This is a genomic window from Streptomyces sp. NPDC126499, assembly GCF_040302485.1.
Taxonomy (GTDB): Bacteria; Actinomycetota; Actinomycetes; order Streptomycetales; family Streptomycetaceae; genus Streptomyces.
On the sequence record NZ_JBEOUO010000011.1, the window covers coordinates 169,623 to 262,159 of the forward strand.

A 92,537-nucleotide genomic window follows, 5' to 3' on the forward strand; every position below is an offset into this window, starting at 1 on the left:
GCGGAGGCGTTCCTGCTGCGGTAGGGGCCCGTCGGCCGGGCCCTCGGGGGCGCACCACGGGGCGGGGAGACGGACGCCTGGCCGGAGCCGTACGGGCGGGGTGACGCGCGCGGATCACCGGGGCGGGCGGCATTCCGGCGTACGGCACTGGTGGACGCCACAGGTGGTCGGCACCGGCGGTCGGCACCGGTCGTGGGCGCCGGCGGTCGGCACCGGCGTACGGCGAAGGACGCGGGCCGGCGGCCGGACTTCGCCGCCCCTGAGCACCGCTGAGCCGTCCCCGCCCGGCCCCCGGCCCGGGTGCACCGGCTCGCCCCGTCGGTCCTCCCCTCAGGCGCCGAAGAGCAGCCGCAGCGCCACCTCGCGGTAGTACCGCACGTGGTGCAGGGCGAGTTTCGCGGCGGCGTCGGCGGCGCCCGCGCCGATCGCCTCGTACAGCAGACGGTGTTCGTCCCAGAGCGGCTCCGGGTCGTCCACCTGCTGGAACAGCCAGCGGAGCCGGCCCTCCAGGGATTCGAGGGAGGTGACGAGGAGTTCGTTGCGGGACATCCGGACGATCTGGGCGTGGAAGGCGGCGTTGGCGCGCGAGAGCCGCTCGGGGCCGCCGGCGTCGGTGGCGGCGCGGGCCTCCTCCAGCAGCCGGGCGAGGGTGGACAGCTCGGCCGGGGTCCGCCGTTCGGAGGCGCGGCGGACGGCGAGGACCTCCAGGGCCTCGCGCATGTCGAAGAGGTTCTCCACGTCCTGCCGGGACATCTCGCGGACGACGATCCGGCGCTGGGAGACGGCGTGCAGGAAGCCCTCGCCGATGAGGATGCGGATCGCCTCGCGCACGGGGACCCGGGAGACGCCGAAGTCCTCGGCGACGTCCCGCTCGACCAGCCGGTCGCCCGGCTTGAGGCGCCCGGTGATGATGCGGTCGCGCAGCCCCTCGCAGACCCGGTCGCGGAGCCAGCCTCCCGTGTGGGCGGGCGCGGCGGAGTCGGCCTCCCGTGTCCCGGCCATCTGTCCTCCCGGTGATCGCTCACCTCACGGTATGCCACCGCGGCGGCGGCTCCCCGTCCCGGGAGGTGCGACCCCCGTCACGTCCGCCCCGGTCTCCGGCCCTTTCCCCTGACCCGCGATCAGGAGACGGGGGCCCGCCCGGTTTTGGATTGCCGGACGATCATCCCTACGATCCTCCGATGATCACGAGAAAACGGCTGGCGACCGGGGCCTGCGCGCTGCTCGCCGCCCTGACCGTCGGGCTGCTCCCGACCAGCGCCGCCGCCGACGACGGACCGGCGGCCACGGACTCAGCGAAGGAGTCCCCCAAGGTCGAGCTGGTGCTCGACGTCAGCGGCTCGATGCGGGCCCGCGACATCGACGGACAGTCCCGCATGGCCGCGGCCAAGCAGGCGTTCAACGAGGTCCTGGACGCGGTGCCGCAGGAGGTACGGCTCGGCATCCGCACCCTCGGCGCGGACTATCCCGGCCAGGACCGCAAGCGGGGCTGCAAGGACACCCGGCAGCTGTACCCGGTCGGCCCGCTCGACCGCACCGAGGCCAAGGCCGCCGTGGCCACCCTCGCCCCCACCGGCTGGACCCCGATCGGCCCCGCCCTGCTGGGCGCCGCGGAGGACCTCAAGGGCGGCGAGGCCACCAAGCGGATCGTGCTCATCACGGACGGCGAGGACACCTGCGCCCCGCTCGACCCGTGCCAGGTGGCCCGTGACATCGCCGCCCAGGGCATCCACCTCGTCATCGACACCCTCGGGCTCGTCCCGGACGTCAAGACCCGCCGTCAGCTGATGTGCATCGCCGAGGCCACCGGCGGCACCTACACCTCCGTGCACCGCACCAAGGAACTGTCCGGCCGGGTGCGGCAACTGGTCGACCGCGCCGCCGACCCGGTGGTCACGCCCGTGGCCACCGACGGCGCCGAGCGCTGCGCCGACGCCCCGACCCTCCGGCCGGGTCTGTACACCGACCGTCAGGTCATCGGCCGGCACCGCTGGTACCGGGTCGACGTGCTGCCCGGCCAGGAGCTGCGCGCCTCGGTGAGCATCGCCGCCGACCGCGCCGTGAACGACGACTACGGCGTGCTGCTGCGGGCCGTCACCACGCACGGGCGGGAGATCGTCCGCGGCTCCGAGGCGGGCGACGGGCGCACCGACGTCATCTCGACCGGTCTGCGCTACCCGAAACGGGCGGACGAGGACGCCCTGGACGACGACACCAAGCCGGCCGCCGAGACGGTCTGCCTCCAGGTCAGCAACTCCTTCTCCGCTCCCCCGTCCGTCAAGACCACCCCGGGCATGCCGGTCGAGCTCGCCATCGACGTCGTCGACGGTCCGGGATCCGCCTCCGACGTCGCCTCCTTCGGCCTCGGCCGCGGCTGGTGGCTGCTCGGCACCCTGGTCCTGGCCGGCTTCCTCGGCGGCCTGGTCTGGGGCTGGCTGTCCCGCTGGCGCGTCGCCGTCTGGAGGACCCACTGATGCGCACCCTTCCGAAGCGGATCCGGCTCGCCGCGACCGCGACCGCGATCACGAGGACGAGCACGACCGCGATCACGGGCACGGGCACGACCGCGTCGCCCACGCCGCTGTCGGCCCCGCGCACACCGGGCACACCGGTCGCGCGCACACCTGGCACGGTCACACCGGGCACCGCCATACCGGACACGCTCGTACCGGGCACGGTGGTACCCGGCCCGCGCACACCGGGCGCCCTCGTACCCGGCGTGCGGCGCGCCGTGCGCCGGCTGACCGTGGGCCTGGTGCTCGCGGGCGCCGCCCTGCTCGGGCCCGCCGCCCCGGCGGGCCTCGCGGACTCCGCGACCCCGACGCCGAGCGGCAGCGCCGGCGGCGCCGCGGCGGAGGCGGGGCCGACCGAGGCCGGCACGTCCTTCCGTACCGCCGCGTTCTTCCGGCAGGGGCAGCAGGCCACCGCGCAGGCGTCCACGGGCGACTACCTGTACTGGGTGTTCCCCGCCGACGCCGGCCAGCGGCCGACGGTCTCCGCGACCGTCACGCTGCCCGAGGCCGCGCTGCGGCACGGCTCCTCCGCCTGGCGGATCGACGTGTACGACGGGCTGCGCAGGCGGCAGCCGTGCACGTACGGCGCCCAGTCCCGGGTCGCGGCCAAGGACGCCGCGACGGTGGAGCTGGCCTGCGCCCTGCGCCCGGTCCGGGCGGCCGCGGACACCTGGTCGAACGACCCGCTGCCGGGCAGCTACTTCGTCCGCCTCACCGTGACCGGGCTGCCCGAGGAGGACTCGGGCCAGCCCTTCTCGGCGCGGGTGACGGCGACTTCGCACGACACGGGCGGGGCCTACGCCACGGACGGCGCGCTCGCCGTGCCGCTGGTGCCCGGCGCGACGACGCCGGAGACGGTGGAGGCCCGGGCACCCGAGGACGGCTGGGCGTCCGGCTGGTGGTCCGACCGCTGGGTCTGGACCGCCGCGGGCGGAGTGCTCGCCGCCCTCGCGGGTGTCGGCGGCTACGTCCTGACGCGCGGCTCGGGCCGCCCGTCGCGGGTGCCGCCCGCCGTCTGACGCGCGCTGCCCTGGTGCTCCGGCCCCCGCCGTCCCCGACGGCGGGGGCCGGAGCCCTGCCGGGCGGGCCGGCCGGTCGCCGACCGGGGTCAGCGGCCGCCGGGGCGGACCAGTCCCGTCTCGTAGGCGTGGACGGCGGCCTGGGTGCGGTCGCGCAGGGAGAGTTTGGCGAGGATGCGGCCCACATAGGTCTTGACGGTCTGCTCGGCGACCACGAGCCGGCTCGCGATCTCCGCGTTGGACAGGCCGTGCGCGATCAGCGTGAGGACCTCCGTCTCGCGTTCCGTGAGGCCGCCGACGCGGTCCCTCAGCGGGGGGCGGGGGGTCACGGGGCTGAGCCGGGAGAACTCGGCGATCAGCCGCTTGGTGACGTTGGGCGCGAGAAGCGCGTCGCCGCGCGCCACGATCCGTACCGCCTGGGCGAGTTCCTCGGCGGAGGCGTCCTTGAGGAGGAAGCCCGCGGCGCCCGCGCGCAGCGCCTCGTACACGTACTCGTCGAGGTCGAAGGTGGTGAGGACGAGGACCCGGACGGTGGAGTCGGCCGGGGAGGTCAGGACCCGGGTGGCCTCGATGCCGCCCGTTCCGGGCATCCGGATGTCCATCAGGACGACGTCGGGGCGGAGTTCGGCGGCCTGGGCGATCGCCTCGGCGCCGTCGACCGCCTGGCCGACGACGCGGATGCCGGGTTCCGCGTTCAGCAGGACCGTGAACCCCTGCCGGACCATGCTCTGGTCGTCGGCGATGAGAACCCGTATGTCGTCGCTCATGAACCGTCCTTGGGGTCGAGGGGTGCGGGCAGGGTGGCGGTGATCTCCCAGCCGCCGTCGGGGGTGGGGCCGGCGGCGAGTTCGCCGCCCAGCATGGCGGTGCGTTCGCGCATGCCGAGCAGTCCGTGGCCTGGCTCGCGACCGGCCTGTCCCGCGCCGGTACCGGTACGGGCGGGCGTGGGCCGGCCGGGCCGTGCGGGGGCCGTGTTGGTGATCCGTACGGTCAGTCCGCCGCGGTGGTAGTGGGTCTCCACCGTGGCGCGGGCGCCCGGAGCGTGCCGCATGACGTTGCTCAGGGCCTCCTGGACGATGCGGTACGCGGAGAGCTCGGTGCCCGGCGAGAGCGGCCGGGTCGCGCCACGGGTGGCGGCGGTCACGTCGAGACCGGCGGCGCGGACGTTGTCGAGGAGTTCGCCGAGGCGGTCGAGGGCGGGCTGCGGGGCGTGCCGTACGGCGGCGGCCGCGTCGCCCTCCGTGCCGTCGCCGCGCAGGACCCCGAGGACGCGGCGGAGTTCGGTGAGGGCGTCGACGGCGTTCTGCCGGATCCCGGCCAGGTTCTCGCGGAGCTCCGGTGACGGGTCTACGACCAGGTGCGGGGCGACCTGGGCCTGGATGGAGATGACGGACATGTGGTGGGCGACGACGTCGTGGAGTTCGCGGGCGATCCGGCCGCGCTCCTCCAGCAGGGCGCGGCGGGCGCGTTCCTCGGCGGTGAGCTCTTCCTGTTCGACGAGCCGGGTGCGGGAGACGCGGGCGGCCCGCAGCGCGCAGCCGAGGGCGGTCGCGGTGGCGAAGAAGACGGCACCCTGCGGAAGGGTGATCAGGGCCGGGACGCCGTGCGGGACGACGGCGCCGATCCCGGTCAGCAGGGAGAGTCCGAGGGCGGCGACGGCGGCGGCGGGACGCACCCGCAGCGCGAGCAGGAGCAGCACCAGGGTGTGCAGCGCGATGCCGGGCACGCTCCACGGCCAGGCGACGCCAGACACCGCCGAGGTCAGGGCCGCGGTCAGGGCGAGCCCGGCGGTGGAGAGCCACAGGGCGGCGGCGGGCCGGGTGAGGGCCAGGACGGGCGCGGCGCTCTGGAGGACGACCAGCAGGGACACCGTGCCGGTGGCGGGCCGCATGAGGTTCTCGTAGTGGTTCGCGTCCCAGATGCCGAGGAGGACGGCGACCAGCACGATGTGGCCGTGGGCGAGCCGGCCGAGATGGCGGTGGCGGGGCAGCGGGTCACGGCGGCCCGGGTGCAGGTCGGCCCGCAGGACGGCGGGGGCCGCGCGCAGGAGGGCAGGGGCCGCGCGCAGGGCGGCAGGGGCGGCCCGCCGGATGCCGGGGGCCGCGCGCAGGGCGCTCTCCCGGCGTGCCGTGTCCCCCACCCTGTACCCCCCGCTGTCCGCGTCCCATGATCGTTCGTTCTGCCCCAGCCTAGGCACCTCGTGCCTCCTTCCCGTCGCCGGGCCTCGCCCAGCGGGTGCGGGCGGTGCGGTCGTGTGCCGTGCGGGTCGGGCGTTCGAGAGTGGCGCGGGGGCGGGCCCGGCGGCCGCTGTGTTCGTACGTGTGGAAGGCGGCGCCGCAGATGAGCAGCGCGCAGGCGAAGACCGGGAGCCAGCCGAGCCGGGCGAGGACCCAGGCGCCGCCGTCGGGGAGGGTGTGGAGTCCGGTGACCGGGCCGTGGCCGAGGAGGTCGGCGGCGAGCAGTCCCCCGGTGGTGACGGCGATCATCGCGGTCTGGTGCCAGAGGAAGACGGTCATGGCGCCGAGGTTCAGCACGACCACCGCCGCCCAGGCGACCGGCCTGCGCAGGGCGCGGCGCAGCGGTCCGAGGAGCAGGATCGCGGCCCCGCACTGGGCGAGGCCGAAGGTGACGGCGGCGAGGGTGGGCGGGTTGAGGTTGGAGACGGGGGCGCCGGGCACGCCGACCATGGAGCCGGGGTAGCCGGCGAAGGCCACCAGGAGGCCGGTCGCGGCCGCGCCGCCGAGCAGCAGGCCCCAGGCGGTGGCCGGGGTGAGCGGGCCGCGGCGGGCGAGCAGGGCGCCGAGGCAGTACGGGACGAGCCAGCCGGCCGGCAGGTTGAGCCAGCCCGTCCACGGGGGCCCGTCGAAGCCGAAGCGGAGCAGGTCGACGTGGAGGACGACGGCGAGCGGCCACAGCGGGTGGACACGGGCGACGAACGGCGTGGCGGCGGTGAGGGCGGCCAGGACGAGCAGGAACCACAGCGGGGACAGCACGAGGGTGCCGAGCGTGCGAAGGGTCTGCCAGGGCACCCCGCAGCCGAGCAGCACGGCCGTCGCGGCGAGCCAGAGGGCGAGCAGCGGGATCACCGGCCGGAACAGCCGGCCCAGGCGGTCGGCGATCCACCGGACGTGGCTCTCGCCCCGGGCGCGGGCGGCGGCGTGGCCGCGCGCGGCGACGTGACCGCCGACGAGGAAGAAGACGGCGAGGGTCTGGAACACCCAGGAGACCGGGGTGAGTTCCGGCAGGTGGCCGAGCGGGCTCTCGGTGCGCAGGGTGCCGCTGTCGGCGACGAGGGCGGTGACGAGCCAGTGGCCGAGGACCACGCCGAGGATGGCGAGGGCGCGCAGGGCGTCGAGGGCCCGGTCGCGTCCCTGCGGGGTGGCGGCGGCGATCCGTTCGGCGGTGCGGGCGATCGGCTCACGCACGGGACGGCTCCTTTCCGGCGGTGATCGCGGCCAGGTTCCGCAGCGGTACGGAACCGGGGACGAGGTAGTCGCTGTGACCGCCGTCGCCCGCGGCGAAGGTGCGGGCGCCGAAGGCCGGGTCCACGGGGTCGGTGCCGAAACCGAGTTCGGTGCCGGGCAACAGGGGGACGCGCACCGGGGGCACGGAGCCGACCCAGTCGTCGGCCGCGCGGCCGGCCCACACGGCGGCCCGGGTGCGCAGCTCGGCGACACGGTCGAAGCCGGTCCCGGGGCTGCCGTAGAGGACGACGGCGGCGACGGGCAGGCCGGCCGCCGCGTGGGCGCAGACGACGGAGCCGTAGGAGTGGCCGAGGAGGGTGATCCGGGCGCCGGGTCTGATCCGGATCAACTCCCGGGCCAGGGCGCGGAGTCGGGGCGCAGCCTGGGCGGCGCGGCCGGGGGTGAGGGAGGCGGCGCTGCCGGTGGCGGGCGTGCGGTAGCCGAGCCAGGCGACGACGGCGACACGGCGGCCGGTCTGCCGTCGGACGGTGTCGTGGAGGGCGGTCGCCCCGCGGTGGAAGCGGTCGTACGCGTCGAGCCCGGTGTCGGCGCCGGGGACCAGGACGGCGATCAGGTCGGCGCGGGCCAGGTCGCCGACGACCTCGGCGCTCCGGCCGCCGTCACGCCCGTCGAAGGAGAGGAACTGGCGCCCGGGAGCCGCCATCCGGTGCAGCGAGGCCGCCCGCCGGTGCGCCCCGTACGCCTCCGCCGTCCGCTCGGCGGCCCGCACCGCCGCCCGCCCGGCCGCGTACCGCGCCGTCAGCTCCGCGGCGAGCGCCGTCGGTTCGGAGGAGGTCAGCGGTGCGGCGGCGGCCGGGGCGGGCGCCGGCACGTCCGCGGGGCGGGCGGCCCCGGCGACCGGAACCGTCACGGCGGCGGTGACGAGCGCGACGAGCAGGGTGCGGCGGATGCGGCCGAGGGCGGGTGCGCGGCGGATGCCGCGCGGCAGGGGCGCCATGGGGGTCCTTCCGTACGGTGTTTCGTTCCGCTACGGAAGGTATGAAGCGGCCTCTGTGGTCGGCGTCCCGCCGGGGAGCCAAGCGCGCGGGTAGCTCTCAGGTATCACCAGTAGCCGGCACTGTTTTCGCTCGCTCGGAGCGGAAGGAAGGGCCGGGCCCGGTCCACTGGGCGCGGACGATTTCCGCCCGCTCGGAGCGGAAGGAAGGGCCGGCCCCGGTCCGCTCGGCACGGACGAATTCCGCCCGCTCGGAGCGGAAGGAAGGGCCGGGCCCCGTCCGCTCGGCGCGGACGGTCCACCGGCCGTCGGTCCGGGAGAGCGTCAGCGGCATCCCGAAGCAGGCGCCCACCAGGTCGCCGGACAGGACCTCGGCGACGGACCCCTGGGCGAGGGCCCGGCCCTCGCGGAGCAGCAGCGCGTGGCTGGTGGCGGTGGGCAGTTCCTCCAGGTGGTGGGTGACCAGGACGGTCGCGAGCCGTGGGTGGGCGGCGGCGAGCGCGTCCAGTGCGGTGAGCAGCTGCTCCCGGCCCGGCAGGTCGAGGCCGGTCGCGGGCTCGTCGAGGAGCAGCAGCCGTGGTGCGGGCATCAGGGCCCGGGCGATCAGGGCCCGGCCCCGCTCCCCCTGGGAGAGGGTCGGCCAGCGGGCCTCGGTCCGGGAGGTGAGCCCGAGGGTGGCGATCAGCTCGTCGGCGCGCTCCCCTTCCTCCCAGGTCGGCTCCCAACGCGGCGGCCGCTCAACGGAGTTGGTGAGTCCGGTGAGGACGACGTCGCGCAGCCGGGGCGCCGAGCGCAGGGGGTGGCGGGGGTTGACGTGGCCGACGTGGGCGCGCAGGCCGCGCAGGTCGGTGCGCCCGAGCCGGTGGCCGAGCACCTCCACCCGCCCGCGGGTCGGGTGGAGCTGGGCACCGAGGAGGCTGAGCAGGGTGCTCTTCCCGGCGCCGTTCGGCCCGAGGAGCGCCCAGTGCTCGCCGGGGCGGACGCTGAGCGAGATGTCGGCGAGGAGGGCGTTTCCGTCGCGGACGACGTGGACGGCGTCCGCGGTGAGGACGGGCTGGTTCACGGGGCCGGGGTTCCTTCGGGGTGGGCGTCGGCGCGGTTGACGGCCGACAGGACGGCCCGGACGGAGGCGGTGAGGACGGAGGTGTCCCGGCCCGCGCCCCATACGGTCCGTCCCCCGACCCGGCATTCGGCGTAGGCGACGGCGTCGCCGTCGGCTCCGGGACCGGTGGCGTGCTCGGTGAAGTCCAGGATGTCGACGGTGATTCCGGCCCGGTCGAGGGCGTCGGCGCACGCGGCGAGCGGCCCGTTGCCGTGCCCCTCGTAGGCGGCGGTGTGCCCGCCGATGGTCAGGACGCAGTCGAAGCGGTGCGTGGTGCCGTCCGCCGCGAGGGCCGTGCTCCATTGCTCCATGCGCACCGGACCCTCGCCCTGGCCCGGGGCGAGGTAGGTGGTGCGGAACAGCGTGTGCAGTTCGTCGGGCGTCGCTTCGCGGCCGTGGGTGTCGGTGGCCCGCTGGACGACGGCGGAGAACTCGGGGCGCAGGCGTTCGGGCAGGTCGAGGCCGTGGTGGGTGCGCAGCAGATAGGCCACTCCGCCCTTGCCGGACTGGGAGTTGACCCGGATGACGGCCTCGTAGCCGCGGCCGATGTCGGCGGGGTCGATGGGCAGGTAGGGGACGTTCCACGGGGCGAGCGCGGGGTCGAGTCCGGCGTCGGCGGCGTCCTCGGCGTGCCGGGCGAGGCCCTTGCTGATGGCGTCCTGGTGGGTGCCGGAGAACGCGGTGTGGACGAGGTCGCCGGCGTAGGGGTGGCGGGGGTGCACGGGCAGGCGGTTGCAGTCCTCGACGACCGCCCGGACGGAGTCGATGTCCCGCAGGTCGAGCATGGAGTCGACGCCTTGGGCGTGGAGGTTGAGGGCCAGGGTCACGAGGTCGACGTTGCCGGTGCGTTCGCCGTTGCCGAAGAGGCAGCCTTCGACGCGCTGGGCGCCGGCGAGGACGGCGAGTTCGGCGCAGGCGACGCCGGTGCCGCGGTCGTTGTGCGGGTGGACGGAGAGGATGACGCTGTCGCGGCGGGCGAGGTGCCGGTGCATGTACTCGATCTGGTCGGCGTACACGTTGGGGGTGGCGATCTCGACCGTGGCGGGCAGGTTGTGGGTGACGGGCCGGTCGGGGCTCGCGTCCCACAGCTCGGTCAGGGCGTCGCACAGTTCCAGGACGAAGTCGGGTTCGGTGAGGTTGAAGGTCTCGGGCGCGAACTGGAAGCGGATGTGGCTGTCGGGCCGGGCGTCGGCGAGCTTCGCCATGAGGGTGGCGGCCTCCTCGACGGCGGCCCGCACCTGGGCGCGGTCTCGGCCGAGGACGGTGTCGCGCCAGACGGGTGAGGTCGGGATGTAGAGGTGGACGACCGCCTTCGGCAGTCCGTCGAGGGAGTGGAAGGTCCGCTCGATGAGTTCGGCGCGGGCGGGGGTGAAGACGACGGGGGTGATGTCGTCGGGGACGGCGCCCGAGGCGGTGAGGTGGGCGAGGTGGCGGACGAAGTCGAAGTCGGTGCGGCTGGCGGAGGGGTAGCCGACCTCGATCTCCTTGAACCCGGTCCGTACGAGCAGGTCGAAGAAGCGGCGCTTGCGGGCGGTGTCCATGGGTTCGGCGAGGGCCTGGTTGCCGTCGCGCAGGTCGACGGGGACCCAGAGCGGTGCGCGCTCGATGCGGGCGGACGGCCAGCGGCGCTCGCGCGGCTCGGGGACGTGCACCCGCTCCTGGTAGGGGCGGTAGCGGTGGTACGGCATGGGGCCGGGCCGCTGCGGGTTCCAGGGGTACGCGGGGGTCATGGCGTCGGGGCTCCTTGTGCTGGTCGGGGGCGACCGGCGGCGTGACGGACTCCCGCGGCGGGGCGCCGGTCGCGCCAGGCCCCGCCGCGGCACCCGAGAAGGAGCAGCCCGCGAACGATCATGTCCAGCAGCCTAACCACTCCTCAGCTCCTCAGACAAGTACTCCTCAGACAAGTTCCCGGGATAGTTTCTCCCCGAGAGATTCTCGCGATCCGGACCCTCACGGTCCGGAACCGCCCGCGATCCGGACCGCCCGCGATCCGGAGAACGACCGGAGGATCAGGTGACTCCCATGCCCCTCGGCGCCCTGCGTCCCAGCCCCCTCGTCGAGCAGGCGGCCGAGCGGCTGCGTGAGCAGATCACCGCCGGCCACTGGCCGGTCGGCACCCGACTGCCGGGCGAGACCACGCTTGCGAAGGAGCTGGGCGTCGGACGCTCCACCGTCCGGGAGGCGCTGCGCGCCCTGGCCGGGGCGGGGCTCGTGCAGCCACGTCAGGGCGCCGGGGTGTTCGTGACGGCGACCCGGCCCGTGGAGGACTGGCCGACCCGCTTGCGGAGGGCCTCGGTCACCGATGTCTACGAGGTGCGGATGCTGGTGGAGGTGCAGGCGGCGCGGCTCGCCGCGCTGCGCCGCACGGACACGGACATCGACGCGATGCGCGAAGCCCTTGCCGGGCGGCGCGCGGCGGCGGACGGCGACGACGCGGGCTTCGTCGACGCCGACATCCGCCTGCACTCCACGGTGGTGGCGGCTGCCCACAACCCCGTCCTGACCGATCTCTTCGAGGAGTTCGCGCCCGCGCTGCGGCAGGGGCTGATCGATCTGCTCGACCTGCTCGCGCTGCGCGACAAGGACCCGCGCACCGGAGAGGAGTCGCACGCCGCGCTGGTCGCGGCGGTGGAGGCGGGTGACGCGGAGGAGGCGGCCCGGCTCGCGAGCGCGGAACTGGAGGGCACGCTCCAGCTGCTGCTCTCCCCCGGCCACGCCGGCTGACCGGCGAAGGGACCCGTGAGCCGCCGGCGCGGTCCGGACGACGGGGCAGGACCGGCCGGGAGGGAGCGGTCCGGCCGACGGGACCGGACCGTGCCGGGAGGGAGTGGACCGCGCCGGGAGGGAGCGGAAGCCCCGGACCCGTACCGTCCGGGGCGGCCCGCTCCACGTCGCCCGGGGCGACGCCGGCCCTGCCGGCGGCTGGCGCCTGCAGGCCGGACACCCCCGCGGGGGACCGCGGGGGACTATCGGCGCCGCTCGTAGCGCATCAGCACCACTCCGTTCCCGAAGGTCCGGGTCCGTTCGAGGCGCAGGACGGTGGTGGCGTGGTCGAGTGGAGGGAAGAGCGGGGTGCCGCGGCCGACGAGGACCGGGTGGACGTAGATCTGGTAGGCGTCGATCAGGTCGTGCTCGCGGAAGGCGGTGGTGAGCGTCGCGCCGCTGAGGGTGAGGTCGCCGTCCGCCGCCTCGGCGAGGGCCCGGACCTCGGCCGGGTCCACCCGGGGCACGACCGTGGTGTTCCAGTCGGCGTGCCGCAGCGTGGTGGAGTACACCGTCTTCGGCTTGGCGCGCCAGATCTCGGCGAAGGCGCGCATGGAGGGGCTCAGGTCGGGGTCCTGGTCGGCGGTCGGCCAGAAGTCGGCCATCAGCTGGTGGGTGCGGCGCCCGCTGAGGAAGCCGCCCATGGCGGCGAGTTCCTCGTTGAAGTGGAGGTGCAGTTCCTCGTCGACCTGGTGCCAGTCGATGTCATGGCCCTCTCCCTCGATGTAGCCGTCGAGGGAGACGCCGGCGAACAGGACGATCTTTCCGGGCATGGACGGCACGCTCCCTTTCGTCGCGGAGGCCGCTGCGGTGCGGTGTGCTGCGCTGCGGGTGCGAGGGAGCGTACCGGCTCACACCATGCGGCGGGCGCCCTCCTTGATGGCCTCACGGATACGGTTATAGGTTCCGCAGCGGCAGATATTGCGGATCTGGTCGAGGTCGGCCTCGTCGATCTCCCGTCCGGCCTCGTGGGCGCGCCGTACGGCCGCGACGGCGGTCATGATCTGGCCGGGCTGGCAGTAGCCGCACTGGGCGACGTCGATGTCGAGCCAGGCCTCCTGCATCGGGTGCAGTTCCCGGCCGACGGTGGCGGGCAGGCCCTCGATGGTGGTGACCTCGTCGGTGGCGTCGAGGTCCTTGACCGGGACGGAGCAGGGCGTGAACGCCCTGCCGTTGAGGTGGCTCGTACAGGCCTGGCAGACGCCGACGCCGCAGCCGTACTTGGGTCCGGTGACGCCGAGGACGTCCCGGAGCACCCAGAGCAGCCGGACGTCGTCCTCGACCTCGGCGGTGACGGCCTTGCCATTGAGGATGAAGGTGTGCTGGGGCACGGTGGCTCCTGGTTCTCGAAGGGGGGCCGGGGGCGGCGACGGCTCAGAGGGCGCGGTCGCGCGCGTCGGTCGGGGAGGCGGGGATCGGCGGGACGGCGGGCGCCGGGGTGAAGGACAGCGGCGCGGTGTGGTTGACCGGGAAGCTGGTCGGCATGCTGCCGGTGGCCCGGCCGTAGGCGCAGGCGACGGCGGCGCTCGCGGCGGCGACGGCCAGTTCGCCCGCGCCGCCGGGCTCGTCGGTGGTCGACGGCATGACGACGATCTCCAGCTCGGGCGGAGTGTTCCACTGCCGGGTGTAGAAGTAGTTGTCCCAGCTGCTCTCCAGGAAGCGGCCGTCCTGCAGGTGGAGGCTGGAGGTGAGGATGAGGGCGATACCGTCGATGATGCCGCCCATCATCTGGGCCTCCAGGCCGCGCGGGTTGACGGCGAGTCCGACGTCGACGGCGCAGACGACCTTGGTGACGCGCGGACCTGTGTAGGCGTCGCGGATCCTCCTGCCGGTGGTCTCCGGACGGCAGTCGATCTCGGCGAGGACGGCGACGAAGGCGTGGTACTCGGGATGGACGGCGATGCCCTGCGCGGTGCCGGGCGCCATGGGCCGTCCCCAGCGGCCGATCTCGGCGACCTTGTCGAGGACGGCGCGGGCCCGCTCGTCCTTGAGGAAGCGGCGGCGGAACGCGAGGGCGTCCTGGCCCGTCCGCCGGGCGAGCTCGTCGACGACGAGCTCCTGCGCGCAGCGCACGTTGGGCGAGTAGATGTTGCGCATGGAGCCGGTGTTGAAGCCGTGGTCGACCTCGTTCAGGAGCTGCGTGGTCACGCCGAAGTGGTAGGGGCTCGACTGGGTGAGCTGGAACATCGTCTCGGAGAGGGTGAGGTCCGCGACCGGCAGCCGCGCCGCCTGGGAGGTGATGATCTCGCCGACGCCGTGGCCGAAGTCGGTGGCGACGGAGGTGTGCCGCTGCTCGTACGTGAGGACCTCGCCGAGCGCGTACGTGGCACGGACCCGGGAGATCGCCATGGGATGCGTACGGCCCTGCCGGAAGTCGTCGGTGCGGTGCCACATCAGCCGGACGGGCTTGCCCATCGCCTTCGAGATCTCGGCGGCCTCGCCGGCGGCGTCGTGGAAGAGCTTGCGGCCGAACGAGCCGCCGCCCTCCGTGACGTGGACCGTGACGGCGCTCACCGGAAGCCCGAGCCGGAGCGCGATCTTCTCCTGGGCGACGATCGGGGACTTGAGGCTGGCCCAGATCTCGGCCGACCCGGGCCGTACGTCGGCGACGGCGCAGTTGGTCTCCAGGGCGGCGTTGCTGGCGAAGTGGAAGGTGAAGCGGGCGTCGACGGCCTTGGTAAGGAGGTCGAGGGGCGGGACGACGAGGGGGAGTTCGGCGCGGCGCAGCTTCTGCAGCACGGTGGCGTCGGAGGCGCCTTCGGCGGTGCCCGGTCCCCAGGTGACCTTCAGCGCGCGGACGGCGTCGATGCACTGGCCGAAGGTCCGGCCGCGGACGGCGACGCCGGTGGAGACGGTGGCGACGTCGGTGATGCCGGGCATGGCCGCGACCTCGGCCAGGTTGTCGACGGAGCGGACGGTGCCGTTGATCGTCGGGGGGCGGCAGACCATGGTGGGCAGCGCGCCGGGCACCTGGACGTCCATGGCGAAGGTCTTGCGTCCGGTGACGGCGGCGAGGGCGTCGATACGGCGCTGGGCGGTGCCGATGACCCGGAAGTCCGCGCGGTCCTTGAGGGTGACGGCGACCGCGGTGTCGGTGACGGCGGCGGCCTTGACGGCGAGTTCGCCGTAGGTGAGGCGGATGCCGGCGGCGGAGGTGACGACTCCGGCCTTCGTGGTGAGGGTGTCGATGGCGGCGCCGAGTTCCAGGGCGGCGGCGCGCAGCAGCCGGCCGCGGGCGACGGCGGCGGCGACCCGGACGGGCGTGAAGGTGGAGACGGTGGTGTTGGAACCGCCGGTGAGCTGGTTGAAGAGCAGTTCGGGGCGGGCGTCGGCGAGGGTGACCCGGACCCGGTCCAGGGGCAGGTCGAGTTCCTCGGCGATGATCATGGCGGTGGAGGTGGTGACGCCCTGGCCGACCTCGGCGCGGGGCAGCGCGAAGTGGGCGGTGCCGTCGGGGTCGAGGCGGATGGTGATGAGGTTCGCCGTGGGCAGGGTGGCGGCGGTGAGCAGGTCGTTGAGGTCGAGGATCTCGGCGGGTCCCGGCAGGGACGGGACGACGCCCGGTGCCGCGGCGGGCACGGCCGCCGCCGCGGGTGCGGGCTCGAGGGCGTCCACGCCGACGCGGGCGGCGACGGTGAGCGTCGGCGCGGCCAGTACGTAGCCGAGGAACCGACGGCGGCCGATGCCGCGCGGCGTCGCGGGGTCCTGGGCGGGGGGTGCGGCGGGATCCTGAGCGGGAGGTGCGGCGGGGTCCTGGGCTTCCATGGGCGCTGCCCTTTCGACGACGGGTCCGAGTCGGTCTCGGTGCGGCCGGGTGGCCGGGTGCGGCCGAGTGTTGGCGAGTGGATCATCACCCGAACGGCCCTGCGCCGGGGCGGAAACGGCGCAGCTTTCACGAGGGCCGCGCCGCGCCCTCACGTCGCCGGAACGGCCCGGGGGCACATCGCCGGGAACGGCCCGGGGGGCACGTCGCCGGGACGGCCCGCGGTCGGGGGCCGGGAATGGCGTGGTCGGAGCCGGGAATGGCCCGTGGGCGGTGCCGGTTGGGCAAGGAGCATGACGGGCTGCTCCTACCGCCCGTCATGGCTCGCAGACCCGGAAGTTCGCACGTGGAGGGCACGGCCATGAAGATCGGCATCATCGGGGCAGGCAACATCGGCGGCAACCTCACCCGTCGTCTCACGGCCCTCGGGCACGAGGTGTCCGTCGCCAACTCCCGGGGGCCGCACACCCTGACGGACCTGGCGGAGGAGACCGGCGCCAAGCCGGTCCTGGCGACGGAGGCCGCGCGGGGCGCGGAGATCGTGGTGGTGACCGTTCCCCTGAAGGCGATCCCGGACCTGCCGGCCGGGCTCTTCGACGGGGCGGCGGAGGGTTTCGTCGTCATCGACACCAACAACTACTACCCGCGGGAGCGCGACGGCCGTATCGCCGCCATCGAGGACGAGGGCCTGACCGAGAGCCGCTGGACGGAGCGCCAGCTCGGCCATCCCGTGGTCAAGGCCTTCAACGGCACTTACGCCGAGGACATCCTGGACCGTCCCCGGCCGGCCGGCGACCCCGAGCGGATCGCCCTGCCGGTCGCGGGCGACGACGAGGTGGCGAAGAAGACGGTGCGCGCCCTCATCGACGAGCTCGGCTTCGACACGGTCGACGCGGGTGGCATCGACGACTCCTGGCGCCAGCAGCCCGACACGCCCGTCTACGGGCTGCGGGCGGGCGTGGACGCGGTCCGCCAGGCCCTGGCGGACGCCTCCCCGGAGCGCCCGGCCGCGTTCCGCGGCTGACGGACTCCGGGGAGGCTGCGGGGAGTTCGGGCCGGCGGGCGGTGTGCCCGACCCGGGCTTGGGGCGCGGGAGCGGTCGCGGGCGGTCGGTCAGGACAGGGCGGCGGCGAGGGCGAGCCAGGTGGCGGTGTGCTTCTGGCAGGCCGTGTCGGTGACGGTCCCGAGGCCCACGAGGTTGACCTTCCGCTCGCAGGAGACGTCCTCGACCGTGGCGGCGATGGCCTCCGCGCCGCCCGGGCCGGCCCAGAGTCGGGCTTCTCCCTCACCGGTGGGGTTCTCGTTGCCCGGGTAGCCGGTTCGCCGCGCGGCGCGGCGAACCGTACGACGGACGTGCGAGCGGCCGGGGGGAGTCACGGTCCCGTCGCGGTGGCGGCCACACCGGAGACGCGCAACGCGCGGGCGAGGCGCTCCATTTCGGGCCGTGTCCCGGAGCACTCCCCCTCCAGGACCTGGCGCGCCATGGCCCTGGCGAAGGCGAGGTCGAGGCCGAGCTCGGCTCGTAGCACCCGCATCACGGCGACACGGCTCGCCGCGGGTCCGGTCACTCGCAGTGCGGTGGCGCCGTGCTCGGCGAGCAGCTGCGCCCGCCGCTCGGGCGGGAGGGCGCCTCCGCAGACGGTGAGCCGGGATCCGCAGGCCGCGCAGTCGAGCTCGGTGTCCCACCGCAGCCGGCCGTCGACGAGTGCCTGCACACCGTGGCACTCCCGTTCCGCGCCGCAGTCTCCGCACGGCTCCGCGCACGTGACCGCCGCGACGACCGTCTGATCCATCTCCCCCGCTCCCCTGCCGTGACCGCCCTGGTGTCGACCAGGCTGCCACGCACGGGGGCGGGTCGGCAGTCCCTTCGTGTCTACCGGCACGCGGACGGCGCGCGCACCGCGTCACCGGTCGTCGAGGCGGTCTCCTCGGCCGCCCGGCAGTGCCTGGTGCCGACCCGCCGCGCGGACCGGCACCAGACCCCGCGGGCCGTGGCGACGGCCCGGTCGCCGCAGCCGCGCAGCTGGGCGCGGGAGAGCTTGGCTCGCTGACCGCCGCCCGCGATGAGCGCGTTGACGGACGCCATCGGGTCGCCGCCCACCGAACGCGCGAGGAGCGCGCCGACCACGACCGGCAGCAGCGCCACGGCGAGCGCCGAACCGGTGGCGGTGGCCGTGGCGGTGACGTGGCGGAGGGGGCGGGCTGCGGTGCGCGGGGCGTCGTCGGTCATGACGACAGTCCATCAGCGGCGCCGGGGCCGGGACATGGGACAAGGTACTCAGTCCGCCGCGCCGCCGGTACTCAGTGCCCCGCGCGCACGTCCGCGCGTACGCATGCCCCGCGTACGCCGCGTGCCGGGCGCCGGCACCGTCCGAAGTTCTCGAACCACCCTCACAGGAACGATTCTTCGGTCACTCTCGGAGCAGCACGCCCCCTTCGCCGCGACGGATCGTGGAGGTGGAACGACGGTGACGAAAGCGACGCACCCCGCAGGACCCCGGGTCCTGGTGGTCCAGCACGAGGCCGACGCCGGGCCCGGACTCGTCGGCGAACGGCTCCGCCTGGCCGGGCTCGATCCACGGGTCCACCATCCATGGCGGGGCGAGGCGCTGCCCGAGTCCCTGGACGGTTGGGCGGGACTGCTCGTCCTCGGTGGCGCGCCGAACTGCGAGGACGACACCGCCGCTCCGTGGCTGCCACGGGTCAGGGCACTGGTACGGGAAGCCGTCGAGGCCCGGATCCCGCTCCTGGGCATCTGCCTGGGCGGGCAGATCATGGCGCACGCACTGGGCGGGCGCGTCACGCTCCGCTCGCGGGGGCCCGAGGTGGGCGTCGTGCCGCTGCGCCGACTGCCCGGCGCCGACGACGATCCGCTGCTCGGCACGGTGCCCGACGGGACACCGGCCGCCCAATGGCACTGGGACGAGGTCGAGCGGCTGCCACCCGGGGCGGTGCCGCTGCTGACCGGTGACGACTGCCCGTACCAGGCCTTCCGCGTCGGCCCGTGCGCGTGGGGCGTGCAGTTCCACCCGGAGGTCCTGTCCGCCGCGGTCGCCGACTGGGCCTCCGTCGACGGGCCGCGGGTGCGCGCGGCCGGTGGTGACCCGGCCTGCGCGGTGGCCTCCGTACGGGAGGCGGAGCCGGCGCTGCGGGCGGTGTGGGGAGGGATGGCGGAGGCGTGGGGGGCCCTCATACGGGAGGGCGTGGCCGTGCGGGAGGGCGTGCCCGTGCGGGCACCCGCCGGGCGGGGGTGATGGGATGGGGGTGCGTACGCGCTCGCGTGCCGCACGCCGTCCCCGTACCGAGGAGCAGTGCCGTCATGGCCGACTACCGGATCGAGACCCTCCGCACCGGATACCGCACCTGGACCGCCCGCAACGACCGTGGCGCTGAGGTGCGGATCGCGGCGGCCGACGACGAGGCGGCCCAGCCGTCGTTCACGCCCGTCGAGCTCCTGCTCGCGGCGATGGGCGGCTGCGGCGGACTGGTCATCGACCGCACGGCGCGGGCCGTCGACCACGACGACCTGCGGATCGTGGTGGAGGGCGTCTCGGGCCCGGAGGACGACGGCCGGATCGGGCGGATCAGGGTCAGTTACGAGTTCGAGCTGCCCGACAACAACCCGCGGGCGGCGGACGTGTTCGCCCGCGGGGTGCGGCTCACCCACGAGAAGCACTGCACGGTGAGCCGCACCGTGGAGCACGGCGCCGAGGTGGAGGCGTTGCTGCCGGACGGGACGACCGGCTTCCGCGCGGGCTGAGCCGGGCGGGGCGGTGACCGGACAGGCCGGGGCCGGTGGGGCCGAAAGCAAATCCGATGGACCGGGCCGGGTCCGGGGTGGGGCCGAGGGGTCAGGTCCGATGGGCCGGGGCCGGGGCTCGGGGCCGGTGGGGCCGAGGGGCCCGGAGCCGGTGGAGCTGGGGGCCAGGTCCGATGGGCCGGGGGCCAGGGCTCGGGGCCGGGGGCCAGGGCTCGGGGCCGATGGGGCCTAGGTCCCGAGGGGCCACAGGGTCCGGCCGGCGGCCCGTACGGCGGGGGCCGGGTCCGGGCCGCGGGGGCGGCGCCCCGGCCGCGGGGGCGCCGTCCGGGGGCGGCCCTACTCCTCGATGGCGCCGCCGATCCCGCGCAGGTGTCGGCGGAAGGTGTACTCCGGGTCCCCCGCCCGCCGTCGGAGGTAGTCGTCGAAACGGGTCTGGTCGCGCAAGGTCTCCCCCGCCCGGATCCGCCGGGCTTGGTTCCGCTCGGTGCGGAAAATGGTCTCAGCGGTGTCGAGTACCGCCTCGACCCGGTCGGCCGCCACGAACAGCACGCCGTCGTCGTCGGCGAGGACGACATCGTCGGCGCCGACCGTGTGCTCGCCGAAGCGGGCGGTGCGCAGTGCCTCCGGCCCGCGCGGGTCGAGCCGTACGGGGCCGGGCGCGTGGGCCCCGTAGGAGAAGACCGGCATGCCGATCTCGACCAGGTCGGTGGTGTCGCGGTGCAGGCCCCACACGACGACGCCCGCGAGGCCGGCGGCCTGGGCCTCCAGGACGGCGAGGTCGCCGATGCAGGCCTCGTCCCTGCGGCCCTCGTTGTCGATGACGAGCACATCGCCGGGGGCGGCGTGGGTGGTGAAGGCCTCCAGGAAGACGTCGACGCTGCCGTAGTGCTGCACGGGGAGCGCCCGCCCGGCGACACGGTGACCGGGAACCACCGGCAGGACGCCGGCGGGCGCGGCCCGCAGCGGCACCCCGAGGCGTACGCAGGCGTCGGCGACGAGCGGAGTGGAGAGTTCGGCGAACCTCTTGTGCATGGCCTGGTCCCTTCGGCGGGGCGGTACGCGTCGATGCGAGGCTAGCCCGGTCGCTGCGTCAGAAAAGGGCCATTGCCCGGCGGTTGGCCCGGGCGGCGGGGGCAGGGAGCGGGATACGTTCCGCTGGGTGAGGAACGAAACCGCCCGAGGGCCGGACCACGAAGGGCGGGATGCGTTCCGCTCGGTGAGGAACGAAACCGCCCGAGAGCCGGACCACGTAGGGCGGGATACGTTCCGCTCGGTGAGGAACGAAACCGCCCAAGGGCCGGACCGTGAAGGGGAAGAGCCGTGATCGTGATCGCGCACCTCAGTGACATCCATGTCGACGGCGGACCGCGCAGCAGGGAGCGGACGAGGGCCACCATGGAGTTCCTCGACTCGCTCGCGTACGACTTCGACGCGGTGATCGTCACGGGCGATCTCGCCGACCACGGAACGGAGTCCGAGTACCGCTGGATCCGGGACCACGTCCTGACCTCCCGGCACCCGGTGCTCACCTGCCCGGGCAACCATGACCGCAGGGACGCCTTCCGCCGGGTGCTGCTCGGCGCCGAGCCGTCGTCCCCGGAGGCGCCGGTGAACCAGATGCTGCGCGCGGACGGTTTCGTCCTGGCGCTCTGCGACTCGTCGGTGCCGGGCAAGGACGAGGGGCTCCTGGAGGACGAGACGCTGGCCTGGCTGGAGGCGGAACTGGCGCGGACGCCGGAGGGCACGCCGGTCTTCGTCGGCTTCCACCATCCGCCGGCGACGCTCGGCATCCCCTTCGTGGACGGCATCCGCCAGTTCGGCGAGGACCGTCTCGCCGAACTGGTCCGCCGCCACCCCTCCGTCACCGCCTTCCTCTGCGGTCACTCCCACACCGCCGCGGCCACGACGTTCGCGGGCCGCCCGCTCCTGGTGGCGCCGGGCGTGGTGTCGACCTCGAAGCTGCCGTGGGAGCAGACCGCCGGCCCGTCGGACTACGTGTACCGGGACGAGATGGCCCCGTCGCTCGCGTTCCATCTCCTCTCCCACGACGGCCGCCTGACCACGCACTACCGGAGCGTCCCGCTCGGCAACCCTTCCGGCGCGCGCCGCACCATGGCGTAGGCGGCGGGTTTCTCAGTCGAGCCAGATCTCCCGGACCGCGCGGAGGGGGTCGCCGGCCGTGGCGGGGGGCGTGTTCCACAGCTTCGTGGTGCGGGTGGCGGCGGTGTACGGGGGCCAGTCCGGGCCCGGGTCCTGCGCGGTGACGAAGGCGACCCAGGCGCGGTGCAGGGCGTCGGCGAGGGTCTGGGGCGGGGTGGTTCCGGCGGCGGCCTCGACGCCCTCGGCGTCGAGGAGGTCGAAGGCGAAGGGCAGGTCGAGACAGTGGAAGGCCCTCCCGCCGACGGGCGAGGTCCACTCGAACTGGTAGAGCCAGGTGGGCCGTTCGCGCTCGGCGCGGGCGTCGGCCACGGCGAGGGAGGGGGCGCGGAAGGTCACGTCGGTGAGGGCCTTGCCGAAGAGGGAGGCGGGATCGGTGTCGGCGTACGCCTCGGTGAAAGCGGCCACCCGGTCCCCGGCCAGACCGAGTCCGCCGAGCAGGACCGGCAGGGGCGGGCCGTCCGGTCCCGGGGCGGGGGCCATGTCGAACTCGTGGGCGGTGAAGCCCAGCATCAGCGGGACGTCCGCGCCCGCGTCGCCCGACGTCAAGGCGTCCAGGACCGGTGCGGGGATCAGCTCGCCGTCGGCGTAGGGCCCGAGGGACAGCATCGGCGGCAGCCCCTCGCGGTCCGGCCCGGGGGCACCGAGCCGGTCCTGGAGGTCGAGGAGTTCGTCGTCACCGAGGTCCTCGAGCGCGTGGGCGGTGGCCGGGAGGCCGGTGCGCGCGGTGAAGAGGCGCGAGACGGCGCGGGCGACCTCGGGTCCGTCGGGTCGCATGACGGCGCCGGAGACGGAGAGCGCACCGCGGAACAGTCCCTGCGCGGAAGGCACGGCCAGCAGTGTCTGGACGGCGCCGCCGCCCGCCGACTGTCCGGCGACGGTCACCTTGGCCGGGTCGCCGCCGAAGCGCGCGATGTTGTCCCGGACCCATTCCAGGGCGGCGATCCAGTCCCGTACGCCACGGTTGTCGGGCGCGTCCTCCAGGTGGAGGAAGCCCTCGATGCCGAGCCGGTAGCCGAGCGAGACGAGGACGACGCCGTCGCGGTTGCACGCGGCCCCGTCGTACCAGGGGCTGGCGGCACAGCCCGCGACGTAGCCGCCGCCGTGGATCCAGACCAGCACCGGACGCCCGGCTTCCGGGTCGGGCTCGGGCGTGAACACGTTCAGGTTGAGCACGCCCGCCCCCGGCACCGACGGCTCCGGGATGGTGGTCACCTCGGCGAAGGGGCGCCGCTGGGCCGTCGGCCCGTACGCGGTGGCGTCCAGCGGCTCGGTCCACGGTCGGGGCGGCACGGGCGCGGCGAAGCGGCGGGCGCCGACGGGCGGTTCGGCGTAGGGGATGCCGAGGAAGCGGCAGCTTCCGTCGGCCCGCCGTTCGCCGCGAACCGGGCCGAGGGTCGTGGTCACGAGGGGGGACTCGGGGGACATGGCGTGCCTTCCTGGCCTGGCCGGTGCGGGGAGCGCGGCGGCGCGGTGCTGCGGGCAGCGGGACTCGCGTCAATTTACACGTGTCAACGACGAACCCCAAGGCCCCGCGCGCACCGCCGCCGAAGCGCCCCGCCTCGCGTCCGGTTCGGCGCGGCCCCGGCAGGGAAGGCAGGCCCTGTGAACGTGAGTCCCGACGCCGCTGTCGGCGTCCTGGTGGTGGTGACCGGTGCCGTGCTCATGGCGGCCGGTGCGCGCTGGAAGGGCCGGGCGACGCGCCCGCTCGCGCCGCGCCGGGCGCGGGCGCTGGCCTGGCAGGCGTACGTACGGGCGCTGACCCGTTCCGCGGACCTGGCGATCGACGCCGCGCGGGAGGCGGCGGGGCGGGGCGAGCCGACGATCGTCACCGTCGAGGATGTCGTACGGCTCGCCCGTGAGCGTTTCGGTTACGAGGAGGTCGTCCGCGAGCACGCGGCCGCCGCGCTGCGGCACGCCTACGAGCGAGGCCGATGCTCGGCGGACTGCGTGACGGACGCCTACGGCTCGCTCCGTTAGCGGTGCTCCGGGCCGGACGCGGCCTCCGGGCGGGCGCGGCCTCCGGGCGGCGCGCCGGATGAGGCAGGCGCATGCGAACGGCGGCCGTGCTACTCCAGCCACGCCCCCTCACGCATCACGACCCTGCCCCGCAGTTCCGGTGTTCCGCGCCAGGCCCGCACCGTCCGCGGCGCCACGCGCAGGTACAGGAAGGGATTCTCCTCCAGACGCGGGTCCCAGCCGAACTTGCCCGCGAACGCGTCCGCGGCATCCTCCGGCACCTCCTGCGCGGGATGGCACGTCGCCTCCCCTTGCAGCAGCACCACGTCGAAGGTGTCCGGCAGCGCCAGCCGTACGCGCGGTTCCTCACGTACGTTGCGCGCGGTCGCGGAGTCCGCGCTGGTGCACATCCACACGGCCTGCCCGTCCCACAGAAACCACAGGGGCACCTGATGCGGGCCGTGGTCGGGGTGAGCTGTCGACACCCATATGTCGCGCTCCGCGTCGAGACGTTGCAGGGTGTCCCGCGTGCGCTCCGCCGTGGTGCGGCGAGTGATCTTCGTAGCTGGCATGGGGGTCGACCCTAGTCAGCGGGTTCGCTGTGCGCATGGGGCGCAGGTCCTACGCCCGGAGACGGAGCGTCGCCCTGCTGCCCTGCCGCCCAAGCGCCCAGGCGTCCCGACGCCCTGGCGCCCATCAGCGGCTTCGGCCGCAGCGTGAGCATGCCCGCTATTCGCCCGTGCTGCCGTCGATCCGTTCGCGCAGGAGGTCGGCGTGGCCGTTGTGTCGCGCGTACTCCTCGATCATGTGGGCGAGGACGTAGCGCAGCGAGTACGTCTCCTCGTCGAGGCTTCCCGTGATGTCGAGGGAGGGGGCGGCGGCCACGATCGCGCGGGACCGGGCGCATTCCTCGTGCCAGACGGCGAAGGCCTCGTCAGGATCGGCGTCGTCCACGTCGAAGTCGGCCCAGTCGGTGGAGCCGGGCGGGGTCCAGGGGCTGCGGCTGTCCTCGCCGTTGATCACATTGCGGAACCAGCCGCGTTCGACCTCGGCCGCGTGCCGCACCAGGCCGAGCAGGGACAGTCCGGAGGGGGGGACGGCCCGGGTCCTCAGCTGCTCGGGAGTGAGCCCCGCGCACTTCGACTCCAGGGTGTCGCGCTGGAACTGGAGCATGGCGGTGAGGGTGGCGCGTTCGTCGGCGGTGCGGGGCGGCGGGGTCCGGAGGTCTCGTCTCATCCGGGCATCCTGCCGGCGGGCGCGGCCGGTGGCCCGGGGATTTTCGGGCCGCCGGCCCCGAAGCGCGTGCACACGGCGGTCGGAGCGGACCTCGGGTCGACCGTGTGACGCGTCCTACGGCGGGCCGGCCGGAGCCGTGAGTCCTTCGATGCCCTGCAGCGGGTTCCTGAACAGGGGGTGCAGCAGGACCGTACCGGCCGCGACGGGCATGGCGGACGGTCCCGCGTGGGGGCCGACGATCCGCTCGGGGTCGTCGCAGACGTGCGAGAGGTCCACCGCCGCTCCGCGGATCTCCTCCAGATAGCCGGGGTCCAGGAGGCTGGCCTGCTCCGTGACCACCACCAGATCGGGGTTGAGGACGTCCAGCAGCAGCGCGACGGCCCGTCCCACGGCGCGGGCCCGTTCCCTGAGCAGCCGGTCGGCGCGCCGGTCTCCGGTCGCCGCCGCGTCCACGAGCAGGGAGGAGTCGGGTTCGGGCACGATGCCCCTGCGGTACGCGGTCTCGCCGAGCGTCCGGTCGGACACGGTCGCCTCCAGGCAGCCGGACCGCCCGCACGGGCAGGGGACGGTGGAATCCGGTACGGGCAGGTGCGCCACGTCGCCGGCGGCGGATCCGGGGCCCTGGTGGACGACCCCGGCGATGCCGAGGGCCGCGTCGGCCACGTTGCCGACGAAGAGATGGACCAGGCTGCGGCGGGCTTCGGGGCGGCCGAACAGGATCTCCGACTGGGCGACGGCGCGGGCATGGTTGTCGACCCGGACCCGGGGGCCACCGGCCTCTCCGATGCCGCCGAGGCCCGCGAGGCCCCGGGTGAGTTCGGCGGCGAGCGGGCGATGCCACCAGCCGAGGGCGTCGTGCCGGACCACCCGCCCGTGGTCGGGGTCCACCCAGCCGCCGACGGCCGCGCCGACGCCGAGCAGCGGGCGTGCGCCGACGTGTTCGGCCAGGAAGGCGCGCAACTCCCGGGCGACGAGGGCGGGCAGGGTCCGCGGGTCGGCCCGCTCGTGTCCGAAGCCGCGCCGGGCGACGATCCGCCCGCGCAGGTCCACCAGGCCGAAGGTGGAGGCGGGCACTCCGAGGTGGACTCCGCCCACGACGGGGCCCGCGCCGGTGCCGAGGTGCAGGTCGACGGGGATCTGCGGGCGGCCCCGGCCCGCGGGGTCGGGGCGCTCGGGCAGTTCCCGCAGCAGGCCGCGGCGGAGCAGATCGGTGGCCTGGCGCGAGACGGCCGCCGGGCTGAGTCCGGAGATCCGGGCGATGGCGCTGCGGGCCACGGGTCCGTGGTCGAGCACGGTGCGCAGGACGGTGGCCGCGTTGGTCTCGCGGCGGCCGTCGCCGGTCGGTCGGGGGGCGTGCGGGGTCAGGCTCATGCGTGTCTCGTCTCGGACGTGCCGCGCTGGTGGGCCGATTCAACCACCGCCGGCCACCGCGCGGGGAACCTGTGGATAACCTCCGCCGGCCCCCGATGCCCTCTTGGCAGGCCGGTCGGCACGCACTTTACTTCCTCTGCGGAATTAATTCCGCGCGCCCCGCACCACCGTGTCCGCGCGGCCCAACCTGTCCCGCACCGCGCCCCGTCCCCGAAGGGATCCGCATGCCGGTCACCCAGCCCGCCCACCCGGGCCAGCACCGTCCCCAGCCCCAGCCCCATGTGATCGTGGTGCTCACCGACCAGCAGCGGTGGGACACCACGGGCGCCCACGGCAACCCGGTCGGTGTGACGCCCGAGTTCGACCGGCTGGCCCGCGAGGGCACGCTGGTCGAGCAGGCGATCACCCCCAATCCGGTGTGCGCGCCCGCACGTGCCGCGCTGCAGACCGGGCGCTTCCCGACGGCGACCGGTGTGTTCCGCAACGGACTTCCGCTCCGAGCGGAAGTCCCGACGCTCGCCGGGGCCTTCGCGGCGGCCGGGTACGTCACCGGCTACATCGGGAAGTGGCACCTGGCCGGCGAGGAGCACCCCGACGGGCCGGTGCCCGCCGAGCGGCGGGGCGGCTACAGGCACTGGCTCGCCTCGGACCGGCTCGAGTTCACCTCCGACGCGTACCGGACGGTGGTGTACGACGAACGGGGCGAGCCGGTGCGGCTGCCCGGATACCGTTCGGACGCGCTGATCGACGCCGCGATCCGCTTCGTCGCGGACCACCACGAACGCCCCTTCCTCCTCTTCCTGTCGCTCCTGGAACCGCACCACCAGAACGCCACCGACGACTACCCGGCCCCGGAGGGATACCGGGAGCGCTTCGAGGGGCGGTGGCTGCCGCCGGATCTCGCCGCGCTCGGTCCCGGCGCGGCCCAGGGCGGCGCGCACCGCCACCTCGGCGGGTATCTGGGCCAGATCAAGCGGGTGGACGAGGGCGTGGGCCGGCTTCGGGACACGCTGCGCAGTCTGGGCATCGAGGACGACACCGTGCTGGCGTGGACCGCCGACCACGGTTCCCACTTCCGTACCCGCAACGGCGAGTACAAGCGCTCGGCCCACGAGGCGTCGGTGCGGGTGCCGTTCGTGCTCACAGGGCCCGGCTTCCGGGGCGGCGGCCGGATCCGCCGGCCGGTGTCCACCGTGGACCTGATGCCGACGCTGCTGGACGCCGCCGGCCTGAAGGTGCCGGACGGTGTGCACGGCCGCTCGCTGCGCCCGCTGGTCGGCGGGGGCGACGAACCGGACCGGCCGGCCTCGGTGTTCACGCAGATCAGCGAGGACGTGATCGGCCGCGCGGTGCGCACGGACCGCTGGAAGTACGTGGTGACGGCGCCGCCCGGGTCCGACGCCTGGCACGAGCAGGCGGCCGACCGCTACCGCGAGACGGAGTTGTACGACCTCCGGTCCGATCCGTACGAGCTGGAGAACCTGGCCGGGCTGACCTCGCACCGGCATGTCGCCGACGGGCTGCGGGACGCGTTGCTCGCCTGGTTGCGCGAGGTGGAGGGCGCCGCCGCGATCGTGGAGGAGGCTGCGCCGCGCACACTCGGGCAGCGGTCACCCGACGCGTTCCCCGCGGACCGGGTGCCGTGGCACGGAGTGCGGTTCGGGCACGCCTGACCAGGACGGGCCGGTCCGATCAGCCTCGCCCCGGCCCGGGCCCGGGTCCGTCGGTCCGCTCTCGGCCGGTCCGTTCTCGTCCGCTCGGATCCGTTCCGCTCGGTCAGGAATTCGGCGGCACCGCGTAGGCGCCGAAGCCCATCCAGTCCAGGAGTTCGCAGGGTTCCTCTCCGACCACCCAGGCGTCGTGTCCTGGCTGGACCTCGTAGAAGTCGCCGGCGTTGAGGTCGCCTTCCTCTCCGCCGCCGTCCATGACCACGTGGAGCCGGCCGCTGACGACGTATCCGACGTGGTGCGCCTGGCAGCTGTCGGTGCCGGCGATGGGCTTCACGTGCTCCGTCCACCGCCAGCCGGGCTCGAACACGGCCCTGCCGACCGCCCCCTTGTCCGTGTTGAGCAGGTCGAGCCTGCCCTTGCCGTCCTCGAAGGGACGCGTCTCGTCTGCCGAGTCGAAGCTCCTGGAAACGATTGCGGTCATCGTCGTCCGCCTCCCGGCGGTGGAACGTGCGGGCCCCGAGTCCACTTCCAGGCTACGCCGCGAGGGGGCCACCGCACCCCGCCCGGCCGCCGCGTCCGACCACCCCGCCCTCCGGCCGGGCCGCCGTCCCCAGGGCCCCGTACGGGTGACCGTGAACCGCGTTGCCGAAGAAGATCGGGCGGAGGTACCTTGATCACATGACTGCCGGGTCGGCCGTGAGCCGTGATCGAGAGAGGCGCCCGGCCGTGGCGTGAGCGCCCCGGGTCGCCGGGCGCGGGGTCCGCCGCGGTCGTCCGCCCCGTATCGCCGTCGTGCGTACGGGAAGCCGGAAGACATCAGCGCCTGCCCCGCGAAAGGACCCCCTGTGGCCGTCAAGCTCGATCACACCGTCATCCACGCCCGCGACAAGCGGGTCTCCGCCGAGTTCCTGGCCGAGGTGCTCGGCCTGGAGGTCGGTGCGCCCTTCGGGCCGTTCCTGCCGGTCGACACCGGCAACGGCGTCACCCTCGACTACTACGACGCCGAGGACCCCTCCTTCACCCCCGGCCACTACGCGTTCCTCGTGCCCGACGAGGAGTTCGACGCGATGATCGACCGCCTGGAGCGGATGCGCGTGACGTACTACGCGGATCCGCACCACACCGAACCGGGGCGGATCAACCGCCTCTTCGGCGGCCGGGGGGCCTACTTCGACGATCCGTCGGGCCACAACATGGAGATCATGACCCGCCCCTACGCGCGTCCCTGATCTTGCCAAGAAGCGCCTCGTCTTCCCTGAACTTTTGTTGAACACTCAGCGGATTTGGCGATTCCATGCATAACCCGAGGGGGTTTTCTGTAGGGATCCCTTATCGGACACATCTACACATAAAGGCCAGATAAGAGCACAATGAAACAGCGGCACCCGATGCCGCCAGAGCGGTCAGACGTGCAAGACGCCAGAAGGAGGCGAGTCGTATGGCCGACGTCTCTCACCGTCCCGGTGATATCAGGGGACACCCCGACGCCTCGGAAATGCGGGACCGTTATGCCCGCATGCTCCAGACCCGGGGCGTGGCGGCCGTCGAGGAACTGGTGATCCTCGCCGGAATCTACGCCGCGGTCTCCGCGTGGACGGTCCACTTCTCCGCCGCGAAGCCGGAACTCGCCATCAGCAACCTGGTCGTCGGCATCACCATCGCCGCCCTCGGCCTGTGCATGTCGATGGCTCCGGAGCGGTCCCAGGACCTGAACTTCGTGGTCCTGCTGCTCGGTGTGTGGCTGATCGTCTCCCCGTGGGTGGTCTCCCGGGACGCCGGTACCGGCGCGATCCTCAGCAACGTCATCACCGGCGCCTGTGTCTGCCTCTTCGCCCTCACGGCAGGCGGCCTGCTGATGAGCAAGAGAAAGACGTAGCCGTCCGATCCTCACCGGAAGCGGCGTCGCCCCCTCGCACGAGGAGGCGACGCCGTTCACTTTCGTCCCGCCCAGGTCTGCGAACGGCCACTACCAGGTAACGAATTGACCCACGCCGTTTCGGCCACATAAGTTCTGCGTAAGCCTTGCTCCACAGGGACAGGCTCCCGTTCTCAACCCAGTCCTTGGGGGGACAAAGTGAACTGGTACCTCGAAGCGTTCAAGAAGTACGCGGTGTTCAGCGGCCGGGCGCGCCGCAAGGAATTCTGGATGTTCCAGCTGTTCAACATCATCGTGTCGATCGTGCTGTCGATCATTGACCAGGCCCTCGGCATTCAGCTGCTCAGCCTGATCTACGTCCTCGCGGTCCTCATCCCGAGCCTCGCGCTCTCCGTGCGCCGCCTGCACGACACCGGCCGCAGCGGCTGGTGGATCCTCATCGGTCTGATCCCGCTGGTCGGTTTCATCATCCTGCTGGTCTTCTACTGCTCCGAGGGCGACCAGGCGCAGAACGCGCACGGCCCGAACCCGAAGCTGGCCCCGGCCTACTGACGGTCGGCCGGCGGGTCCGTCTGACGGACCGTACGCCGGCAGGGCACCGGCTCCGCCGAGGAGCCGCACCGCATCACGCAGCGAAGCCCCCGGAAGGTCCGCCTTCCGGGGGCTTCGCGCATTGACGGGGCCCCGCGCAGTGCTGGGTCCGCGCGCCGTGGCGCGGCCACGCACACGGCCAGAGCCTCCCGCACCGCCGCGGCCGCGCCCACGTCCAGAGTCTCGCGCACTGCCAGAGCCTCGCGCGCTGCCGGGGCCGCGCACCTGCCGGGCCTTCGCTCATGCCGCATCCCGGCCGCCTGGGTCGGGGCCGCTTTCCCGACCGCGGCTGCGGCCCGGCCCCCGGCCCCCGGCCCGCATAGAGCCGCTACGGCGCAATCGCCGTACCCCGCTTGTGCAGGGCGGCACACGACCGGCCCCCTTCGCCCCGCCTAGCCTCGCCGGAACGGAGCGCGACAGCACGAACGAGGGGCGGTACCACCGGTGAACTGGCTCATCCACGACTACCGCGAGAGCGATCTCGCCGCGGTCGTCCATCTGATCGACACCACGGCCGGACTCGGCCAGGAGTCGGTCTTCTCACTGGCCGAATGCATCGGCGCCCTCACCTCCCGGCAGCCGGCCGTCGTCGCCGTCCACCAGGGCGCCCCCATCGGCGCCGCGCTCGCCTGCGTCGCCGGCGAGCGGGCCTGGGTGATGCGGATCGCGATCTCGTCGGCGTGGCGCGGCCGGGGCCTGGCGAGCGCCCTGCTGGTGGAACTGGAGCGGCGCCTCGTGGCCGCGCGGGTCGCCCGGATCGCCTATGTGCTGCCCGAGGAGGAACTCCTCGGCGAGGGCCTGCTCAACGCCGGATACACCCGGCAGCCGGCGGTCGCCTACTTCGAGAAGGTCGAGCCGCTCCACGGCCCGGCCGCGGGCCTCCTCGACGACCTCGGCGGGCGCGTCCTGCCCACCGACCTGTGGGCCAAGGTCGCCGGCATGGAACGCGAGAAGGACCTGATCGAACGGCGTGTCGTGCTGCCCCTCGCGGAACCCGAGCGCGCCGCACGGCACGGGGTGCGGCCGCCGCGCGCCATCGGTCTGTTCGGTCCGCCCGGCACCGGCAAGACCACGTTCGCCCGCGCGATCGCCTCCCGGCTCGGCTGGCCGTTCGTCGAGATCCTGCCGTCCCGCCTCGCCGACGGCGGCAATCTGGCGGCCGCCCTGCGCTCGGCCTTCGCGCGGATCGCCGAGCTCGAGCGGGTGCTCGTCTTCATCGACGAGGTCGAGGAGATCGCGCCCGTACGGGCCGAACCGGTGCAGCCCGGCGGCATGCACGGGGTGACCAACGAACTGCTCAAGCTCATCCCCCGGTTCCGGGAACGGGACGAACGGCTCCTGGTCTGCGCCACCAACTCCATCCGCTCCCTCGACCCGGCGTTCCTGCGGCCCGGGCGCTTCGACTACCTGATCCCGATCGGTACGCCGGACAAGGGAGCGCGGGCCGCGATCTGGTCCCGCTACACCGACGCCCGGCCCGATGTCGACGTGGACGCGCTGGTCGCCGCCAGCGACCTGTTCACGCCCGCCGACATCGAGCACGCGGCGCGGATCGCCGCCCAGAACTCCTTCGAACGGGACCTGGTGGCGGTCGGCGGCCGCGCCGCCGATCCGTCCGGCGCCGCGCCCGGCGCGACGACGGCGGATTACCTCGACGCGATCGGCCAGTGCCGGCCGACCGTGACTCCCGAACTGATCGAGCAGTTCGAGTCGGACATCACCACCCACGCCCGGCTCTGACCGGGCCGGCGCGCCCACCCGCTGCCTCTAGGGTGATCACAGGCATCGGGTGGGTCGGCCGGGAAGGACGTGTCGGGTGGAGACGATCGAAGGACTCGCCGTCATGGGGTTCGCCGACGGCAGCGAGCTGGAGGCCTGGCTGGAGGAGCACCACGCTGACACGCCGGGCGTCTGGCTGCTGCTCGGCCGGCGCGGCTCCGACCTGCCCTCCCCCACCGCGCAGGAGATCCTCGACGCCACCCTGGCCTTCGGCTGGATCACCGGCAAGCGCAAGGCCCGTGACGAGCGTTGCTACGTGCAGAAGATCACCCCGCGCCGGCCCGGCAGCCTGTGGTCGCAGGTCAACGTCCGCCAGGTCGAGGCGCTCCTCGCGGCGGGCCGGATGCGGGAGCCGGGGCTCGCCGAGGTGCGGGCGGCACAGGCGGACGGACGCTGGCAGCAGGCGTATCCCTCGCAGAAGGACGCGACGGTGCCCGACGACCTGGCGGCGGCGCTCGCGGCCCGGCCGAGGGCCGCGGCGGCCTTCGAGGCGCTGGGGAAGACGGACCGGTACCTGATCATCCTGAGCCTGTGGCAGGCACGTACGGCGAAGACCCGGCAGGCCCGGCTCGAACGGGCGGTGACGGCCCTCGCGGCGGGCGAACGGAAGCGCTGAGACCCGGGCGGGGGCGCCCGGGGGCAGGCGGACAGGAGCGTCCGGACGGGGGCGCCTGGGAGCGGGCCAGGGCCAGGAGGCGCCCGGCCGGGACCTGGGCGGGGAGCCGAGGGCCGGGCCGTGAACCGGACACTGGGAATGTCAGGGGCGGTGCCCGCGCCGCCGGTACAGCACCTGGTGCGCGTCCCACTCCACGAAGGACTCGGCGTGGCTCATGCCGACGGCCTCCAGGAGGCGGCGCGAGCGGAGGTTCGCCTCCTGGGTGACCGCGACGACGGCCGGCACGTCCTCCAGGGCCCTCTCGACGGCCGCGGCGACGGCCTCGCGGGCGTACCCGTGCCCCCAGTGTTCGGGCAGGAACTGGTACGAGACCTCCGTCTCCCCGTTCCGCGCGTCTTCCTCCATGGTGACGAGGCCGAGCAGCGCGCCGTCGGAGATCCGCTCCACGGCGTGGACGCCGGGCGCGCCGGCGATCCTCCGCTGCCGGATGCGGATGACGGACTCGACGACGGGGCCGCCCAGATGACGCCGTACCTCCGGGTCGGTCCACAGGCGGGTCACGGCCGGGATGTCCCGGGTGCGTACGGGACGCAGCACGAGCCGCTCGGTGACGAGCGGGGCGGTCGGTCCGGTCGGCGCGGCCGGGGTGGTCGGCGCGGCCGGGGCCGTCGGGAGGGTGCGGGCGGTCGAACGGGTGGCGGCGGTCGGCGTGGTCGAGGCCATACGCCGATGATGTCAGGTGGTCGCGGATCGACTCGGGCCGAGGGACTACGCCCCATGATGGACCGGGCCCCCGCCCACCGGCCGAGGTGGCCGGAGGGCGGCCCGCCTAGCGTCGGGCCCATGAGAATCGGAATCCTGGGAACAGGTCATGTCGGTCGCGCGCTCGCCGGTGCGTGGAGCGCGGCGGGACACGCGGTGGTCCTCGGCTCGCGCAAGCCGGACGAGACGGCCTCACACGGCGGGAAGGTCCCCGTCGTCTCGACGGAGGCGGCGGTCGCCTCCGCCGACGTGGTGGTCAACGCGACCCCCGGCACGGCCTCCCTCGCCCTCCTCACCTCCGTGGGCGCACCGGCCCTCGCGGGCAAGGTGCTGCTCGACGTCGCCGTCGGGTTCACCGACGACGGGGACCTCTCCCACCCGGGCGAGAGCCTCGGCGAGGAACTCCAGCGCGCCTTCCCCGAGACCCCCGTCGTCAAGACCCTCTGCACCGTCGACCGCCTCGTCATGATCGCCCCCGACTCCCTGGAGGGTCCCAGCCACGTCTTCCTCTCCGGCGACGACCCGGCCGCCAAGGACACCGTCCGGGGCCTGCTCCATGACCTGGGCTGGTCCTCGGACGCGGTCCTCGACCTGGGCGGCATCGCCACGGCCCGCGGCCAGGAGCACTTCAGCCTGCTGTTCGTCCCCATCGCGGAGGCCATCGGCTCGTACCGCTTCGGACTGCGTGTGGTGAGGCTGTCCGAGGGCGCGACGCAGTCCTACGAGGAGGCCCAGGCCGAGGCGGAGGCGGAGGCGGGCGCCGCCTCGTAGCGGCGGAGGTGCGGGGGATCCGCGGCGCAGGCGGGCGCCGGCTCCTGGCGGCGGAGGTGCGGGAGGGCAACCGGCCGGCCCTCTCCCCTACTTCACCATGGCCTGAGTCCCGGGGCCGGGAGGCGGGTGGGGCAGGCCTGGGACCTCAGGCCTCAGACCTCAGACCTCCGCGAGGAGGGCCTTCACCTCCGCCCACTCCAGCTCTACGGGCTGGTACGTCGCGCGGGCGGTGTCCTCGTCCTTGTAGCCGCTGGACGTGGCCACGCACACCACGGGCCCGTCCTCGTCGGCCGGGCCATGGGCGCGCAGGCCCGCGAGTCCGGCCGCCGAGGACAGCTCGCACCACAGGCCCTGTGCGGCCAACTCCGCCTGGGCGTCAGCCATCTGGCGGTCCGTCACGGTTCGGGCCGCACCTCCCGTCTCGCGCAGGGCGACGACCCCGCGATAGCCGCTGATCGCGCAGTCGATGGCGTACGCGGCCGTCGGCCCGACGGGGACCCGCGCCGTGTCGGCGCCGGTGCGCATGGCCCGGGTGAGCGCGCCCGCCGCGGCCGGCTCGGTCGCGTACACCCGGGGGACGAAACCGGTGACACCCAGCCGGGCCAGCTCCAGGAAGCCCTTGGCGACGCCGTACAGCAACTCGCCGTAGCCGGTGGGCAGATGGACGGCGGACGGAGCCTGCCCGAGGGTGAGGGCGATCTCGTACGCGATGGTCTTGTACCCCTCGGGGCCGAAGGGGTGGCCGGTGTGCGCGGTGTCGGTCACGCTGCTGACCGGCTGGTAGCCGAGCTCGTCGACGATCCTGCGCATCAACGGCCGTACGGACTCGTGCGGGACGGTCAGCACGGTCGCCCCGTAGGCACGCACGTGGGAGGCGACGGCCGGCGGTGCGAAGGGTGACGTGAAGACGACGCAGGGCAGCCCCGCGCGAGCCGCGTAGGCGGCGGCCGACGCGCCGTGGTTGCCCGAGGACGACACCACGATCCCGCGCGCGCCGGACGCCACGGCGGCACTCACCGCGACCCGGTTCAGGCGGTCCTTGTGGCTCCAGGTCGGGTTGCGGGACTCGTCCTTGATCCACACTCCGTCGGCGAGCCGCACCAACGGCGTGTCGCCCTCGCCGAGCCCCGGTGCGGCGAGCGGCGGGAGCAGCGGCGCCCAGCGTTCCAGGCCGTGGGCGGCGGGGCGGGTGAACAGGTCGTGCGGGACGCGGTCGTAGTCGTAGTCGATGTCCAGCGGGTACGCGACGGCGTCGGTGGACGTGGCGGGGTCGCCGGCCGTGAGCGGCGGCCACAGGGGGTGGCGGACGGCCGGGTCGCGGAGGGAGCGCTGGGCGGTGGCGAGGGAGTTCATCCGCCCATCCTGCGCTGGAGCGCGGCGAGGGCGCCGGCGTGGCGGCCGGGCACGGTGCGGCGCAGTTCGACGAGCGCGGGTCCGAGTGCCCGGGCCCGGGCCGGGTCCTTGATCTGCTCCCACTGGTGGTGGGCCCGGTCCACCGCGCCCTCGACGTCCGGCTCGTCCGGCCCCTGCCGCATCCCCAGCCGTGCCTGCGCGGCGGCGATCCACAACTCGCAGCTCCGCGCCGGCTCCCCGGCGAGCCGCGCCAGATCCGCCCGCACCTCCACCCAGTGCACGGCCTCCCCGGACCGCGGACCGTACCGCCGCAGCGCATCGCTCTCCCAGGCGGCGGCCATCGCCGCCGCCTCTCCATGCCGCCCGGCCATCGCCGCCGCGAGAATCGCCGGATGCGGATCCAGTTCCGCCGCGTGCCGCGACGCCTCAAGCTGTGGCACCCCAGGCTGCGGCACCCCGGGCGCGTGGGTGGGGCGCGGCGGGATCGGGGCGGGTGCGCCGGGAGCGGTAGCGTTGCCGGACAGCGCCGGGCTGGAGCCGGTGGGCACCTCGGGGGGCGCGGCGGGGGCGGTGCTGCTGCCCGGCGGTGTCGGCGCGGGCGCGACGGGCCCCGTGCCGCTCCCCGACGGCGACGGCGACGGCCCGGATCCTGCGGACACCGGACTCTCGCTCGCGCCACGCGGCGCGGCCTGGGGTGCTTCCGCTCGGCCGACCGCGCGGGGCGCGGCGGAGGCAGCGGCGTTGCGCGAGGGCGTGGGCGCGGGCGCGACGGGGGCAGTGCCCCTGTCCGACTGGGTCGACGTGCGGCGGGATCCAGGGACCGACGTCCCGTCACCGGCGCCACGCGGCGCGGCCTGGAGCGCACCCGCCCGGACCACCTCGCGGGGCGCGACGGCGCCCGCGGCCCCGGCGGGGTCGGGCCTGGAGGGGGCGGCGGTCGACGACGCCGACACACCGGTCGCCTCGTCGGGCCGCGGGCGCACGACCTCCGCACCCGTCGCGGACGGGGCGGCGGGCCGCGGCTCGGCAGCCGCCGAAGCGGCCGCCTCGGCGGGTCCGCGCCCCGGTGCTCCCGAAGGAGGGGCCGGTGCGTCCTCGACCGCCCGGTCGGCCGGGAGGTCCGCGGGCTTCCCGCCAGCGCCGGACACCGGCGTGTCGCGCGTGACGAGTGCCGGACCGGTCCCCGAGGAGCGGTCAGCGCCAGGCCCGGCCGCGGTCGTCGTCAGCCCGTCCGTCGGCGAAGCCGACCCCGTTGCGTGCCGAGCGGGCGCCGTGCCCGTCGGTCCGTCGGGCTCGGCCACGTTCGCCGGAACGGACTTCGCGGCCTGGCCACGAAGCTCGTTCGGTGACGGCGCGTCGCTGCCGGCGGCCACGGGCGGCGGGCCGTCGTGGCCACTCGGCGGAACACCCTCCGCAGCGACAGAGGTCCCCGCAACCGGCTCCGACCCCACGGCAGCGTCCGCCGCGGACGCCCCCGTCGGTGACGGCGCGTCCGCGCCGTCGGCAGCATGCCGCGGCCCGTCGTCGATGCCCGCCGCAGCGACGGAATCCGCCGCAACCGGCTCTCCCTCCGCCTTCAGCGGCGCTTCGCGGACCGGCGTTTCGGCGCTCACCACAACCGGCCCGTCGGCAGGGCCGATTTCGGCAACCGCTCCCGGCTCGACGGCGCGCCCTGCAGGCTGCGCCGACGACGCCGGTCGTACCGCGTGTTCGGCCACCGCCTCAACGGCACGCCCGGCAGCGTGCGCCGGCGGCACCACGTGTTCGGCCACCGCCTCAACGGCACGCCCGGCAGCGTGCGCCGGCGGCACCACGTGTTCGGCCTCCGCCTCAACGGCGCCCCCGCCAGGCCGCGCTGCCGGCGTCGCCGGCCGCACCGCGCCTTCCAGCACCGCCTCGACGGCGCCCCCGGCTGCGCGCGGATCCGGCCTCGTACCCACCGGCGCGCCGATCGCCCCCGTCGCCCCCGGCGAACCGACCGGCACCGGCGTTTCGCCCAGCGCGCGGGGCGGCGGCGCGGTGCCCAGGCGGCGGGTGGGCGGGGACTCCAGCGGAAGGACGGAGGCGGCGGGGGGCGAGGGGGGCGACGGATGGGGTGGGGTGGCGGGGGATGGCTGGGGGGCGGGCGGGGACAGGAGGATCGCCTGCGTCTGGGGGGCCGACTGCGCGGCCGCCGCGGCCGCCTCCGCGTGGAGCAGAGGCAGTGGGGGGCGGGCGCCGGTGCGCCAGAGGGTGGCGAAGTGGCGGAGGTAGTCGGGAGTGGTGAGGGCGCCCCGGCGGGGGAAGGGGACAAGGCGGGCGAACAGCGGGACGGCCGGGCCGAGGCCGAGCGCGCCCGGGTCGGCGGCGAGCCGCTGCCACAGCTCGGGGTCGGCCGCCAGGTCGGCGACGACGGTGGTCGTGCCGGGCCGGCGCGGTGCGAGTTCCGTGGCGAGCCAGTGCCAGGGAAGTCCCGTGTAGCGCAGGGTCGTCGGCGTGCTGCGGGCGAGCGCGAGGTGCGGCAGCCGTTGGCGCCGGTCGAGCTGGAGCTGCCCCGCGAGGTACAGGGCCAGCGGGCCCGGGGCCGCCGCGACGGCGCGGAGCCGGGTGAGGACGGCCTGCGGGTCGAGCGGGTCCGCCAGTTCGACGACCGTGGCCATGTCCGTACCGGTGAGCGCCCCGGCCGGTACCGCCGCGAGCGCGGGCAGCACCGACGCCGCGTCCATGGCACGTCCTCGTCCGGCCGGTGCCGCGGCCAGCAGTAGCGCCGTACCCATTGAGTTCACCTCGTCGCTCAGCACAGCAGCACCGTAACCCGTGGCCGTGTGGCCGAATGTCCACTGGTCCTCATGTGGGCCTTTGGCATATGTCAGAAGCACCACCGTATCGAGTGTTGCCAAATGGCTTACGAGGTGAACCGGGCTGTGCCAAAGTCGTAGCCGGGCTTCACTTTCCAGACTTGGCCGCGCCACGTCGCCTGCATCGGAGTACGACATGCCGTCCCCTCTCTTCGCGGACCGTCCCGCCCAACCGCCCGAGCCCGGCGCGGTGGACGCACTCATCTCGCAGACACGCCGTCTGCGCGGCGAGGTGGACGCGGTACGCAGGGACGCCGTCACGGACGAGGACGACCCGCAGGTCCGCTGGCAGCGCGCCCTGTGCGACCTGGCCGTGCACCAGCTGGACGACCTGCGCGCCCACTTGGGGCAGCTGAAGGCCGGGCTCCCCGCGGACCTGGCGGACGCTCCGGCGCCGCAGGACTCGCCGGCGGCCTATGCCGAGCCCGATCCCGCTCCCCGGCTGACCGGTTCGCTGCTCTCCCGGGTCGGCAGCGCCGAGTGGGACCTGCTCACCGACGACGTGCACTGGTCGGAGGAGCTGTTCCAGATCTTCGGCCGCCCGCGGGAGAGCGGTCCGATGTCGCTCGACGAGCTGCCGTCGATGGTGTTCGCCGAGGACCAGCCCCTGCTCCAGGCGATGGTGACGGACTGCCTGATCGACGGGAAGCCGATCGACGGCGAGTTCCGGATCGTCCGCACCGACGGACGGGTCCGCACGGTCCACATGACGGGCGAGCCGGTCCTCGACGCCGACGGCTGCACCGCTTCCATGTGGGCCGTCTTAAGGGACGTCAGCGAGCTGCGCCGCAGCGAGCGGGCGGTCCGCGAGAGCCGGGACAGCCTCCAGCGCCACCAGCACATCGAGCACACCGAGCGCCGGGTCGCCGTCGAGCTCCAGGAGGCCGTGCTGCCGCCCTGGCGGGGCTCCCTCCGGTTCGCCCACGACGGCCCCGCCCCGCTCGACGTGGCCGGTCACTATCTGCCGGCCGCGAGCACGGGTCTGATCGGCGGCGACTGGTACGACGCGCTGGCGCTGCCGGACGGGGACGCGCTGCTGACCGTGGGCGACCTGACCGGTCACGGTGTCTCGGCGACCTCCTCGATGGCGATGCTCCTGGGCGCGTTGCGTGGCATGGCGGTGGCCGGGATCCGGCCCGGCGCCCTGATGGGCCACCTCAACCAGCTCCTGGAGACCTCCGCCCAGCCCGCCCTCGGCAGCGCGCTGTGCTGCCGTTACGATCCGGCCACCCAGACCCTCGCCTGGTCCCAGGCCGGTCATCCCGCCCCGCTGCTCTTCCGCGACGGCAGGGGACGGACGCTGGCCCGGCCGGAAGGAGTGCTCCTCGGAGCGACGACCGGTGCGTCGTACGAGGAGGCCGAGACGCGGCTGATGCCCGGCGACCTGCTGCTGCTGCACACCGACGGCCTGACCCGGACCGGCGCCGGCATGGACGACTGCGGTACGGAGCGCCTGCTGGCCCTCGCCCCGCGGCTGGCCGCCGCGCGCGACGCGCAGGACTGCGTCCGGTCGGTGCTGGAGGAGTTCGGCGAGGGGCCGCGCGAGGACGACGCCTGTGTGATGGTGGTCCGGGTCGGAGGCTAGTCCCACGCCGGGCGGGCCGGGCCTCTCGTACGGCTCGTGCGGCTCGTATCACCGGACGGCCGCAAGCACCGCCGGTAACGGCCGTGGTGCCGTTCCTCCGTAACGCCGTCAACGCCGTCAACGCCGTACAGAGATCGACAGTGGTCGACGGAGGTCAGTAGCCGACGGACCGCCGTGCCCACGGCGCTTCCGCCGGCTCCGTACCTCCCCTCACGTCTCGCACACCCTTCATGCCTCTCCGGTCCTGGGGCGGTTCGAGGGCGCCTTCGGGAGTGCCGTCGCGATCTCCTCGCGCAGGTCCTCGATCTTGCTGTAGCCCGCGTACTGCCCGGTCAGCCGGTACATCTCCCGCAGCCGGTCCCAGGTCCGGTGGGAGGACGTGTCGCCCATGGAGACCAGGGCGAGGCGGGCGTAACGGTCCGCCTGTTCCGGGTCGTCGGCGATGAAGCAGGCCGAGGCGAGCGAGATGTGGTCGAAGAGCTTCGAACGGTCGTGCCCCTGGTGGCGCAGGTCGAGCGCCAGCTTGGCGTGGCGCTGCGCGGGGACGGCTGCGGCCGGATCGTGTTCGGCGAGGGTGCGGTAGGCGAGCGCCTGCATGCCGTGCAGGTCGGCCTCGTCGAAGTTCTGCATCCAGCTGGGCTTCTCGTCCCCGCGGTCGGAGACGAAGAGCTCCTCGGCCTCACCGAGGGTGCGGCGCATGGCCTGGCCACGGCCCATCGACGCCTGCGCCCAGGCCTCGATCGTGTGGAACATGGCCTGGGTGCGGGGCAGCAGTCGCTCCCCCGCGCCGGACTTGGCCAGCTGCATCAGGTCGAGGGCCTCGTCGGGCCGGCCGAGGTGCACCATCTGGCGGGCGGCGCGGGAGAGCGCTTCCCCGGCGCGCGGCCGGTCGCCGCCCTCGCGGGCCGCGTGCGCGGCGATCACGAAGTACTTCTGGGCGGTGGGTTCGAGGCCGACGTCGTGGGACATCCAGCCGGCCAGGACGGCCAGGTTGGCGGCCACGCCCCACAGCCGGCGCTGAAGGTGGTCGGGGTGGTGGTAGGCGAGCATGCCGCCCACCTCGTTGAGCTGGCCGACCACGGCCTTGCGCTGGAGGCCGCCGCCGCGGGAGGCGTCCCAGGCGCGGAAGACCTCGACGGAGCGTTCCAGGGCCTCGATCTCCTCCGACCCGATGGGGGCGGCCTCGTAGCGGTCGTACCCAGCGGGGTCGGCGTGGAGGGGATCGACGGCGCGGGGGGTGGCGCCGGGGCGTGCGGGGTCGGTGTGGAGCCAGTCGTGCATGGCGTTGGTGATTACGGAGCCGGCGGCAAGCGCGGCACCCGCGCCCACCAGGCCGCGTCGGTTGAGCATGAGGTCCATTCCCGTGAATTCGGTGAGGACCGCTGCCGTACGCTCGGGCGCCCAGGGCAGCCCGTCAGGGTTGTCGGTGTTCCTGACGTCCCGCCGCTTGCCGGCGCGCCCGTGTCGTACGAACCCGAGGTCCTCGATGGTCACGACACGGCCGAGTCGCTCGGTGAACAGCGCTGCCAACACCCGGGGTACGGGATCGCGCGGGGTCTCCCCCATGTCGATCCAGCGCCGCACCCGCGAGGTGTCGGTCGCCAGCTGGGGGTGGCCCATGGCCGCCGCCTGCCGGTTCACGAGTCTCGCGAGTTCGCCCTTGGACCAGCCGGCGAGGCCGAAAAGGTCTGCCAGGCGGGTGTTGGTCTGTCCGGTCACGTCTAAGCCCCCAGGTTCTCGGCTGAGTTGACACTAACCCCCTGTCATAGGGCTGGCGACTATTCGCCAGGGTTCGCCAGGGTGCGCCCGATGTTCCGCCACCCGCGGCCGGGTGTCAGGTAGGAACGCGCCACCCCGCCCCGTCGACCGGCCCTCATTTTCCCCAGGGTGCGGATCGGTCGGGCGGGCGGGGCGACGCACGCAACTCGTCGGCGCACGAAGGGATCTGTCTCCTCCATGTACACAGCATCGTCCTCCGTGTCCGCCCCGCCCCGGCCGCTGCACCGCACCATTCCGGCCGGTTCCGGACCGTACCTCGCCCCCGCTCCGACGCAGGGAGCGGCGCGGCCGAGGCGCTGGGCGGGGAGCACCGTCCAGCCGCCCAGCGGGAGGATCGACCTGTCCGGTCCGCAGGGGGCGCAGCTGCGCATGGCCATCGCGTCCGTCCACCGGATCTGCCCGGAGTTCAACCCGGTTCAGGTGCTGCGGCGCAGCGGCCGTTCCGTGCTGATCGTCGGGACGACGGGAAGGACCACGGCGGTCGCCAAGTGTTTACTGGACCACTCCCCCGCGTGGGTCGAGCGGTTCCGTCACGAAATAGGGGCGTACCGCGCGTTCGTCCGGCACCGTCCCCCGGTGCGCGCGCCGCGGCTGATCGCCGCGGACCCGGAGAACTGCACGCTGGTCATCGAGCGGATGCCGGGGCGGGCGGCGGCGCTGAGCCGTCATCCGGTCGAGGCTCCGCCGCGCGCGGACGTGCGGGCCGCGCTCGGCGCGATCGCCCGGCTGAACGCCTGGCGGCCGCCGGCCGGGACGTTCGACGCGCCGCTCGACTACGGGGCGCGGATCGCCCGCTATCACGAGCTCGGGCTGTTCACCGACCGGGACCGGGACGATCTGCAGAAGCTGCTGCACGGCCTCGCGCAGGCGGGGGGCCGGCAGGGCATGGGACAGTTCTGCCACGGTGACGCCCTGTTGTCCAACATGCTGCTGTCTCCGGCCGGTCCGGTGCTCGTCGACTGGGAGCATGCCGGCTGGTACCTGCCGGGCTACGACCTGGCGACGCTGTGGGCGGTGCTGGGTGACGCTCCGCTGGCGCGGCGCCAGATCAGTCAGCTGGCGCAGCAGGCGGGGACGGCCTCCCGGGACGCGTTCCTGGTGAACCTGATGATCGTGCTGACCCGGGAGATCCGTACGTACGAGACGGCGGTGCAGCGGACGATCAAGGAGGCGCCGCCGGCCGGTTCGGTCCCGGTGCCCGCCGGGGCGGTCTCGCCCGGCGAGGAGCAGCGGCTGCTGCTGCGGCGGCTGCACGACGACTGCGCCATGGCACGGCGGGCCGTGCGCGCGGCGGTCGGGACGCGCTGAACGGTTCCGACACGGGACGGGGGTGGGCGCCGCGCGCCCGGTGCCGACACACCGGGAGCGCGGCGCTCTTCGTCGTTCCCCGGTGTTCCCCGGTGTTCCCCGGTCCTTCTTCGATGCTCTTCCTTGCTCTGCGTGGCTCATCGGGGACTTCGTTCCGCTCCGAGAGGAACACCCCCACTGGTCCACTCCACTGACGCGCCGCAGGCGGGCGCGCCGCCCGCGCGAAACCGCTCTCCGGCCGCTCTGACGTGGGAAATCGCCCGGCGCCACGGGTGATTGACGGATGGTCCGTGAGCCGCTACCCCTGGACGGGTTCGGTTCCGCACGCCCCCGCTCCCCCCATCCGCGCCTGGAGGCTGCCTTGCTCCGTTCCACGTCCCTCGGACGGGCCGCGCCCGCCCTGCTGATCCTTCCCCTGCTGTCCGGAGCGCCGTCCGCCACGGCCGAGGGGCCCGAGGCGGGCTCGCTCCAGGCGCAGTTCGCGGCGGCGGCCGAGCGGCACGGTGTCCCGCCGAGCGTGCTGCTCGCCGTGTCGTACCTCCAGTCGCGCTGGGACACCCACGGCGGCGCGCCGAGCGTGACGGGCGGCTACGGCCCGATGCACCTGACGGACGCGGTGACCGCGCTCGCCGAGGCGCCGCACCACTCGGAGGGCGAGGAGGACGCGCGCGGCGACGAGGCGCGCCCTCCGCGCGTGGGGGCCGAGGCGCCGCCGCCCTCGGCGGGTGCGCTGCCGGCGCGGCTGCGGACGCTGGAGCGGGCGGCGGCGCTGTCGGGCCGCTCGGCCGAGGAGCTGCGGACCGGTACGGCGGCGAACATCGACGGCGGTGCGGCGCTGCTCGCCGCCGCGCAGCGCGAGGCGGGGCTGCCGGCGAGCGCGGATCCGGCCGACTGGTACGGGGCGGTGGCGCGCTACTCGGGCGCCGAGGACAGCGGCACGGCGGCGGTGTACGCGGACGAGGTGTTCGACGTGATCCGGGACGGCGAGTCGCGGCGGACGGACAGCGGGCAGCTGGTGACGCTGCCGGCCGATCCGGACGTGGCGCCGGACACGGGTCAGCTGGCCGCGCTGGGGCTTCGGGCGCCGGCGAAGGGACCGGTGGAGTGCCCGCCGGAGGTGGCGTGCGAGTGGATCCCGGCGCCGTACGAGGAGTTCGGGGACGGCGACTACGGCAACCACGACAAGGCGGACCGGCCGCTGTCGCAGTCGGTCGACTACATCGTGATCCACGACACCGAGGCGAGCTGGGACACCACGCTGAAGCTGGTGCAGGACCCGGCGTACGTGTCGTGGCAGTACTCGCTACGGTCCTCGGACGGGCACATCGCGCAGCACGTGCCGCTGAAGGACGTGGGCTGGCACGCGGGCAACTGGTTCGTGAACGCCAAGTCGGTGGGGCTGGAGCACGAGGGTTTCCTGACGTCGCCGGACTCCTGGTACACAGAAGCGATGTACCGGACGTCGGCGCGCCTGGTGCGCTATCTGGCGAAACGGTACGGCATCCCGCTGGACCGGCAGCACGTGCTGGGCCACGACAACGTGCCGGGGACGGTCGCCTCGACCATCAAGGGCATGCACACGGACCCGGGCCCGTACTGGGACTGGGCGCACTACTTCCGGCTGCTGGGCCGGCCGATCACGCCGAGCGCGGGTCCGGACGCCGGGGTGGTGACCATCCGTCCGGACTACGACGCGCACCGGCCGGTGTACACCGGGTGCGCGAAGGCCGGGGAGGCGTGCGCGCCGCACGGGAGCGGTGCGGTGCGCCTGCACACCGCACCGAGCGCCGACGCGCCGCTGGTGAAGGACATCGGTCTGCGGCCGGGTGGGCAGGATTCGACCACCGGGGTCAACGACACGGGCGCGCGCGCCTCGACGGGCCAGAGCTACGCGGTGGCGGAGCGGCGGGGCGACTGGACGGCGATCTGGTACCTCGGGCAGAAGGCGTGGTTCCACAACCCGAAGGAGGAGCCGACGGCGGTGAACGCGCGCGGGCTCGTGCTGACCCCGCGGGAGGGCCTGGCATCCGTGCCGGTGTACGGGCGGGCGTATCCGGAGGCGGCGGCCTATCCGGCGGGGATCCCGGTGCAGTCGGTGTCGCCGCTGCCGTACCGGCTGCTCGCCGGTCAGCGGTACGTGGTGGGTGACCGCACCCCGGGCGAGTACTACTTCGCGCCGGTGTTCGACCCTTCGGGTCACCGGGTCGTCCGCGGCCAGGAGGAGTACTACGAGATCCAGTTCGGCCATCGGGTCGCCTTTGTGAAGGTCGCTGACGTGCGGGTTTCCCAGGACTGAGGGAGGGGCGGCCGAAATCCGCCCTTCCGTGACGAGGCGCCGGCGGACCACCTTCCGACCGGCACCTCGGCTCGCTCATATGACTATTGCGGTGTTCGCGTGCGCGCGGGGGTCGAGGGGTAATGCTCGGCCGGACGACTGCACGCGCTCACCGAAAGGCCTCCCTGGCATGGCTCAGCCCTTCGTTCTGCCGGATTTCTACGTCCCGTATCCGGCGCGGCTCAATCCCCATGTGGAGGCGGCCCGCACGCACACGCGGGACTGGGCACGGGAGATGGGCATGCTGGAGGGTTCCGGCATCTGGGAGGAGGAGGACCTCCAGTCCCACGACTACGCGCTGCTCTGCTCCTACACGCATCCGGACTGCGACGAGGAGGCCCTGTCCCTCGTCACCGACTGGTACACGTGGGTGTTCTTCTTCGACGACCACTTCCTGGAGGTCTTCAAGCGCACCCAGGACCGGGCCGGCGGCAAGGCGTACCTCGACCGGCTGCCGCTCTTCATGCCGGCCGACCCGGCGGCGGGCATGCCGGAGCCGACCAATCCGGTCGAGGCGGGGCTCGCGGACCTGTGGCGACGGACGGTTCCGTCGATGTCGGAGGCCTGGCGGGTGCGCTTCGCCGAGGCGACGGAGCACCTGCTGTACGAGTCGCTGTGGGAGCTCGACAACATCAACGAGGGCCGGATCGCCAACCCGGTCGAGTACATCGAGATGCGCCGCAAGGTGGGCGGCGCGCCCTGGTCGGCGGGGCTCGTCGAATACGCGGCGGGCGCCGAGGTGCCCGAGCGGGTCGCGTACACGCGGCCGTTGCGCGTGCTGCGGGACGCGTTCTCCGACGCGGTCCATCTGCGCAACGACCTCTTCTCGTACCAGCGCGAGGTCGAGGACGAGGGCGAGAACAGCAACGGCGTCCTCGTCCTGGAGAAGTTCCTCGGCTGTACGACGCAGGAGGCGGCCGACGCCGTCAACGACCTGCTGACCTCGCGGCTCCAGCAGTTCGAGAACACCGCGCTGACCGAAGTACCCGCGCTGTGCGTGGAGCACGGGCTCGGCCCGGAGGAGGTCGCGGCCGTCGCCGCCTACACCAAGGGCCTGCAGGACTGGCAGTCCGGCGGCCACGAGTGGCACCTGCGCTCCAGCCGGTACATGAACGACGGTCTGGTGGACGGCCCTTCGTGGAGGCACGGGGTGATCGGCACCTCCGCCCTGGACATCCGGAACCTGTTCGGACGGCCCGCGGCGAGCCGGCTGCGCTCGCTCACCCACGTACCCCACCAGAGGGTGGGACCTTCGCTGCTCCCGGAGTTCGACCTGCCGTACCCGCTGTCGCTCAGCCCGCACCACGAGGAGGTCAGGCGGCTCTCCCTGGACTGGGCGCAGGAGATGGGGCTCCTGGAGGACATCTGGGACCGTCCGATGGCGGAGGGTTTCGACCTGGCGCTGTGCTCGGCGGGGCTCGACCCGGACGCCACCCTGGAGGAACTGGTGCTCAGCGCCGAGTGGCTGACCTGGGGCACCTACGGGGACGACTACTACCCGCTGGTCTTCGGACGGTCGCGCAACCTGCCGGGCGCCAGGGAGCAGACGGAGCGGTTCAAGTCCTGTATGCCGCTGGAGGATCCGGCCGCCGGGGCGGGGCTCGCGGTGAACCCGATGGAGCGCTCCCTCGCCGATCTGTGGGCCCGCACGGCCGGTCCGATGGCCCCCGAGGCGCGCGCCCAGCTGCGGGCCGCGGTCGACGCCATGCTGGACAGCTGGCTGTGGGAGCTGCACAACCAGGCGCAGCACCGGGTGCCCGACCCGGTCGACTACATCGAGATGCGCCGGACCACCTTCGGTTCCGAGCTGACCATGCTGATGTGCCGGCTGCGGCACGCGGAGGCGCTGCCGCCCGAGCTCTACCGCACGGGCACCGTACGGGCCCTGGAGGGCTCCGTGATGGACTACGCGACCCTGCTCAACGACCTCTTCTCGTACCAGAAGGAGGTCGAGGTCGAGGGCGAGGTGCACAACGGCGTGCTGGTGCTGCAGAAGTTCTTCGACTGCGACTACCCGACGGCGGTGGCGATGGTCGACGACCTGATGCGGGGCCGGCTGCGCCAGTACGAGCACGTGAAGCGGAATGAAGTGCCGGTGCTGCTGGGGGACTTGGGGCTCGACGCGGCGGGCCGGGCCGCCTTCGCCACGTATCTGCGGGAGTTGGAGGACTGGCTCGCGGGGATCCTCAACTGGCACCGGGGCGTGCGGCGTTACCGGGCCGAGGACGTCCACACGGGCGCGGGGACGTCCTTGGCGCGGCGGGGGCCGACGGGCCTCGGGACGTCGGCGGCGCGGCTGGCGGCGGCGTACGGCTCGCTCGTGCCGTGACCTCGGGCCCGTGACACGCGGAGGCCGCCCCGTCGGGACGGGGCGGCCTCGCTGTCGTGCGTCGTATGTCGTGTGTCGTGTGCGGGGAGATGCCTTCGGGCGGCTGTCAGGGGCGCAGTCCGCGGAGCTGGTCGAGCTCGCGGCGGTCGCGCTTGGTGGGGCGGCCCGCGCCACGGTCGCGGACACCGGCCACGGCGACCTCCTCGCGCGGCGGCGGGGGCGGGCTGTTGTCCACGTACGCCTCGGCGGCGACGGACGGGCCGACCCGCTTGGTGAGCAGCTGCCGCACCTCGACGATCCGCTGCCGGCCGCCGTGGAAGACACGGACCTCGTCGCCCGGCTTCACGGGCTGTGCGGGCTTGGCCCGCTCCCCGTTGACCTTGACGTGCCCGGCCCGGCAGGCCGCGGCGGCCTGGGAACGGGTCTTGGTGAGCCGGACGGCCCAGATCCAGCTGTCGACGCGCGCGCTCATCGGCCCCCGCCTCCCGGTCAGCCCTGCTGGAACAGCTCGGCGGGCAGCGGCTTGAGCAGCGCGTACAGGTCGTCGGTGATGGGCCGGTCCCAACTGGCGATGGTGACCAGGACGTTGTCGCTGCGGTCGAACTGCACGCAGGAGATCCGGCTCTCGGAGAGTTTGAGGCGGCGCACGATGAGCAGGTTGTCGCCCTGCATCACGGGCACGTCCTCCTTGTCGACGACCTCGACCGGCTCGTCGTTCTCCAGGGCGGCGAGCAGCTGCGCCACCTCGAAGGGGACCTGGCCCTCGGCGAGCTCGCGGGCCGGGGAGCCCTCCGGCAGGTTGCCGATGATCATCGCGGGTCCGCGGCCGCCGAACAGGTCGTAGCGGAGGAACACGCCCTGGCAGCTGCCGTCGGGGGCCGGGAGCAGGCCGGCGCCGAGATTGCCGGGCCAGTCCCCGGGGTCCATGGCCAGGACGTCGAAGTCCGGGCCCGCGGGTGTGGCGGCGCTGCGGCGGCGGAGGAAGGACATACGGCCATGGTACGTGCCCGGGTGCGGGATGCGGCGCGCCGGGGACCCCTGAGGCACGGGGGGGGGTGAGCCGGTCGGCGCGCGGCCGGTACCGGTCGGTGCCGGGCGGTGCGCGGTCGGTGCCTGGGCCGGGCCGGGCCGGTCGGTCGGTGCGGGGCTTGCGGCAGACGGCTGATGGCTGACGGCGGGCGGCTGACGGCGGGCGGGTCCTCCGCCCAGGGGGCGGGCCGGAGCGTACGGGGGCGCGGCGCGGCGCCGAGGGCCGCGAGGGAGCGGGCCGGCTCGTACGCGGCGGGCGGCTGCTCCGGTCGGTCGACGGACCGCTCCGGGAGCCTGCTCGGGTCGGCGCCGCCGGAGGCGGTGACGGGGAGCGCCTGGCCGATCGCGGAGGGCGCACCGTACCGGCGGCCCGGCGAGGGCGGGCGCGGGCCCGGTCGGATGTCTCGCGGGCTTCGGTGACGGCCGGAGGGGCTGCCGGGGGCACCGGGCGAGGTGGGGCGGGGCGCGCGGGTCCAGGCGGCGACCGGCGGCGCCCTCCTCCGTGTGGCCACCGGTGAGCGGCACCGCGATCACGACACCGACGGCGTACCCCGGGGCGGGGGCGCGGGGGCCGGGGTGCCCGCCGGGGCGGTCGGCGCGGGGGACGGCGTCCCGGTCGGCGAGCCGGGCGAGGCGGTCTGGGGACCGCTCCCCTGCCCGAGGCCATGGGGGAGGGCCGGCGCGTCGGGTTCGTCGGCGCGGAGGTGGTGGGCGGCTGTGGCCGATTCGGTGAGCAGGGACGCGTAGCCGAGTTCGAAGAGGACGGCGGCGCGTTCGTCGCGGTCGGGGGGTTCGCGCAGAGCACGGGCAAGGTAGCGGCGGGCGGTGTCGGGTGCCCCGGCCCGCAGGGTCTCCCGCGCGGCGGCACGCAGGTGCCGGACGACCCAGGGGTCGGCGTCCGGGTGGGTCTCCACCAGGTGCCGGGCGGCGGCCGTGGAGCCGAGGCCGGCCTCGATGACGCACCAGGCGGCCTGTCCGTGCAGGGCGACGCGGGTGGCGGCGGGGATGGCGTCGTAGACGGCGGTGGCGATGAGGGGGTGGACGAAGGTGAGGGTGAGGTTGTCGGTCGCGGCGGTGCCGGTCTCGTCCTCCTCGCTCCCGGCCTCGTCACCCCGGCCCTCGGTGAGGACGCCGGCGCCGCGCAGCAGTGCCGCGCCACGGGCGACTTCCTCGTCGCCGAGTCCGGCGACGGCGCCGGCGAGCCGCGGGGAGATCCCGGTGCCGAGGACGGCGCAGGCCCAGGCGAGGCGGACGGTGGCGGTGCCGAGCCGTTCGATCCGGGTGATGAGGCCGCTGCCCTTGACGGCGGTGGCGAGGTCGGCAGTGGGGTCGAGACCCCGGTCGCGGATACGGGCGGCGAGCTGGACGGCCTCGAAGGGGTTGCCGGCGGTGACGGCCCCGTACGCGCGGCAGAAGGCGTCGTCGGCGTGGACGCCGATCCGGTCGCGGACGAGTCGGGCGATGGCGGCGGGACTGAGCGGTTCCAGGGTCAGGGGCGGCCGGCCGGACCGCGCTCCCCTGAACTCGACCAGGGCGGCCGGGAGTTCGTCGGGTCGATAGGCGACGACCAGCAGGACGGGGAGTTCTTCGGCGCGGGGCGAGAGGGCGGAGAGCCAGTCGAGCGACTCCGGGTCGGCGCGGTGGGCGTCGTCGAGCACGACCACGACCGGGGCGCGTCCCGCGACGAGGTGGGTGAGGATCTGGTCGAGCCCGTCGCGCAGGTCCCGCGGGTCGGGCGGTCCGCCCTCGGCGGCGGCGCACAGGCCGAGTACGGGGCCGACGACGTCGTACCGGTCGCCGAGGTGTGTGCGCAGTTCGGTGCGGGAGGCGGTGGAGAGGTGCGGCCGGAGGAGTTGCCGGGCCACGTGGAAGGCGCCCTGTCGCTCCTGGTCGCCGCCGCGCGCCGACAGCACGGTGCAGCCCCTGGCCGCGGCGCGCCGGCGGATCTCGGCGAGGAGGGTGGTCTTCCCGAGCCCGGCGGGCGCGGCGACGGCGAGCACTCCCCCGCGACGGGGGGCGGGCGCGGCTCGCTCGCGACGGGCGGCGGCGACCACCGGACGTGGGGCGGTCTCGCCCACTCCGCGCACCACGCGCAGGGCCGGCGCCCCGGGCGCGCGCGGAGGTCGGACGGGACGCGCGTCGGTGGCGGCGGGAGCGTCGGCCCGGTCCCGGCCGTGCGCCGCCACCGCGTCCTCTCCGCCGCCCTCTCCGCCGCTCCCTCCGCCGCTCTCTCCATGGCCCTCTGCGTCGCCCGAGCCGGACGCCGCCTCCGGGCCGGCACCGAGGCCCCTCCCCTGGCCTGTCAGTCGGTCGCCGAGCGCCACCAGCCGGGCCCCGTACGCGCCCCCGACGGTGTCACCGTCCCCGCCACGGCCCGGGCCGCGCGCGCCGTTCGCGGCGGTGCGCTCCGGCGTCGGCTCGCCGCCGGCCTCCGCCGGGCCCGGGTCGCGCGCGCCGTCCGTGGCCGTGCGCCCCCGGGTCGGCTCGCCGCCGGCCTCCGCCGGCCCCGGGTCGGCGCCCCGGCCCGTCAGGAGGTCCAGGGCCTCCTCGGCCGCCGCGAGTTCGGCCTCGCGCTCGAAGAGACGGAAGCCCTGGCCGGCCGGTCCGCCGACGTGTGCTGCCATGGTCCACCCCACCCCCCACACGAGGGGCGCACGCCCGGCGCACACGGGGTGCGTCCGGGGCGGTCGCCCTGTGAAGTCCCAGCGTACGCCGGGGCGCGCCCTCACGGAGAGGGGTTGTGTGGGTTGTGTGAAGGGGGCTCAGGACCGCCGGGCAAGCGCTTCCAGCACGTCCAGGGCCTCATCGGCGCGGGCGTGTTCGACGAAGAGGTGGTCGTGGTGGTAGCCCGCGACCACGTTGCAGCTCAGACCGGCCTCGGCGAGCGCTCCCGCGACGGCCGCGGTCAGGCCGACGGCGTCGAGTGCCGAGTGGATCCGCAGGGTGATCCAGCCGGCCACGTAGTCGTACGCCAGCGAGGCCGCGTCGGCGTCCTCCTGGCGTACGACCATCGTCAGACCCTCGCGTTCGGCGACGGTCACGACCGGATCGAGGCCCGCCGGGGCGGGGCCCGTCACCGTGGTGAAGACATAGCGGCCCGGGTGGAGTTCCGGCCGCATCCCGGCCAGGAGCCGGGTCAGATCGCGCTCAGGGTGCATGGGCGCCACCCTAGGGTTTCGCTCCGATCTCGCCGGGGCCGCGACACCTCGGGCCCCCGGCCCCGCTCAGGTGAGGTCGAACTCGCCCTCGCGGGCGTTCGCCACGAACGCCCGCCACTCCGCCGGGCCGAAGACGACCGACGGCGCTCCGGGCCTGCGCCCGTTGCGCATCGCGACGAAGCCCTCGACGAAGGCGATCTGGACGTCCCCCACCCCCTGGCTGCCGGGGCGCCAGTCGGCGCCCGCCAGGTCGAGGTCCGGCAGGTCCTGCCCCGGCCGGGCCTGCTGGGGCATGGTGCTGTCCGCCACGTCCGTTCTCCCCTCACGTCGTGCGCGTCACGCTGCGCTGTCCGTCCGGGCCTCAGCGTAGCGACCGGTCCGCGGCACGGACAGACCTCAGCCGGTGGGCGGCCGGTCTCCGACCAGCCACATGGAGAAGAACTGCGCGCCGCCTCCGTACGCGTGTCCGAGCGCCGTGCGCGCCCCCTCCACCTGGTGTTCGCCGGCCTGCCCGCGCACCTGGAGCGCCGCCTCCGCGAAGCGGATCATGCCGGAGGCGCCGATGGGGTTGGTGGACAGCACCCCGCCGGAGGGATTCACGGGCAGGTCGCCGCCGAGCTCGGTGACCCCCGCCTCGGTGAGCTTCCAGCCCTCGCCCTCGTCCGCGAAGCCGAGGTTCTCCAGCCACATCGGCTCGTACCAGGAGAACGGCACGTACATCTCGACCGCGTCGATCTGGCGGCGCGGGTCGGTGATCCCGGCCTGCCGGTAGACGTCGGCGGCGCAGTCGCGACCGGCCCTCGGGGAGACGAAGTCCTTGCCGGCGAAGAGGGTGGGTTCGCTGCGCATCGCGCCGCCGAGCATCCAGGCGGGCGGGCGGGGCGAACGGGCCGCGCCCGCCCGGTCGGTGAGGACCATGGCGCAGGCGCCGTCGGAGGACGGGCAGGTCTCGGAGTAGCGGATCGGGTCCCAGAGCATCGGGGACGCCTGCACCTTCTCCAGGGTGATGTCGTGCTCGTGGAGGTGGGCGTAGGGGTTCTTCAGCGCGTTGCGGCGGTCCTTGTACGCGACGAGGGAACCGATCGTGTCGGGGGCGCCGGTGCGCCGCATGTACGCGCGCACGTGCGGGGCGAAGAAGCCGCCGGCGCCGGCGAGCAGGGGCTGCTGGAACGGCACGGGCAGCGACAGGCCCCACATGGCGTTGGACTCGGACTGCTTCTCGAAGGCGAGGGTGAGGACGGTGCCGTGGACGCGGGCGGCCACCAGGTCGGCGGCCACCAGCGCCGTGGACCCGCCGACCGAGCCGGCGGTGTGGACGCGGAGCATCGGCTTGCCGACGGCGCCGAGGGCGTCGGCGAGGTAGAGCTCCGGCATCATCACGCCCTCGAAGAAGTCGGGGGCCTTGCCGATGACGACGGCGTCGATGTCCGCCCACGTCAGCTCGGCGTCCGCCAGGGCGCGCAGGGCGGCCTCGCGGACGAGGCCGGCGAGCGAGACGTCCCGGCGGGCGGCGACGTGCTTGGTCTGGCCGATGCCGACGACGGCCACGGGCTCCTTGTGCGTTGCTCGGCTCATCGCGGGTCCCCTTCCAGGACGGCGACCAGGTTCTGCTGGAGGCAGGGCCCGGAGGTGGCGTGGGCGAGGGCGCGCTCGGAGGCGCCGCGGTGGATGCGGGCGGCGGCCTCGCCGAGGCGGACGAGGCCCGCGGCCATCATCGGGTTGGCGGCGAGCGCGCCGCCGGAGGGGTTGACGCGGACGTGGTCGCCGAGGCCGAGCGCCCTGCGCAGCACGACCTCCTGGGCGGTGAAGGGCGCGTGGAGTTCGGCGGTGTCGACGGGCCGGCCGGCGGACGCGTCGAAGGCTCCGGCCCGCTCGGCGGCGAGGCGGGTGGAGGGCGAGTCGGTGAGGTCGCGCACGCCGAGGGAGTGGGCCTCCGTGCGATGGTCCATGCCGGTGATCCAGGCGGGCCTGGCGCACAGTGCGCGGGCCCGGTCGCCCGCGGCGAGGATCACGGCGGCGGCGCCGTCGCCGATCGGCGGGCAGTCGCCGGTGCGTAGCGGGGCCACCACGTAGTCGCCCTGGGGGCGGGCGCCGGGCAGCTGGGCGTGCGGGTTGGCGGCGGCGTCCTGGCGGCTGCGGGCGGCGATCGCCGCGAGCGCGGGCTCGTCGGTGTGGCCCGCGTCGATCAGGGCCCGCGCCTGGAGCGCGGCGAGGGCGACGGAGTCGGGCCACAGGGGTGCCAGGTAGTAGGGGTCGAGCTGGCGGGTGAGGACGTCGCGTACGGAGCCGGGCGAGGACTTCCCGTACGCGTAGACGAGCGCCGTGTCGGCCTGGCCGGTCAGGAGCTTCACCCATGCCTCGTACAGCGCCCAGGCGCCGTCCGTCTCCACGTGCGACTCGGAGATGGGCGGCCAGGCGCCGACGCCGTCGAGGGCCATGGTGAAGGAGAAGGGCCGTCCGGCGAGGTAGTCGGAGGATCCCGAGCAGGTGAAGCCGATGTCGGAGGTGGTCAGGCCCGTCCGGCGCAGCACCTCGTGGAGGACCGGCATCAGCATCTCGACCTCGGAGAGCTCGTCGGTGCGCCGGGTGTGGTCGGTCTGGGCGAAGGCGACGATGGCGACGTCCCGGCGGGCGGAGGCGGTCACAGGAGCTCCTTGTACGTGTCGTAGTCGGCGTCCGGCTCTCCGCTGGGGCGGTAGTGGTCGGGGTAGCGCCCGTCCTCGCTCCATACGGGTTCGACCCGCAGGCCCATCCGCACCTGGTCGTGGGGGATGCCGGCGATCCGGCCGTGGAGGGCGAGCGCGGCGCCGTCGAGGGCGATGTGGGCGTAGACGTAGGGGACTTCGATGTCGAGGTTCTTCGCCTTGATGTTGACGACGCAGAAGGTGGTGACGGTGCCGCGGGGCCCGACCTCGACCTGCTCGGTGGTGGCGACGCCGCAGGTGGGGCAGGCGCCGCGGGGCGGGACGTAGACCTTGGCGCAGGAGGGGCAGCGTTCGCCGACGGTGCGGCGTTGGGCGAGGGCGTGGAGGTAGGCGGTCTGGGCGCGGCCGGGGCTGTAGGTGTAGTCGAGGCGGGCGGGGGCGACGATGCCGGTGACGGGGGCGGCGAACCGGCCGTCGTGGGGGCGGGGCGGGCGGCCCGTTTGCTGGTCACTGTCGTACGGCTCGCTCTTATGCGGCTCGCTGTCGTACGGCTCGAAGCAGGCGATGTCCGTGATGGCACCCTGCCGTTCGGCGGCCCAGCGGACCCGCACCCGCATCCCGGTGCGTACGGCCTCGGGTCCGGGTGCGTCGAGGGCGTGCAGCAGGGCGGTGTCGGCGCCGTCGAGGCGGACGAGGACCCAGGCGAAGGGGGTCGGGAGGGGCTGGCCGGGACGGGGTTCGGGATTCCAGGCCCAGGTGGTGACGGTGCCGGTCGGGTCGACCTCGACGAGTTCGCGGAGCTCGGCGGCGGTCTCGGGGTCGTACTCGACGGGCGGGACGAGCACCCGCCCGGCCTCGGTGCGGACCCCGAGGACGGTGCGTTCGCGCAGGCCGGTGAGGAAGGCGGACTGGACGGGGCCGAGGGAGCGGGTGAAGGGGAACTCGACGACGAGGGGGGCGCGGAGGGTTTCCGGGGCGGCGGTCATGGGGGCTCCAGGGGTGGGAGGTTACGGGCGGGCGCCAGCGGGGGCCGGGAGGCGGGGCCCCGGGCCGGCGGGCAGGCCAGCGGGCGGGCGGGCAGCCAAGCTTGGCGGGTAGCCAGGCCGGCGGGCAGCCAGGCCGGCGGGCGGGCCCAGGGCCCCGGCCAGGGCCCCGGCCCGGGGCAGCGGAGTCGGGTCACTCCCGGCGGTACACCGGCGGGCGTTTCTCCGCGAAGGCCCTCGCGCCCTCCTGCGCGTCCGCCGTGGCGAAGATCGGCCAGCCGCGCTTCAGCTCGGCCGCCAGGCCCTCCTCCTCGGTCATCTCGGCCGTCTCGTAGACGGAGGCCTTGACGGCCTCCACGGCGAGCGGGCCGCAGGCGTTGACCCGGTCGGCGATCTCCAGGGCGGTGTCGAGCGCCGTGCCGGCCGGGACGACACGGCCCACGAGGCCGATGCGGGCGGCTTCGTCGGCCGTGTACGGGCGGCCGGTGAGGAGCATTTCGAGGGCGTGGGTCCGGGCGATCTGGCGGGGCAGGCGGACCGTGGAGCCGCCGATCGGAAAGAGACCGCGGCGGACCTCGAAGAGGCCGAAGGTGGCGGTGTCGCCGGCGACACGGATGTCGGTGCCCTGGAGGATCTCGGTGCCGCCCGCGACGCAGGGGCCCTCGACGGCGGCGATGACGGGTTTGCGGGGGCGGTGGTGGCGCAGCATCGCCTTCCAGTGCAGGTCGGGGTCGGCGGTCATGCGGTCCCGGTAGCGCTCCCCCTCCATGCCCTTGCCGGCCAGCGCCTTGAGGTCCATGCCCGCGCAGAAGGCCCCGCCGGCGCCGGTGAGGACGACCGAGCGGACGGTGTCGTCGGCGTCGGCGGCGAGCCAGCCGTCGTACAGGCCGACGAGCATCGGCAGCGAGAGCGCGTTCCTGGCCTCGGGCCGGTTCAGGGTGAGGACGAGCGTGGCGCCTTCGCGCCGCACGTCGAGGTGCTCGGTGCTGCCGCCCATGGGCGTCTCCCTCTTCGGTGCCGTCTCCATTTCTGGAACAGGTTGCAGGAGTGGGGAGTTCACTTCAATAGTTTTCTGACACTCAGTCAGATTCTTCTGCGCGTCCCCTTCCCCCCTCCGCCCGTCGGCGCTCTAATGACCGCGCCAGTGACCGACGTCCCGGTCCGGGGCGGGATCAGGAGGAACGGTGGAGTACAACCTTGCCGACCTGTTCGAATCGGTCGTCGACGTGGTCCCCGACCGCGAGGCGCTGGTCTACGTCGACCACCCCGGCACCGGCGCCGAGCGCCGCCTCACCTACGCCGGACTGGACGCCGCGGCCAACCGGCTCGCCCACCACCTCGTCGACGCGGGACTGCGGCCCGGCGAGCACCTCGGCCTGCACCTGTACAACGGCGTCGAGTACCTGCAGACCGTGCTGGCCTGCCTCAAGGCCCGGCTCGTACCGGTGAACGTCAACTACCGTTACGTGGCGGAGGAGCTGGTCTACCTCTACCGGGACGCCGACCTGGCGGCGCTGGTCTTCGACGCGGAGTTCACGGACCGGGTGGCGGCGGCGGTGCCTCGGACGGAGAAGCTGCGGCACCTCGTGCGGGTGGGGACCCCCCGCGGGGACGCCTCGGCGCTCGACTGCGTGGACTTCGCGGCGGCGGAGGCGGCCGGTTCGCCCGGACGCGGTTTCGGTCCGCGGTCGGGCGACGACCTCTTCATCATCTACACCGGCGGCACCACGGGCATGCCCAAGGGCGTGATGTGGCGCCAGGAGGACCTGTTCTTCGCCGGACTGTTCGGCGGCGACCCGAGCGGGGAACCGGTCAAGCGCCCCGAGGAGCTGGCCGAACGCGTGGCGGCGGGCGGGGCGGGGATCACCTTCTTCCCCACTCCTCCGCTGATGCACGGCACGTCCACGCTCACCTCGTTCATCGCCTTCGACTACGGGCAGCGGGTGGTGATCCACCGCAAGTACGTGCCCGAGGAGGTGCTGCGCACCATCGAGAAGGAGAAGGTGTCCAGCGTCTCGCTGGTGGGCGACGCGATGCTGCGGCCGCTGGTCGACGCCCTTCAGGGACCGCTCAAGGGCACCGACCTGTCCTCGCTGTTCAGCCTGTCCTCCTCCGGGGCGATCATGTCGGACACCGTGCGCGACCAGTTCCGGGCGCTCGCGCCCCACGTGCTGCTGCTCGACAACTTCGGCTCCTCCGAGTCCGGTTCCAACGGCCGGGCGACCGCCGACGCGGGGCCCGGGAAGGGCTTCCGGCTGCACGTCAACGAGCGTACGAAGGTGGTCGACCCGGCCACCCGCGAACCCGTCGCGGTCGGCGAGATCGGCCGGCTCGCCCAGCGCGGCCACGTCCCCCTCGGCTACTACAACGACCCGGCGAAGACCGCCGAGACCTTCTTCCGGAAGGGTGACGAGCGCTGGGTGCTCCTCGGCGACATGGCGACCGTCGACGAGGAGGGCATCGTCACGGTCCTCGGCCGCGGCTCGCAGTGCATCAACACCGGGGGCGAGAAGGTCTATCCGGAGGAGGTCGAGCAGGCCCTCAAGTCCCATCCGGACGTGTACGACGCCCTGGTGGCCGGAGTGCCGGACCCCACGTGGGGCAACCACGTGGCCGCCGTGGTCCAGCTGCGCGCCGGATCCCCGCCCCTGGACCTGGCGGCGCTCCAGTCCCACTGCCGCACCCGGCTCGCCGGCTACAAGGTGCCGCGCCGGCTCGTCCTGACCGACCGCATCCAGCGCTCCCCCAGCGGCAAGGCGGACTACCGCTGGGCCCGCTCGGTGGCGGCGGAGGCGGCCGCCGCGACGGGTTCCCGAGCCGCCCCGGACTCATGCGCGGCCACGGACTCCTGAGCGGCCACGGGTTTCCGAGCCGCCGCGGACTCCTGAGCGGTCACGGGTTTCCGAGCCGCCACGCACTCCCGGAGCCGGATCGCATCGCTAGACCCCGAACTCCCGCAGCGCCGCGAGGAACTCGGCGGGCCGGGTCTCGTGGACCAGGTGGCCCGTGTCGATCGTGACGAGCCGGGCGTCCGGAAGGCGTCCGGCCATCCAGGCGAGGTGCTCCTGCGGCAGGTGGCTGGTCGCGCCGCCGCCGACGAGCAGGGTGGGTGCGGTGATCGCGGGCAGGTCGTCGCGCCAGGCCGGGTCGGGCTCGTTCAGCTGGGCGTCGGTCGCGGCGATCACCGCCCAGTCGAAGGCGAGCGGCCCGTCCGGAGGCTCTGCAGGGCCGCGCGGCGGGTCCAGCGGGAAGAACACCGGGGCGTCCTCCAGGACCAGCCGGCCGATCAGTGCCGGCTGGCGCTGGGCGAGCAGATACGCGGCCGCCCCGCCCATCGAGTGGGCGACGACCGTGGCACCGGTCAGGCCGAGGGCCTTCAGGAAGCCGCCGATCTCGTCGCGGAAGTCGTCGAAGCCGTAGCCGCCCGGCCGGTCGCTCAGCCCGTGGCCGCGCAGGTCGGGCGCGTACACCCGGCGGTCGGCCGACAGCTCCGCCGCGATCACGCTCCAGTCGGTGCCGTCGCCGCCCCGGCCGTGCACGAGCACCACCGGCGGGGCGTCCTCCGGGCCGGTGACCCGGTAGGCGAGGCGGACCCCGCCGACGGTGACGGTACGGACGTCCGGGTCCAGGAAGGCGGCGACCGGGCGCACGAACGCCCCCGGGTCGTCGACCCACGGGAAGTGCCCGGCGGCCGGCTGGACGACGAGTTCGGCGTGCGGGAAGCAGGCGGCGATCTCGGCGGCCTTCGCGGGCGTCGGTCCGCCGTCGTACCCGCCCGCGAGGACGAGGACCGGGGCGGTCAGCTCCCGCAGCGCCCGCCGGGTGGCCTCGGGATCGAAGGCGCCCTCGCCGTAGAAGGCGCGCGCGGCGGCCCAGTTGGTCTGCTCCTGGAGACCGGCGGCGTGCGCCTGCGCGGTCTCGTCCCAGCGGCCGTACGCGAAGGGCATCGCGAGGGTCATGACCTCCGGCATCGGGGTGTCGGGGCCGGCCGCGTCCAGGGCCGCCCGCGCTTCGGCGTACCAGGGCTCGCCGGCGTGCACCTCGGCGGCCTCGTCCCACTCCTCGTCGGTGGAGCTGATGCCGACCGCCCGGCCGCCCGGGGTGACCAGGACGAGCGAGCGGACCCGCTGGGGGTGGGCCGCGGCGTACAGGAGGGCGAGGTTGCCGCCCGCGGAGTGGCCGAGGAGGTCGATCCGGTCGAGACCGAGGTGGGCACGCAACGCCTCGACGTCGGCGACCTGGCGGTCGCAGCGGTAGCTCGCGGGGTCGGCGGGGACGTCGCTGCCGCCGGTGCCGCGTGGGTCGAGCACGATCAGGGCGCGGTGGGCGGTCAGTCCTCCGAGGTCGCCGAGGTAGGAGGCGTCACGCAGGGGGCCGCCGGGCAGGACGAGCAGGGGCTCTCCCGTCCCGAGGGTCCGATAGGAGAGGCCGGTTCCGTCGTACGTCCTGAACTGAGGCATGCCGTCGATCATGGACGCGGGCGGAAGGGCGCGGCAATGGGGTTCGCCGAGAGCGCGATACGGTGGGATGTCCGCCGACGCCTTCCGCCGCCACCAGCTAAGGAACCCGTTTCACCGTGTCCGAGACCCGTCAGGCCGAGAACCTCCCGGTCGAGCTGCGCGGTGACTGCGCGAACTGCTTCGGGCTGTGCTGTGTGGCGCTGCCCTTCGCCAAGTCCCAGGACTTCGCCGTGAACAAGTCCTCCGGCCAGGCGTGCCGGAACCTCCAGGAGGACTTCCGCTGCGGCATCCACACCCGGCTGCGGGACAGCGGCTTTCCCGGCTGCACCGTGTACGACTGCTTCGGCGCGGGCCAGCAGGTCTCGCAGGTCACCTTCGGCGGCGTGTCCTGGCGGGACGCTCCGGGCAGCGCACGGCAGATGTACGAGGTGTTCCCGGTGATGCGCCAGCTGTACGAGCTGCTGCGCTACCTCACCGAGGCGCGCGCCCACGCCGCCACCCGCCCGCTGCACCGGGACCTCGACGGGGCGCTGGCCCGAGTGACGGAGCTGACCGGGGGCGAGCCTGCCGATCTGGAGCGGCTGGACGTCGGCCCGGTGCGGGCCGAGGTGAACGCGCTGCTCCTGGAAAGCAGCTCGCTGGTCCGCGCGGCGGCCGGCGGCAGGCCGAAGAGCCGGCGGGGCGCCGACCTGATCGGGGCGCGCCTGCGCGGGGCGAAGCTGCGGGGCGCCGACCTGCGCGGCGCCCTCCTGATCGCGGCCGACCTCACCGGCGCGGACCTCTCCCTGACCGACCTGATCGGCGCGGACCTCAGGGACGCCGACCTCTCGGGCGCGGACCTGACCGGCGCCCTGTTCCTCACCCAGCCCCAGCTGAACTCCGCCCGCGGCGACGCGTCCACCCGCCTGCCGGAGGGCTTCGAGCGCCCGGGGCACTGGGCCCGTTAGTCCTCAGCCTGCCGCCGCCCCGGCCTCGTACACGTACGGCGTCGTCGTCGTCAGTTCCTCGAACCCCAGCCGCGCAAGGATCGGGCGGCTGGTCGGGGCCGCGTCGACCTGGAGGTAGGGGTAGCCGCGGGCGGCGGCGAGGTGGGCGCGGTGGGTGACGAGGGCGCGGTAGAGGCCGCGGCCGCGCCAGGGTGCGACGGTGCCGCCGCCGTAGAGGCCGGCGAAGTCGGTGCCGGGCTGGAGGTCGAGGCGGGCGGCGCTGACGGGTTCGCCGTGGGCGAGGGCGACGACGGCGGCGACCGTGCCGGGGGCGGCGGCGAGCTGGTCGAGGAGGCGGCGGCCGAGGGCGGAGGAGTCGGTGCCGAAGGCCCGCTCGTGGACCTCGACCACCATCCGTACGCCGGTCTCGTCGGTGACCGGTCGTATCTCCACACCTTCGGGAAGGCCCTCGTGCACCGGCAGGGCGGTCGCCTCGGCGACCATCACGGTCTCCTCCTCCTCGGGGGTGAAGCCGGCGGCGAGGAGGCGGGCGGCGAGGTCGGCGGGGCCGTCGTGGCCGTGGAGCTTCCATTCGAAGGTGCGGCCGGCGGCCCGGAAGTGGCGGATCTGGGCGGCGATGGCCGCGTCGGCGTCGTACGGGCCGAGCCCCGACCACAGGACGCCGTTCCAGCCGTGCGCGGGCCCGGTCTGGCGGACGACGAGGCCGTCGCGTTCGACCCGGGCGCCCGGCCCGTCGGGGCGGGCGCCGATGCGGAGCTGCCGGTCGTAGCGGGTGCGCAGTGAGGTGAGGTCCATGGCCCCCACCCCAGCACCGGCCGGGGCCGTGGCGCCAGCGGATTTACCAGGTGACGGGCAGGGTCTCCGGTCCGCGGTTGACGGAGCCGGTGCGCCAGACGAGCCGCTCGGGCGGGACGGCGAGCGCGAGGCCGGGGAAGCGGGCGAGCAGGGTGGCGAGCATGACCTCGGCCTCCATGCGGGCGAGCTGGGCCCCGGCGCAGTAGTGCGCGCCGTGGCCGAAGGCGAGGTGGGGGGCCTCGTCGCGGGTGAGGTCGAGGCGGTCGGGGTCGGTGAAGACGGCGGGGTCGCGATTGGCGGCCGGGTAGAACACGTACACCGCCTCGCCCTCGCGGATGGTGACCCCGCCGACGTCGAGGTCGGCGGTGGCGACCCTGGGCATGCCGACGCCGCCCCGCTGCGGGATGTAGCGGAGCAGTTCGTCGACGGCGCGGGGCAGGCCGTCGGGGTCGGCGCGGAGCTTCGCCGTCTGGTCGGGGTGGACGAGGAGCACGTACACCATGGTGGAGACGATGTTGCGGACGGCGTCGAGGCCGTTGAGGGTGAGCATCACCGCAAGGGAGACCAGTTCGGGGGTGCTGATCTTGCCGGCGGTACGGGCGGCGGCGAGTTCGCTGATCAGGTCGTCGGCGGGGTGTGCGGCGCGGTGCCGGGCGAGGTCGGCGAAGTAGCCGGCGATGTCCTTCTTGACGGTGTCGCCGTCGGCGGCGGTGGTGTCGTGGCGCAGGAGCCGGGCGCGCCAGTCCTGGACGCGGTCGAGGTCGGCGGCGGGTACGCCGAGGAGTTCGGCGACCACGCCGGCCGACAGGGGGCCGATGAAGGTCTCGGTGAGGTCGGCGGGCGGGCCGTGGTCGAGGGTGCGCAGGGCGAGACCGTCGGCGACGCGGGCGGTGTGCGCGCGCAGGGCCCTGGTGCGGCGGCGGCCGAAGGTGGGGGCGATGAGTTTGCGCAGCCGGGTGTGGTCGGGCGGGTCGGCGCGGCCGACGCCGCCGGCCGGGGCGAGGGTGTGCGGGGTGGTGCTGGTGATCGGCCGGCCGACGGTGAGTGCCCGGCTCATGCGCGGGTCGGACGCGATCCGTTTGACGTCCTCGTAGCGGGTGACGAGCCAGGCGTGGCCCTCGCCGTGCGGCAGCCGGATGCGGGCGACCGGCTCCTCGTGGAGGAGCCGGTACGGCAGGGGGTCGAACTCCGTGGCGGGCAGCGGGACCATGGCCCAGTCGTGGACGACGGGGCCGGGCCGCTCGGGTGGGGTCATGGGGCGGGCGTCGTCTCCTGGCGGGCTCCGGCGTCGTGCCGGAGGGGGGTGATCTGTTCGATGTCGTAGCGGCGGCGGAGCCGCTCGATGGCCTCGTGGTCGACGGGGCCGCCGGAGCCGAGGATCTCCATGAGCTCCTCGAAGTACCGCTCGTGGTCGGGCGGCGGTGACGCCTGGAAGAGCATGCGGACGGGCTCGCCGGTGGGGTTGGCGAAGGCGTGCGGGCAGCCGGGCGGGACCAGCATGAGGGTGCCGGCGGTGGCCCGTACGGCCCGCTGCCCGGAGGCGGACTCCCAGGCGCGCCAGCTGTCGGGGGTGCGGACCAGCGGTTCGAAGGCGAGGACGTCGAGCTCGCCTTCGAGGACGTAGAAGAGTTCCTCGCTGTGCCCGTGGGCGTGGGCGCCGACGTCGAATCCGGGCGGGACGACGACCTCGAAGGTGGAGGCGGTACGGGTGTGCTCGCCGGTCACCTTGAAGGTGACGTGCTGGGCGGCGGTGGTCAGGGTCTTGCCGTGTCCGGGCGGCACGATGAGGCCGCCGCCCGGTCCGATGGCGGTGGCGGTCACGGGGTCGCGGGTCCTCTCACCAGGTGACGGGCAGGGTCTCGGGGCCGCGGATGAGGGCGCCGCGCTGCCAGCGGATCTCCTCCTCGGGGACGGCCAGCCTGAGGTCGGGGAAGCGGGTCCACAGGGAGTCGAGGAGGATCTCGGACTCGATGCGGGCGAGGGCGGAGCCGGGGCAGTAGTGCGGGCCGTGTCCGAAGGCGACGTGCGGGTTGTGGCCGCGGTCGAAGTCGAGCTTCTCCGGGTCGGGGAAGACGGACGGGTCGCGGTTGGCGGTGAGGTAGGAGACGTAGACGGGGTCGCCCGCGGGGATGGTGACGCCGCCGACCTCGACGTCCTCCAGGGCGATCCGGGAGAGGCCGACGGCGTTGCGGTGGGGGATGTAGCGGAGCAGTTCGTCCACGGCCCGCGGGAGGAGTGCGGGTTCGGAGCGCAGCCGGGCCAGGTGCTCGGGGTGGGTGAGCAGGGCGTAGACCATGTTGGCGCTGTTGTTGCGGACGGCGTGGGCGCCGCCGATCTGGATGAGGACGGCGAGGCCGACGGCCTCCTGCTCGTCGAGGGTGGTGTCGTCGACGGCGTCGGCGAGGACGGCGGCGAGGAACTCCTTGCCGGTGCCGTGGCTGCGTCCGATGAGTTCGGTGAAGTAGCGGGCCATCTCGGCCTTGGCCTTCTCGCTGGCCTCGCGTCCGGCGCCGGCGGAGATGATGGTGTCGGACCACTGCGCCATGAGGGGCTGGTCGCCCTCGGGGACGCCCATGAGCTCGCTGACCATGGCGAGCGGGAAGGGCCGGTTGACCAGGTCCATGAGGTCGGCGGGCGGGCCGTGTTCCTCCAGCCGGTCGAGGAGCCGGTCCATGACGTCCTGGGCGTGGTCGCGCAGGGAGCGCAGGGCGCGGGCGCTGAAGGCGCGGGCGACGACGCGGCGCATCCGGGTGTGGTCGGGCGGGTCGGCGAAGCCGACGGCCCCTTCCATGGGGATGAAGTGGGGCGCGAGCCGCGTGATGGAGCGTCCGTAGACGGCCTGGCGGCTGAAGCGGGGGTCGACGGAGACGAACTTGACGTCCTCGTAGCGGGTGACGAGCCAGGCGTGGCCCTCGCCGTGCGGGAGGCGGACGCGGGTGACGGGGTCCTCGTGGAGGAGCTTGGCGAGGAGGGGGTCGAATTCCAGGCCGGTGAGGTCGGGGACGGCCCAGAAGTGGACCTGGGGTCCGGCCGTGTCGTCGGGGGTCTCGGGGTTCGTGGTCGTGGTCATCGGGCCACCGCCGCTGAGGTGCGGAGCGCGCTGTCGGACATGACGGTCCATTCGTCCGGGGGCGGGCAGGGGAAGCCGGACGGCCTCATCGTCGTCCTCTTCCCTCCCCCGGTGCGGGTGCCGCGCCCGGGCGGGCAATGGCACCCGAAGAGAGGAGCGCGCCGTGGCGTCGTCTCGTGTCCCCTGCCGAGTCGGGAAAACCGGCGCCGCCCTCTTGCCAGGACGGGGGGCGTCCCGGTTTAACTGGGCCGCAATGGATCAACCGAATGATCGGTCGCCCGGTGGGGCGGGCGGAGGGAGCGGAGCGGCGCATGGACGACCTGCTGGACGCGGGCGAACGGCTCGGACGCGACGAGCTGGAGGCCCTCCAGCTGGAGCGGCTGCGCGCCACCCTGCGGCACGCGTACGAGAACGTGGCGTTCTACCGGCGCTCCTTCGACGCGGCGGGCGTCCGCCCGGAGGACTGCGGCGCGCTCGCCGACCTGGCCCGGTTCCCCTTCACCGCCAAGGCGGATCTGCGCGAGCACTACCCGTTCGGGATGTTCGCGGTCGACCCGTCCGAGATCCGCCGCATCCACGCCTCCAGTGGGACGACCGGGCGGCCGACCGTCGTCGGCTACACCGAGCGGGACCTCGACACCTGGGCGGACGTGGTGGCCCGCTCGCTGCGCGCGGCCGGCGTCCGTCCGGGCCACAAGGTGCACGTGGCGTACGGGTACGGGCTCTTCACCGGCGGCCTCGGCGCGCACTACGGCGCCGAGCGGCTCGGCTGCACGGTGATCCCCGCCTCCGGCGGCATGACCGCCCGGCAGGTGCGGCTGATCCAGGACTTCCGGCCCGAGGTCATCATGGTGACGCCCTCGTACATGCTCACGCTGCTCGACGAGTTCGAGCGCCAGGGCATCGACCCGCGCGGCACCTCCCTGAAGGTCGGCGTGTTCGGCGCCGAGCCGTGGACGGAGGAGATGCGCCGGGAGATCGAGGAGCGGTTCGCGCTCGACGCGGTCGACATCTACGGGCTCTCGGAGGTGATCGGGCCGGGTGTGGCGCAGGAGTGCGTGGAGACCAAGGACGGCCTCCACATCTGGGAGGACCATTTCCTTCCCGAGATCGTGGACCCGGTCACCGGCGAGGTGCTGCCGGACGGGGAGGAGGGGGAGCTGGTCTTCACGTCCCTGACCAAGGAGGCCATGCCGGTGGTGCGCTACCGCACCCGCGACCTGACCCGGCTGCTGCCCGGGACGGCACGGGTCTTCCGGCGCATGGAGAAGGTCACGGGCCGCAGCGACGACATGGTGATCGTGCGCGGGGTGAACCTCTTCCCCACCCAGATCGAGGAGATCGTCCTGCGCACACCCGCCGTGGCGCCGCACTTCCAGCTGCGGCTGACCCGCGAGGGCCGTCTCGACGCCCTGACCGTACGGGCCGAGGCGCGCCCGGGGGCGACGCCGGAGCAGCGCGAGGAGGCGGCCCGGGCGATCGCGGCGGCGGTCAAGGACGGGATCGGCGTCTCGGTCGCGGTCGAGGTGGTCGACCCGGAGAGCCTGGAGCGGAGCGTGGGCAAGATCCGGCGGATCGTGGACCTGCGGGGCGAGCACTGAGCACGCCCGCTGCGTAGCCTGGAAGGAGGAGGTGGTTGCGATGCTGGCGGACTCTCCCGTGGCCGCGATCATTCCGGCCAAGGATCTGGACCGGGCGAAGCGCTTCTACACCGAGACCCTGGGATTCACCCTGACGAAGGAGTCTCCCGAGGACACCCGGCTGGAGGGCGGCGGCTCGATCCTCGGTCTCTACGAGACCCCCTATGGCGGCCAGGCCCAGCACACCCTGGCCAGCTTCAAGGTCGACGATCTCGACGCGTCCATGTCGGAGCTGCGCGAGAAGGGCGTGACGTTCGAGCAGTACGACCTTCCGGATCTGAAGACGGTCGACGGCGTCGTCGAGACGGACACCCTGCGGGGCAGCTGGTTCAAGGACAGTGAGGGCAACATTCTCTGCATGATGGAGGACAAGAGCCAGGGCTGAGCTCAGGAGGCGCCGAAGCGGTCCCGCAGCTCCCGCTTGAGGATCTTGCCGCTGGCGTTGCGGGGCAGCGACTCCACGAGGAACACCCGCTTCGGTGCCTTGAAGTGGGCGAGGCGGTCGCGCGCGTGGGCGAGGAGCTCGGCCTCGGTGACCTCGCCGCGGGGGACGACGAAGGCGGTGACCGCCTCGATCCAGCGCGCGTCGGGGAGGCCGACGACGGCCGTCTCGGCGACGGCCGGATGGGTGTAGAGCGCGTCCTCGACCTGCCGGGAGGCGACGAGGACGCCGCCGGAGTTGATGACGTCCTTGACCCGGTCGACGACGGTGAAGTAGCCCTCCGCGTCGCGCACGGCGAGGTCGCCCGAGCGGAACCAGCCGCCTCGGAACGCCTCCTTGGTCTCGTCCGGCTTGTCCCAGTAGCCGGCGCACAACTGCGGGGAACGGTAGACGACTTCGCCGGGGGTGCCGTCCGGCACGTCCCTGCCGTCCTCGTCCACGACCTTCGCCTCGACGTACCGGACGGGGCGTCCGCAGGAGTCCATCCGGCCCTCGTGCTCGTCGGGGCCGAGGACGGTGGCGAGCGGGCCGATCTCCGACTGTCCGAAGCAGTTGTAGAAGCGCAGGGACGGCAGGCGGGAGCGCAGCCGCTCCAGGACCGGCACGGGCATGATCGAGGCGCCGTAGTAGGCCTTGCGCAGCGCGGAGAGGTCGCGGTCGGCGAAGTCGGGGTGGTTCGCGAGTCCGATCCACACGGTGGGCGGGGCGAACAGGCTGTCGCAGCGGCCCGTCGCGACGAGGTCGAGGAGGAGCACGGGATCGGGCCCGTCGACGATGGTGTTCTCCGCGCCGACCGCGAGATACGGCAGCAGGAAGACGTGCGTCTGCGCCGAGTGGTACAGCGGCAGCGAGTGCACCGGCCGGTCGTCCTCGTGCAGGTCGAGGGCCTCGATCGCGCTCGCGTACTCGTGGACGAGCGCCCGGTGGGTCATCATCGCGCCCTTGGGCAGGGCGGTGGTGCCCGAGGTGTAGAGCAGCTGGACCAGATCGCGGGCGTCGTGGTCGGTGTCGTACGTGTCGGGGCGGTCGGTGACCTCCGTGAGGAGCGACCCGGGGGCGTCCCGCAGCGGCCGCACGGTGAAGCCGTCGGGGACGCGCCCGGCGAGGGCCGGGTCGGCGAGGACGAGCGCACTGCCCGACTGCTCCAGGATGTACGTGAGGTCGTCGCCGGTGAGGTGGTGGTTGACCGGCACGTGGATCAGGCCCGCGCGGGCGCAGGCCAGGAAGGCGATCAGGTAGGCGTCGGAGTTGTGCCCGTACGTCGCCACGCGGGCGTACTCGTCCAGGCCCCAGCGCTCGCGCAGCACGGCCGCGGCGGTCGTGACGGCGGCGTCCAGTTCGGCGTAGGTCCAGGTCCGGTCCGCGTAGCGCACGGCGATCCGGTCGGGGACGCGCTGGGCGCTCATGCGCAGCACACCGTCGACGGTACGGGTGAGCAGTCTGCGCGGTACTCGGTCCATGGCTGGTGATCCTCCGTGGGGGCGGGCGGAACGGTCAAGTACCCGGAGGGCGCGTGCCGGACGGGCGGAGCGCCGTCGGCGACCGCGCACCCGTATCGACCCGCGCCGACCCGTGCGGGCCTCGGATACCGAACGGCATGTTGACAAAGCAAGCGCTCAGCTGAGTGCATGGCCCCAACCCGCATGACAGACATGCTCGTTGGGAGGCACGTTGCACTTCCGCACCTTCTTCCCCGCCCGGCTGAGGCGGCCGGCGCTCGTCGGCGCCGCCCTCCTCACGGTCACCGCCTCGCTGCCGGCGGCGGCCGTGGCGGACCCGGCCGACCGGACCCACCGCCCCTCGGACCGGGGCCTGTCGGCCGTCATCCGGTACACCGAGTACGGCATCCCGCACATCGTCGGCAAGGACTACGCGAGCCTCGGCTTCGGCACCGGCTGGGCGCAGGCCGCGGACCAGGTCTGCGTGCTGGCCGACGGGTTCGTGACGGTGAACGGCGAGCGCTCGCGCCATTTCGGCCCGGACGCGGCACCCGACGGCTCGCTGTCCTCGGCGACGAGCAACCTGTCCAGTGATCTGTTCTTCCGCGGGGTGAAGGAGGCGGGGACGGTCGAGGCGGTGCTGGCCCGGCCCGCCCCGGCCGGGCCGAGCCGGCAGCTGGCAGAGCTGATGCGCGGCTGGGCGGCCGGCTACAACGCCTGGCTGCGGAAGAACCGGGTCACCGATCCGGCCTGCGCGGGCGCCGCCTGGGTGCGGCCGGTCACGGCGCTCGACGTGGCCCGCCGCGGCTGGGCGGTCGCCGTCCTCGGCGGCCAGGGCCGGGCCGTTGAGGGCATCGTCGCGGCCCGTCCGCCGGCCGCGGCGGGCGGAGCCGAGGGCACCTCCACGGCGGGCGGGACCGGCGGCGCGGGGCCGCGCGGATCCGGGCTGTCCGGGTCGGGGCTGCCCGACCCGGCCCGTACGGCCCAGGCGGCCCGTGCGCTGCTCGCGGCCGAGAACGCCACCATGGGGTCCAACGCGGTCGCCTTCCAGGGCTCGACCACCGCGAACGGGCGCGGGCTGCTGCTCGGCAACCCGCACTACCCCTGGCACGGCGGCCGGCGCTTCTGGCAGTCGCAGCAGACCATCCCCGGCGAGCTGAACGTCTCCGGCGCCTCCTTGCTCGGCACCACCGTCGTCAACATCGGCTTCAACGACAAGGTCGCCTGGAGCCACACCGTCGCCACCGGCGTCCCGTTCAACCTGCACCAGCTCGCCCTCGACCCGGCCGACCCCACCGTGTACCTGGTGGACGGCAGGCCCGAGAAGATGACCCCGCGCACGGTCACGGTCCCGGTCAAGGGCGGCGCCCCGGTCACCCGCACCCAGTGGTGGACCCGGTACGGGCCGGTCGTCACCGGGCTCGGCTCGCAGCTGCCGCTCCCGTGGACCGCGACGACGGCCTTCGCGCTGAACGACCCGAACGCGGCGAACCTGCGGGGCTCCGACACCGCGCTCGGCTTCGCGAAGTCCCGCTCGACCGGCGACATGGCCGACGCGCTGCGCCGCACCCAGGGGCTGCCGTGGGTGAACACCATCGCCGCCGACTCCGCCGGGCACACCCTGTTCACCCAGGCGCAGGTGCTGCCGCGGATCACCGACGACCTGGACCGGCGCTGTTCCACCCCGCTCGGCCGCGCCACCTATCCGGCGTCGGGCATCGCGGTGATCGACGGCTCGCGCGGTGACTGCGCGCTCGGGTCCGACCCGGACGCCGTGCAGCCCGGGGTGTTCGGGCCCGCGCGGATGCCGGTGCTGCGGGACGCCCCGTACCTGGCGAACTCCAACGACAGCGCCTGGCTCACCCACGCCGACCGGCCCCTCACCGGCTACGAGCGGATCTTCGGCACCATCGGCACCCCGCGGTCGCTGCGCACCCGTGGCGGGATCGAGGACGTGGCGGCCATGGCCGGGCGGGGCCGTCTGACCGTGGCCGACCTGCAGCGGCAGCAGTTCGCGAACCGGGCTCCGGCCGGTGACATGGCGGCGGCCGACACGGCCCGCGCCTGCGCGACGGTGCTCGTCGACGATCCGGAGGCCTGCCGGGTGATAGGCGCCTGGGACCGCACGATGGACACCGGCAGCCGGGGCGCGCTGCTCTTCGACCGCTTCTGGCGGAAGTTCACGGCGGCGGCGAAGCCGGCCGACCAGTGGAAGGTGCCGTTCTCCGCGGCGGATCCGGTGCGCACCCCGCACACCGTCAACACGGACTCCCCCGCCTTCGCCGCCGCCCTGAAGGCCGCGGTGGCGGAGCTGCGGGCGGCCGGGATCGCCCTCGACGCCCCGCTCGGGGAGCACCAGTTCGTGGTACGGAACGGGGCGCGGATCCCGGTGAGCGGGGGCACGGAGTCGCTGGGCGTCTGGAACAAGACCGAGCCCGTGTGGAACCCGGCGGGCGGCGGTTACACGGAGGTGGCGCACGGCACCAGCCATGTGCAGGCGGTGGGGTGGGACGGCGGCCGCTGCCCGGTGGCCCGCACCCTGCTGACGTACTCCCAGTCCTCGGACCCGGCTTCGGCGCACCACAGTGACCAGACCCGGCTGTACGCGGGCGAGCGCTGGGTGACCTCCCGGTTCTGCGAGAAGGACATCCTGCGCTCGCCGGAGCTGAGGATCGTGGTCGTCCGGGACTGAGCCTCCGTCAGGGACTGAACGACAGGAACACGAAGGCGGCGAAGATCGAGAGGTGGACGCCGCCCTGGAGGAGCGTGGCCCGTCCGGGCACCACGGTCAGGGCGCTCACCGCGGCGGTGAGCACGAGCAGCACCATGTGGAGGGCGCCCAGGCCGAGGACGAGCGGGCCGGAGAGCCAGATCGAGGCGAGCGCGATCGAGGGGATCGTGAGGCCGATGCTGGCGATGGCCGAGCCGTAGGCCAGGTTCATGCTGGTCTGCATCCGGTCCCGGCGGGCCGCGCGGACGGCGGCGAGGGTCTCGGGGAGCAGGACCATGAGGGCGATGACGACGCCGACGACGGCCTTGGGCAGGCCGGCGGACTCGACGCCGTTCTCGATGGTGGGCGAGACGAGTTTGGCGTTGCCGACGACGGCGACGAGGGCGAGCACGAGCAGGCCGAGGCTGATCCAGGTCTGACGGGCGGTCGGCGGCTCGGCGTGCTCGTCCTCGTTCTCCGCGAGGTTGCCGTCCGCCGCGGCCGGCCGGGGCACCGGCAGGAAGTAGTCGCGGTGCCGGACCGTCTGGACGGCGACGAACACCCCGTAGAGGCAGAGCGAGGCGACGGCGGCGAAGGCCAGCTGGGCCGGGGAGAACTCGGGGCCGGCGTGGCTGGTGGTGAACGTCGGCAGGACGAGGGTCATGGTCGCGAGGGTGCAGACGGTGGCGAGCGCGCCGCCGGATCCTTCGGCGTTGAAGACGGCGACGCGGTTGCGGAGCGCGGCCACGAGGAGGGAGAGGCCGACGATGCCGTTGCAGGTGATCATGACGGCGGCGAAGACGGTGTCCCGGGCGTAGGTGGCGGCCTTGTCGCCGCCTCCGGCCATGAGGGTGACGATGAGTCCGACCTCGATGACGGTGACGGCCACGGCGAGCACGAGGGATCCGTAGGGCTCGCCGACGCGGTGGGCGACGACCTCGGCGTGGTGGACGGCGGCGAGCACGGCGGCGAAGAGGCAGACCGTGATGAGGCCGACGGCGAAGCCCGGCAGGTCGCGCCCCCAGCCGAGCGCGAGGCCCACGGCCGCGACGACCGGTCCCCAGGTGGTCCACTGTCGTGTCAGTCCTGCCGTACGCGAACTCATGCCCTGAATCCTGCCATACCGGGATGGAGTGCCTTCCTCATCAGGGAGGAACGCCGCCCGTGCGCCGCGTAGGGTGCCCGCATGACGGAGATTCAGGACGCGGACCGGGCCCGTGTGGATGTGGGCCCGCCGGACGGCGGGCCGGACGAGCGGGCGACGCTGCTCGCCTTCCTCGGGTACCTGCGGCAGGCGGTCGCGGCGAAGGCGCAGGGCCTCGATCCGGAAGCGGCGCGGAGGCCGGGGGTGCCGTCGGGCACCAGCCTGCTCGGCCTGGTGAAGCATCTGACGGCGGCCGAGACGTACTGGTTCGTCCGGTCGTTCGAAGGCGAGGAGGGGCCGGCGCCCGACCTCGGCATGGAGGTCACCGAGGAGGACGACCCGGAGCGGCTGCTCGCCGCCTACCGGGAAGCGTGCCGCCGCTCCGACGCCGTCGTGGCGGCCTGCGGCGATCTGGACACGCTCGCCGTCCGGCCGGCCGGGCACAAGAAGGTGCGGCGCTCGCTGCGCTGGATCCTCGTCCACATGATCGAGGAGACCGCACGGCACGCGGGGCACGCCGACATCCTGCGCGAGCAGGCCGACGGGGCCGTGGGGCGCTGAGTGCGTCACAGCGGCCGCTCGTGGCCCTCCCAGTACGGGTCGCGCAGGCGGCGTTTGTAGAGCTTGCCGTTGGGGTCGCGGGGCATGTGGGCGATGAAGTCGACGGACCGGGGCCGCTTGTACGAGGCCAGCCGGCCGGCGCAGTGGGCGAGGACGGCGGCGGCGAGTTCGGGTCCCGGCTCGTGGCCCTCGGCCGGTTCGACGACGGCCTTGACCTCCTCGCCCCGGTCGGGGTGCGGGATGCCGAAGGCGGCGGCGTCGGCGACGGCGGGATGGGCGAGGAGGGCGGCCTCGATCTCGGCGGGGTAGATGTTCACCCCGCCGGAGATGATCATGTCGATCTTGCGGTCGCGCAGGAAGAGGTAGCCGTCCTCGTCGAGCACGCCGAGGTCGCCGACGGTGAAGAAGTCGCCGATGCGGTTCGACGCGGTCTTGGCCTCGTCCTTGTGGTAGCGGAAGCCGCCGGTGCTCATCTTCATGTAGACGGTGCCGAGCCGGCCGGGCGGCAGCCGGTTGCCGTCGTCGTCGAAGACGGCGAGCTCGCTGATGGGCCAGGCGCGGCCGACGGTGCCGGGCTTCCTCAGCCACTCCTCGGCGGTGGCGAACGCCCCGCCGCCCTCGCTGGCCGCGTAGTACTCCTCGACGCAGCGGCCCCACCACTCGATCATCGCCCGCTTGACGTGCTCGGGGCAGGGGGCGGCGCCGTGGAGGGCGTGGCGCAGGGAGGAGACGTCGTAGCGGTTCCTGGTCTCCTCGGGCAGGGCGAGCAGCCGGTGGAACTGGGTGGGCACCATGTGCGTGTGGGTGCAGCGGTGGGTGTCGACGAGCCGCAGCATCTCCTCGGGCGTCCACTTGTCCATGACGACGAGCGGATGCCCGATGTGCAGGGCGGCGGCGGCGAACTGGAGGACGGCCGTGTGGTAGAGCGGCGAGCAGACCAGGTGGACGTTGCCGTCGAAGGGTTTGATGCCGAAGATGCCGAGGAAGCCGCCGAGATGCGTCTCCTCGGGGAGCCTGCCGGGCAGGGGGCGGCGGATGCCGCGGGGCCGGCCGGTGGTGCCGGAGGTGTAGTTCATGACCCAGCCGAGGGTGCGGTCGTCGGGGGCCGAGTCCGGGCGGCCGTCGAGGAGTTCGGCGTACGGGCGGAAGCCGGGGACCTGGCGGCCGGGGCCCTCACCGACGGCGTAGCGGTGGCTCGGGGCGAGGCCCGCCTCGTCGGCGGCGGCGGTCGCGGCCTCGGCGAACCGCTCGTGGGCGAGGAGGACCTTGGCGCCGGAGTCCGCGACGATCCAGGCGATCTCGGGGCCGACGAGGTGGTGGTTGACGGGGACGAGGTAGAACCCGGCCTGGGCGGCGGCGAGGTAGGCGGTGAGGAAGGCGCTGCCGTTGGGCAGGACGACGGCGAAGGCGTCGCCGCGCTCCAGGCCGGCGGCGCGCAGGCCGTGGACGAGGCGGTTGGCGTCGGCGAGGAGCCGTCCGGCGCTCCACTCCTCGCCGTCGGGGGTGATCAGGACGGTGCGGTCGGGGTCGGCGGCGGCCTGGGCCCAGAACCCGGTGGGCGGATGCGTCACCGCGCGCTCCTTCCGGCGATGCGGTTGATCCGGGTGACCGCCCTCTCGAAGCCGCGGGTGAGGTCGTCGACGACCTGCTGGACGCTGCGTTCGGAGTTCATCCGGCCGACGATCTGGCCGACGGGGGTGCCGAGCAGGGGTGTCACCTCGTACTTCTGGATGCGGGAGACGGCCTCGGCGACCAGCAGGCCCTGGAGCGGCATGGGCAGGGGGTCCGGCCCGGCCGGGTCGTCCCAGGCGTCGGTCCATTCGGTGCGCAGCTGCCGGGCGGGTTTGCCGGTGAGGGCGCGGGAGCGGACGGTGTCGCCGGAGCCGGCGGCGAGGAGCTTCTCGGTGAGGGCGCGGGAGTGCAGTTCGGCCTCGGTGGTGGTGAGCCAGAGCGAGCCGAGCCAGACGCCCTGGGCGCCGAGGGCGAGACCGGCGGCGATCTGTTCGCCGCTGCCGATGCCGCCCGCGGCGAGGACGGGAAGGGGAGAGACGGCCTCGACGACCTCGGGGGTGAGGACCATGGAGGCGATCTCGCCGGTGTGGCCGCCGGCCTCGTAGCCCTGGGCGACGACGACGTCGATGCCGGCGTCGGCGTGGCGGCGGGCGTGCCGGGCGCTGCCGGCGAGGGCGGCGACGAGGACGCCGTGGTCGTGGGCGCGGGCGACGACGTCGGCGGGCGGGGAGCCGAGCGCGTTGGCGAGCAGCTTGACGGGGTAGTCGAAGGCGACGTCGAGCTGGCCGCGGGCGACCTGTTCCATCCAGCCGGTGATGCGCCAGCCGGACGCCTCGCCCTCGGCGAGTTCGGGGACGCCGTGTCTGGCGAGGGTGGCGCGGACGAACGCGCGGTGCCCCTCGGGGATCATGGCCTCGACGTCGGCCTCGGTCACCCCTTCGACCTTCTTGGCCGGCATGACGACGTCGAGGCCGTAGGGCAGCCCGTCGGTGTGGTCCTGCATCCAGTCGAGGTCGCGGGCGAGGTCGCCGGGGGCGGTGTAGCGCACCGCGCCGAGGACGCCGAACCCGCCGGCTCTGGTGAGGGCGGCGGCCACCGCGGGGAAGGGCGTGAAGCCGAAGATGGCGTGCTCGATCCCCAGGGTGCGACTCAGCTCCGTCTTCATGGGCGGCAGGATGCCGCAGCGGTCGTGCCGAGGGAAGAGATTTTCTGATGCAGTGTCAGATTCTTTGCGGCGCCGCGCGCTTCCGCGATCCGCTCCCCCTCCGGTAGGAAAGTTTCAGATCTTGCCGGAGCGGCCGAAGTTTTCTTTCAGGAAGCGGTGAGAGGGTGGACATGACGCAGGAGTCGAGGAGCGACGGACGGGGTCTGAGCCGCAGGGCGTTCGGCGGCGGGGTCCTCGCCCTGGGAGGTGCGCTGATGATCGGTGCGGTGCCGGGAGCGGCCGCCCACGGCCCCGAGGAGGGCGGCGCGGGCGGCAGCGGTACGCACGGTGGCGCGGGCGGTGGTGCGGGCGGTGGCGTGCGGCGGACCACCCTGCGGCGCGGCTCCGCCGAGCGGGCCGGGCTGCTGCCCGAGCATCTGGACCGCCTGGTCACCGACGCCGAATCCTTCCTGCGCCCCTCCCCCGTCCACCCCTGGTACGCGGGCGCCGTGCTGCTCGCCGGACGCGGCGGGACCGTGGCGCTGCACCGGCCGATCGGCATGGCCGTGCGCTACGCGGCGTACGACGAGAAGACCGACACCGGCGTCGAACTGCCGGCGGACGAGCAGATCCCGATGCGCGAGGACACGGTCTTCGACCTCGCGTCGGTCTCCAAGCTCTTCACCTCGATCCTGGCGGTGCAGCAGGTCGAGCGCGGGACGCTGGCCCTCGAGGAGCGGGTCACGGCGTATCTGCCGGAGTTCGGTGGCGGCGGCAAGCAGGACATCACGGTCCGTCAGCTGCTCACCCACACCTCGGGCTTCCGTGCCTGGATCCCGCTCTACAAGGAGCCGACCCGGGAGGGGCAGCTGCGGCTGCTGTGGAACGAGGTGCCGGCGCATCGGCCCGGCACGGTCTACCTCTACTCCGACCTCAACCTCATCACGCTCCAGCTGATCCTGGAGGAGATCACCGGTCACCCCCTGGATCAGCTGCTCCGGATCGAGATCACCGCTCCGCTCGGGATGCACCGCACACGTTTCAATCCCCCGCTCTCCTGGCGGCCCGACATCGCCGCCACAGAGGACGCCCGCAAACCCTGGTCGGGCCTGGACCGGGGCATGGTGTGGGGCGAGGTGCACGACGAGAACGCGTACGGCATGGGCGGGGTGGCCGGCCACGCCGGGGTGTTCTCCCGCGCCTGGGACCTGGCCGTCCTCGCCCGCACGCTGCTCAACGGCGGCGCGTACGGTGACGCCCGCATCCTCTCCCCCGCCTCCGTGGAGCTGATGTTCACCGACTTCAACACCGCCTTCCCCGGCGACGAGCACGGCCTCGGCTTCGAGCTCTACCAGCACTGGTACATGGGCGCCCTGGCCACCCCGCGCACCGCCGGACACACCGGCTTCACCGGCACCAGCCTCGTCCTGGACCCCAGCACCGACGCCTTCCTCGTCGTCCTCGGCAACTCCGTCCACCCGGTACGGAGCTGGCGCTCCGGCTCCGCGCCCCGCGTCGCCGCCGCCGACGCGCTCGCCCGCGCCGTGCCCGTCCGCCCGGCCCGGGGACGCACCGCCTGGTTTTCCGGCATGGCGAGCGCCACCACCGCCACGCTCACCCTGCCGGACCTCGCCGGGGCGGCACGCCTGGAGTGCGCCCTGTGGTGGGACACCGAACCGGGCGCGGACGGCGCCGCCCTGGAGGCGTCGACGGACGGCGGGGCGACCTGGGCGGCGGTGCCGTTCACGACGGCCCGCCCCGGCCGGGAGCCCCGGCCGCACCCCGAGGGCACGGCGAGCGGCTGGTCAGGCCGCGTCTGGCACACCGTCAGGGCCGCCCTGCCCGACGGTCCGGCCACCGGGCCCGTACGGCTGCGCTGGCGGTACACGACCGACCGGCGGTATGTCGGGCGGGGCGTGTACGTGGACGCGCTGCGGATCCTCGACGCGGGCGGACGGCCCCTGTTCGACGAGGCCCGGCCCGCGGACGGGGCACGCGTGGAGGCCAGGGGCTGGGTGCGGTCGGCGGACTGACGCCGCGTTCCCGCCGTGGACGGCGGCCCGCCGGCCGCCGCGGGCCTCGGCGGGACTCGGCTTCGGCGCCCTTCGGCAGCGGGGAGGGGCCGCCGGGACCCGGCGGCCTCAGGCCCCCGACGCGGCCGCGTCCCGCAGCGCGTCGAGGACCGGACGGATCAGGGGGTGCTCCTCCGCTCCGCGCCGGACCGCCGCGAAGACCCGGCGGGTCGGGGCGACACCGTCCACCGGACGGACGAACACACCGGTCAGGTCCGTGCCCCGCAGCGCGGACCGGGGCACCAGGGCCACGCCCGCGCCGGCCGACGCGAGGGCGACGACGGCGCGGAAGTCGTCGGAGGAGTGCTCCAGACGCGGCGCGAAACCCGCGTACTCGCACGCCAGGACGGTCACGTCATGGCAGGGGTTGCCGGCGGACTGGCCGATCCACGGGTCCTTCGCAAGGTCGGCGAGCGCGATCCGCTCCCGGGCGGCGAGCGCGTGGTCCGGCGGGAGGACGGCGTCGAAGGGCTCCGCGTAGAGCGGGACACGGGTGAGCCGGGCGTCGTCCTCGCCGGGCGCGCCCCGGTACTCGACGGCGACGGCCACGTCGACCTGCCGGTCCAGGACCATGAGGAGGCTCTCGTCGCCCTCGGCGTCGCGCACCCGGACCCGGATGCCGGGCGCCGCGCGGGCGAGGGAGCCGATGGCGGGGGCGACGACGAGGCCGATGCCGGTGGCGAAGGCCGCCACCGTGACCGTACCGGCCTCGCCCGAGCCGTACGCGGCGAGCTCGGCCTCCGCGCGCTCCAGCTGGGCCAGGACGGCGTTGGCGTGGCTCAGCAGGATCTCGCCGGCGGGGGTGAGCCGGGCCCCGCGCGCGCCGCGCTCCACCAGGCGGTGGCCGGTCTCCTGCTCCAGGGCGGCGAGCTGCTGGGAGACGGCGGACGGGGTGAGGTAGAGCGCGGCGGCAGCCGCCGTGACGGTGCGGTGGTCGGCCACCGCCCGGAGGATGTGCAGCCGCCGCGCTTCGATCATGCCCCTAGTCTCGCAGGGCGGCCCGCGCGTCGACGAACGCGTCGACGGCCCGGTTGACGTCGTCCGTGGAGTGGGCGGCGGACAGCTGCACGCGGATGCGGGCCTGGCCCTGCGGCACGACCGGGTAGGAGAAGCCGATCACGTACACGCCGCGCTCCAGGAGCAGCTCGGCCATGCGGCCGGCCTCGGCGGCGTCGCCGATCATCACGGGGGCGATGGCGTGGTCGCCGGGGAGGATGTCGAAGCCCTCGTCGGTCATCCGGCGGCGGAACAGCGCGGTGTTGGCGTTCAGCCGCTCGCGCAGGTCGCCCGCGGACTCCAGCAGGTCGAGGACCTTGAGGGAGGCGGCGGCGATCACCGGGGCGAGGGTGTTGGAGAAGAGGTACGGGCGGGAGCGCTGGCGCAGCAGGGCGACGATCTCGGCGCGGGCGGCGACGTAGCCGCCGGAGGCGCCGCCGAGGGCCTTGCCGAGGGTGCCGGTGATGATGTCGACGCGGTCCATGACGCCGTGCAGCTCGGGGGTGCCGCGGCCGCCGGGGCCGACGAAGCCGACGGCGTGCGAGTCGTCGACCATCACCATGGCGTCGTAGCGCTCGGCCAGGTCGCAGATCTCGTCGAGCGGGGCGACGTAGCCGTCCATGGAGAAGACGCCGTCGGTGACGATCAGCCTGCGCCGGGCACCGCCCTCGGCGGCCTCCTTGAGCTGCCGCTCCAGGTCGGCCATGTCGCGGTTGGCGTAGCGGAAGCGGCGGGCCTTGGACAGGCGGATGCCGTCGATGATGGAGGCGTGGTTGAGGGCGTCGGAGATGACCGCGTCCTCAGGCCCGAGAAGGGTTTCGAAGACGCCGCCGTTGGCGTCGAAGCAGGAGGAGTAGAGGATCGTGTCCTCCTGGCCGAGGAAGGCCGAGAGGCGGGCCTCGAGCTCCTTGTGGACCTCCTGCGTGCCGCAGATGAAGCGGACGGACGCCATGCCGTAGCCCCAGCGGTCCAGGGCCTGGTGGGCGGCGGCGACGACCTCGGGGTGGTCGGCGAGGCCCAGGTAGTTGTTGGCGCAGAAGTTCAGCACCTCTCCGGGGCGGCCGCCGGAGGTGACGGCCACGGTCGCGGACTGGGGGGTGCCGATGACCCGCTCGGGCTTGTGCAGGCCGGCCTGGCGGATGTCTTCGAGCGTGGCGCGCAGGTCGTCGCGGACGGAGTCGAACATGAGGGGGCTCCTTCGGGAGTCGGGCGAACTGGGGCGAGTGAACCCCTTAAGAAGCATTCCAATCGAGGATGATCTTGCCGCTCTTGCCGGAGGCGGCGTCGTCGAAGGCCGCGTCGAAGTCGCGGTAGTCGTAGCGGCCGGTGATCACCGGGGCGAGGTCCAGGCCGCCCTCCAGGAGCACCGACATGGCGTACCAGGTCTCGAACATCTCACGGCCGTAGATGCCCTTGATGGTGATCATCGAGGTGACGATCTTCGCCCAGTCGACGGAGAAGTCCTCGCTGGGCAGGCCGAGCATGGCGATCTTGCCGCCGTTGGTCATGTTGGCGACCATGTCGCGCATCGCGCGCGGGTTGCCGGACATCTCCAGGCCGACGTCGAAGCCCTCCTTGAGGCCGAGGACGCGCTGGCCGTCGGCGATGGTCTGCTCGGCGACGTTGAGCGCGAGCGAGACACCGGTCTTGCGGGCCAGGTCGAGGCGCTCCTCGCTGACGTCGGTGATGACGACGTGGCGGGCGCCGGCGTGCTTGGCGACGGCCGCGGCCATGATGCCGATCGGGCCCGCGCCCGTGACCAGGACGTCCTCGCCGACGAGCGGGAAGGAGAGGGCGGTGTGGACCGCGTTGCCGAAGGGGTCGAAGATCGCGGCGACGTCGAGGTCGACGGCGACGCGGTGCACCCACACGTTGGAGGCGGGCAGCACGACGTACTCGGCGAAGGCGCCGTCGCGGCCCACGCCGAGGCCGACGGTGGCGCGGCACAGGTGGCGCCGGCCGGCCAGGCAGTTGCGGCACTTGCCGCAGACGAGGTGGCCCTCGCCGCTGACCAGGTCGCCGACCGTGACGTCGGTGACGTCGCGGCCGGTCTCGACGACCTCGCCGACGAACTCGTGGCCGAGGGTGAGCGGGGTGTCGATGGTCTTCTGCGCCCAGCCGTCCCAGGACCTGATGTGCAGGTCGGTGCCGCAGATGCCGGTCCGCTTGACCTTGATCAGGACGTCACCGGGGCCGGTCTCCGGCTCGGGCACGTCCGTGAGCCAGAGTCCCGGCTCCGCCTTCTGCTTGACCAGTGCCTTCAATGTCACGGCTCCCGACGTGCGCGTCCTTTTGATGTGCGGGTCAGGGCACGGCGAAGCGCCCAAGATCCCTGGAAGAAATCTTCCCTACCTCGGGCTTCCGGTCCATCGAGGTTTTCTTAAGCGCCCTCGCAGATCAGCTTCACGCCGCTGGCGGGGGCGGCGCGGGCGTCAACCCGCCGCCCGTTCCAGCACCGACATGGCCGCGTTGTGGCCGGGCACGCCGCTCACCCCGCCGCCCCGGACGGCGCCGGCCCCGCAGAGCAGGACGTTGGCGTGCGCGGTCTCGACGCCCCACGTTCCGCCCTGCTCGTCCCCGTGCTGTTCTTCCGCGTACGGGAAGGAGAGGTCGCGGTGGAAGATGTGGCCGCCCGGCAGCCGCAGTTCGCGTTCGAGGTCGAGCGGGCTCTTCGCCTCGATGCAGGGCCGGCCGTCGGCGTCGCGGGCCAGGCAGTCGGCGATCGGCTCGTCGAGGCAGGCGTCGAGCTGGGCCAGGGTCGCCGCCAGGAAGGCGTCACGGGTGCCGTCGGGGTCGGCGGCGAAGAGCCGGGCGGGCGCGTGCAGTCCGAAGAGGGTGAGGGTCTGACAGCCGCGGGCGGCGGCCTCCGGGCCGAGGATGCTCGGGTCGGTGAGGGTGTGGCAGTAGATCTCGGAGGGCGGCGCGCCGGGCAGCCGTCCGGCGGCGGCCTCGGCGTACGCGTCGGCCAACTGCCCGTAGCCCTCGGCGATGTGGAAGGTGCCGGAGAACGCCTCGCGCGGGTCGACGGCGCGGTCGCGGAGCCTCGGCAGCCGGGTGAGGACCATGTTCACCTTGAGCTGGGCGCCCTCGGCCGCCGCCGGGGCCGGTTCGTCGAGGAGGGCGGCGAGGGTGTGCGGGGAGGCGTTCACCAGGACGTGCTCCGCCGCGACGACGCCCTCGCCGTCGGCGGTGCGGTAGGCGACCTCGGCCCGGGTGCCGTCGGTGTCGATCCGGGTGACCTCGTGGCCGGTGAGGAGGGTGGCCCCGGCGGCGCGCGCCGCGTCGGCGAGGGCGTCGGTGAGGGCGCCCATGCCGCCGACGGGGACGTCCCAGTCGCCGGTGCCGCCGCCGATGACGTGGTAGAGGAAGCAGCGGTTCTGCCGCAGCGAGGGGTCGTGGGCGTCGGCGAAGGTGCCGATGAGGGCGTCGGTCAGGACGACCCCGCGGACCAGGTCGTGGGCGAAGTGCCGCTCGACGGCGACGCCGATGGGCTGCTCGAACAGCATGTCCCAGGTCTCGGCGTCGTCGACCCGGGCGCGCAGTTCGGCGCGGGTCGGCAGCGGCGCGGTGAGGGTGGGGAAAATGCGGCGCGCGGCCCGCGCGGTGCGGCCGTGGAAGGCCCGCCACGCCTCGTACTCGCGGTCGGAACCGGTGAGCGCGGCGAAGGAGGCGCGGGTGCGGTCCCGGTCGCCGCCGACGAGCAGGCCGGAGTCGCCGGACGGGGTGCGGTAGGGCGTGTACGAGGAGACGGACCGTTTCCGCACGGTGAAGCGCAGCCCGAGGTCGCGGACGATCTTCTCGGGGAGGAGCGAGACGAGGTACGAGTAGCGGGACAGCCGTACGTCCACCCCGGCGAAGGGCCGCGTGGAGACGGCCGCCCCGCCGGTGGTGCCGAGCCGTTCGAGGACGAGGACCCGCCGCCCGGCGCGGGCGAGGTAGGCGGCGGCGACGAGGCCGTTGTGTCCGCCGCCGACGATGACGGCGTCGTAGGAGCGCTGCGCTGCGGTCATGCCTCTTGCTAGCACCCCGGCCGCGGTCCCACCAGACGGCCTTCCTGGAGACGTGGGACGGGGGACGCCGGACGGCCGCTGAGGCGCTGACAGTGGCGTGCCCTACGGTCGGGGCCATGGGGAACCACTACCGGACGCTGGTCGTCCAGGACGTCTCGGCCGGGGAGGCGGAGGGGCTGGCCGCGCGCGGGCTGCACTGGTTCGTCTCGGGCGGCGTCGTGCGGGCCGAACGCAGCGAGGACTGCGTCTTCTTCGCCCGGTACGGGCATCCGCCCGGCCCGGAGTGGTCACGGGCGGTGGCCGAAGCGCGGTGGAGGGCCGGCGGCGGAGTCGCGGTCCACGTGGGGCGGACGCTGTTCCACGGCTGTCCGTTCTCGTGCGCGTACGCGGTCTGCCCGAACTGCGCCGCCCGGACCCGTTTCCTCACCCCGGGCGGGGAGGCGGTCGAAGGCGCCTTCGATCCCTTCGCCGCGTCCCTACGCGCGTGGGAGCGGACGGGTGCGGCCACGGCCGACTGCGGCGCCTGCGGCCGGGCGGGCGACCTGACCGCGTGGGGCTGGGACGGCGACTTCTTCGCGCTCGGTCACCTGGGCTTCGCGTTCTGGGACTGGCCGGAGCTCGCGCCGGACTTCCTGGCCGCGTTCGCGGAGGTGCTCGGCGGGCGCCGGTTCGCGCACGTGGCCGGGAAGCTCTGACCGTACGGTGTCGGTCCCGGCGCGGTCACACGTCGGCGCCGAGACGTTTTCCGGCGGGATCACGCGGCGGGGCAGAGGCGTTCTTCCGGCGGGATCACGCGGCGGGGCAGAAGCGTTCTTCCGGCGGGGTCACGTCCCGCCGCCGAGGCGTTCGCGGCAGTGGGCCTCGTCCGCGCGGGCGGACCGGGTGTCCGGGTGGTCGGGGCCGAGGAGGCGGGTGCGGGCCTCGGTCACCCGGCGGTACTCGGCGAGGGCCTCCTCCCAACGCCCCAGCCAGCCCAGCGCGATGGCGGTCTCGCGGCGGCTGACGAGGGTGTCGGAGTGGTCGGCGCCGAGCACCCGGGTGCGGGCGGCACAGACCGCGCGCGCCTCGGCGAGGGCCTCCTCCCACCGCCCGAGGCGGCCCAGGTTCACGCCGAGGCCGTGCCGGGCGCGCAGGGTCTCGGGGTCCTCGGGTCCCGCGGTCCTGGTGCGGGCGGCGACGAGCTCCCGGTACAGCTCGGCGGCCTCCTCGGCGCGGCCGAGTCGGCCCAGGCAGATGCCGGCCTCGTAGCGGGCGGCGAGCGTGTCGGGGTGATCGGGTCCGAGGACGGTGCCACGGATCCCGGCGATCTCGCGGTAGTGGCGCAGCGCGTCGGACCAGCGCCCGAGCCGGCCGAGCGCGTGCCCCACCTCGTGACGGGTGGCCAGCGTGTCGGGGTGCTCCGCGCCGAGCAGCCGGGCGCGTGCGTCGGCGACCTCGCAGGCGGTCGCGTACGCCTCCGCGACCCGGCCGATCCGCCCCAGGGTGAAGGCCAGGTTGTGGCGGCAGCGCAGGGTGTCGGGGTGCTCCGGGCCCATGGTCCGTTCGCGGACCGCGAGCACCGCCTCGTACACGGCGTGGGCCTCGGCGTGACGGCCGAGTCCGCCGAGCACGTACGCGGTCTCCTGGCGTGCGGCCAGGGTCTCGGGGTGGTCGGTGCCCAGGGTCCTGGCCCGCCCCTCGGCGACCGCGCCGAACTGGCGCAGGGCCTCGGCGGGCCGGCCGAGCCGGGCCAGGGCGAAGGCGAGTTCGTAGCCGCTGGCGAGGGTGTCGGGGTGATCGGCGCCGAGGACCCGCGCCCGGTCCCGTACGACCGTACGCAGCAGCTCGGCGGCCTCCTCCCACCGGCCGAGCCGGCCGAGCCCGAGCCCGGCCCGGTGCCGGCCGGCGAGCACGGCGACGAGCTCGGGCGCGGAGGCGGCCGCCCCGGACGGGTGGCGGGGGTGGTTCGGGCCGGTGCCCTGGGGTCGGGAAGGGGCCCCGCCGGTCACCTGGACCTCGGCCTGGGAGTGGCCGTGGGGCTGCGCCCGAAGCGGGTCCTCGAAGTGGCCGTGGGGCTGCGCCTGAAGCGGGTCCTCGGCCTGGGCCGCTTCCTGGTGGGAGGTGGTCGGGCGCGCCGCGCGCGTCCACTCGCCCGTCAGGGCCGTGGTCGGGTCGTACGGCGGCATCGCGCGCCCCGCGAGGGTGGTCGTGGCGGCGCGGCCGGTGCCCATGGCGCGGGCCCAGGCGGGGAGCGCGGGCGGGGCGGGCGGGGCCGTCGGGGCCGGGTAGACCGCGGATGCCGTGGCCGCGCGGCCCGCGGCGAGGCGGTCGCGCAGCACGGCCGCGTCCGCCGGGCGGCCGTCGGGGGTCTTGGCGAGCAGGTCGAGGACGACCAGGTCGAGGTAGTCCGGGAGTTCGGCGCGGTGGCTGCGCAGCGGCAGGGGCGTGGTGTCGCGGTGCCCGATGAGGATGGACCAGGTGTCACCGAGGTCGAACGGCGGGACGCCGGTGGCCAGTTCGTAGAGGACGCAGCCCAGGGAGTACAGGTCGCTGCGGTGGTCGACCTCGCCGCCGCCGATCTGCTCCGGGCTCATGTAGTGCGGGGTGCCCATGGCGATGCCGGTGCCGGTGAGGCGGGAGGTGAAGCCGATGTCGGCGCCGAGGCGCGCTATCCCGAAGTCGCAGATCTTCACGGGGCCGTCGGCGAGCCGCACGATGTTCGCCGGCTTGAGGTCGCGGTGCACCACGCCCTGGCGGTGGGTGTAGGCGAGGGCGTCGGCGACCTGCTCGGCGATGTCGACGACCTCCGCGACGGGAAGGGGCCGCTTGCGGTTGTCGGCGAGCAGCTGGCTGAGGTTGCGCCCGTCGAGGAGCTCCATGACGAGGAAGAGCACGCCGTCGGACTCGCCGAAGTCGTGGACGACGGTGATGCCGCGGTGCTGGAGGGAGGCGGCGACCCGGGCCTCGCGCCGGAAGCGTTCGCGCAGCACGGCCAGGTTGGCCGGGTCCCGCTGCTGGCCGAGCGGCCGCAGGCACTTCACGGCGACGCGCCGGCCGAGCGACTCGTCGGTGGCCCGCCACACCTCGCCCATGCCGCCGCGGCCGATCACCTCGTGCAGCCGGTACCGGCCCTGGACCAGCCTGGTGTCCGTGTCCGCCATCGCGTGCTGTCGCCCCCGTCTGCCCTGGTCCTCCCCGGCGTGTCCAGTATGGCGGCCATGGCGCGCGGTCAGTACGGCGCGGGTCGGGTCGGCGGGCGGAGCCGTCTCCGTCGAGCGGCGGGCGGAACCGTCCCCTCACGCGCGGGACGGGCCGCGCGGGCGGTGGCGGGCGGCGGTGACGGTCGGGTGCTGGGCGGGCGGCGAGCGGTGGGCGTACGGAGGCAGGGCGTCGTACGCGAGGGCGGCCACGCGCCGCCGGATCACCTCGCGCGCGGGCCTGAGGGCCGGCGGCACCGGGGCCGGCGCAGGACGAGGTCGACGGTCGGTGTGCGATCGGCCCGGTACCGGGCGGCCCGGTACCGGGCGGCCCGGTACCGGGCGGCCCGGTACGCGATCGGCCCGAACCGGACGAGGCCGAACCGGACGGCCCGGTACCGGACGGCCCCGTACCGGATCGAGCGGCGCCGAGCCGGCGCTACCGGCCCGGCGCCACCCGGCCCGGCGGCGCCGTACCGGGTCAGTGCCAGACCGTCTGCACCGAGTCGAGCTGGATCCAGGTGATCGGGTTCCCGGCGTTGCCGCCGTAGACGTTCACCGACCCGGACGGGTTGATCTCGAGGCGGCAGGCGTTGACGCCCTGGCTGTTGTTGCGGGGCGCGACGCCGCGTACGAACGCCGTCGGCGCGGCGAAGCCGTCGGGCAGCCTGCCGATCTTCGCGTCGGAGGCCAGGTTGCACGTCACCAGGCCGCGGGCCTGGAGGAACGGGGTGCCGGCGAGGGTGACGAGCCGGACCTCGGGGGTCGCACCGGCGCTCGGGGTGATCCCGGGCTCCAGGACGAGCGGGGTCCAGGCACCGGCGTCGACACCGGCGGCCGCGGCCGGGGCGGCGGTGACGAGGCCGCCGACGGTGAGGGCGGCGGGCAGGGCGAGGGCCGCGCCGAGGACGCTGCGGCGGTTGTGGGACATGGGTGGTCGGCTCCTTGGGGCCAGGGGACGGAAACGGAGGTGGGGCTAGCGCCAGACGGCGCTGAAGGCGTCGAGCTGGGCCCAGGTGATCGGGTCGGTGGAGCGCCCGCCGTACAGGCGCAGCACGCGGTCGTTCCCGGCCTCGACGCGGGCGACACTGGGGCCGCCGTTGGTGCTGTCGCGCGGCACGGTGGCGCGGGCGACCACGCTCGGGGTGAGCGCGTCGGGCAGGGTGCCGATGACCGCGTCGGCGGTGAAGTTGCCCCTGACCCCGCCGGAGAGCTGGAGGGTCGTGGTGCCGGCGAGGCTGATGAGGCGTCCCCGGGGCGGGTGCTGATCGGCCGTCACTCCGGCGGCCAGCGTGATCGGCCGCCAGTCGGTGAGGACCTTCACGCCGTCGGTCTCGGGGCCCGCGGACAGGGACATGATCGTGCAGGTGCGCGGTCCGGGGTTCTCGCAGGCGAAGCCGAAGTGGAGGTGCGGGACGCCGTCGTGGACGGCGACGGTCATGCCCTCGGGCTCGCGCCAGACCAGGCCGGGGCCGGCGGTGATGTGCCGGTGGTCGAGCTGGTTGCCGGTGGCCCACTCGAAGGCGGTGATGTACGTGTTGCCGGGCAGGGGGGCGTCGTAGAGGCTCTGGCCCTTGAGCGTGTAGAGCACGCCCGCGTGGGACGCGTACCCCTGGAAGTCGGCGCCGGCCTCCGGGATGTCCGGGCTGAGCGTCTGGAGGGCCTGCCACTCGCCCGCCGTCGCGCGGGCCAGGTCGTAGCGCGCGTAGGACGCGACGCCGCCGAGGGTGTAGCGCACCACGAGCTCGCCCGCGCTGTGGTCGATGGTGGGGGTGACGAAGCGGGCGGCCGGATCCGGGGTGTACGGCGGGGTGTGGCGCGCGGTGCCGTGGTCGACGACATCGCCGTTGCGGTAGGCGAAGCTGGTCACGGCGGTGCCGTAACCCTCGTTCTTGCTGTTGGGCACGGACGCGGTCTCGGTCCACAGCCAGACCGTTCCGCCGCGGTTCTCCACTCCGAGGTTGACGCCGTGTCCGAACCCGCGCAGGTACATGTGTCCGGTGAGGGTGCCGCTCCGGGTGAGGCGGGTCAGGCACAGGTCACCGTTGGCCTTGCGGGTGGGGTAGTCGACGGCGGCGGCCTCGTCGGACAGCCGGATCCCGGCCTCCATGACCTGGAGCACGAAGATGTCCCCGGAGACCGGGTCGATGCCGAACGACTGCATGACGGTGCCGTTCTGGAGCCGGCGCCGGTGGAGCAGTTTGCCCACCGGGCCGGCGATGTCTATCTGTCCTGGGACGGTGATGCTCAACGGCGAGGCTCCTCGAAGGGGGTGGCGGCTTCCCTGATGATCGAACCGCGCCAGTGTGCCACTCCCCCGGCCTCACGGGGAGGCGGGCCTCCGGTCGACCGTGGTGCGGGGAGAGCTGCCCAGGAAGGACCGGCCGCGCTCGCCGGTGCCCGCGGGACGGTGGCGAGGGGATGGTCGCGAGGGCGGTGGCGGGCGGCGGGCGGCGGGTCAGCGGGTCAGCGGCGGACCCGGGGCATGCCGAGGCCGATCCAGGCGATGATCTCGCGTTGGATCTCGTTGTTGCCGCCGCCGAAGGTGAAGATGACGGCCGAGCGGTAGCCGCGTTCGAGTTCGCCGTGCAGGACGGCGCCGGCCGAGCCCTCCTTGAGGGCGCCCGCCGAGCCGGTGACCTCCATGAGCCAGGCGTAGGCGTCGCGGCGGGCCTCGGAGCCGTACACCTTGACGGCGGAGGCGTCCTGGGGGGTGAGGGTGCCGTTCTGGACGGCGCTCACCATCTGCCAGTTGAGGAGCTTCATGGCGTCGAGGCGGGCGTGGGTGCGGGCCAGGGTGCGGCGGACCCAGCCGAGGTCGAGGACGCGGCGGCCGTCGGCGAGCTTGGTGCCGGCGGCCCAGCGCCGGACGTCGTGCAGGGCGCGGATGGCCATGGTGCCGTGGGCGGCGAGGGTGACGCGTTCGTGGTTGAGCTGGTTGGTGATCAGCCGCCAGCCCTCGTTCTCGTCGCCGACCCGGCGGGAGCACGGGACGCGGACGTTCTCGTAGTGGCTCGCGGTGGTGTCGTGGGAGGCGAGGGTGTTGATCAGGGTGCAGGAGTAACCGGGGTCGCTGGTCGGCACGAGCAGCATGGTGATGCCCTTGTGCGGCGGGGCGGCGGGGTCCGTGCGGACGGCGAGCCACACCCAGTCGGCGGTGTCGCCGTTGGTGGTCCAGATCTTCTGTCCGTTCACCGTGTAGTGGCCGGTGGTCTCGTCGCCCTCGCGGACGGCGCGGGTCTTCAGGGCGGCGAGGTCGGTGCCGGCGTCGGGCTCGCTGTAGCCGATGGCGAAGTCGATCTCGCCGGAGAGGATCCTCGGCAGGAAGTACGCCTTCTGTTCCTCGGTGCCGAACCGCATGATCGTCGGGCCGACGGTGTTGAGCGCCATCAGCGGCAGCGGTACGCCGGCCTGGGCGGCCTCGTCGAAGAAGAGGAACTGTTCCATGGGTGTGAGCCCGCGCCCGCCGTACTCGGTGGGCCAGCCCACGCCCAGCCAGCCGTCGGCGCCGAGCCGGCGCACGGTCTCGCGGTAGAAGCGCTTCCGGGCGGCGGGGTCGGCGTAGCGCGCGTGGGCGGCCACGTCCTCGGGGACGAGCTCGGCGAAGTAGGCCCGCAGTTCGGCACGCAGACGGCGCTGGGCGGGCGTGTACTCGAGGTGCATGGCGTCTCCCGTGGCTCGGCGCTCCGATGCTCCGCGCGGTGCGGCGCCACGGTAGAACGTGTTCCATAAATGCGGAAGGCCCGTGCGCCGACCGGTGGCGTACGGGCCCGTCCGCGCCGCCCGCGAGGGCGGTCCGTCCTCTGGGGGAGCGGTTCGGCCGCTCAGGGCAGCAGTTCGTCGAGGGAGGCTCGGCCCTTCTCCGCCATGCGCCGCTCGGCCCAGGCGAGATTCTTCGGATTCACGTCGCGACCGGAGGCGAGGACCAGGTCCTCGGCCGTGAACTCACCCTCCGACCCGGCGTGCAGCAGCCTGTCGGGCGTCGGGATGTCCCCCCGGGACGTCTTGTCGGTGTCACCGTTCATGCCGCCTCCTCGTTTTTCGCAGGCACTGGCCATTCTCCTGGCCTGCTCTCCGTCCCGCATCCGGGCGACGGTGCCGACGGGGCGCGGGGCCGGGAGGGGGGCGGGCCGCGTGGTGGGCGCGGGCGTGAGGGGGGCGGGGGCGCCGGGTCGGCGCGGTGTCGGGTCGGCGCGGCGTCGGGTCGGCGCGGTGTCGGAACGGTGTCGGTGGCATGTCGACGCGGACGGGGAGGCTGGCGGACGCGTCAGACGACCGCCAGCGAACCAGGAGCCCGCATCGATGACCCCTCCGTCCCAGCCCCAGTCCCAGCCGCAGTCCCCGGCCCAGCCCCAGTCCCAGTCCCAGTCCCAGTCCCAATCCCAGCCTCTGCCCCTGCGCCGCGTCCGCGTCAGGGACGTGCGGCCCCTCACCCCACGCATGACCCGGGTCACCCTCGGTGATCCCTCCCTGGCCGGGGCGGCCCTCGCCCGGCCCGACGCGCAGGTGAAGCTGTTCTTCCCCCGGCGCGGACAGACCGAGCCCGTACTGCCGGCCCCGGATCGGGACGGCGACGTGATGCGCTGGTACGCGGCCTACGCGGCGATCCCGGAGGAGCGGCGGCCCTGGATGCGCAGCTACACCGTGCGGGCGCACGACCCGGCCGCCGGGACCGTCGACATCGACTTCCTGCTGCACGGCGGCGGCGAGGACGGACCGGCGACGCGTTGGGCGCGCCGAGCGCGCCCCGGGGACGTGCTCGGGATGTTCGGCCCGTCGGACCACTTCGCCGCGCCCGTCGATCCGGGCGCGGGCGACTGGGCGCTCCTCGTGGCGGACGCCTGCGCGCTGCCCGCCCTGGCGACGGTCGCCGGGGCGCTGCCGCCGGGGCGGCCCGCGGTCGCCGTCGTCCTGGTCGCCGACGCGGCGGAACGGCAGCCGCTGCCGACGGCCGGGGACCTGAGGGTGCGCTGGGTGTACGGGGAGGGGGCGGCCGGCGAGGAATCCCTGATCGCGGCCGTACGGGCGGAGGCGGGAAGGTTCCCGGCCGGCGCGCCGTACGTGTGGCTGGCCGGGGAGGCCGGGACGGTACGGGCCCTGCGCCGTCACCTCGTGGAGGAGCGGGGCATCGACCGGCGTGCCGTCGACTTCGCCGGCTACTGGCGCCGACGGCTCACCCAGGACGACGCGCCGACGCCGGAGGACCTGGCGGAGGCGCGGGAGCGGTTGGCGATGCGGGAGGGGTGACGGGGCCTGGGGCGGCGCGGCGGGCGGTGGGGGCGGTACGGCCGGAGCGGGGTCACTGCGGGACCGAGTGACGACTGCCGGCCGCGGCGACCGGCACCCGGTGACCGGACGGCCGGCTCACGGAGCAGGCCGGTGGCGGCCGGTCGGGTCAGCGCCGCCTCGTCGGCGCGTTCCGGACGAGCGCCGCGGCCTCCCGCACGGTGAGAGTGCCGCCCTCCTCGTAGTGGGCGGTGAAGACGTCCGGGGCGAGGGCGGTGTGCAGGGCGCGGGCGGCGTGGGTGCGGAGGGCGGCCTCGGTGGGGGCGGTGAGGGGGCGGATGCCGGCGCCGGCCGGGGCGCCGCGGTGGGCGTCGTACGCGCCGAGCAGCCGTGCGCCCTCCGTCGCCGCGCCGGTCCCCGCAAAGGCCCAGGCGGCGGTGGCGAACTGGGTGACGATCAGGTAGGGGGCGACGAGGTGGGCGAGGGCCTCCATCTCCCGGACCGCCCGTGCGAGTCGGGCGGCGGCGTCGTCGAAGGCGCCGTCCAGGCAGTCGAGCCAGGCGTGGAGGCCGGCGAGCATGCCGTGGAAGAGGCCGGGGGTGAGCTCGCCGCACTCATCCTCCATGAGGCGGACCTGGGCGCGGGCCAGGGACGTGCGGCCGGTGCCGCCGTAGTGCTGGGCGAGCAGCAGACGGGGCGTGCTCACGGCCTCGGTGCCGGCCTCGCCCGACTCCCGGGCGGCCTCGACGAGCAGGCGTTCGGCGTCGGCGCGGGCCACCGGGTCGTCGGCGACCGCCGGGGTGCGGAGCCGGAGGGCTGCGAGCAGCGCCTTGAAGACGGGGACCTGGGAGCGGGCGCCGAGCCGGGCGGCGGCGTCCATGGCCCGTGCGAAGTCGGCGGCGGCCTCGCCCGTGCGGCCGGCCCGCTCGTACGTCTCGCCCCGCGCGGCGAGGGCCTCGGCGATCCCCCACGAGTCCCGCACGGTCTCGAACCGTTCCAGCGCCTCCTCCGCGTCCCGCGCCTGCCCGCCGAGGAGCCTGGCGCGGAGCAGCAGGGCGAAGGCGAGGTCCCAGTCGTCTCCGTGGTCGCGGGCGGCGGCCACGAGGGCGGCGAGGGTCTCGTCGAGGCTGCCGAACCGGCCGGTCATCAGCTGGGCGAAGAACCACATCGTGCCGGGGTGCCGGGCGGTCTGCGGCAGACCGGGCCGGTACGCGGAGACGACGGCATCGAGCCGGGCGCGGGTCTCGGGCCGCTCCAGCGCGGTGGCCCCGTCCCCGCCCTCGGTCGCGAGGGCGAGCAGCCGTCCGCCGCGCCGCGCCTCCCACAGCCGCTCCCCCGTCCACGGCGGCGGCACGTCCACGCACCGCCCCGCGAACGGCTCCGCCGGCCGCACTGCTCCGACGAACGGATCGGGTCCGAGCCGGGTCGCCTCGCGCAGCCAGGTCCGGGCGTCGTGCAGATGGTTGCGCAACTGCCAGAACCAGCTCATGGCGTGCACGAGGCACAAGGTCTCCTGCTCGTCCCCCAGCCGTACGGCGGTCCGCAGCGCACCGCGCACGTTGTCGTGCTCCACCTCCAGCCGGGTCGTCGCCGCCGCCTGCCCCGGCCCGCGCAGTGCTGCGTCGCCGCCCCGGGCGAGCTCGCGGTAGTACGTCAGGTGCCGCCGCTCGACCGCCGCCCGCTCCCCCGCCTCGTCCAGCCGCTCCCCCGCGTACTCGGCCACCG

General features: G+C 74.3%; 78 protein-coding genes and 2 pseudogenes (1 of these 80 only partly in view). 29 read left to right on the top strand and 51 right to left on the bottom strand.

The window, feature by feature from the left end:
* A protein-coding gene (locus tag ABTZ91_RS18805; RefSeq protein ID WP_352078282.1) for an alpha/beta hydrolase crosses the window boundary here: on the top strand, positions 1–24 show its 3' portion. It extends 975 nt beyond the left edge of the window; only the last 24 of its 999 coding nucleotides appear in the window; its start codon lies beyond the left edge, outside the window; it ends in the stop codon at positions 22–24.
* Positions 25–330: 306 nt separating this feature from the next.
* Here ABTZ91_RS18805 and ABTZ91_RS18810 read toward each other — a convergent pair whose 3' ends face one another.
* Positions 331–1,002, bottom strand: coding sequence for a GntR family transcriptional regulator (locus tag ABTZ91_RS18810; RefSeq protein ID WP_352078283.1), 672 nt, complete (start codon positions 1,000–1,002; stop codon positions 331–333).
* Between the two features lie 179 nt (positions 1,003–1,181).
* Between ABTZ91_RS18810 and ABTZ91_RS18815 the strand changes: the two genes are divergently transcribed.
* A complete protein-coding gene (locus ABTZ91_RS18815) occupies positions 1,182–2,474 on the top strand; it encodes a VWA domain-containing protein (protein WP_352078284.1) in 1,293 nt (430 codons plus the stop codon).
* A gap of 245 nt (positions 2,475–2,719) precedes the next feature.
* Positions 2,720–3,532, top strand: coding sequence for a hypothetical protein (locus ABTZ91_RS18820; protein ID WP_407077984.1), 813 nt, complete (start codon positions 2,720–2,722; stop codon positions 3,530–3,532).
* Positions 3,533–3,621: 89 nt separating this feature from the next.
* On the opposite strand, the gene ABTZ91_RS18825 is transcribed toward ABTZ91_RS18820, so the two are convergent.
* The 6 genes and pseudogenes from ABTZ91_RS18825 to leuA form a co-directional block, all read right to left on the bottom strand.
* Positions 3,622–4,299, bottom strand: a complete 678-nt coding sequence (locus ABTZ91_RS18825) for a response regulator transcription factor (RefSeq protein WP_352078285.1) — start codon at positions 4,297–4,299, stop codon at positions 3,622–3,624.
* Positions 4,296–5,672, bottom strand: coding sequence for a sensor histidine kinase (locus tag ABTZ91_RS18830; protein ID WP_352078286.1), 1,377 nt, complete (start codon positions 5,670–5,672; stop codon positions 4,296–4,298). Before ABTZ91_RS18830 ends, ABTZ91_RS18825 begins: the two co-directional genes overlap by 4 nt.
* Before the next feature lie 49 nt (positions 5,673–5,721).
* A complete protein-coding gene (locus tag ABTZ91_RS18835) occupies positions 5,722–6,957 on the bottom strand; it encodes an acyltransferase (protein ID WP_352078287.1) in 1,236 nt (411 codons plus the stop codon).
* A complete protein-coding gene (locus ABTZ91_RS18840; protein ID WP_352078288.1) occupies positions 6,950–7,954 on the bottom strand; it encodes an alpha/beta hydrolase in 1,005 nt (334 codons plus the stop codon). The genes ABTZ91_RS18835 and ABTZ91_RS18840 overlap by 8 nt, the downstream gene beginning before the upstream one ends.
* 271 nt (positions 7,955–8,225) lie before the next feature.
* Positions 8,226–9,116 (bottom strand): annotated as a pseudogene (locus ABTZ91_RS18845) (ABC transporter ATP-binding protein); the annotation flags it as partial.
* Positions 9,011–10,783, bottom strand: a complete 1,773-nt coding sequence (gene leuA, locus ABTZ91_RS18850; protein WP_352078289.1) for a 2-isopropylmalate synthase — start codon at positions 10,781–10,783, stop codon at positions 9,011–9,013. The pseudogene ABTZ91_RS18845 and the gene leuA, both read right to left, overlap by 106 nt.
* A 292-nt stretch (positions 10,784–11,075) precedes the next feature.
* Here leuA and ABTZ91_RS18855 point away from each other — a divergent pair, with 292 nt between their 5' ends.
* Positions 11,076–11,777 carry a FadR/GntR family transcriptional regulator gene (locus ABTZ91_RS18855; protein ID WP_352078363.1) on the top strand — a complete coding sequence of 234 codons (702 nt, stop codon included), beginning with the start codon at positions 11,076–11,078 and terminating at the stop codon, positions 11,775–11,777.
* A gap of 242 nt (positions 11,778–12,019) precedes the next feature.
* On the opposite strand, the gene ABTZ91_RS18860 is transcribed toward ABTZ91_RS18855, so the two are convergent.
* From ABTZ91_RS18860 to ABTZ91_RS18870, 3 genes are all read right to left on the bottom strand, one after another.
* Entirely contained in the window at positions 12,020–12,589 is a 570-nt protein-coding gene (locus ABTZ91_RS18860; RefSeq protein ID WP_352078290.1) for a dihydrofolate reductase family protein, read from the bottom strand.
* 78 nt (positions 12,590–12,667) lie between these two features.
* Positions 12,668–13,147, bottom strand: a complete 480-nt coding sequence (locus ABTZ91_RS18865) for a (2Fe-2S)-binding protein (protein ID WP_352078291.1) — start codon at positions 13,145–13,147, stop codon at positions 12,668–12,670.
* 43 nt (positions 13,148–13,190) lie between these two features.
* Positions 13,191–15,581 (bottom strand): molybdopterin cofactor-binding domain-containing protein, encoded by a 2,391-nt coding sequence (locus ABTZ91_RS18870; RefSeq protein ID WP_352078292.1) that lies wholly within the window; start codon positions 15,579–15,581, stop codon positions 13,191–13,193.
* 317 nt (positions 15,582–15,898) lie between these two features.
* Here ABTZ91_RS18870 and ABTZ91_RS18875 point away from each other — a divergent pair, with 317 nt between their 5' ends.
* Entirely contained in the window at positions 15,899–16,603 is a 705-nt protein-coding gene (locus tag ABTZ91_RS18875; RefSeq protein WP_352078293.1) for an NAD(P)-binding domain-containing protein, read from the top strand.
* An 89-nt stretch (positions 16,604–16,692) separates the two neighbouring features.
* On the opposite strand, the gene ABTZ91_RS18880 is transcribed toward ABTZ91_RS18875, so the two are convergent.
* From ABTZ91_RS18880 to ABTZ91_RS18890, 3 genes are all read right to left on the bottom strand, one after another.
* Positions 16,693–16,956 (bottom strand): hypothetical protein, encoded by a 264-nt coding sequence (locus tag ABTZ91_RS18880; RefSeq protein ID WP_352078294.1) that lies wholly within the window; start codon positions 16,954–16,956, stop codon positions 16,693–16,695.
* The gene (locus ABTZ91_RS18885; protein ID WP_352078295.1) at positions 16,953–17,372 is read right to left on the bottom strand and encodes a hypothetical protein; all 420 of its coding nucleotides are present in this window, start codon (positions 17,370–17,372) and stop codon (positions 16,953–16,955) included. The genes ABTZ91_RS18880 and ABTZ91_RS18885 overlap by 4 nt, the downstream gene beginning before the upstream one ends.
* Positions 17,373–17,452: 80 nt before the next feature.
* Positions 17,453–17,809: a hypothetical protein gene (locus ABTZ91_RS18890; protein WP_352078296.1), complete on the bottom strand. Its 357-nt coding sequence runs from the start codon at positions 17,807–17,809 to the stop codon at positions 17,453–17,455.
* Positions 17,810–18,047: 238 nt separating this feature from the next.
* On the opposite strand from ABTZ91_RS18890, the gene ABTZ91_RS18895 reads away from it, so the two are divergent.
* Positions 18,048–18,833 (top strand): type 1 glutamine amidotransferase, encoded by a 786-nt coding sequence (locus ABTZ91_RS18895; RefSeq protein WP_352078297.1) that lies wholly within the window; start codon positions 18,048–18,050, stop codon positions 18,831–18,833.
* Positions 18,834–18,898: 65 nt separating this feature from the next.
* On the top strand, positions 18,899–19,339 hold the full coding sequence (locus ABTZ91_RS18900) for an OsmC family protein (protein ID WP_352078298.1): 441 nt from the start codon (positions 18,899–18,901) through the stop codon (positions 19,337–19,339).
* A 336-nt stretch (positions 19,340–19,675) separates the two neighbouring features.
* Here ABTZ91_RS18900 and ABTZ91_RS18905 read toward each other — a convergent pair whose 3' ends face one another.
* Positions 19,676–20,371: an RraA family protein gene (locus tag ABTZ91_RS18905; RefSeq protein ID WP_352078299.1), complete on the bottom strand. Its 696-nt coding sequence runs from the start codon at positions 20,369–20,371 to the stop codon at positions 19,676–19,678.
* Positions 20,372–20,659: 288 nt separating this feature from the next.
* Here ABTZ91_RS18905 and ABTZ91_RS18910 point away from each other — a divergent pair, with 288 nt between their 5' ends.
* A complete protein-coding gene (locus tag ABTZ91_RS18910; RefSeq protein WP_352078300.1) occupies positions 20,660–21,460 on the top strand; it encodes a metallophosphoesterase in 801 nt (266 codons plus the stop codon).
* Between the two features lie 12 nt (positions 21,461–21,472).
* Here ABTZ91_RS18910 and ABTZ91_RS18915 read toward each other — a convergent pair whose 3' ends face one another.
* Complete coding sequence (locus tag ABTZ91_RS18915; RefSeq protein ID WP_352078301.1) at positions 21,473–22,924, bottom strand: carboxylesterase family protein; 1,452 nt, start codon at positions 22,922–22,924, stop codon at positions 21,473–21,475.
* A gap of 177 nt (positions 22,925–23,101) precedes the next feature.
* Between ABTZ91_RS18915 and ABTZ91_RS18920 the strand changes: the two genes are divergently transcribed.
* Positions 23,102–23,476, top strand: a complete 375-nt coding sequence (locus tag ABTZ91_RS18920; RefSeq protein WP_352078302.1) for a hypothetical protein — start codon at positions 23,102–23,104, stop codon at positions 23,474–23,476.
* Positions 23,477–23,565: 89 nt separating this feature from the next.
* Here the strand turns inward: ABTZ91_RS18920 and ABTZ91_RS18925 are convergent, their stop codons facing one another.
* From ABTZ91_RS18925 to ABTZ91_RS18935, 3 genes are all read right to left on the bottom strand, one after another.
* On the bottom strand, positions 23,566–24,027 hold the full coding sequence (locus tag ABTZ91_RS18925; protein WP_352078303.1) for a pyridoxamine 5'-phosphate oxidase family protein: 462 nt from the start codon (positions 24,025–24,027) through the stop codon (positions 23,566–23,568).
* A gap of 157 nt (positions 24,028–24,184) precedes the next feature.
* Positions 24,185–24,691, bottom strand: coding sequence for a DinB family protein (locus ABTZ91_RS18930; RefSeq protein WP_352078304.1), 507 nt, complete (start codon positions 24,689–24,691; stop codon positions 24,185–24,187).
* Positions 24,692–24,805: 114 nt separating this feature from the next.
* Positions 24,806–26,062 (bottom strand): ROK family protein, encoded by a 1,257-nt coding sequence (locus ABTZ91_RS18935; RefSeq protein WP_352078305.1) that lies wholly within the window; start codon positions 26,060–26,062, stop codon positions 24,806–24,808.
* A 224-nt stretch (positions 26,063–26,286) separates the two neighbouring features.
* On the opposite strand from ABTZ91_RS18935, the gene ABTZ91_RS18940 reads away from it, so the two are divergent.
* On the top strand, positions 26,287–27,735 hold the full coding sequence (locus ABTZ91_RS18940; RefSeq protein ID WP_352078306.1) for a sulfatase-like hydrolase/transferase: 1,449 nt from the start codon (positions 26,287–26,289) through the stop codon (positions 27,733–27,735).
* A gap of 103 nt (positions 27,736–27,838) precedes the next feature.
* Here ABTZ91_RS18940 and ABTZ91_RS18945 read toward each other — a convergent pair whose 3' ends face one another.
* Positions 27,839–28,213: a cupin domain-containing protein gene (locus ABTZ91_RS18945; RefSeq protein WP_352078307.1), complete on the bottom strand. Its 375-nt coding sequence runs from the start codon at positions 28,211–28,213 to the stop codon at positions 27,839–27,841.
* A gap of 334 nt (positions 28,214–28,547) precedes the next feature.
* Here ABTZ91_RS18945 and ABTZ91_RS18950 point away from each other — a divergent pair, with 334 nt between their 5' ends.
* The 5 genes from ABTZ91_RS18950 (at position 28,548) to ABTZ91_RS18970 (ending at position 32,594) form a co-directional block, all read left to right on the top strand.
* The gene (locus ABTZ91_RS18950) at positions 28,548–28,961 is read left to right on the top strand and encodes a VOC family protein (RefSeq protein WP_407077985.1); all 414 of its coding nucleotides are present in this window, start codon (positions 28,548–28,550) and stop codon (positions 28,959–28,961) included.
* Positions 28,962–29,227: 266 nt separating this feature from the next.
* Positions 29,228–29,608, top strand: coding sequence for an SPW repeat protein (locus tag ABTZ91_RS18955; protein ID WP_352078309.1), 381 nt, complete (start codon positions 29,228–29,230; stop codon positions 29,606–29,608).
* A gap of 198 nt (positions 29,609–29,806) precedes the next feature.
* Positions 29,807–30,160, top strand: coding sequence for a DUF805 domain-containing protein (locus tag ABTZ91_RS18960; RefSeq protein ID WP_352078310.1), 354 nt, complete (start codon positions 29,807–29,809; stop codon positions 30,158–30,160).
* Between the two features lie 483 nt (positions 30,161–30,643).
* Positions 30,644–31,939 carry a bifunctional GNAT family N-acetyltransferase/ATP-binding protein gene (locus ABTZ91_RS18965; protein WP_345491445.1) on the top strand — a complete coding sequence of 432 codons (1,296 nt, stop codon included), beginning with the start codon at positions 30,644–30,646 and terminating at the stop codon, positions 31,937–31,939.
* Positions 31,940–32,015: 76 nt separating this feature from the next.
* Positions 32,016–32,594 carry a YdeI/OmpD-associated family protein gene (locus tag ABTZ91_RS18970; protein ID WP_407077981.1) on the top strand — a complete coding sequence of 193 codons (579 nt, stop codon included), beginning with the start codon at positions 32,016–32,018 and terminating at the stop codon, positions 32,592–32,594.
* Positions 32,595–32,735: 141 nt separating this feature from the next.
* Here the strand turns inward: ABTZ91_RS18970 and ABTZ91_RS18975 are convergent, their stop codons facing one another.
* Entirely contained in the window at positions 32,736–33,317 is a 582-nt protein-coding gene (locus ABTZ91_RS18975; RefSeq protein ID WP_352078311.1) for a GNAT family N-acetyltransferase, read from the bottom strand.
* Positions 33,318–33,437: 120 nt separating this feature from the next.
* On the opposite strand from ABTZ91_RS18975, the gene ABTZ91_RS18980 reads away from it, so the two are divergent.
* Positions 33,438–34,127 (top strand): NAD(P)-binding domain-containing protein, encoded by a 690-nt coding sequence (locus ABTZ91_RS18980; protein ID WP_352078312.1) that lies wholly within the window; start codon positions 33,438–33,440, stop codon positions 34,125–34,127.
* A 159-nt stretch (positions 34,128–34,286) separates the two neighbouring features.
* Here ABTZ91_RS18980 and ABTZ91_RS18985 read toward each other — a convergent pair whose 3' ends face one another.
* Together ABTZ91_RS18985 and ABTZ91_RS34160 are read right to left on the bottom strand one after the other, a co-directional pair.
* A complete protein-coding gene (locus tag ABTZ91_RS18985; protein WP_352078313.1) occupies positions 34,287–35,480 on the bottom strand; it encodes a pyridoxal-phosphate dependent enzyme in 1,194 nt (397 codons plus the stop codon).
* Complete coding sequence (locus ABTZ91_RS34160; RefSeq protein ID WP_407077982.1) at positions 35,477–38,185, bottom strand: hypothetical protein; 2,709 nt, start codon at positions 38,183–38,185, stop codon at positions 35,477–35,479. Before ABTZ91_RS34160 ends, ABTZ91_RS18985 begins: the two co-directional genes overlap by 4 nt.
* A 268-nt stretch (positions 38,186–38,453) precedes the next feature.
* Between ABTZ91_RS34160 and ABTZ91_RS18995 the strand changes: the two genes are divergently transcribed.
* Positions 38,454–39,902 (top strand): SpoIIE family protein phosphatase, encoded by a 1,449-nt coding sequence (locus ABTZ91_RS18995; RefSeq protein WP_352078314.1) that lies wholly within the window; start codon positions 38,454–38,456, stop codon positions 39,900–39,902.
* A 228-nt stretch (positions 39,903–40,130) separates the two neighbouring features.
* Here ABTZ91_RS18995 and ABTZ91_RS19000 read toward each other — a convergent pair whose 3' ends face one another.
* Positions 40,131–41,621 (bottom strand): hypothetical protein, encoded by a 1,491-nt coding sequence (locus ABTZ91_RS19000; protein WP_352078315.1) that lies wholly within the window; start codon positions 41,619–41,621, stop codon positions 40,131–40,133.
* A 237-nt stretch (positions 41,622–41,858) separates the two neighbouring features.
* On the opposite strand from ABTZ91_RS19000, the gene ABTZ91_RS19005 reads away from it, so the two are divergent.
* The 3 genes from ABTZ91_RS19005 to ABTZ91_RS19015 all read left to right on the top strand — a co-directional run bounded on the left by ABTZ91_RS19005 (position 41,859) and on the right by ABTZ91_RS19015 (position 47,653).
* Positions 41,859–42,989 (top strand): aminoglycoside phosphotransferase family protein, encoded by a 1,131-nt coding sequence (locus ABTZ91_RS19005; RefSeq protein ID WP_352078316.1) that lies wholly within the window; start codon positions 41,859–41,861, stop codon positions 42,987–42,989.
* A gap of 283 nt (positions 42,990–43,272) precedes the next feature.
* Positions 43,273–45,285 carry an N-acetylmuramoyl-L-alanine amidase gene (locus ABTZ91_RS19010; RefSeq protein WP_352078317.1) on the top strand — a complete coding sequence of 671 codons (2,013 nt, stop codon included), beginning with the start codon at positions 43,273–43,275 and terminating at the stop codon, positions 45,283–45,285.
* Between the two features lie 169 nt (positions 45,286–45,454).
* The gene (locus ABTZ91_RS19015; protein ID WP_352078318.1) at positions 45,455–47,653 is read left to right on the top strand and encodes a terpene synthase family protein; all 2,199 of its coding nucleotides are present in this window, start codon (positions 45,455–45,457) and stop codon (positions 47,651–47,653) included.
* Positions 47,654–47,759: 106 nt separating this feature from the next.
* Here the strand turns inward: ABTZ91_RS19015 and ABTZ91_RS19020 are convergent, their stop codons facing one another.
* From ABTZ91_RS19020 to ABTZ91_RS19060, 9 genes are all read right to left on the bottom strand, one after another.
* Positions 47,760–48,125: an RNA-binding S4 domain-containing protein gene (locus tag ABTZ91_RS19020; protein ID WP_352078319.1), complete on the bottom strand. Its 366-nt coding sequence runs from the start codon at positions 48,123–48,125 to the stop codon at positions 47,760–47,762.
* Between the two features lie 17 nt (positions 48,126–48,142).
* Positions 48,143–48,643 (bottom strand): hypothetical protein, encoded by a 501-nt coding sequence (locus tag ABTZ91_RS19025; protein WP_345491425.1) that lies wholly within the window; start codon positions 48,641–48,643, stop codon positions 48,143–48,145.
* 569 nt (positions 48,644–49,212) lie between these two features.
* Positions 49,213–51,306: an AAA family ATPase gene (locus tag ABTZ91_RS19030; RefSeq protein WP_352078320.1), complete on the bottom strand. Its 2,094-nt coding sequence runs from the start codon at positions 51,304–51,306 to the stop codon at positions 49,213–49,215.
* A 138-nt stretch (positions 51,307–51,444) separates the two neighbouring features.
* Entirely contained in the window at positions 51,445–51,840 is a 396-nt protein-coding gene (locus ABTZ91_RS19035; RefSeq protein ID WP_352078321.1) for an ACT domain-containing protein, read from the bottom strand.
* Between the two features lie 66 nt (positions 51,841–51,906).
* Positions 51,907–52,149, bottom strand: a complete 243-nt coding sequence (locus ABTZ91_RS19040; protein WP_352078322.1) for a DUF397 domain-containing protein — start codon at positions 52,147–52,149, stop codon at positions 51,907–51,909.
* 87 nt (positions 52,150–52,236) lie between these two features.
* Positions 52,237–53,415: a thiolase domain-containing protein gene (locus tag ABTZ91_RS19045; RefSeq protein ID WP_352078323.1), complete on the bottom strand. Its 1,179-nt coding sequence runs from the start codon at positions 53,413–53,415 to the stop codon at positions 52,237–52,239.
* Positions 53,412–54,485 carry a thiolase domain-containing protein gene (locus ABTZ91_RS19050; protein WP_352078324.1) on the bottom strand — a complete coding sequence of 358 codons (1,074 nt, stop codon included), beginning with the start codon at positions 54,483–54,485 and terminating at the stop codon, positions 53,412–53,414. The genes ABTZ91_RS19045 and ABTZ91_RS19050 overlap by 4 nt, the downstream gene beginning before the upstream one ends.
* Positions 54,482–55,471 (bottom strand): OB-fold domain-containing protein, encoded by a 990-nt coding sequence (locus ABTZ91_RS19055; protein ID WP_352078325.1) that lies wholly within the window; start codon positions 55,469–55,471, stop codon positions 54,482–54,484. Before ABTZ91_RS19055 ends, ABTZ91_RS19050 begins: the two co-directional genes overlap by 4 nt.
* Before the next feature lie 190 nt (positions 55,472–55,661).
* A complete protein-coding gene (locus ABTZ91_RS19060) occupies positions 55,662–56,465 on the bottom strand; it encodes a crotonase/enoyl-CoA hydratase family protein (protein WP_352078326.1) in 804 nt (267 codons plus the stop codon).
* Between the two features lie 187 nt (positions 56,466–56,652).
* Here ABTZ91_RS19060 and ABTZ91_RS19065 point away from each other — a divergent pair, with 187 nt between their 5' ends.
* Positions 56,653–58,320, top strand: coding sequence for an acyl-CoA synthetase (locus ABTZ91_RS19065; protein ID WP_352078327.1), 1,668 nt, complete (start codon positions 56,653–56,655; stop codon positions 58,318–58,320).
* 87 nt (positions 58,321–58,407) lie between these two features.
* On the opposite strand, the gene ABTZ91_RS19070 is transcribed toward ABTZ91_RS19065, so the two are convergent.
* A complete protein-coding gene (locus ABTZ91_RS19070) occupies positions 58,408–59,928 on the bottom strand; it encodes an alpha/beta hydrolase (protein ID WP_352078328.1) in 1,521 nt (506 codons plus the stop codon).
* A 116-nt stretch (positions 59,929–60,044) separates the two neighbouring features.
* Between ABTZ91_RS19070 and ABTZ91_RS19075 the strand changes: the two genes are divergently transcribed.
* The gene (locus ABTZ91_RS19075; protein WP_352078329.1) at positions 60,045–60,875 is read left to right on the top strand and encodes a pentapeptide repeat-containing protein; all 831 of its coding nucleotides are present in this window, start codon (positions 60,045–60,047) and stop codon (positions 60,873–60,875) included.
* Between the two features lie 3 nt (positions 60,876–60,878).
* Here ABTZ91_RS19075 and ABTZ91_RS19080 read toward each other — a convergent pair whose 3' ends face one another.
* Genes ABTZ91_RS19080 through ABTZ91_RS19095 form a run of 4 tightly spaced genes read right to left on the bottom strand, consistent with a single transcriptional unit; the run spans position 60,879 to position 64,740 of the window.
* Positions 60,879–61,670: a GNAT family N-acetyltransferase gene (locus ABTZ91_RS19080; protein ID WP_352078330.1), complete on the bottom strand. Its 792-nt coding sequence runs from the start codon at positions 61,668–61,670 to the stop codon at positions 60,879–60,881.
* Between the two features lie 43 nt (positions 61,671–61,713).
* Positions 61,714–62,925, bottom strand: a complete 1,212-nt coding sequence (locus tag ABTZ91_RS19085; protein WP_352078331.1) for a cytochrome P450 — start codon at positions 62,923–62,925, stop codon at positions 61,714–61,716.
* Positions 62,922–63,491 carry a cupin domain-containing protein gene (locus tag ABTZ91_RS19090; protein WP_352078332.1) on the bottom strand — a complete coding sequence of 190 codons (570 nt, stop codon included), beginning with the start codon at positions 63,489–63,491 and terminating at the stop codon, positions 62,922–62,924. The genes ABTZ91_RS19085 and ABTZ91_RS19090 overlap by 4 nt, the downstream gene beginning before the upstream one ends.
* Before the next feature lie 16 nt (positions 63,492–63,507).
* On the bottom strand, positions 63,508–64,740 hold the full coding sequence (locus ABTZ91_RS19095) for a cytochrome P450 (RefSeq protein WP_352078333.1): 1,233 nt from the start codon (positions 64,738–64,740) through the stop codon (positions 63,508–63,510).
* Between the two features lie 311 nt (positions 64,741–65,051).
* Between ABTZ91_RS19095 and paaK the strand changes: the two genes are divergently transcribed.
* On the top strand, positions 65,052–66,341 hold the full coding sequence (gene paaK, locus ABTZ91_RS19100; RefSeq protein WP_352078334.1) for a phenylacetate--CoA ligase PaaK: 1,290 nt from the start codon (positions 65,052–65,054) through the stop codon (positions 66,339–66,341).
* 40 nt (positions 66,342–66,381) lie between these two features.
* On the top strand, positions 66,382–66,765 hold the full coding sequence (locus tag ABTZ91_RS19105) for a VOC family protein (RefSeq protein ID WP_352078335.1): 384 nt from the start codon (positions 66,382–66,384) through the stop codon (positions 66,763–66,765).
* Positions 66,766–66,767: 2 nt separating this feature from the next.
* Here the strand turns inward: ABTZ91_RS19105 and ABTZ91_RS19110 are convergent, their stop codons facing one another.
* On the bottom strand, positions 66,768–68,282 hold the full coding sequence (locus tag ABTZ91_RS19110; protein WP_352078336.1) for a fatty acyl-CoA synthetase: 1,515 nt from the start codon (positions 68,280–68,282) through the stop codon (positions 66,768–66,770).
* Between the two features lie 211 nt (positions 68,283–68,493).
* Here ABTZ91_RS19110 and ABTZ91_RS19115 point away from each other — a divergent pair, with 211 nt between their 5' ends.
* Positions 68,494–70,953, top strand: coding sequence for a penicillin acylase family protein (locus ABTZ91_RS19115; protein ID WP_352078337.1), 2,460 nt, complete (start codon positions 68,494–68,496; stop codon positions 70,951–70,953).
* Positions 70,954–70,960: 7 nt separating this feature from the next.
* On the opposite strand, the gene ABTZ91_RS19120 is transcribed toward ABTZ91_RS19115, so the two are convergent.
* Positions 70,961–72,076: an ionic transporter y4hA gene (locus ABTZ91_RS19120; protein ID WP_352078338.1), complete on the bottom strand. Its 1,116-nt coding sequence runs from the start codon at positions 72,074–72,076 to the stop codon at positions 70,961–70,963.
* 81 nt (positions 72,077–72,157) lie between these two features.
* Between ABTZ91_RS19120 and ABTZ91_RS19125 the strand changes: the two genes are divergently transcribed.
* Positions 72,158–72,676: a DinB family protein gene (locus ABTZ91_RS19125; RefSeq protein WP_352078339.1), complete on the top strand. Its 519-nt coding sequence runs from the start codon at positions 72,158–72,160 to the stop codon at positions 72,674–72,676.
* A gap of 5 nt (positions 72,677–72,681) precedes the next feature.
* On the opposite strand, the gene ABTZ91_RS19130 is transcribed toward ABTZ91_RS19125, so the two are convergent.
* Together ABTZ91_RS19130 and ABTZ91_RS19135 are read right to left on the bottom strand one after the other, a co-directional pair.
* Positions 72,682–74,247 carry an acyl-CoA synthetase gene (locus ABTZ91_RS19130; protein WP_352078340.1) on the bottom strand — a complete coding sequence of 522 codons (1,566 nt, stop codon included), beginning with the start codon at positions 74,245–74,247 and terminating at the stop codon, positions 72,682–72,684.
* Positions 74,244–75,353, bottom strand: coding sequence for a nitronate monooxygenase family protein (locus ABTZ91_RS19135; protein WP_352078341.1), 1,110 nt, complete (start codon positions 75,351–75,353; stop codon positions 74,244–74,246). The genes ABTZ91_RS19130 and ABTZ91_RS19135 overlap by 4 nt, the downstream gene beginning before the upstream one ends.
* A 170-nt stretch (positions 75,354–75,523) precedes the next feature.
* Between ABTZ91_RS19135 and ABTZ91_RS19140 the strand changes: the two genes are divergently transcribed.
* Positions 75,524–77,365, top strand: a complete 1,842-nt coding sequence (locus tag ABTZ91_RS19140) for a serine hydrolase (RefSeq protein ID WP_352078342.1) — start codon at positions 75,524–75,526, stop codon at positions 77,363–77,365.
* A 108-nt stretch (positions 77,366–77,473) separates the two neighbouring features.
* On the opposite strand, the gene ABTZ91_RS19145 is transcribed toward ABTZ91_RS19140, so the two are convergent.
* The 4 genes from ABTZ91_RS19145 to ABTZ91_RS19160 form a co-directional block, all read right to left on the bottom strand.
* The gene (locus tag ABTZ91_RS19145; RefSeq protein ID WP_352078343.1) at positions 77,474–78,382 is read right to left on the bottom strand and encodes a LysR family transcriptional regulator; all 909 of its coding nucleotides are present in this window, start codon (positions 78,380–78,382) and stop codon (positions 77,474–77,476) included.
* Positions 78,383–78,386: 4 nt separating this feature from the next.
* A complete protein-coding gene (locus ABTZ91_RS19150; RefSeq protein ID WP_352078344.1) occupies positions 78,387–79,586 on the bottom strand; it encodes a glycine C-acetyltransferase in 1,200 nt (399 codons plus the stop codon).
* A 46-nt stretch (positions 79,587–79,632) separates the two neighbouring features.
* Entirely contained in the window at positions 79,633–80,664 is a 1,032-nt protein-coding gene (gene tdh, locus ABTZ91_RS19155) for an L-threonine 3-dehydrogenase (protein ID WP_352078365.1), read from the bottom strand.
* A gap of 168 nt (positions 80,665–80,832) precedes the next feature.
* Positions 80,833–82,410: an NAD(P)/FAD-dependent oxidoreductase gene (locus ABTZ91_RS19160; protein WP_352078345.1), complete on the bottom strand. Its 1,578-nt coding sequence runs from the start codon at positions 82,408–82,410 to the stop codon at positions 80,833–80,835.
* Between the two features lie 116 nt (positions 82,411–82,526).
* Between ABTZ91_RS19160 and ABTZ91_RS19165 the strand changes: the two genes are divergently transcribed.
* Entirely contained in the window at positions 82,527–83,105 is a 579-nt protein-coding gene (locus ABTZ91_RS19165; RefSeq protein ID WP_352078346.1) for a hypothetical protein, read from the top strand.
* 129 nt (positions 83,106–83,234) lie between these two features.
* On the opposite strand, the gene ABTZ91_RS19170 is transcribed toward ABTZ91_RS19165, so the two are convergent.
* The 5 genes from ABTZ91_RS19170 to ABTZ91_RS19190 all read right to left on the bottom strand — a co-directional run bounded on the left by ABTZ91_RS19170 (position 83,235) and on the right by ABTZ91_RS19190 (position 89,611).
* Entirely contained in the window at positions 83,235–85,550 is a 2,316-nt protein-coding gene (locus tag ABTZ91_RS19170; RefSeq protein ID WP_352078347.1) for a serine/threonine-protein kinase, read from the bottom strand.
* A gap of 517 nt (positions 85,551–86,067) precedes the next feature.
* A complete protein-coding gene (locus ABTZ91_RS19175; protein ID WP_352078348.1) occupies positions 86,068–86,517 on the bottom strand; it encodes a hypothetical protein in 450 nt (149 codons plus the stop codon).
* A gap of 45 nt (positions 86,518–86,562) precedes the next feature.
* The gene (locus tag ABTZ91_RS19180) at positions 86,563–87,837 is read right to left on the bottom strand and encodes a hypothetical protein (RefSeq protein WP_352078349.1); all 1,275 of its coding nucleotides are present in this window, start codon (positions 87,835–87,837) and stop codon (positions 86,563–86,565) included.
* A 215-nt stretch (positions 87,838–88,052) separates the two neighbouring features.
* Positions 88,053–89,249 (bottom strand): acyl-CoA dehydrogenase family protein, encoded by a 1,197-nt coding sequence (locus tag ABTZ91_RS19185; RefSeq protein WP_352078350.1) that lies wholly within the window; start codon positions 89,247–89,249, stop codon positions 88,053–88,055.
* 161 nt (positions 89,250–89,410) lie between these two features.
* A complete protein-coding gene (locus ABTZ91_RS19190) occupies positions 89,411–89,611 on the bottom strand; it encodes a hypothetical protein (protein ID WP_345491372.1) in 201 nt (66 codons plus the stop codon).
* A 364-nt stretch (positions 89,612–89,975) separates the two neighbouring features.
* Here ABTZ91_RS19190 and ABTZ91_RS19195 point away from each other — a divergent pair, with 364 nt between their 5' ends.
* Complete coding sequence (locus ABTZ91_RS19195) at positions 89,976–90,833, top strand: siderophore-interacting protein (RefSeq protein WP_352078366.1); 858 nt, start codon at positions 89,976–89,978, stop codon at positions 90,831–90,833.
* A 148-nt stretch (positions 90,834–90,981) separates the two neighbouring features.
* On the opposite strand, the pseudogene ABTZ91_RS19200 reads toward ABTZ91_RS19195, so the two are convergent.
* A pseudogene (locus ABTZ91_RS19200) lies at positions 90,982–92,537 on the bottom strand (AfsR family transcriptional regulator); the annotation flags it as partial.

Excerpts from the sequence above, each read along its gene's own strand:
- ABTZ91_RS18890 (WP_352078296.1), bottom strand. The coding sequence starts at position 17,809 with ATGACCGACGACGCCCCGCGCACCGCAGCCCGCCCCCTCCGCCACGTC.
- ABTZ91_RS19145 (WP_352078343.1), bottom strand. The coding sequence starts at position 78,382 with ATGATCGAAGCGCGGCGGCTGCACATCCTCCGGGCGGTGGCCGACCAC.
- ABTZ91_RS19005 (WP_352078316.1), top strand. The coding sequence starts at position 41,859 with ATGTACACAGCATCGTCCTCCGTGTCCGCCCCGCCCCGGCCGCTGCAC.
- ABTZ91_RS18855 (WP_352078363.1), top strand. The coding sequence starts at position 11,076 with ATGCCCCTCGGCGCCCTGCGTCCCAGCCCCCTCGTCGAGCAGGCGGCC.
- ABTZ91_RS19105 (WP_352078335.1), top strand. The coding sequence starts at position 66,382 with ATGCTGGCGGACTCTCCCGTGGCCGCGATCATTCCGGCCAAGGATCTG.
- ABTZ91_RS18870 (WP_352078292.1), bottom strand. The coding sequence starts at position 15,581 with ATGGAAGCCCAGGACCCCGCCGCACCTCCCGCTCAGGATCCCGCCGCA.
- ABTZ91_RS18905 (WP_352078299.1), bottom strand. The coding sequence starts at position 20,371 with ATGCACAAGAGGTTCGCCGAACTCTCCACTCCGCTCGTCGCCGACGCC.
- ABTZ91_RS18955 (WP_352078309.1), top strand. The coding sequence starts at position 29,228 with ATGCGGGACCGTTATGCCCGCATGCTCCAGACCCGGGGCGTGGCGGCC.
- ABTZ91_RS18995 (WP_352078314.1), top strand. The coding sequence starts at position 38,454 with ATGCCGTCCCCTCTCTTCGCGGACCGTCCCGCCCAACCGCCCGAGCCC.
- ABTZ91_RS19025 (WP_345491425.1), bottom strand. The coding sequence starts at position 48,643 with ATGTCCTTCCTCCGCCGCCGCAGCGCCGCCACACCCGCGGGCCCGGAC.
- ABTZ91_RS18810 (WP_352078283.1), bottom strand. The coding sequence starts at position 1,002 with ATGGCCGGGACACGGGAGGCCGACTCCGCCGCGCCCGCCCACACGGGA.
- paaK (WP_352078334.1), top strand. The coding sequence starts at position 65,052 with ATGGACGACCTGCTGGACGCGGGCGAACGGCTCGGACGCGACGAGCTG.
- ABTZ91_RS19015 (WP_352078318.1), top strand. The coding sequence starts at position 45,455 with ATGGCTCAGCCCTTCGTTCTGCCGGATTTCTACGTCCCGTATCCGGCG.
- ABTZ91_RS19010 (WP_352078317.1), top strand. The coding sequence starts at position 43,273 with ATGGTCCGTGAGCCGCTACCCCTGGACGGGTTCGGTTCCGCACGCCCC.
- leuA (WP_352078289.1), bottom strand. The coding sequence starts at position 10,783 with ATGACCCCCGCGTACCCCTGGAACCCGCAGCGGCCCGGCCCCATGCCG.
- ABTZ91_RS19190 (WP_345491372.1), bottom strand. The coding sequence starts at position 89,611 with ATGAACGGTGACACCGACAAGACGTCCCGGGGGGACATCCCGACGCCC.
- ABTZ91_RS19085 (WP_352078331.1), bottom strand. The coding sequence starts at position 62,925 with ATGACCCCACCCGAGCGGCCCGGCCCCGTCGTCCACGACTGGGCCATG.
- ABTZ91_RS19070 (WP_352078328.1), bottom strand. The coding sequence starts at position 59,928 with ATGCCTCAGTTCAGGACGTACGACGGAACCGGCCTCTCCTATCGGACC.
- ABTZ91_RS18840 (WP_352078288.1), bottom strand. The coding sequence starts at position 7,954 with ATGGCGCCCCTGCCGCGCGGCATCCGCCGCGCACCCGCCCTCGGCCGC.
- ABTZ91_RS19150 (WP_352078344.1), bottom strand. The coding sequence starts at position 79,586 with ATGTTCGACTCCGTCCGCGACGACCTGCGCGCCACGCTCGAAGACATC.
- ABTZ91_RS19165 (WP_352078346.1), top strand. The coding sequence starts at position 82,527 with ATGGGGAACCACTACCGGACGCTGGTCGTCCAGGACGTCTCGGCCGGG.
- ABTZ91_RS18930 (WP_352078304.1), bottom strand. The coding sequence starts at position 24,691 with ATGAGACGAGACCTCCGGACCCCGCCGCCCCGCACCGCCGACGAACGC.
- ABTZ91_RS19140 (WP_352078342.1), top strand. The coding sequence starts at position 75,524 with ATGACGCAGGAGTCGAGGAGCGACGGACGGGGTCTGAGCCGCAGGGCG.
- ABTZ91_RS19060 (WP_352078326.1), bottom strand. The coding sequence starts at position 56,465 with ATGGGCGGCAGCACCGAGCACCTCGACGTGCGGCGCGAAGGCGCCACG.
- ABTZ91_RS19035 (WP_352078321.1), bottom strand. The coding sequence starts at position 51,840 with ATGCACCCTGAGCGCGATCTGACCCGGCTCCTGGCCGGGATGCGGCCG.
- ABTZ91_RS19055 (WP_352078325.1), bottom strand. The coding sequence starts at position 55,471 with ATGACCGCCGCCCCGGAAACCCTCCGCGCCCCCCTCGTCGTCGAGTTC.
- ABTZ91_RS19020 (WP_352078319.1), bottom strand. The coding sequence starts at position 48,125 with ATGAGCGCGCGCGTCGACAGCTGGATCTGGGCCGTCCGGCTCACCAAG.
- ABTZ91_RS18900 (WP_352078298.1), top strand. The coding sequence starts at position 18,899 with ATGGCCGACTACCGGATCGAGACCCTCCGCACCGGATACCGCACCTGG.
- ABTZ91_RS19160 (WP_352078345.1), bottom strand. The coding sequence starts at position 82,410 with ATGACCGCAGCGCAGCGCTCCTACGACGCCGTCATCGTCGGCGGCGGA.
- ABTZ91_RS18985 (WP_352078313.1), bottom strand. The coding sequence starts at position 35,480 with ATGAACTCCCTCGCCACCGCCCAGCGCTCCCTCCGCGACCCGGCCGTC.
- ABTZ91_RS18940 (WP_352078306.1), top strand. The coding sequence starts at position 26,287 with ATGCCGGTCACCCAGCCCGCCCACCCGGGCCAGCACCGTCCCCAGCCC.
- ABTZ91_RS18815 (WP_352078284.1), top strand. The coding sequence starts at position 1,182 with ATGATCACGAGAAAACGGCTGGCGACCGGGGCCTGCGCGCTGCTCGCC.
- ABTZ91_RS18980 (WP_352078312.1), top strand. The coding sequence starts at position 33,438 with ATGAGAATCGGAATCCTGGGAACAGGTCATGTCGGTCGCGCGCTCGCC.
- ABTZ91_RS18860 (WP_352078290.1), bottom strand. The coding sequence starts at position 12,589 with ATGCCCGGAAAGATCGTCCTGTTCGCCGGCGTCTCCCTCGACGGCTAC.
- ABTZ91_RS19030 (WP_352078320.1), bottom strand. The coding sequence starts at position 51,306 with ATGGCAGCACACGTCGGCGGACCGGCCGGCCAGGGCTTCCGTCTCTTC.
- ABTZ91_RS34160 (WP_407077982.1), bottom strand. The coding sequence starts at position 38,185 with ATGGACGCGGCGTCGGTGCTGCCCGCGCTCGCGGCGGTACCGGCCGGG.
- ABTZ91_RS19125 (WP_352078339.1), top strand. The coding sequence starts at position 72,158 with ATGACGGAGATTCAGGACGCGGACCGGGCCCGTGTGGATGTGGGCCCG.
- ABTZ91_RS18825 (WP_352078285.1), bottom strand. The coding sequence starts at position 4,299 with ATGAGCGACGACATACGGGTTCTCATCGCCGACGACCAGAGCATGGTC.
- ABTZ91_RS19135 (WP_352078341.1), bottom strand. The coding sequence starts at position 75,353 with ATGAAGACGGAGCTGAGTCGCACCCTGGGGATCGAGCACGCCATCTTC.
- ABTZ91_RS19120 (WP_352078338.1), bottom strand. The coding sequence starts at position 72,076 with ATGAGTTCGCGTACGGCAGGACTGACACGACAGTGGACCACCTGGGGA.
- ABTZ91_RS19045 (WP_352078323.1), bottom strand. The coding sequence starts at position 53,415 with ATGAGCCGAGCAACGCACAAGGAGCCCGTGGCCGTCGTCGGCATCGGC.
- ABTZ91_RS18935 (WP_352078305.1), bottom strand. The coding sequence starts at position 26,062 with ATGAGCCTGACCCCGCACGCCCCCCGACCGACCGGCGACGGCCGCCGC.
- ABTZ91_RS19110 (WP_352078336.1), bottom strand. The coding sequence starts at position 68,282 with ATGGACCGAGTACCGCGCAGACTGCTCACCCGTACCGTCGACGGTGTG.
- ABTZ91_RS19170 (WP_352078347.1), bottom strand. The coding sequence starts at position 85,550 with ATGGCGGACACGGACACCAGGCTGGTCCAGGGCCGGTACCGGCTGCAC.
- ABTZ91_RS18945 (WP_352078307.1), bottom strand. The coding sequence starts at position 28,213 with ATGACCGCAATCGTTTCCAGGAGCTTCGACTCGGCAGACGAGACGCGT.
- ABTZ91_RS18925 (WP_352078303.1), bottom strand. The coding sequence starts at position 24,027 with ATGCCAGCTACGAAGATCACTCGCCGCACCACGGCGGAGCGCACGCGG.
- ABTZ91_RS19185 (WP_352078350.1), bottom strand. The coding sequence starts at position 89,249 with ATGCACCTCGAGTACACGCCCGCCCAGCGCCGTCTGCGTGCCGAACTG.
- ABTZ91_RS18885 (WP_352078295.1), bottom strand. The coding sequence starts at position 17,372 with ATGGATCAGACGGTCGTCGCGGCGGTCACGTGCGCGGAGCCGTGCGGA.
- ABTZ91_RS19095 (WP_352078333.1), bottom strand. The coding sequence starts at position 64,740 with ATGACCACGACCACGAACCCCGAGACCCCCGACGACACGGCCGGACCC.
- ABTZ91_RS18915 (WP_352078301.1), bottom strand. The coding sequence starts at position 22,924 with ATGTCCCCCGAGTCCCCCCTCGTGACCACGACCCTCGGCCCGGTTCGC.
- ABTZ91_RS18975 (WP_352078311.1), bottom strand. The coding sequence starts at position 33,317 with ATGGCCTCGACCACGCCGACCGCCGCCACCCGTTCGACCGCCCGCACC.
- ABTZ91_RS18875 (WP_352078293.1), top strand. The coding sequence starts at position 15,899 with ATGGCTCGCAGACCCGGAAGTTCGCACGTGGAGGGCACGGCCATGAAG.
- ABTZ91_RS19175 (WP_352078348.1), bottom strand. The coding sequence starts at position 86,517 with ATGTCCCACAACCGCCGCAGCGTCCTCGGCGCGGCCCTCGCCCTGCCC.
- ABTZ91_RS19080 (WP_352078330.1), bottom strand. The coding sequence starts at position 61,670 with ATGGACCTCACCTCACTGCGCACCCGCTACGACCGGCAGCTCCGCATC.